Source organism: Butyricimonas sp. Marseille-P3923 (genome assembly GCF_900184685.1).
GTDB classification, from domain to species: domain Bacteria; phylum Bacteroidota; class Bacteroidia; order Bacteroidales; family Marinifilaceae; genus Butyricimonas; species Butyricimonas muris.
In genome coordinates this window covers 1-115,343 of the sequence record NZ_FXXL01000007.1, presented here as the reverse complement: position 1 = coordinate 115,343, position 115,343 = coordinate 1, and the positions used below count along the sequence as shown (strand labels likewise).

87 protein-coding genes, 2 tRNA genes and 2 rRNA genes (1 of these 91 running past the window's edge) are annotated in these 115,343 nt (G+C 45.8%); 31 read left to right on the top strand and 60 right to left on the bottom strand.

What is annotated here, in order from left to right; genetic code table 11:
* A protein-coding gene (locus tag CS948_RS11940) for a glutamate decarboxylase (RefSeq protein WP_099291970.1) crosses the window boundary here: on the bottom strand, positions 1-1,208 show its 5' portion. 190 nt of this gene lie to the left of the window's left edge; 1,208 of the gene's 1,398 nt are visible here — the first part of the coding sequence; its start codon is at positions 1,206-1,208; its stop codon lies beyond the left edge, outside the window.
* A 135-nt stretch (positions 1,209-1,343) separates the two neighbouring features.
* Positions 1,344-2,018 carry a pentapeptide repeat-containing protein gene (locus tag CS948_RS11935; protein WP_099291969.1) on the bottom strand — a complete coding sequence of 225 codons (675 nt, stop codon included), beginning with the start codon at positions 2,016-2,018 and terminating at the stop codon, positions 1,344-1,346.
* Positions 2,019-2,250: 232 nt separating this feature from the next.
* Here CS948_RS11935 and CS948_RS11930 point away from each other — a divergent pair, with 232 nt between their 5' ends.
* The 3 genes from CS948_RS11930 to CS948_RS11920 all read left to right on the top strand — a co-directional run bounded on the left by CS948_RS11930 (position 2,251) and on the right by CS948_RS11920 (position 6,471).
* Positions 2,251-3,897, top strand: a complete 1,647-nt coding sequence (locus CS948_RS11930; RefSeq protein WP_099291968.1) for an AMP-binding protein — start codon at positions 2,251-2,253, stop codon at positions 3,895-3,897.
* A 169-nt stretch (positions 3,898-4,066) separates the two neighbouring features.
* Complete coding sequence (locus CS948_RS11925) at positions 4,067-4,648, top strand: DUF4251 domain-containing protein (RefSeq protein ID WP_099291967.1); 582 nt, start codon at positions 4,067-4,069, stop codon at positions 4,646-4,648.
* 173 nt (positions 4,649-4,821) lie between these two features.
* Positions 4,822-6,471 (top strand): AMP-binding protein, encoded by a 1,650-nt coding sequence (locus tag CS948_RS11920; protein ID WP_099291966.1) that lies wholly within the window; start codon positions 4,822-4,824, stop codon positions 6,469-6,471.
* A 40-nt stretch (positions 6,472-6,511) separates the two neighbouring features.
* Here the strand turns inward: CS948_RS11920 and CS948_RS11915 are convergent, their stop codons facing one another.
* The 11 genes from CS948_RS11915 to CS948_RS11865 form a co-directional block, all read right to left on the bottom strand.
* On the bottom strand, positions 6,512-7,639 hold the full coding sequence (locus tag CS948_RS11915) for a metallophosphoesterase (RefSeq protein ID WP_099291965.1): 1,128 nt from the start codon (positions 7,637-7,639) through the stop codon (positions 6,512-6,514).
* A gap of 66 nt (positions 7,640-7,705) precedes the next feature.
* Positions 7,706-9,073, bottom strand: coding sequence for a DUF4302 domain-containing protein (locus CS948_RS11910; protein ID WP_176555039.1), 1,368 nt, complete (start codon positions 9,071-9,073; stop codon positions 7,706-7,708).
* A 5-nt stretch (positions 9,074-9,078) separates the two neighbouring features.
* Positions 9,079-9,939, bottom strand: coding sequence for a putative zinc-binding metallopeptidase (locus CS948_RS11905; protein WP_099291963.1), 861 nt, complete (start codon positions 9,937-9,939; stop codon positions 9,079-9,081).
* Positions 9,940-9,964: 25 nt separating this feature from the next.
* Positions 9,965-11,050: a RagB/SusD family nutrient uptake outer membrane protein gene (locus tag CS948_RS11900; protein ID WP_099291962.1), complete on the bottom strand. Its 1,086-nt coding sequence runs from the start codon at positions 11,048-11,050 to the stop codon at positions 9,965-9,967.
* Positions 11,044-11,523, bottom strand: coding sequence for a RagB/SusD family nutrient uptake outer membrane protein (locus tag CS948_RS11895; protein WP_099291961.1), 480 nt, complete (start codon positions 11,521-11,523; stop codon positions 11,044-11,046). The genes CS948_RS11900 and CS948_RS11895 overlap by 7 nt, the downstream gene beginning before the upstream one ends.
* Positions 11,524-11,556: 33 nt before the next feature.
* Positions 11,557-15,168 carry a SusC/RagA family TonB-linked outer membrane protein gene (locus CS948_RS11890; RefSeq protein ID WP_255301988.1) on the bottom strand — a complete coding sequence of 1,204 codons (3,612 nt, stop codon included), beginning with the start codon at positions 15,166-15,168 and terminating at the stop codon, positions 11,557-11,559.
* A 147-nt stretch (positions 15,169-15,315) separates the two neighbouring features.
* Positions 15,316-16,506 (bottom strand): FecR family protein, encoded by a 1,191-nt coding sequence (locus CS948_RS11885; protein WP_099291960.1) that lies wholly within the window; start codon positions 16,504-16,506, stop codon positions 15,316-15,318.
* 99 nt (positions 16,507-16,605) lie between these two features.
* On the bottom strand, positions 16,606-17,169 hold the full coding sequence (locus CS948_RS11880) for an RNA polymerase sigma factor (RefSeq protein ID WP_099291959.1): 564 nt from the start codon (positions 17,167-17,169) through the stop codon (positions 16,606-16,608).
* Positions 17,170-17,497: 328 nt separating this feature from the next.
* Positions 17,498-18,334 carry an IS3 family transposase gene (locus tag CS948_RS11875; protein WP_099291958.1) on the bottom strand — a complete coding sequence of 279 codons (837 nt, stop codon included), beginning with the start codon at positions 18,332-18,334 and terminating at the stop codon, positions 17,498-17,500.
* Positions 18,331-18,759 carry a hypothetical protein gene (locus tag CS948_RS11870; protein ID WP_099291957.1) on the bottom strand — a complete coding sequence of 143 codons (429 nt, stop codon included), beginning with the start codon at positions 18,757-18,759 and terminating at the stop codon, positions 18,331-18,333. The genes CS948_RS11875 and CS948_RS11870 overlap by 4 nt, the downstream gene beginning before the upstream one ends.
* 334 nt (positions 18,760-19,093) lie before the next feature.
* The gene (locus CS948_RS11865) at positions 19,094-20,023 is read right to left on the bottom strand and encodes a calcium/sodium antiporter (protein ID WP_099291956.1); all 930 of its coding nucleotides are present in this window, start codon (positions 20,021-20,023) and stop codon (positions 19,094-19,096) included.
* A gap of 155 nt (positions 20,024-20,178) precedes the next feature.
* On the opposite strand from CS948_RS11865, the gene CS948_RS11860 reads away from it, so the two are divergent.
* Entirely contained in the window at positions 20,179-21,441 is a 1,263-nt protein-coding gene (locus CS948_RS11860) for an Nramp family divalent metal transporter (RefSeq protein WP_099291955.1), read from the top strand.
* Between the two features lie 5 nt (positions 21,442-21,446).
* On the opposite strand, the gene CS948_RS11855 is transcribed toward CS948_RS11860, so the two are convergent.
* The 8 genes from CS948_RS11855 to CS948_RS11820 all read right to left on the bottom strand — a co-directional run bounded on the left by CS948_RS11855 (position 21,447) and on the right by CS948_RS11820 (position 38,384).
* Positions 21,447-22,004 (bottom strand): RNA polymerase sigma factor, encoded by a 558-nt coding sequence (locus tag CS948_RS11855; RefSeq protein ID WP_099291954.1) that lies wholly within the window; start codon positions 22,002-22,004, stop codon positions 21,447-21,449.
* A gap of 430 nt (positions 22,005-22,434) precedes the next feature.
* Entirely contained in the window at positions 22,435-25,119 is a 2,685-nt protein-coding gene (locus CS948_RS11850; RefSeq protein WP_099294449.1) for a zinc-dependent metalloprotease, read from the bottom strand.
* An 87-nt stretch (positions 25,120-25,206) separates the two neighbouring features.
* The gene (locus tag CS948_RS11845) at positions 25,207-26,082 is read right to left on the bottom strand and encodes a hypothetical protein (protein WP_099291953.1); all 876 of its coding nucleotides are present in this window, start codon (positions 26,080-26,082) and stop codon (positions 25,207-25,209) included.
* Positions 26,083-26,102: 20 nt separating this feature from the next.
* Positions 26,103-27,488: a RagB/SusD family nutrient uptake outer membrane protein gene (locus CS948_RS11840; RefSeq protein WP_176555037.1), complete on the bottom strand. Its 1,386-nt coding sequence runs from the start codon at positions 27,486-27,488 to the stop codon at positions 26,103-26,105.
* A 29-nt stretch (positions 27,489-27,517) separates the two neighbouring features.
* Positions 27,518-31,144 carry a SusC/RagA family TonB-linked outer membrane protein gene (locus CS948_RS11835; protein WP_255301987.1) on the bottom strand — a complete coding sequence of 1,209 codons (3,627 nt, stop codon included), beginning with the start codon at positions 31,142-31,144 and terminating at the stop codon, positions 27,518-27,520.
* Positions 31,145-31,227: 83 nt separating this feature from the next.
* Positions 31,228-32,367 carry a FecR family protein gene (locus CS948_RS11830; protein ID WP_099291950.1) on the bottom strand — a complete coding sequence of 380 codons (1,140 nt, stop codon included), beginning with the start codon at positions 32,365-32,367 and terminating at the stop codon, positions 31,228-31,230.
* A 234-nt stretch (positions 32,368-32,601) separates the two neighbouring features.
* Positions 32,602-33,813 carry an ornithine--oxo-acid transaminase gene (rocD, locus tag CS948_RS11825; RefSeq protein WP_099294447.1) on the bottom strand — a complete coding sequence of 404 codons (1,212 nt, stop codon included), beginning with the start codon at positions 33,811-33,813 and terminating at the stop codon, positions 32,602-32,604.
* 125 nt (positions 33,814-33,938) lie between these two features.
* Positions 33,939-38,384, bottom strand: a complete 4,446-nt coding sequence (locus CS948_RS11820; RefSeq protein ID WP_141560942.1) for a translocation/assembly module TamB domain-containing protein — start codon at positions 38,382-38,384, stop codon at positions 33,939-33,941.
* A 299-nt stretch (positions 38,385-38,683) separates the two neighbouring features.
* On the opposite strand from CS948_RS11820, the gene tsaD reads away from it, so the two are divergent.
* The 12 genes from tsaD to CS948_RS11760 all read left to right on the top strand — a co-directional run bounded on the left by tsaD (position 38,684) and on the right by CS948_RS11760 (position 49,121).
* Complete coding sequence (tsaD, locus tag CS948_RS11815; protein WP_099291948.1) at positions 38,684-39,730, top strand: tRNA (adenosine(37)-N6)-threonylcarbamoyltransferase complex transferase subunit TsaD; 1,047 nt, start codon at positions 38,684-38,686, stop codon at positions 39,728-39,730.
* Between the two features lie 231 nt (positions 39,731-39,961).
* Entirely contained in the window at positions 39,962-40,891 is a 930-nt protein-coding gene (locus CS948_RS11810) for an NAD(P)-dependent oxidoreductase (protein ID WP_099291947.1), read from the top strand.
* The gene (locus tag CS948_RS11805; protein ID WP_099291946.1) at positions 40,891-41,520 is read left to right on the top strand and encodes a SagB/ThcOx family dehydrogenase; all 630 of its coding nucleotides are present in this window, start codon (positions 40,891-40,893) and stop codon (positions 41,518-41,520) included. The genes CS948_RS11810 and CS948_RS11805 overlap by 1 nt, the downstream gene beginning before the upstream one ends.
* 770 nt (positions 41,521-42,290) lie before the next feature.
* On the top strand, positions 42,291-43,478 hold the full coding sequence (locus CS948_RS11800) for an MFS transporter (RefSeq protein WP_099291945.1): 1,188 nt from the start codon (positions 42,291-42,293) through the stop codon (positions 43,476-43,478).
* Positions 43,479-43,670: 192 nt separating this feature from the next.
* Positions 43,671-44,423 (top strand): outer membrane lipoprotein-sorting protein, encoded by a 753-nt coding sequence (locus CS948_RS11795; RefSeq protein ID WP_099291944.1) that lies wholly within the window; start codon positions 43,671-43,673, stop codon positions 44,421-44,423.
* 1 nt (position 44,424) lies between these two features.
* A complete protein-coding gene (locus CS948_RS11790) occupies positions 44,425-45,639 on the top strand; it encodes an ABC transporter permease (RefSeq protein ID WP_099291943.1) in 1,215 nt (404 codons plus the stop codon).
* On the top strand, positions 45,636-46,868 hold the full coding sequence (locus CS948_RS11785; protein ID WP_099291942.1) for an ABC transporter permease: 1,233 nt from the start codon (positions 45,636-45,638) through the stop codon (positions 46,866-46,868). Before CS948_RS11790 ends, CS948_RS11785 begins: the two co-directional genes overlap by 4 nt.
* 104 nt (positions 46,869-46,972) lie before the next feature.
* Positions 46,973-47,656, top strand: coding sequence for an ABC transporter ATP-binding protein (locus CS948_RS11780; RefSeq protein WP_099291941.1), 684 nt, complete (start codon positions 46,973-46,975; stop codon positions 47,654-47,656).
* Positions 47,653-48,402, top strand: coding sequence for a hypothetical protein (locus CS948_RS11775; protein WP_099291940.1), 750 nt, complete (start codon positions 47,653-47,655; stop codon positions 48,400-48,402). Before CS948_RS11780 ends, CS948_RS11775 begins: the two co-directional genes overlap by 4 nt.
* Complete coding sequence (locus CS948_RS11770; RefSeq protein ID WP_099291939.1) at positions 48,399-48,857, top strand: hypothetical protein; 459 nt, start codon at positions 48,399-48,401, stop codon at positions 48,855-48,857. The genes CS948_RS11775 and CS948_RS11770 overlap by 4 nt, the downstream gene beginning before the upstream one ends.
* 104 nt (positions 48,858-48,961) lie before the next feature.
* Positions 48,962-49,043: transfer RNA gene (locus CS948_RS11765), tRNA-Tyr, on the top strand.
* A 5-nt stretch (positions 49,044-49,048) separates the two neighbouring features.
* Positions 49,049-49,121 (top strand) — tRNA-Gly (locus tag CS948_RS11760).
* 130 nt (positions 49,122-49,251) lie between these two features.
* Here CS948_RS11760 and CS948_RS11755 read toward each other — a convergent pair.
* From CS948_RS11755 to CS948_RS11745, 3 genes are all read right to left on the bottom strand, one after another.
* Positions 49,252-49,449 carry a hypothetical protein gene (locus tag CS948_RS11755; protein ID WP_099291938.1) on the bottom strand — a complete coding sequence of 66 codons (198 nt, stop codon included), beginning with the start codon at positions 49,447-49,449 and terminating at the stop codon, positions 49,252-49,254.
* Positions 49,450-49,651: 202 nt separating this feature from the next.
* Positions 49,652-50,686 (bottom strand): AI-2E family transporter, encoded by a 1,035-nt coding sequence (locus tag CS948_RS11750; RefSeq protein ID WP_099291937.1) that lies wholly within the window; start codon positions 50,684-50,686, stop codon positions 49,652-49,654.
* 116 nt (positions 50,687-50,802) lie between these two features.
* On the bottom strand, positions 50,803-51,471 hold the full coding sequence (locus CS948_RS11745) for a Crp/Fnr family transcriptional regulator (protein ID WP_099291936.1): 669 nt from the start codon (positions 51,469-51,471) through the stop codon (positions 50,803-50,805).
* Between the two features lie 221 nt (positions 51,472-51,692).
* Between CS948_RS11745 and hcp the strand changes: the two genes are divergently transcribed.
* The gene (gene hcp, locus CS948_RS11740) at positions 51,693-53,336 is read left to right on the top strand and encodes a hydroxylamine reductase (RefSeq protein WP_099294445.1); all 1,644 of its coding nucleotides are present in this window, start codon (positions 51,693-51,695) and stop codon (positions 53,334-53,336) included.
* A gap of 40 nt (positions 53,337-53,376) precedes the next feature.
* Here the strand turns inward: hcp and CS948_RS11735 are convergent, their stop codons facing one another.
* Positions 53,377-54,165, bottom strand: a complete 789-nt coding sequence (locus tag CS948_RS11735; RefSeq protein ID WP_099291935.1) for a C40 family peptidase — start codon at positions 54,163-54,165, stop codon at positions 53,377-53,379.
* A 133-nt stretch (positions 54,166-54,298) separates the two neighbouring features.
* Between CS948_RS11735 and CS948_RS11730 the strand changes: the two genes are divergently transcribed.
* Both CS948_RS11730 and rlmD read left to right on the top strand, forming a co-directional pair.
* The gene (locus tag CS948_RS11730; protein WP_099291934.1) at positions 54,299-54,994 is read left to right on the top strand and encodes an NAD-dependent deacylase; all 696 of its coding nucleotides are present in this window, start codon (positions 54,299-54,301) and stop codon (positions 54,992-54,994) included.
* A 118-nt stretch (positions 54,995-55,112) separates the two neighbouring features.
* On the top strand, positions 55,113-56,516 hold the full coding sequence (rlmD, locus tag CS948_RS11725) for a 23S rRNA (uracil(1939)-C(5))-methyltransferase RlmD (RefSeq protein ID WP_099291933.1): 1,404 nt from the start codon (positions 55,113-55,115) through the stop codon (positions 56,514-56,516).
* A gap of 67 nt (positions 56,517-56,583) precedes the next feature.
* On the opposite strand, the gene CS948_RS11720 is transcribed toward rlmD, so the two are convergent.
* Entirely contained in the window at positions 56,584-58,569 is a 1,986-nt protein-coding gene (locus CS948_RS11720) for an LruC domain-containing protein (protein WP_176555036.1), read from the bottom strand.
* A 411-nt stretch (positions 58,570-58,980) separates the two neighbouring features.
* Here CS948_RS11720 and CS948_RS11715 point away from each other — a divergent pair, with 411 nt between their 5' ends.
* Positions 58,981-59,532, top strand: a complete 552-nt coding sequence (locus CS948_RS11715) for an AAA family ATPase (protein ID WP_099291931.1) — start codon at positions 58,981-58,983, stop codon at positions 59,530-59,532.
* A 233-nt stretch (positions 59,533-59,765) separates the two neighbouring features.
* On the opposite strand, the gene CS948_RS11710 is transcribed toward CS948_RS11715, so the two are convergent.
* The 14 genes from CS948_RS11710 to CS948_RS11645 all read right to left on the bottom strand — a co-directional run bounded on the left by CS948_RS11710 (position 59,766) and on the right by CS948_RS11645 (position 75,702).
* The gene (locus CS948_RS11710; RefSeq protein WP_099291930.1) at positions 59,766-60,209 is read right to left on the bottom strand and encodes a LytTR family DNA-binding domain-containing protein; all 444 of its coding nucleotides are present in this window, start codon (positions 60,207-60,209) and stop codon (positions 59,766-59,768) included.
* A gap of 121 nt (positions 60,210-60,330) precedes the next feature.
* Positions 60,331-61,239 (bottom strand): serine protease, encoded by a 909-nt coding sequence (locus CS948_RS11705; protein ID WP_099291929.1) that lies wholly within the window; start codon positions 61,237-61,239, stop codon positions 60,331-60,333.
* A gap of 10 nt (positions 61,240-61,249) precedes the next feature.
* Positions 61,250-62,410 (bottom strand): TlpA disulfide reductase family protein, encoded by a 1,161-nt coding sequence (locus tag CS948_RS11700; protein WP_099291928.1) that lies wholly within the window; start codon positions 62,408-62,410, stop codon positions 61,250-61,252.
* 1 nt (position 62,411) lies between these two features.
* On the bottom strand, positions 62,412-62,915 hold the full coding sequence (locus CS948_RS11695) for a TlpA disulfide reductase family protein (RefSeq protein WP_099291927.1): 504 nt from the start codon (positions 62,913-62,915) through the stop codon (positions 62,412-62,414).
* Between the two features lie 15 nt (positions 62,916-62,930).
* Positions 62,931-64,019 carry a thioredoxin family protein gene (locus CS948_RS11690; protein ID WP_255301986.1) on the bottom strand — a complete coding sequence of 363 codons (1,089 nt, stop codon included), beginning with the start codon at positions 64,017-64,019 and terminating at the stop codon, positions 62,931-62,933.
* A gap of 266 nt (positions 64,020-64,285) precedes the next feature.
* On the bottom strand, positions 64,286-64,843 hold the full coding sequence (locus CS948_RS11685; RefSeq protein ID WP_141560941.1) for a hypothetical protein: 558 nt from the start codon (positions 64,841-64,843) through the stop codon (positions 64,286-64,288).
* Between the two features lie 7 nt (positions 64,844-64,850).
* Entirely contained in the window at positions 64,851-66,323 is a 1,473-nt protein-coding gene (locus CS948_RS11680) for a RagB/SusD family nutrient uptake outer membrane protein (protein WP_176555035.1), read from the bottom strand.
* 11 nt (positions 66,324-66,334) lie between these two features.
* Complete coding sequence (locus CS948_RS11675; RefSeq protein WP_176555034.1) at positions 66,335-69,697, bottom strand: SusC/RagA family TonB-linked outer membrane protein; 3,363 nt, start codon at positions 69,695-69,697, stop codon at positions 66,335-66,337.
* A 105-nt stretch (positions 69,698-69,802) separates the two neighbouring features.
* The gene (locus CS948_RS11670; protein ID WP_099291922.1) at positions 69,803-70,972 is read right to left on the bottom strand and encodes a FecR family protein; all 1,170 of its coding nucleotides are present in this window, start codon (positions 70,970-70,972) and stop codon (positions 69,803-69,805) included.
* Between the two features lie 92 nt (positions 70,973-71,064).
* Positions 71,065-71,616 (bottom strand): RNA polymerase sigma factor, encoded by a 552-nt coding sequence (locus CS948_RS11665; RefSeq protein WP_141560940.1) that lies wholly within the window; start codon positions 71,614-71,616, stop codon positions 71,065-71,067.
* 22 nt (positions 71,617-71,638) lie between these two features.
* A complete protein-coding gene (locus tag CS948_RS11660; RefSeq protein ID WP_099291920.1) occupies positions 71,639-73,219 on the bottom strand; it encodes a lytic transglycosylase domain-containing protein in 1,581 nt (526 codons plus the stop codon).
* Positions 73,220-73,229: 10 nt separating this feature from the next.
* Complete coding sequence (locus tag CS948_RS11655) at positions 73,230-73,943, bottom strand: DUF5683 domain-containing protein (RefSeq protein ID WP_255301985.1); 714 nt, start codon at positions 73,941-73,943, stop codon at positions 73,230-73,232.
* A gap of 8 nt (positions 73,944-73,951) precedes the next feature.
* Positions 73,952-74,842 (bottom strand): ParB/RepB/Spo0J family partition protein, encoded by an 891-nt coding sequence (locus tag CS948_RS11650; protein WP_099291918.1) that lies wholly within the window; start codon positions 74,840-74,842, stop codon positions 73,952-73,954.
* Positions 74,843-74,931: 89 nt separating this feature from the next.
* Positions 74,932-75,702, bottom strand: a complete 771-nt coding sequence (locus tag CS948_RS11645) for a ParA family protein (RefSeq protein ID WP_099291917.1) — start codon at positions 75,700-75,702, stop codon at positions 74,932-74,934.
* Between the two features lie 144 nt (positions 75,703-75,846).
* Here CS948_RS11645 and CS948_RS11640 point away from each other — a divergent pair, with 144 nt between their 5' ends.
* Both CS948_RS11640 and CS948_RS11635 read left to right on the top strand, forming a co-directional pair.
* A complete protein-coding gene (locus tag CS948_RS11640; protein ID WP_099291916.1) occupies positions 75,847-76,563 on the top strand; it encodes a DNA alkylation repair protein in 717 nt (238 codons plus the stop codon).
* Positions 76,564-76,614: 51 nt separating this feature from the next.
* Positions 76,615-78,477, top strand: a complete 1,863-nt coding sequence (locus CS948_RS11635) for an ABC-F family ATP-binding cassette domain-containing protein (RefSeq protein ID WP_099291915.1) — start codon at positions 76,615-76,617, stop codon at positions 78,475-78,477.
* Positions 78,478-78,547: 70 nt separating this feature from the next.
* Here the strand turns inward: CS948_RS11635 and CS948_RS11630 are convergent, their stop codons facing one another.
* From CS948_RS11630 to CS948_RS11590, 9 genes are all read right to left on the bottom strand, one after another.
* Positions 78,548-81,208: a zinc-dependent metalloprotease gene (locus CS948_RS11630; RefSeq protein ID WP_255301984.1), complete on the bottom strand. Its 2,661-nt coding sequence runs from the start codon at positions 81,206-81,208 to the stop codon at positions 78,548-78,550.
* 82 nt (positions 81,209-81,290) lie between these two features.
* Positions 81,291-82,400, bottom strand: a complete 1,110-nt coding sequence (locus CS948_RS11625; RefSeq protein WP_099291913.1) for a TlpA disulfide reductase family protein — start codon at positions 82,398-82,400, stop codon at positions 81,291-81,293.
* Between the two features lie 8 nt (positions 82,401-82,408).
* Positions 82,409-83,338 carry a hypothetical protein gene (locus CS948_RS11620; RefSeq protein WP_141560939.1) on the bottom strand — a complete coding sequence of 310 codons (930 nt, stop codon included), beginning with the start codon at positions 83,336-83,338 and terminating at the stop codon, positions 82,409-82,411.
* A gap of 21 nt (positions 83,339-83,359) precedes the next feature.
* On the bottom strand, positions 83,360-84,853 hold the full coding sequence (locus CS948_RS11615) for a RagB/SusD family nutrient uptake outer membrane protein (protein ID WP_099291911.1): 1,494 nt from the start codon (positions 84,851-84,853) through the stop codon (positions 83,360-83,362).
* Between the two features lie 10 nt (positions 84,854-84,863).
* Entirely contained in the window at positions 84,864-88,508 is a 3,645-nt protein-coding gene (locus tag CS948_RS11610; RefSeq protein ID WP_255301983.1) for a SusC/RagA family TonB-linked outer membrane protein, read from the bottom strand.
* Between the two features lie 168 nt (positions 88,509-88,676).
* Complete coding sequence (locus CS948_RS11605; protein ID WP_099291909.1) at positions 88,677-89,843, bottom strand: FecR family protein; 1,167 nt, start codon at positions 89,841-89,843, stop codon at positions 88,677-88,679.
* Between the two features lie 120 nt (positions 89,844-89,963).
* The gene (locus tag CS948_RS11600; protein ID WP_099291908.1) at positions 89,964-90,527 is read right to left on the bottom strand and encodes an RNA polymerase sigma-70 factor; all 564 of its coding nucleotides are present in this window, start codon (positions 90,525-90,527) and stop codon (positions 89,964-89,966) included.
* Between the two features lie 119 nt (positions 90,528-90,646).
* On the bottom strand, positions 90,647-90,889 hold the full coding sequence (locus CS948_RS11595; RefSeq protein WP_099291907.1) for a hypothetical protein: 243 nt from the start codon (positions 90,887-90,889) through the stop codon (positions 90,647-90,649).
* Positions 90,890-91,199: 310 nt separating this feature from the next.
* Complete coding sequence (locus CS948_RS11590; protein WP_099291906.1) at positions 91,200-93,341, bottom strand: Tex family protein; 2,142 nt, start codon at positions 93,339-93,341, stop codon at positions 91,200-91,202.
* 165 nt (positions 93,342-93,506) lie between these two features.
* On the opposite strand from CS948_RS11590, the gene CS948_RS11585 reads away from it, so the two are divergent.
* The 4 genes from CS948_RS11585 (at position 93,507) to CS948_RS11570 (ending at position 95,991) form a co-directional block, all read left to right on the top strand.
* Positions 93,507-94,154 (top strand): ABC transporter ATP-binding protein, encoded by a 648-nt coding sequence (locus tag CS948_RS11585; RefSeq protein ID WP_099291905.1) that lies wholly within the window; start codon positions 93,507-93,509, stop codon positions 94,152-94,154.
* 69 nt (positions 94,155-94,223) lie between these two features.
* The gene (locus CS948_RS11580) at positions 94,224-94,826 is read left to right on the top strand and encodes an FKBP-type peptidyl-prolyl cis-trans isomerase (RefSeq protein WP_099291904.1); all 603 of its coding nucleotides are present in this window, start codon (positions 94,224-94,226) and stop codon (positions 94,824-94,826) included.
* 18 nt (positions 94,827-94,844) lie between these two features.
* Positions 94,845-95,546 (top strand): FKBP-type peptidyl-prolyl cis-trans isomerase, encoded by a 702-nt coding sequence (locus CS948_RS11575; RefSeq protein ID WP_099291903.1) that lies wholly within the window; start codon positions 94,845-94,847, stop codon positions 95,544-95,546.
* Positions 95,547-95,616: 70 nt separating this feature from the next.
* The gene (locus CS948_RS11570) at positions 95,617-95,991 is read left to right on the top strand and encodes a DUF3127 domain-containing protein (RefSeq protein WP_099291902.1); all 375 of its coding nucleotides are present in this window, start codon (positions 95,617-95,619) and stop codon (positions 95,989-95,991) included.
* 37 nt (positions 95,992-96,028) lie between these two features.
* Here the strand turns inward: CS948_RS11570 and menA are convergent, their stop codons facing one another.
* From menA to CS948_RS11555, 3 genes are read right to left on the bottom strand one after another with little or no spacing between them, the layout of a single operon-like run.
* Complete coding sequence (gene menA, locus CS948_RS11565; RefSeq protein WP_227217722.1) at positions 96,029-96,949, bottom strand: 1,4-dihydroxy-2-naphthoate octaprenyltransferase; 921 nt, start codon at positions 96,947-96,949, stop codon at positions 96,029-96,031.
* A gap of 43 nt (positions 96,950-96,992) precedes the next feature.
* Entirely contained in the window at positions 96,993-97,829 is an 837-nt protein-coding gene (locus tag CS948_RS11560) for a S1 RNA-binding domain-containing protein (protein WP_099291900.1), read from the bottom strand.
* 48 nt (positions 97,830-97,877) lie between these two features.
* Positions 97,878-98,792: an AraC family transcriptional regulator gene (locus tag CS948_RS11555; RefSeq protein ID WP_099291899.1), complete on the bottom strand. Its 915-nt coding sequence runs from the start codon at positions 98,790-98,792 to the stop codon at positions 97,878-97,880.
* 396 nt (positions 98,793-99,188) lie between these two features.
* Here CS948_RS11555 and CS948_RS11550 point away from each other — a divergent pair, with 396 nt between their 5' ends.
* From CS948_RS11550 to CS948_RS11540, 3 genes are read left to right on the top strand one after another with little or no spacing between them, the layout of a single operon-like run.
* Positions 99,189-100,220, top strand: a complete 1,032-nt coding sequence (locus tag CS948_RS11550) for an efflux RND transporter periplasmic adaptor subunit (protein WP_099294443.1) — start codon at positions 99,189-99,191, stop codon at positions 100,218-100,220.
* Positions 100,220-103,294 carry an efflux RND transporter permease subunit gene (locus tag CS948_RS11545; RefSeq protein ID WP_099291898.1) on the top strand — a complete coding sequence of 1,025 codons (3,075 nt, stop codon included), beginning with the start codon at positions 100,220-100,222 and terminating at the stop codon, positions 103,292-103,294. The genes CS948_RS11550 and CS948_RS11545 overlap by 1 nt, the downstream gene beginning before the upstream one ends.
* Positions 103,291-104,571 carry a TolC family protein gene (locus CS948_RS11540; RefSeq protein WP_255301978.1) on the top strand — a complete coding sequence of 427 codons (1,281 nt, stop codon included), beginning with the start codon at positions 103,291-103,293 and terminating at the stop codon, positions 104,569-104,571. Before CS948_RS11545 ends, CS948_RS11540 begins: the two co-directional genes overlap by 4 nt.
* A 125-nt stretch (positions 104,572-104,696) precedes the next feature.
* Here the strand turns inward: CS948_RS11540 and CS948_RS11535 are convergent, their stop codons facing one another.
* The 3 genes from CS948_RS11535 to mazG all read right to left on the bottom strand — a co-directional run bounded on the left by CS948_RS11535 (position 104,697) and on the right by mazG (position 109,334).
* The gene (locus tag CS948_RS11535) at positions 104,697-107,927 is read right to left on the bottom strand and encodes an FAD-dependent oxidoreductase (RefSeq protein WP_099294439.1); all 3,231 of its coding nucleotides are present in this window, start codon (positions 107,925-107,927) and stop codon (positions 104,697-104,699) included.
* 106 nt (positions 107,928-108,033) lie between these two features.
* Entirely contained in the window at positions 108,034-108,384 is a 351-nt protein-coding gene (locus tag CS948_RS11530) for a hypothetical protein (protein ID WP_099291897.1), read from the bottom strand.
* A 152-nt stretch (positions 108,385-108,536) separates the two neighbouring features.
* A complete protein-coding gene (gene mazG / locus CS948_RS11525; RefSeq protein ID WP_099291896.1) occupies positions 108,537-109,334 on the bottom strand; it encodes a nucleoside triphosphate pyrophosphohydrolase in 798 nt (265 codons plus the stop codon).
* 103 nt (positions 109,335-109,437) lie between these two features.
* Here mazG and CS948_RS11520 point away from each other — a divergent pair, with 103 nt between their 5' ends.
* Both CS948_RS11520 and CS948_RS11515 read left to right on the top strand, forming a co-directional pair.
* The gene (locus CS948_RS11520; RefSeq protein WP_099291895.1) at positions 109,438-110,385 is read left to right on the top strand and encodes a PhoH family protein; all 948 of its coding nucleotides are present in this window, start codon (positions 109,438-109,440) and stop codon (positions 110,383-110,385) included.
* Positions 110,386-110,405: 20 nt separating this feature from the next.
* Positions 110,406-111,356 carry a phosphoribosylaminoimidazolesuccinocarboxamide synthase gene (locus CS948_RS11515; protein ID WP_099291894.1) on the top strand — a complete coding sequence of 317 codons (951 nt, stop codon included), beginning with the start codon at positions 110,406-110,408 and terminating at the stop codon, positions 111,354-111,356.
* A 29-nt stretch (positions 111,357-111,385) separates the two neighbouring features.
* Here CS948_RS11515 and CS948_RS11510 read toward each other — a convergent pair whose 3' ends face one another.
* The 5 genes from CS948_RS11510 to CS948_RS11490 form a co-directional block, all read right to left on the bottom strand.
* Complete coding sequence (locus tag CS948_RS11510) at positions 111,386-112,978, bottom strand: S8 family serine peptidase (RefSeq protein ID WP_176555033.1); 1,593 nt, start codon at positions 112,976-112,978, stop codon at positions 111,386-111,388.
* A 55-nt stretch (positions 112,979-113,033) separates the two neighbouring features.
* Positions 113,034-113,507, bottom strand: coding sequence for a low molecular weight protein-tyrosine-phosphatase (locus CS948_RS11505; RefSeq protein WP_099294437.1), 474 nt, complete (start codon positions 113,505-113,507; stop codon positions 113,034-113,036).
* A 146-nt stretch (positions 113,508-113,653) separates the two neighbouring features.
* Positions 113,654-114,604, bottom strand: a complete 951-nt coding sequence (gene ftsY / locus CS948_RS11500; RefSeq protein WP_099291892.1) for a signal recognition particle-docking protein FtsY — start codon at positions 114,602-114,604, stop codon at positions 113,654-113,656.
* 143 nt (positions 114,605-114,747) lie between these two features.
* Positions 114,748-114,858 (bottom strand): 5S ribosomal RNA (gene rrf, locus CS948_RS11495).
* 264 nt (positions 114,859-115,122) lie between these two features.
* A 23S ribosomal RNA gene (locus CS948_RS11490) occupies positions 115,123-115,343 on the bottom strand; the annotation flags it as partial.

The following is a 115,343-nucleotide window of genomic DNA, read 5'->3' as shown; positions in this document are numbered from 1 at the left end:
GCTTTCGGCATCGTGTAAGCAGGCACTTGCCATCCTTCCACATGCAGGGCGTCGGATAAATCGTAAAGCGTCCAGTTCCGTTTCTTGTCTTCTTTCAATTTCCAGATAAACAACGGGTTCGGCATATCGTTACTGAAGAACTCGAATATACCCATGTCTTGCAATTGTTTTTTCAAGTACAAGCACACGTTGATACAGTTCTGTTGAACTTTCTTGTATCCCTCCTTACCCAAACGCAGGAATTGATAGTATTGAGCCAATACTTGATTACCCGGACGAGAGAAGTTGATAGAAATACTCGGGATATTGGCACCAAGATAATTCACTGCAAAGTTCATCTCCTCGGGCAAATATTGCTTGTCTTTCCATACCACCCAGCCCACACCGGGATACACCATACCGAATTTGTGACCGGAAGTACTGATAGAAAGTACCCATTTCAGACGGAAATCCCACAACGTGTCGGGATCGATGAACGGGTGAATGAAACCTCCCGTGGCAGCATCCACGTGGATACAAATTTCCCAACCCTTCTCGGCATTCAATTTATCCAACGCATCATTGATCTCTTTCACGTTATCATTCAAACCGGTAATCGTTACACCTTGAATAGGCACGACACAGATCGTGTTCTCGTCACACATCTTCACCACATCCTGCGGGTCAAGCGTGATCTTATCCATCGTCACGGGCACCATACGCATCTCCACGTCCCAATAAATAGCGAATTTCTCCCATACCACCTGCATACAAGTTGAAATAATGAAATTCGGTTTATCGGTGGGAAGCCCTTTTGCCCGACGTCTTTTTTGCCAACGTTTCAATGCGGAGATTCCACCCAACATACAAGCCTCGGAAGAACCGACGGTACTCGTACCCGTGCAATACGGTTTCTCCGGGGAGTTCCATAATTTAGCAAGGATATTCACGCAACGACGCTCGATTTCAGCGGTCTGCGGGTATTCCGTCTTATCGATCATGTTTTTATCCATGTTCTCGGTCATCACTCTACGGGCGTAATCATCCATCCAAGTGGTTACAAATGTCGCCAAATTCAAACGTGAATTCCCGTCAAGCATGGCCTCGTCATGAACCATTTGATAAGCCACTTCGCCCGGCATCATTCCCTCAGGCATCTCGTACTTAGGCGCTACTCGTGCCTCTTCATCCGTCCCAAAAACCGGTGTGATAGGATTTTCTGTCTTCATAATTTAATTAGTTTAGTTTATTTTATAACGAAAAATAAATCGTCGTTCTTTCCGACGGTCGCTAATAATTACGTGATGAAAGCCCGAAGGTTTCAGCCTCGCGCCACATTTAACACCCCTTGTTATTTATTGATTCTACTCGTCCTTCACGACAAGCCCTAACAAACGGGACAAATCCAACGCCTGCAATGAAGTAACAACGACTCCCCGCAAATCCTCCGGGTTCAATCGGATTCCCGCCAACTGTGAAGAACGAAAATCCATCCCCCGCAACGTGGCACGGGAAAACTCCGCCTCGGTCAAGTTGCACGTGTCAAAATTCGCCGGGGAAAAAGAACAACGCTCGAAACTGCCGCTCTGCATATCACTATGGGCGAATAACACCTGCTTCATCTTCCCCATGGAAAAATTCACGTACCGGGCATTACAATGATGCAAAAGCACGTGATTTAGACTGCACTCCCCAAAATTCGTCCCCAATAATTTGCAAGCAACAAATTCCACCCGATAAAAGGAACTCTCGAAAAAAGAGACATTCGACAAATCACAATTCTCGAAACGCACGTCACTCACCTGCGCCCCCCGGAACTGGCAACCACTGAACGTCACCCCGTTAAACACACAGTGATTTATTTCCAAATCTCCCGCGTTCGCCCCCTCTACAATTTCTTTCCTGAATATCCGGTCACAAACCTCTTCTTCCGCCAATAACTCGCCCAACATCTCCCCACTCTCCCTTGCGCTCTGCACCATAGGCGGGGCTATCTTCACTTCTCCTTTTTCTTTACCGTTCTTCTGTCTTAATACCATAACTTCTTCGTTCTACCAAAATTTATTTTCCATGGAACACGTTCCAAAAATACGAATAACAATTGAAAATACAGTCCCTAACGCTAGAAAAGCAACTTGCAACTTGCCGAAGGCAAATTCAACCTGTAACCTGCAACTTGCCAAAGGCAATCTTTATCACCTCCTCGAACTTTTCCGTGCTATTTTCAGTATAACCAAGGATAACATTCTTAACCGATTAATTAGATTTGTCATGGAACAAAGTTTCTTAAAACTAATAGAACACAGCATAAAAGAACACTGGCACCTCCCCTCTCTCACGGATTATCAAGGTGCGGAACATAACTATAAAGACGTGGCTCGTTGGATCGAAAAATTGCATATCTTGTTCGAGAGAAGCGGCATCCGTCCGGGTGACAAAATCGCCTTGTGCAGCCGCAATACTTCAAACTGGGGAATAACCTTTCTTGCCACGCTGACTTACGGTGCCGTAGCCGTGCCCATATTGAACGAATTCCGACCGGACACCATACACCATATCATTAATCACTCCGAGGCTCGCCTGCTCTTTGTGGGTAAATCCGTGTGGGACAACATCGACCACGAGCAAATGCCTAATCTCACGGGAATAATCGCCATGGCGGACTATTCCGTTATCTCCTCGGAGAATGCCTCTTTGCGGGAAACGGCTCTTATCTTGGAAGAACTGTTCAAGTTAAAGCACCCGGAAGGTCTTCAATTAAAAGACATACACTACCGGGTGGAACGTCCCGGGGAACTGGCAATGATTAACTATACCTCGGGGACAACCAGTTCCCCCAAAGGCGTGATGCTACCTTATCGCAGTATGTGGTCGAATCTTCGCTACGCCCTCGACCAGATGGGATACACACCCGGCGAGAAACTCGTGTCCATCCTTACCATGGCACACATGTACGGGCTTGCTTTCGAGTTTATTTACCCGTTCGCCAGCGGCATACATATCTATTTCTTACAGAAAATGCCCTCCCCGAAGATTCTGGGTGAAGTCTTTGCCGACATCCGTCCGCACCTCATCGTGGCAGTACCGCTGATCATCGAGAAAATCATCAAGAGTCGGGTATTACCCCAGTTGGAACGCTTCCACATCAAATTGATGCTGAAAATACCCGTGATCGGCGGTAAAATCCGTCACAAGATCAAACAACAGATACTTGACGCTTTCGGCGGACGTTTCAAACTGCTCGCCGTCGGCGGTGCGGCATTGAATAAAGAAGTGGAAGCCTTCCTCCATTCCGTGAAATTCCCTTACACCGTGGGATACGGCATGACGGAATGTGGTCCGGCAATTGCTTTCGACCATTGGCAAACCTTCCGTCCCACCTCTTGCGGCAAAGCCGTCGACCGGATGGAGATCAAAATTGACTCTGATGATCCTTTTAATAAAGTGGGTGAGATATTCACGAAAGGAGCAAACGTCATGGACGGTTACTATAACAATCCCGAAGCGACAGAAGCCGTACTCGCCCCGGACGGCTGGCTTCATACCGGAGATCTGGGGGTATTGGATGCGGACGGTTATCTCTATATCAAAGGACGTAGCAAAAGCCTTATCCTCGGTCCCAGCGGGCAGAATATCTACCCGGAAGAAATTGAAGACATCTTGAACGCACAACCCTACGTGGCGGAATCACTCGTCATTGAACGGGAAGGCAAACTCGTCGCCCTCGTCTATCCCGATGCGGAAGCGATGAAACAGAACAAAGTCACAAAAGAAGCCCTTAACAAGATTATCAACGAGACACGCAAGACTATCAACCAGCAACTCCCTGCATACAGTCAGCTTGCCCGCATACAAATCCACGAGGAAGAGTTCGAGAAAACCCCGAAACGAAGTATAAAGAGATTTTTATATCAATAACGGTTTTGCCGAAGGCAAAAACATCATTTGCAAAAACCAAATATATTTCGTAACTTAGCAAAAGTAAATATAAACTTGCCACAGGCAAATGCAACTAGCCGAAGGCGTATGAAACCTGAAACTCGCCGAAGGCGAATGTAACTTTGCCTTCGGCAAAACAAGTAACACCATGAAAACATTGAAAAGAATCATTCCAATAGGAATACTTTTATTCTCCTGCCTTTTCGCGGTAGCAGAGAAAAAACAAAAAGCGGACACGGCCGCGTTGAACAAGATCGAGAAACTGATGAAAAGCCGGATGTTCTACATCGAAGTAGACGCAGCCTACCCTAGTGGCAGCGGTAGCATAACCATTAACTCCAAATACGGGCAAAAACGTATCGGTGGTGACGGCTATGTTTCTCTGGCAACCAACCAAGGGCAAATATTTATGCTCGACACGGTGGCCACGGGACGCCTGCCGTTCTTCGGACGGGCATATTCGGTACCTTACGGTGAAGGCGGTGGCGTGGAATTTGAGAAAGCCGAAATAAAAGACGAGTCATTCAAAGTAATCAACAAGCGGAAAAAGAACTATATCGAGTACAAGTTCAATGTCCGCAATAATAACGATGTCTTCAATTTCTACATCGAGGTATACGGCAACGGGAAATGCACGGTCAACGTGACCAGCAACAACCGGGCATCCATCTCTTACAGCGGCAAATTAACCCCGATACCTGAAGACAAGAAAAAAGCGATGGGGCTATAAGGTCCATAAGGTCTGTAAAGTCCATGAACCCCTGCGGGGCGCTTTGTCTACGGCAGCGTTTGCTGCCGATAAACACTGTCCGAAGGACGCCCGTGACCTTATGGACTTTATAGACCTTTGGACTTTACAAACTTATTCGTACCTTTGCTATTTGTTTGAAAGTTACCTGAGAGATGGAAGAAAGTTTTATCTATTATATTGAAAGTAGTATCAAGGAAAACTGGGAACGTCCGGCACTGACGGACTACCAAGGAGTAAATTGCAACTACAAAGACGTTGCCCGTAAGATCGAGAAGTTACATATCTTGTTCGAACACGCGGGCATCAAGAAAGGAGATAAAATCGCACTGTGCGGTAGAAACTCCACGAACTGGGGAATCGCATTCCTCGCCACGCTTACATACGGGGCGGTTGCCATTCCTATCCTTAACGAATTTAAACCGGATAATATCCACAACATCGTCAACCACTCGGAAGCTCGTTTGCTTTTCGTGGGCAGTGTCGTGTGGGAAGGTCTGAACGAGGCGTCCATGGAAGCGCTGGAAGGGATCCTTGCCATAGAGGATTATTCGACAATCGTATCACGCAGCCATACATTGACGCACGCGCGGGAACGATTGAACGAACTGTTCGGGAAGAAATATCCCGATCGGTTCCGACCGGAAGACGTTTCGTACACGTATGACAAGCCGGAAGAACTGGCGATCATCAACTACACGTCGGGAACAACCAGTTTCTCGAAAGGAGTTATGCTCCCCTACCGCAGTTTATGGTCGAACTTGGCGTTCGCGTTCGGCGTATTCGGGAAAATGCCCGGAGAACAAGTGATCTCCATGTTGCCCATGGCTCACATGTACGGGCTAGCTTTCGAGTTTATATACGAGTTTGCCAGCGGGGCACACGTGTTTTTCCTAACACGTACCCCTTCCCCCAAGATCATAGCGGATGCGTTCTCGACAATCCGCCCGAACCTGATTATTTCAGTTCCCCTGATTATAGAAAAAATCATCCGGAAGAAAGTATTACCTTCTTTGGAAAAGCCGCTAATCAAACTTATGCTGAACCTGCCGCTACTTGACAAGAAAGTAAAAAACTCCATCCGTCAAAAGGTGATCGATGCATTCGGGGGCAACTTCAAGGAATTGATCATCGGGGGTGCCGCACTCAACAAAGAAGTGGAAGAATTCCTTCGTTCCATCAATTTTCCCTACACCGTGGGCTACGGGATGACAGAATGTGGCCCCATCCTCTCCTACGCGGGATGGGAAACCTTCAAAAAAGGCTCCTGCGGACGGGCTGTACCCCGCATGGAATTGAAAATTGATTCTCCCGATCCCGCCCATATCGTCGGTGAGATTCTTGCCAAGGGGGACAACGTGATGCTCGGGTATTACAAAAACGAATCGGCAACACACGCTGCGTTCACTCCCGACGGATGGCTGCGCACAGGTGACCTCGGGTTAATTGACGAAGAAGGCAACCTCTTCATCAAAGGACGTTCCAAGAACATGATTCTAGGTCCCAGCGGACAGAATATCTACCCGGAAGAGATCGAAGACCAATTGAACAACCTGCCCTACGTCTGCGAATCCATCGTCGTGGAAAAAGACGGAAAACTGACCGCCTTAATCTACCCGGATTTCGAGGCAATCAACGCCGATCACAAAAATTCGGACGAGATGATTGCCGCCATCATGGAAGAGAATAAAAAGCAAGTAAACGAAACACTCCCGGCATACAGCCAAATCACCAACGTGAAAATATACAACGAGGAGTTCGAAAAAACCCCCAAGAAAAGCATAAAACGTTTCTTGTATCAATAAAAATATTAAGGCTGCCCATGCACAGGCAGCCTTAACATTTTTATTTAAATTCACGAGGTTTGCCTTTGTCGTACACCACGTACAACTTATCACCTTGCATCAAAATCCCCCTTCCTTTACCCGCTTCACGGTTCTTTTGGTTATTCACGTTCACGGCAACGACCCTCCCGTCAAAGAAAGAAGTCACGTCGTCAAATATCGTGTGTCCCACGAATACACGCCCTACACCATATCGAGATAAAATCCGATCAACATCGGCGGACGTGGACGGGCGGTATTTTTCGTCGTCTTTCACCATGCCCCGGAACCAGAAGGGCCCCCGGTCACAATAAATAGAATCGGATAGTGCAGACAAAACCTTCCGCTTCTCCTTGTCGAAGAAAACAGAACGCCCCATCTCCTCGTTTACCTCCGTCACGCTATTCCCCATACCGGTAAACTCCTTGCTTAACCCGGCATGCACGAAAAGATTATTGCCCACGATCTGCATCAAGTTGCGGGAACGCAACCAACGCCCCAACTCGCTATTCCCGTGCCATAAATCAGCATACTTCATGCCAAGAGAATCCGCCAGATTCTTGTATTTACCACGGGTATATTTCAGATTATTGCGCAACACCATTTCTTCGTGATTCCCCAACATGAAAGTCATCACCCCTCCGGCTTCACGTGCTTCCTGTTCCAGTTTATAGATCAGCCAGAAGATAGGCAACACGTCTTTTCCCCGGTCAAACACATCACCAATGATGATAACCTGATTTTTCCCGAATTTCCAATTATAATCTTTCCCGATCACGCCATTGTTACGTAACACGGAAATAAAACTTTCGAGATCACCGTGAGGATCCGAAATAATCAACGTTTTCTCCTTCTGTCCAGTCTTCCATGCCGGGCGTTCTATCAGATGAAGCGGTACCCGAAAACGATGCCCGCCTCTCTCGGACACCACTTCAAGGGTAAACCCCGCAGGCAGGTCGGCGTACACCGTATCCCGCAAAACTCCCCGTTCGTCTACCCGCACCACACGTACTCCCCCGGTAGAATCATACATCACGTAAGGTCCGTCAACCGACAACCCATCCTGCTGCTTTTCTTTATCTTGGGCAATACACAACCCGCTACATAACAGGAAAAATAAAAAGAATATATATCCTCTAAACCATTTCATAATTCAAACTTAAAAAACTACCGGGAATCCTCCGTACCCTAATTCCCGGTAAGATATACAAAAAAACTAATCGGCTTCCAATTTCATCCATTTGTTCGGGTCTGCAATACTTCTAATCCAGAACACCTCTTCCGTATCCCGGATAACCGTGAAACCTTTACTACTAAAAAATGCATCATAAATAACTCCCACGTGCTCGTTTTTATCCTTGTCATACAAATCTTTATCCGTGAAACCGGAAGACGTGGAATGACTCTTCTTACTGTTATCGAACCGCACTTGGTTTATCGCATTATTCAATAAAGTAAATGTACCGAAATCGTAATTATGGCTCTTCTCCTTTCCGTCCGCGCTATTAACAGCCGTCACCCGGAATGATCCCTCGTAACCGGATTTACGATCCATCTCCAGCGTAAATTTAACGAAATTCGGATATTCTTCTTTCAAAGCCTCCCATTCCGCTTTCAAGCCATCGCTCATGTCCGTGATAATATACTCGTTATTATTCTTCAACATATCGACAGAAGCGATATACTTGTTAGGGACAAATGTCGGCACCTGTCCGGGAGTCAAGTTCAGAGGAGAAAGATCCATGATAAAGAAACGAATCGCCCCGTCGGCATCGTTAGACACGAACTCCCGATTGGTAACGCCATTGCTCAAATCAATTTCCAACCCGTTGAATTTCACCCCGGCAACTTCCACGTCATTATCGAAGCGGCATCCCTCCGCCGTGATGATATACGGGACAGACACCGTGACGGTATTCCCCTCCACGTCTTTGTAAGCCATCGTGCAAATATGGAATATATCATCCAGTTCCACGTGTCCGCCAACAACCAGTTCACCGTTTACCATCATACCCAATCCGGCATTTCCCAACACGAAATACCCGGCCATTTCCGCCAACTTCTCCACGGTACTCCAATCTGCGGCAGTGGCTTTCTCCATGTTCAACTCCACCCGTGTCTTTTTCCCAATCAATTCAATCACACCGTCCCCCACGTCTTTCACGATAAACTCGAAATCTCCTTCCAGACCGAACCCTTTATTACCGTCCCGGACGGGAGACGCATACCCCGGGTTCGCCAAACGGTGTATCGGACTGTACGAGTCGAACGTCAGCACCAGCCCCTCCGAGAGATTAAGATTGTAAGAATAATCCCCCACCTCCGTCTCGAAATCACTCGTCATTTCCACCCGGTTTTTCTCCTTGAACCGGAACAGGAAAGTAAAACCGCCATAACTCCCTTTCTGGGGATAATAAACAAACTTCCACCCGTCGGCAGCCCCCTTCAAGGCTGTTTCACATTCTGTCCGAAAAGCCTCTATCCGCTCGCTCGGCAACTCGGAAAACACGTACTCGTCATCATCCGAACAAGCTGTCGCCAGCAACATACCGGCAATCATACATAGATATATCATTTTTTTCATACTCATCAAGGATTAACAGTTACACCATTCACCACGTCATTCAATGCCTGCTCGCATCTCGCCTGTAAAGCGTATAAATCAACATTCCAGTTATCCCGGTAATACACGACCACCATTTCCACCTTCTGTTTCAACTTATCCTTCGCCTCCTGCGAGGAAGGCAAATCCAACATGGCCTCCCAATCCTCCGCGCTGTTGGAAAGCATAAACCCTACAATCTCCGCAAAATCCTCTCCCGGTTCACTCATCGCATAACCGGAAAGAAATCCTTGGTCATAAGCATCCTGATCTTTAATTTTATCCCACTCTTCCACGTAATTGGGCGTGATCGTTTCAAACTCTTTCGGGTACTCGATCGTCTGTGCCGCAATATGGGCAAACTCGTGGTGTACGGTCTTCATGTACCGTTTCAGACGAGTCGCATTCGTCCGGTCGTACTGGTCTACTTCAAAAATCACGATTTTACGTCCTCCCTCGGCAGTACCCTTGGTCACCGTTCCGCTACTCGTGTAGCGCGAAGAACCGATAAACAACAATTGTTTCGGCGATACGCTCTTGAAAAAGGTTGCTCCGCCGACCTCCATGTAAGGTTCACACCAGATATTCAGCAACACATTTGCCAATCCTTTCGCGTTCTCCTCCTTGGGCGGAGTAAGATTATACCCCATACTGGTCTCGACATCCTTCCACTTGTAAATCACCTCTATGTTATAAGGATCCACAAATTTCTCCTGCAACCAAAGGTCCAACTCTGTCAACTCATCACCGGAAGTATCAAAAATAGAGGGTCCCAGATCATCATCGGAACACGCCGTCGCAAAAGCCAGCAACACGGATAACAACAAGCTAAATATATACTTTTTCATAATCTACTGTTTTTAAATTAATACACTACCGGGGATTAGCCTCTACCCCGAAAGCCTGCGCCTCGGACGGAATCTGTATGGCTCGTCGTAAATCATCTCCCGTGAGCGTGATTGCCGGTTCGCCGGAAACCTCGAACGTGTGAACCACGGGCAAATGGAAACGCTTGATATCGAACCAGCGCAAACCTTCCTGCATAAATTCTTTCCTTCTCCAATCGACCACACACTTCAACATGGACATCTGGTTTTCGGATATCGTACCGGAATAAAAAGGCTGCAGATCGGGATACGCTTCCTGACCGTCGTAGAAAGCCTTGATTTTAGCCAAGTCCACCTTGTAAGGGGTAAAATCGGCATGCGCATCATCATTGTTCACCCGAACCCGTTCTCCAAGATACAAGTTGATATCCTCCAAGGCCAGATCAAACTGATTCTTCATGATATACGCTTCTGCACGGTTCAACAAAGCCTCTTCACTCGATAAAAGAGTGGAAACCGCATATCCAACCCCTGTACTAGCACCGATTGTCGTTCGAATAAACAACTCATCAAACTTATACATACGAGCACAACCAGCTGAATTAGTCGAGATTACAAAAAATGTAGCATATGTCCCGGTCACCGGACTACCTGTCACGTTTTTATCCATGAACAAAGAAGCATGTTCATTCTTCTTCATACCATAATGCAAACTAAAAGACTGTGCATCCCTCGCCCACCAACTTTTGGCAGATATCATTAGGAATGGCGACGGTTGGTCTACTTTAAAGTATTTCGAGGCATACGCATCCTTGTCCCCCCATCGCCCGTTCGCTTGAGCAGGATTCCTCAAATCGCGTAACTTGCTTTTCGGGCTGCTCCCCAAGGCAGCTGTCGTATGCACGATAACACTATCCCATTCCGCCTTATACTGGTAAAAACGAGCCGCAAAAGCGTGAGCCGCCGCCTTCGTGAAATGATACTTCGGCACCTCGTACGATTGATCCTGCAACAAAGGCAAACCCGTTTGCAAATCCTCTTCGATCCGATCGTACACCTCTTTCAAGCTATTCCGTTTATAATGCACGATCGCCTCCGTTTCCGGTTTCACGCAATACGGGATTCCTAACATCTGTTCCGCCTTATCCGGATCATAGTGCTCCGCAAAAGGTTCACCAAAAGAAAATGGCAGAACGCCCTGCACACCAACGCTTCACCCCTGATGGCAGCGTACTCCTTTGTATCCTCTTCATGTTCCAACGCTTCCAGCACGATATTGGCTGCCGCTATAGACTCGTAATAATTTGTCCACACGTAAATGGGATTATCCGTTCCCGTCCCTGTGCCGTCCTCCCACATGTACATCTGCCTATTCAACGTGGCACGGCTATGCGTTCCGGTTACAAGACGTTCCGCTACATTGTCACTCATCACTTCACATATGTGATAATAATGCGCCCTCGGGTACGCCGACACCAGCAACTCCTTCATAGCCTCGGGACTGTCCAATTCAGTACGGTTATCCGGGGTCACATCCAGAAACGAATTACACGCCGTTGCTGACAAGGCTAACATCCCGACCGTTAATATTTTATATGCTTTCATCTTATCTATTTTAACGATTTACCAATCTTTTCATCAAAATCCCACTCTCAGGGAGAACGTCACTTGTCGAGGGACAGGCAGCGCCACACCGCCCGAACGGAAGAACTCCGGATCCTGCCCGTGCAATTTCTTGTCACTGTACAACAACGCCACGTTAGACATGATACACTTCAACGACATCGAACTCAACCCGATATTTCTCACCCATTTATCATCGAACTTATACGTCAGGCTGATATCCTTCAACCGGATAAAAGAGCCGTCGGCAATTCGTTCCGTGGAATAATTATAAGCATTATAAACTTCCTTGTACTCACTGTTCTTCCGCTCATTCTGGCGAACGGAAAGAATAGCGGGTACCGATGTAATATTCTCGTCGCCCGGAATCATCCACCGGTCGAGAAAATCTTTCGGCATAGCCGACAAATCATTATACTCGCTCTTGAAATAATCGTGTAACCGCACCTTGTTCCCAAACTGATAATTCAAGAAAACGGCAAAAGAGAAATTCCCGTACTTGAACGTGTTTTCAAAACCACCAGAGATCTTCGGGTCTACCGGTCCCTCGTATTTCAAGAAGTCCAACTTATTTGTTTCTTGAAAATTAATATCACCTATACAGGAATTACCGTCGGAATCCATCACAGTGGGAATACCTTCACTCGTCAACCCGAGGAAAGGAACAGAGAAAATAGCCCTCACCGGATATCCCTGCCGGGGAGCTCCCTCCGCCTTTACCAGATCCATCACGCGGGGACGGGACTCCAGATTCGTGATCTTGTTCTTGTTATAAGAGAACGTCCAGTTCGTCGTCCAACTAAAAGAAGAATATACCACATTCTTCGTGTTCAATGTAAATTCAACCCCGTGAGACCTCATATCCGCATAGTTAGCGCTCTTCGACTGCTGTCCGCCGATACCGGAAACTCGTACTTTACCGATTAGATCGAATCCTTTTCTCCAGTAGAAATCGGCACTCAAGCTAATCCGGTTATCGAATACACCCAAATCCATCCCCACGTTCGTCTCGTACTGCTTTTCCCATGTCAGATCCTTGTTTTCCAAGGCTCCGATATAAATACTGTTCTCTTTTTCCTGCTGCGTCGGACGTTGTGTTACATCGTTGTACAACACCACCCGCGAATTACTCGACGGTCCCATGCTTGCCGTCAACCCGTAAGTGGCACGCAAGGTCAAGCGGGAAATCTTCTCCAGCGGCTCCATGAACGCCTCGTTCGATATATGCCATGCCCCGCTGACATTCCACGTCGGCAACCAACGGGCGGAAGGAGATTTTCCCAAACGATTGGAACCGTCATAACGCCCCGTGGCATTGAAAACATAAGTTCCCTTGTAACTATACCCCGCCGTGGCAAAAAACGCCACGAAACGGTCGAACTCCTCTTCCATGCCGTAATAAGACATTCCGGCTTCAATCTGTTGCTTCAACAAATCGGGGTCAAGAAAAGGTACACCCCCGCGATCCCACTGGTAACCGAATCCCTGATTACTGGATTTCGTGCGGTTCGTGTAACGCAATTCCTCCCCTCCCATCACGTTCAACGTGTGTATTCCTTCATTAAAAGAAGTGTTATAATTCACCATTATCCGTTGGTAATAATTCAGCATCGAATTTTCACTCCGGTTATAAAGTCCCCCCTTGGGCATCACCACCTTGGCAGGATATCCCGGCATATCCGGGTCCTCGTACAAAAGTTTGTTCCCGTCCCGAATCGTGGCATCGCCTGCCGCCCGGTAAGCCTCCGCCGCGTTGGAATTATCATACACCCGGTGTTCCCGTGTCGTCTTCACGTAACGAACAGCCCCCAGCACTTTCACGTCCAACCCTTTCAACGGTCGGAATTCCAATTCCGTCTGGAATTTCGTATCTAACATATCGATCTTCAACTTGTTCGTTTCCAACTCGTGCAGAATACTGAACGGGGCATAATTCATCGTGTAATACTCGTAATTACCGTCATCGTCATAAGCCCGCAGCGTCCGGCTCGTGTTCAACGCGTAACTGAAAGGATTGATATCGAAATCACGTTCCACCTCCCCGCTAACGGCATTCGTTCTACGGCTGTTCGTACCCGGTGCATCCTGCATACGCAGTGAACCATTCGTCAACAGATTCACGGTCAACCATTTCTTTATATCAAAAGAAGCATTCATATTCGCCGTGTACCGTTCCACCTTATCCGCTACCGACCAACCGGCATCGTTGAAATAACTCATGGAAGCGTAGAAACGGGATTTATCCGTACCGGAAGACAAACTCACGGAATGCACCTGTTGCAAAGAATTACGGAAAAGAACATCAAACCAGTCCGTGTTCGCCATTTCATACTTTTGCAGGAAAGCGTTCTTCGCTTGTCGTGTATTCTTCAAGCCGAACTTCCCGCTCGTTTCATCGTACATGGAAACCATATCCGCCATCTTCTTGTAAACACCGCCATTTTTCTTCCGGGACACGTCCGCATAATTCAACCACCCTTTCTCCTCCATCTCCTTGTACACCATCATCTGCTCCTGCGAGTTCATCAAATTATATTGCTCGTAATCCGGCTTCATCCGTATCGTGAACTCCCCACTATAATTCACCTTCATCGTTCCCTTCTTCCCTCTTTTCGTCGTGATCACCACCACGCCGTTCATCGCCCGCGCCCCGTACAACGCTGTCGCCGAAGCATCCTTCAATATCTGGAAACTCTCGATATCGTCGGCATTCAAACCCGCTATGGCTGAACTGATCAGGGTCTCCGAGTCGCCCGAGGATAAATCGTCGGCAGAAAGCTCCACCACGTCCTCCAGCACCAGACCGTCTATCACCCACAACGGTTTCTGGTTACCGTTGATAGAAGAAGCACCGCGTACCCTCAACTTCGGGGATGCCCCGAAAGTACCCGAAACATTCTGTATCTGCACCCCGGCAGCTTTTCCTTGCAGCATACGGCTGATATCATTCGATCCTTCCACCATTACATCTTCCGCCTTCACGATGGCTGCCGCTCCCGTGAACAACTTGCGGTCGATTCTCTGGTATCCCGTCACAACCACCTCCTCGATGCTCTTCAATTCCTCTTTCAACACCACCCGTTTCAACGCCGTCGTGTCGGAAGCCGCTATCAACCGCATCACGTAACCCACGAAAGAAAATTCCAGCATGGTTTTCGGATCGGTTACCTTCACCGTAAACTTCCCGTCCGCGTCCGTCACCGTTCCCCGCACAACACCCTGCCCGTCGGTACCGTTCTCTTTCACCTTTACCGTCGCTCCCGGCAAAGGCTCGCCTTCCTCGTCCACGACCTTCCCTTTCACCGTGATCTCTTTCTTTACCTTCTCGTCCGCACCAAACAGGATAATCGTGTTGTCCTTGATCCGGAACGAAATCCCCGTACCCTTCAGGCAAGCCTCCAACACCGTTTCAATAGCCGACTGCTTCACGTGCAGGGTAATATTCTTCACCCCCATGATCATGCCATCGTTAAAGAAAAAGGTAAAATCCGACTGGCGCTTCACCTGCTCCATGAATTGTGCGAAACTCCCGTTATCCAAGCTAATATCCAGCTTGACCTGTTGCGCGTGTACCGATCCGAAAGACTGGTACACCGTGAACAAGAGGAGTAGCATTGTTACTTTCATAATTCTGCACATTTTTTTTAATGACCCGTTTTTAGGAGGGTCATATTCTCCATTTTTTTTCATACCTTTGTTTCGTTTAAGTTATTATTGCTGATTAACTTACTCTTGAAGCAAACCGCGTGCCCGCGCAGTTTGCTTCTTTTCTATTTATTTTAATACAATTACAGTCCTGTTCTTCACTTGAAAGTGAGCGGTCCGGGTAGATTCGATTACCTCCAGAATCTCCGTGAAATCCTCGTACTTCTTCACCTCACCCGTGAACGTGACATCCTTCAACGACTCCTCGCTGAACACGATATCCACGTTATACCAACGTGCCAAGCGTCGCAACATATCCTCCAGTCGCACGCTCTTGAACACCAACCGCCCCTTCATCCATGCCGTGTAGATTTCCGTGTCCACTTCCCGTTTTGTTATTTTATTCCCGACCAGACAAGCCTGTTCACCGGGTTCCAAGCGAACCCGTTCCTTCGTTCCTTTCACTTTTATCCCCACGGCTCCCTTCACAAGTGTTGTCGTGATCTCCCGCTCGTCCTTGTACGCCAGAACATTAAATTCAGTACCGTAAACCCGTATTTCCGCACTCTCCGTTTGTACCTCGAAGCGTTTCTCCGGATCGCAGCTCACGTCAAAGTAAGCCTCTCCCTCAAGATACACTTTCCGGTGCTTCCCGACGAACTCCTCCGGGAAGCGCAAACGACTCTCCGCGTTCAACCACACCCGTGTTCCGTCACTCAATTCCAACGAAAACTCGGCGCCTCTCGGAACCGTGATCGTGTTGAACCGTTCTTTCTGCCTCATCGTGCTACCATCCACTTTATACTTGATAATACCGGAGTCCTGCTTTATCGTCACCCTGTCACCCCGGGCAATATGCCGGGAGGACTCCGGCGTCAATTCCACGACCTTGCCGTCAGCCAGTTGAAGAATCGCCTTACTCTCGCCCGCGGGAAGTTCCACCCGAGCCTCTAACCGCGGTTCTGCCGGCAGTACGCCTCGCCCCGGACGGATGTAGAAATAAAAAACAACTGCCAATGGGAATAATATAGCGGCGGCATAACCGACAACACGTGTTACCCGACGCCGTCGAACGGATTGCTCCAACTGTTTTTTCCGATTTAACAACTCTTCCAGAGGCTCTTTCCGGTTAATCCGCCCGTATGCCCGCACTTTCTCCGAGAGCATCTTCTCCCCGACAAGCCTGTCAAACAACTCCTTATTCTCCGGAGATACCTCTACCCACTTTTCCAACCATAACTTCTCCGCATCGGTCAACTCCCCCAGTATACACCGGGAAATCATCTCCGACACGCGAAAAACTTCATCTGCCCTGTTCATATTTCTATAATTACGTTTCTATAGAAGAAACACCTCAGGAAATAAAACGGGGGGATGAAAATCAAAAAAAATAAAAGAAATTTACAAACTTATTAGAAATCAAAGAAAAACATACACGAACATACCCATTCCCAACGCCTGCAAACGGGCTCCCAGCCGTTTCTTTCCCTCCTTCTTGTACTCTTTCGCCGTATCGAGCGCTATTCCCATCCGCTCCGCCACTTCCGATATCTTGTACCCTTCCAGTGAAAGCGTCATCACGTTCCTGTATTGTTGCGGCAACTCCTCTACCACGTGCATCACCCGTGCGTACACGTCTTCCTCCATCACCCTGTCCCAAAAAAGATCCACATCGTCAAATTCCCGTGTAACCATCGCCTCGTATTCCTCCCTCACCCGTTCGTGCCGGAGATAATTGAAACACCTGTTTTTCACCGAATTATAAAGATAGACTTTCAACGCAATCATGTTCTCGAAACGCTTCTTCTGCCCCAGCATCGAAATAAAAAACTCTTGAACCACATCCTTTGCCGCCTCCTCGTCCCGAATATACTTCCCGGCAAAAAGCACCATCGGAACATAAAACTGCTCGTACAATATCGTATAAGCCATGTCATCTTCCTTGGCTAAATGTTCTAATAATATTTTTTGCTCATTCTGCATGATCCCTCTTTCAAACACTCGGTTAACAATAAAATATCCGCCATAAACACACGCTCAAATTTCGAAACCAAATTTAAGAAAAATAACTCATACTCTCCAAACAAAGTTTCCTTTTTTGTCCTATATCCGGATTTATTTACCGTCACTTCAAGATATGTAGTTTCCTGAAATTGGTTTACTCGATTTGATATTCAATAAATTAAAAAATGTAGTATTGTTGTAATCTACTGTTACAAGTTTACTTTAAATAAATGATACTTCCTATCAAAGGTTTACTTTCTTTTCCTTCTCCCGGGGAATTCCCCGGGAGAAGGAAAAATCGCCCGGCTCAAAACATTACCCTGGCAAATTTTTTCATTTTGTCCTTGTAGGCTTGCTCCGGCACTTGACAACAAACGGCCAGGTGTGGTCTTTTCTTGTTGTATATTTCAATCACCCTCTTGACGTGTTTCCTGGCGTCATGAATATCCTTCAACGGGATATCGTTCAACCATTCTCTCTTTAAAATCCCGTTCACCCTCTCGGCGATAGCGTTATCGTATGGAGAGCCGTCCTGGGTCACGCTGACACGTATCCCGTGCAATTTCAATATCCCCGTGTACAAGGCCGAACAATATTGACCGCCCCTGTCAGAATGATGGATCAAGTCCTTGAAAGAGCCGTGTTCTCCGGTCTCTAGGGCATGGTACAAGGCTTTCACCGGACCAGACGAATCCAGAGTCGGGTGTACATCCCAGCCCATGATCCGCCTCGAGTAAGCGTCCGTCACCAGGGAAAGGTAAACAAAACCTTTGCCCGTCGACAGGTAAGTGATATCGCTAACCCATACTTGGTTAGAGCGCTCGACTCGAGTGCCTTTCACCAGGTTCGGGTACTGGTGACGCCACGCGCGGGAATCCGTGGTAATGACGCGATACTTCTTCATTTTTACCATCAAGTCATGCCGGTGAAGCAAACGGGAAAGCCAATCACGACCAACCATCAAACCGTTACCCGTTAGCATCCGCCACAACTTCAGAACCCCCAAACGAGGCAAATCACGACGGATCTCTTCAACAATGGAAAGAACGTAACGTTCACGTTCTTCCTCGTCGTTACTCGAGCGAAGGCTCTTGTAATAAGCCTGCTTGCTGTAACCTAGCGAGTTGCACAGGTATGCTGTCATCGCTTTGCCCTCCCGAGCTTTTTGGCGGTCACTAATCCCGCTAATAACATCTCCTCGTAGTTTTTTTTTACATCCACGTGAAGACGCTCTTTAGCTAACTCAAGCATCAGCTCGTAAGCTTCTACAAGTACCTTTTGTTTCTCTAACTCCTCGCGTAAGTGTTCCAGTTCTTGAACTTCCTTGTCTGTCATTGATAATAAAGTTTTAGGAGCATGCACTGGTAAAGATAAGCGTTTATAACTTGCTTCCGACATCACTCGGGGTTTATATTTAGTCAACCATCCATGGAAGGTAGAAGAACTGACATCATACTTGCTTAAAACCTCCGCGTAATCTAGTTCCTCGATCAAACGATCACGAACTGCTGACAATTTTACCCGAACGGGGAAATGACGATGTTTGATAATTTTTGCTAATTCTGACATTGGTTTACTCTGGTTTACAGTAAACTTTTTTCAGGGTAATACAATACACGTACCCGTGGTTCCCCCGTGGGAACTCCAGACCAGCTCCTGACTAAGTCCTGACCAAGTCCTGTATACACAGGAGTTAGTCAGGACTTGGTCAGGAGTTAGTCAATACCTGATAGCCGGGAAACACCCGAAGAACTCCCGTTGAGATAAGGGAGTAATAAGGGAACAAAGACGTTTCACCTTCGATACAAAGACGTTTCAAAGACGTTCACGAACGTAAATGAATGGTCTTTGACTGGAGAGTGAAAAGGATGTGAAAAATGATTACCCCGGTTATAGTATCTGATTACACGAGCAAGTAAAGCGTATATGCCGCATAAATGGCAAACAACACGATTCCCTCCCCCCGTCCGATACGGAAACCCGTGCGCATAAAAGGCAAAAGGAGTAAGGAAGAACCCACCATAACCCCCATGTCCAGCCAATTGATCTGGTTCGTTTCCACGGGAGCGATAGTTGCAGTCAATCCAAGTACCGCCAGTAAATTGAAAATATTCGAACCGACCACGTTGCCGATAGCTATATCCGTCCGCCCCTTGACAGCTGCCACCACGGAAGTTGCCAACTCCGGCATACTCGTGCCTGCCGCCACGATCGTCAACCCGATGACCGCCTCACTCCAACCCAAGGTTTTCGCGATAACCACGACATTATCCACGAGTAATCCCGATCCCCAGACAAGCAATCCCAACCCCGCGACCATAAACACGATATCCAACACCCAACTCTTTGTCGGTCGAATCTCTTCATCGGTTTCAGCCACTTCACCCCGTTTCGCCTTGTAAATACAATACACCATATACGCGCAAATCCCGGCAAAAAACAATATTCCCGCCCATCGGGCAAATACCCCGTTACGGAAAATGACAACGAACAGAACCGTCGCCAATAACATCACCGGCATATCGAACCGGATCAACCGGGGATTTACCCGCAAGGGATAAATCATCGCCGAAATACCGAGTATCACGCATATATTGAAAATATTCGATCCCATGACGTTCCCCACGGCAATCCCCGGCGTACCGTCCAACGCGGACTGCACGCTCACGAGTAACTCCGGGGCACTCGTCCCGAACGCCACGACAGTCAATCCCACCACCAGCGGTGAAATTCCCAAACGAACGGCAAGCGAAGAACTCCCTTTCACCAAAAAGTCCGCCCCGAAATAAAGCACCGCGAGCGAAGCAACTACAAGAAGAACCGGTACAAGCATAAAGCTAAAAGTTAAAAGTTAAAAACTAAAAGTTCATGTTCACGGAACAATTATTCATCGTTATTCGTACTTTTGAAGTTTCAAAAATAGAAATAAATTTACACTATCAGCTCTTAACTTTTAGTTTTTAGCTTTTAGTTTTTAACTCAATCGGCATGTTAAAGCATTTCAAGGAATTACTCAACACGGCAAAACATACCCCGAAACTGGGGGGACTGGAAATATTCAAGTATATCGGACCGGGGCTACTCGTCACCGTGGGATTTATCGATCCCGGTAACTGGGCGTCCAATCTTGCCGCGGGAGCTGAATTCGGTTATGCCTTATTGTGGATGGTTACACTCTCGACAGTCATGCTTATCGTCCTGCAACACAACGTGGCGCACCTCGGGATTGCCTCCGGATTGTGCCTTTCGGAAGCCGCCAGCGAACACTTGAAGCCCCGCTATGCCAAAGGCATTCTCTATTCCGCCATACTCGCCTCCATATCCACCTCGCTCGCCGAGATTCTGGGCGGTGCCATTGCCTTGCAAATGCTGTTCGATATTCCCGTACGTGCCGGCTCCTTACTCGTATTGGTGTTCGTGGTAATTATGCTTTTCACGAATACTTACCGGGTGATCGAGAAATGGATCATCGCTTTCGTGTCAATCATAGGCTTGTCATTCATATACGAACTTTCACTGGTAGACATTGACTGGAACGAGGCACTTCCCGCGTGGGTAACGCCCGCTTTCCCCGAAGGCTCCATGGTCGTGATCATGAGCGTGCTCGGTGCCGTGGTTATGCCTCACAATCTCTTCCTGCACTCGGAAATTATCCAGAGCCGACAATGGAACATACAGGACGATAAAATCATCAAGAAACAACTGCGTTACGAGTATGCCGACACGATACTCTCCATGGTCATCGGTTGGGCAATCAACAGCGCCATGATACTGCTTGCCGCCGCCACGTTTTTCCGTAGCGGAACACCCGTCACGGAGTTAGAGCAAGCCAACTCGCTACTCACGCCGCTGTTGGGTAATAACGCCGCCGTGATCTTTGCCGTGGCACTTCTGTTTGCCGGAATTTCCTCGACCATCACTTCCGGTATGGCGGCAGGATCTATCTTCGCCGGCATATACAAGGAGCCTTATGATATTAAAGACAGTCACTCCAAAATCGGCGTACTGTCTTCCCTTATTCTCGCCTTTGCACTAATCATGCTAATATCCAACCCGTTCCAAGGACTGATTTACTCGCAAATGGCTCTTAGCGTACAACTCCCGATCACGATCTTCACGCAGGTACACCTTACCTCGTCCTCCAAGGTCATGGGAAAATACAAAAACTCCGCTTACACGAAATGGCTGCTGTATGTCATCGGGGGAATCGTCACGGCATTGAACGTGATGCTGTTGATCAGTTTCTTTTAAATCATTCAGAGCAGGAACAACAACACGGAATCTTTCAGTTTTTCACGCAAGAATTTAAAACTACGGCTCTTTTGCGTTTTCACCGTGTGGATTGTTATGCCCAGCTTTATAGCGATCTCCGGACCGGTAAACCCTTGAATACTCAACTCCATAATCTCCCTAGCTCCCTCGGGCAACTCTTTCATATAATTGTAAAGCTGACGTAATAACTCGTCCCTCACGGTAACGGCAAACATCTCGTCAGAAAACTCTTCTTCTGTTTCCTGTATGATTTTCTGTTCTATCCCCTTGCGGATTTGTAGATTTCTCAGATAAATCAACGCATTATTGTAACACGCCCGGTAAAAGTAAGAGGTCAACTCTTTCATATCCGGAAAGTGCCTAGAAGATTTCCAAACAGCCACCAACACCTCCTGCACGATATCCTGCGCCTGATCTTTATCCCGTATAATACCGTTCACATACGAACAGAGAACTGAATAATACTTCTCATACAATTCTTCCCATGCCCGTATATTCTTTTTATTAATACCTTCCAGTAAAGAATCAAAATCAAACGACATAAATAGATTTTAAAGCTCGTAACAAAGATATGGATAAAATCAATATCTTCCATTATGATCTCCACAAATATAAACCAATAAACACGGCTCTTTCATTTAAGAAAGATTTGCGCAATCTTTCTTGACATTAAATAATTGAACTAATGAAATTTAGCTACAAAAAGCAACAAATAAAACTACACTTTCCTTGCTCTCTCGTATCACTCTCTTTTCCCCCTCGTTCCCGAAGGTCTTTGAAAGGACTTTAAAACGAGTTTAAAAGGACTTTGTTCCCTAACTTCACCGGGAACTCTACGGGAATATCATGGGAATACATCGGAATCACCCCGGTGAAAACTGGGCATGATTCCAAAAAACTTCCCCTTCTGTACAGAGAGTTGGAAGGGGAAGTTTCAACATCAAACTTTAAATTTTGAACTCTAAACTTCTACTATTTGCTAAATGAATAACTCGTATCCAAACTAGTCAGTATATACTCGTAAAGTCCCCTGTCCGCAGGATCAGCTGTTGCAATCTTACTCTTTACCAAAGCATAGATTTTTTTTAACATAGGAACGATCTCGTTTTGCATATTTGCCAGAAACATCGAATTTATATCACCTTGGAAAGGAAATTCATTTTCTCCAAAACGATTCTTTAGTATTGAGCAAGCCACGGTTCCTTTACCTTCACGATTTTCTATCTCTTTCAACTTGTTATAAACCATATCACTCATTCTTATATCACCTATTCCATAGGCACGAATCTCTTCTAACGAGGGGTACAACATCTTGGCGAAGCACGGGTCGCTTTGTACCGAAGTGACACCCACCATATTGTTACGTACGACACGATAAAACATATTCACATGCATGACCGTCCACTTTTGCATAATTTGCTCCTCTTCCGACAACTTTTTTCCCAGCCGAGTAGAAGCAAATATTCCCGTGTACAAATCATCATAATATTCCCGAAGCGAGTAAGCCTTCTGGTCCCCAGCGATATGTGACGACCGTATCACATTCGATGTGTAAGTCCTTTGTAATAATGTCATAAAATGTCCACAAAACTCGCTTGAAATATTCTCGTGTAAACCGAACTTGCCAGTCAATTCGGGAGCGTTAATCCAACCACAATCACGCAATTGCCCGATTACCCAAGCTACAGCTTTCTTTTGCACCTCTCGGTCTACCGGTTTAACAGCCTCCCCCTTCGTACCATCTTTCACCTGTGTCAATTGAATCCCGCCAATTTGGTAAGCCACGTTCGTCAAGTAACGCATATATTGCATAACTATATTCCCGTAAATCTCTTTCCGGTACCTGAAATCCGGGTCATCCGTGATCCACTCGTCGAGATGTGCCAAAATATATTTCAAATTCTTAATACCGTATTCACTGGCTTTTAAAGGGTCATCCCCCAAATCTTCCTCAAGGGATGAAGGGTCGCACCGAATTATAATCTGCTGGCGACCGTAACGGTAAAGAGGATCGCCCGCCTTCTCGTCTATCCACCGCTCGGCGATTGCCGCCTCTTCCCACTTATCTTTTGCATCGGGAATCGGGGTATAGAGCCACTTGATAACATACTCGTCATACACACCCAACTCGGGAGGTGTCAACTTCACACCCCGGTCACCCGGTTGCGCCACGTAATTGTAACGGGCGTAATCCATGATAGAAGCCGTTGTCCCGTATTTTTGGGTAAAGGAAGCAGAACGCAACGAATCGACCGGGATAGCGGCAGAACCGGCCATATTGTGCATCAACCCCAGCGTGTGCCCGATCTCGTGCGCCACAACGTAAGTCATCGATTCATCAAAGATCTCTTTCGGCATCTTCTTTGTCCTTACCCGGGGATCGACTTGCGCGGTCTGCACGAAACGCCAGTTATTAATCAACTTGACGATATCATTGTAAATAATCACAGAAGCATTGATAATCTCTCCGGTTATAGGATCCACCCAAGAGGGGCCCATAGCGTTCGCTACCGCCGTAGGAGAGTAACGCACGCAGGAATACTTCAAGTTATCCGGGTCAAAAGTCGTATCGGCTACCGGGAAATCCCGTACCTGCACCGCATTCTTGAACCCGATCTTTTCGAAAGCCTTGTTCCAAGTCAAGATACCAACCTTTATGGGAGCTTTCCACTCTTCTGGAAAAGCATCGTCCACGTACCACACGATTGGCTTCACGGGTTCTACCAACTCCCCCCGTTTCCATGCTTCCATGTTCTTGGGCTCCAAACGCCAGCGGTTGGCAAGATAATAAGGGCGCAATCCATCCTCTTTCTGCGACAACTCGAATTTTGAAAGAGCAATCTCCCCGTATTTATCATTCATAGTTGGGAACACGCCGACTCGGGAATCCTGTATCCTTGGTTTCATCTTATCCTCCGGCAGCAGAAGCATCGAAATATTGGAACGCACGGAAATCTTTCCAAGCTGTGCCATATACATTCCTAGACCTAATTCCAACGAAACCCGTTGATTTATCTCCACGGAAACATTATCATCAAAAACTTTTATTTTCCCGAAATAAGGCTTCTCGTTCTCTTTCTCGTTCTCTACTAAAGAAAAATTTCCCAATAGCCCTCCTCCTTGCGGAGAGAGCTCCGGATTATTATACAACAAATCCGTCACCTCGAACACGATAGCCGTGCTATCGTCATTATAAGTCTTCACGGGGAAACGCTTGTAAAAATCCGACATATAATTCTGTTCCAAGGCTTTCTTCGCCCAAGGCTCGTCAGTCCCTAACGTAACTGCCCGGTTCGGGATATTGAACAACACGGAAGAATCCTGCAACTCAATTTTCAAATGCAAGGGATTGAGGTATTTATACCCCACGTTCACAGCCATTGCGTCTGAAGAAGCCGAGATCGTTCCGCCCAACAGAACTTCCCGCCCCAAGTGCTTCAAAGGATACTCGAAATAAATCTTTTCTCCCACTCTATGGATGGTCATCAGACCGCCCTTCACTTCCACTCTTCCAGGTTCCTTGAGAAATTCCGCATATTTACTTAAAGGTTGCGGACTTTCCGCTTTCTTGTTCTTTTTCCTGTTGCCCGTTCCATCCGCGGCAAGACAAGGGAATCCCAGTGCTACTAAAAGTAGCATCACATACAATCTTTTCATTTCAAACATTTTTAAATTAAACAATGATTATTGCCGCACAAGGCGACGTTTATTCCGTGATTCTATGATTCCTTTAATTGGCAATCGTTAATCCTTTTTATTTTGAATTGTTTTATTTCCGATCTCTCGTAAATCAATTTTGTAATTTTCCAAAATATATTCCCGCAAAATATCGTATTTCTGTTGCACCAGCGGGTATTCCAAATCCGACGCCCACTCCTCCGCGGTTCGGCTGACCATGCTATCGATAAAATATCTCAAGTCTTCACTCTTATCCAACATACCTGTCTGCCAATCCACCCGCCGGCACCACTCGGTACCGTTACTCATCGCAACAAAACCTCTGGCACGGGCATAATCGGGAGAATCAGGGTTATCAGTGTCCGCCTCGTAAGAATAATCACTTACCGCGTAAAACTCGTCCGGTATCGTGATTATTTCTCGGGTAATCCAATCTCTCAACAATACTCTTTGAAGCTCGGATTTAAAAGCCTGCTTCATTTCCCCCGGCATATCGACCAACACGCCCGAACAGCAACCGACCGCAATCTGCCCCTGGGCTACACGAGCGTAAATAGTGCCACTGCCACCCTCCAGCGTTCCTGCCAGAAAGACCTTCCGGGGCATATACTTTTTATGAAATTCCTCCGGGTAAAACCTGAACCAGATTTCATCCAGCAAATCCAGCATATTCCCCGCGTATAGCGGGTCGGGAGCCGTGTAAGAGTAAATCAAACTGCCGCCCCCCTGCCGCCAACTGAAATCAGCCTCCGTGTACTCGTACAAGAAATAAGTCCCGTACTTGTCAAATAAACTCACGATGCGGTCATCCGCCGGGGATTTGCCTTGCGGCAACACGTAACCCTGCTCCAAAGGTTCGACGTCCCCAAGTTGCTTATCCTCGGCACAAGCACCCGTTAAAAGGACACTCCATAATATCAAATACAATCTTATCGCTTTCATAATATTTTCAATTATCAGTTTTACTCTATGACACCTTTCCTTGCCGGGACATAAGCCGACGGGTTCTGTTTCAACAGGACATTATTACTTATTGCCGTATTGGGAATCGGTATCGTGTAAAGCGGATCCCTCTCCTCCAACGTGTAGACAACCCACGGGTCGTATTCTGTCACTTTGTATTTATGCGATATGGAAGGCATCCCGTAGCGGCGCAAATCAAACCAACGCAGCTCGTCAAAACAGAGTTCCCGGCGACGTTCCAGACGGATTTCATCCAATAGGACAGCCTCATCCGTGATAGACGCATCCTCGTATCCCTCTATCCGGTAACGACGCAATGTATTCAAATCCGACAAGGCATCCGTTTGCTCTTTCTGCTGCGCATAGGCCTCCGCCCGGTTCAAGTAAGCCTCCGAAAGCCGGATCGTGTTCACCGGGGCTCCCCAGTCCATAACCGTTTTCTTCGTGCACATCCCCCACGGGAACCATAAATCCAGACGCCTGTCCTCACCCGTGAACTTCGACATCAAATCCTCGGACGGAACATATCCATAGGGAATCTCTATCCAAGCATTATACACCCACTCCACCTCGGTATGCTTGTAACTTGCCATCTCGAACTCGGAATACATCTCCACTCTCGTGTAATCCGTCAATCCCGCTCCGGTCTTTATCGCCGCCGTGGCTGCATCTATCGCCTCCTGCCACTCCTCCATATACAGGAACACCCGGGACAGCAGCACCTGTGCCGCGGAAATATTGATCCGGAAACTTCCTCTCTTCTTCGGGTATTTCTCGAACAATTCGATAGATGCCTTCAAATCTTCGACGATCTGCCGGTACACGTCCTCCACCGTACCCCGGTCTATCCCGTTTTCCGTCAGATCGGCAGTCAGCTTCAACGGTACCCCAAGAGCATTTTTATTGTAATTATAAGGCTCGCTGTACAAATTCACCAGCATAAAATAGTAGTACCCGCGTAACGCATAAGCCTCCGCTTTTACCTGTTCCTTCTCTTCCGGGGAACCTATCGCCCCGTCAATCCCATCTAGGGTTGCATTCACACCCACAATCTTTTTGTAAGTCAGCGTGTACGCGTCTACCGCGTAAGACTCTCCACCCCACATACTCGGCTGCCACGTGTAATGACCGAAAAACTGTGTCGCAAAAATATTCTCTTCGTCGCCCCAATAATAAGACGGGTCCAGTTCCAAATCATCATCAAAATAATAAAGCGCATCATAAGCAACATCCACGTACCCGGAACCCAGCAATAACTGGCTAAAATCAGACACAGTCGTCACGATTACCTCGTCCTGTGACTTTTCCTCTAGAAAATCAGAACACGCCGCCAACAAGAACACGCCCATCCATGCTATCTCCTTTATAAACTTAAATCTTTTCATGAGCTTATCGTTTTCCATTATTCAATCCACTAAAATACCACTTGCAATGACAACGAGGTCACGCGCCGCGCCGGCCAGTTCCGTGTTTCCGGATCCAGACCGTCCCATTTCTTGTCCGAAACCCACATAAACGGGTTCGTCATACTCGCTTTTACCTGCATCCGCTGGATGTAAGCCCGTTTTAACCATTCAGGGTTCATCTCGTAAGACAGCGAGAGTGAACGGCAACGAATAAAATCCGTGTTAGCGACCCATACATCAGACATATTATACATCTCGTACAAATTCTTGTTACCATAACCGCCCCGCTCTACCGCCGGCAACAATATCTGCTCTTTGCCCGCACCCGGGAGGGAAGGGATGCTCGTGTAAGCATCATCACCCGGTTTCTTCCAGCGACCGAGTAATTTCCTTGACACATTTTGTTCCGGCTTAGGCAATCCCGAACCATCTGAAAAAGAAGCCGTGTACAGCTCCGGCAAACGATCATGCCCGCCCCATTGCACGGCAAACAAAGCGTACAACGAAAGCCGTTTATACTTGAACAGCATATTGAAACCTCCCGAGAAATCCGGCACAAGTTTCCCGGACTTCACCAAATAGGCAGTCGGGTCAAAACCGTTCTCCACGTCCATATTTTTAAACACCGGCAACCCGTTCTCCGGGTTCAATTTATCAAACTCGAAAGAATAGAACATGGAAAAAGGACGCTCTTCCATCACGGCGGAACCATCCAAGTAACTATCAACAGAATTCCAACGGTCATTCTTGTCCACCTTATTGCGTGTCACGGAGGTATTAACCGAAAGCTGCCACGTGAAATTCTCCGTCCGGACAGGAACCACATCAATCACGAAATCATACCCGTAATTCTTCATCGAAGTACCGGAAACAACTCCACTCGATGTTCCATTCTCGACAGCCACCCCACGGGCTGCAAGCACGTCGCTCACCTTTTCAAAATAATTAGCCGTAAAATTCAACCTCCCCTCAAACAAGGAACCATCAATCCCGATATTATAAGTTTTCGTCTTCTCCCATCCCAAATTCGGGTAGGGCAACGAGCTCACGATCAAGACATAATCCTTGTACGCCCCGTCAATTCCCCCGTCCCTTGCTGTCAGGTAAGGCGAAACCGAAGAAACAGCATTTCCCTGATAGCCATAAGAACCGTACAAATCCAGATTATCGATCCAAAGTTGTCCCAACAGGAAACTCTCCTGCCCGAGCCGCCATTTCGCCCCGATCGACCACGTCGGTTCAAAGCGTTTATTCTTATCCTGAGCGAAACGGTTGGAAGCATCCAAGCGAGCGCTAAAATTCATCACGTAACGTTCCTGGTAAGTATAAGCCGCCAACATATATTCGCTGAGTTTATTATCCACCCGGTTAATCACCCGTGTTTCCCCATTCACGTAAACACTGTTATCCAAACGTTCACCCTCGCTACTTTCAAAAAAGGAAGGAGGAGTAGTAAATGTCTCACCCCGATTCGGCAAATAACCGTAACGCTTTTGCGTGTTTCCCTTGGTCGTGAGAGCATTGGTCTCGATACCCACTTGCAACGTCATCCGGTGCTTTACCCCGAACAAACAGTCATACACCAGACTATTCCGGATCATGATAGAAGTATTGTTCGTCAGGTCTGTTTCCAGAATACCGCCATTAGGCAGAGGGGTCTGTTTTGCCATATCATCCGTCATGGCAATCGAACCGAACTCGTACCCTCGGATCTGCGTGATATAGAACGAACGTTCATCCGCGTACTTCTTGGAATCGGCAGAAGAAGACGTGTAAGAAACCAGTCCCTGGTATTCCAATCCCGGCAGTATCCGCCATTTCAAATCTATCGTCGTACCCCATGTCCTCGTGCTATTCTTGCTTCCCGTGTTTTCCAACTCGTTCAGGATATTATAATTATACTTGCCACTCATATGCATAGCCCCTTCATTCCGTGCTCCCTCTTTCTCGTGGTAATAATAAGAACCGTCCTCGTTATACGCCGGGATTACCCTCGTCGTGTTGTACGCGTAAGAGAAAGGATCCACCCCGTAAGCAAAACCCCGCACGTCCCGTACCGTTCCTTTCAACAACATATTGATCATCAAACGCTCCCCGAAATTCACGGTCGTGTTGGATGTCGCCGTGAACGTCGTCATATTATTCCCTTTCGCTTCCCCTTTTTCTTCCGTGTACCCGAAAGAAGTCCGGTTCTGTATTTTCTCCGAACCACCGCTGATACTCACGTTATGCGAGTGATTGAACGAATTGCGGAACAACAGTTTAAACCAATCTGTGTTCTGTTTAGCCATCCTCGCGTACTCCTGCTCCATCGCCTCCTCCGTGATCTCCTTGTTCAGCCATTTCTGGAGCAAACCGGCGTAACCGACAGGCAAAACCGTGGAAGGATATACCCGCCGTTCATCATATATCTCCTTCGAGAACTGCATCATCTCCCGGGAATTCATCAAATCGTACAACCCGTAGCGAGGTCTTTGCCCGATCGAGAGATTGCCGCTATAATTCACGTTTATCCTTCCCGCCCTCGCTTTCTTCGTGGTAATCACGATCACCCCGTTCGCCGCCTTGGAACCGTAAATAGCCGTGGCAGAAGCGTCTTTCAACACCGTGATTGTTTCTATATCATTCGGGTTCAACCACGAGATGGCATTACCCGCCAATTGCTTGATGTCATCCGCGTCCACGGAAAACTTCGTGTTGTCCTCCGAGTTAAAAGGCTGCGGGTCTTGCTGGATCACCCCGTCGACCACCCACACAGGTTCCTGACTCCCGAGCAACGTGGAAGTCCCCCGTACCCGGATCTTCGAGGTTGCCCCCACCTGTCCCGTAGTATTCCACACCAGCATACCGGGCACAACTCCCTGCAGCATCTGGTCAATAGAAGAAACTCCCGCCATCAAGACATCCTCTGCTTTTACCGTCGTGGAGGCTCCCGTGTAATTACCTTTCGACACGTTGCCGTATCCCGTCACCACCACCTCTTCCACCGCCTTCACGTCCTCCTTCATCACGACATCAAGTGTCTTTTGTCCCGTGTACTTGATCTCCCGCAAAACCATTCCAACAAAAGAAAAGATCACGAAGACATTCTCGCCCTCCGGCACCATGATCGAGTATTTCCCGTCCATATCGGTAGCGGTCCCCATGACGACCGACATCCCCGTGGTATTCTCCGTCTTCTGGCGCACTAAAACAGTGACACCCGGTAATGGCACACCTTGTTCATCTTTAACGATTCCCTTCAACACACTTTGCTGCTTCACGACCGCTTGTCCCTTGCCGGGACGGATCAGTACCGTGTTATTCTCGAACTCGTACACGAGATTGGCTTTTTTCAACACGGTGTCCAACACACTCTTCAACTCCATCTTTTCCACCTTAATCGTGATTTCTCCCGCGGCGGCAACCAACGACGAGTTGTACATGAAGTTGATGTTTGTCTGTTTCTTCACCGCTTGAACGAACTCGTCAAGGTTCACGCCCTTCAAATCCAGCGTCACCGGATTTGTCTGGGCATACACGCCCAAATTCAGCGTGAGCAAGAAAACAAAGACGACACAGCACTTCATAATCCTTGAATTGTTCCTGTACCTACCCATTAGGTCAAGAAACTTGATTACTCGATTTTTTTTCATACTTTTGTATTGTTTATTTAAAACATGGACTTAAAGGGGAATAGGTTTAAAACCTGAGAAATTTGCGACCTATCCCTCTTTTTTTATTTATATAAAATAATCACATCTTCCCTTATTTCATAATGTACATCGTTTAACTTCTCCAACAACCGCAGGAACGTGTTGATATTATCGTACCGTTCAAGGCTTCCCGTGTACTCCAATTCCTTCACTTCCTCATCTTTAAATACCGCCTTTATCCCGTACCAGCGTTCCAGAACGTGCATGATATTCCCCAAAGATTTATTCTTGAAGACAAACTTTCCATCTTTCCATCCCACGAACTCCTCCACGTCAACGGCACGTACCTCAACCTCTCCGGACAAAAGGACGACAGCCTGCTCTCCCGGGGATAATATCACGCTTTCCTTATTCTTCGACGTGAAACTTACCTTGCCGGAAACCAACGTCGTGTACCCGACCTCTCCCCGGTAAGCGGTAACACCGAAAGACGTACCGAGCACCGTAATATCTCCCGTTTCCACACCCACGATAAAAGGCAAGGTATCTTTCTTCACCTTAAAGAATCCCTCCCCGCTTAACTCCACCTTCCGTTCCTTTCCCGTGAAGGCAACCGGGTACTTTAATTCAGACCCCGCATTCAACCACACTTCAGTCCCGTCGTTCAACACCACGTAGCACTCTCCCCCGATAGGCACTTTCAATTCATTGTAGAGCTCTTTTTTCATCGGATTCACGGAAGTATAGGAAAGTTGCCCATCCTCGTACTTTACCACATTCCCGTCATCTTCCATGATTGCGACAGGTTCTTTCCCAATCCTCACCATCCGTCCGTCTGCCAGTTTCAATACTGCCGCAGTTTCTCCCGGCGGAACAATTTCTCGGTTGACAACAACCAGCTCCCCAGTTGAAAGATTGAAGTTCTCCATGATCATGACCCCCAAGACCAACACTGCCGCCACGGATGCCCCCCATGCCATCCAACGCCGGAAACGCCCCCGGTACACCTGTTTCTTTAATGCCTCGAAAGCTGGCTTATACTCGTAACTCTCGAACTCCTTAAACTTCCCGGTTACAAAAGCCTCGTCAAACAACTCTTCGTACGCTTTCCGTAAAGAATTATCCTGCAACAAAACATCCATTTCTTGTCGTTCATCATCGGAAAGGGCATTCCCAAAAGACTTCTTAAACAGTTCTATGACCTTATATAAATCCCGCTTCATACTTATTTCATGTTATTACCACTATACCATTTCATCGCACATCCGGTTTTTATGAATGAAATTTTCAATTGTATAATACATGAACTTACAAAGAGTATGACAAAAAAAAGAAAAAAATTCAACTACTACCGATTTATTTTAGATTCCGACAAGAAAATATGCCGGAATAAAAAAAGAGGTAGCTATCAATAAACTTGTTAGCTACCTCCCCTCTAATATTCAGTTTATCGCAAACTACTCAAATTCCTTCAACGTCTTCTCGATAACTCCGATTGCTTCCAGCAACTGTTCCTCGTTGATAACCAGAGGCGGGGCGAAACGGATGATATGATCGTGTGTCGGTTTTGCCAACAAGCCGTTGTCACGGAGTTTCAAACAAACATCCCAAGCGGTCTTGCCATTCTTCGGGGTAACCACGACGGCGTTCAACAAACCTTTACCGCGCACGAGTCCGATCATATCCGATTTGATCTGTCCCACGCGTTCACGGAATATCTTACCCAATCTCTCGGCATTCTCGGCAAGTTTCTCGTCTTTAATCACTTGCAACGCGGCCATGGATACCCGACAAGCGATCGGATTACCGCCATAAGTGGAACCGTGTTCTCCCGGTTTGATCGTCATCATGATCTCGTCGTCCGCCAACACGCAGGAAACGGGCATCAAACCGCCGGAAATAGCTTTACCGAGGATCAACACGTCGGGACGTACCCCCTCGTGATCGCACGCCAGCATCTTACCCGTGCGGGCAATACCGGTCTGTACCTCATCGGCCATAAACAACACGTTGTGTGCCTTACACAAATCATAAGCTTTCTTCAAATAGCCCTCGTGCGGCACGTAAACCCCGGCTTCTCCCTGAATAGGCTCCAACAGGAATCCCGCCACGTTCGGGTCTTTTAAAGCCTCTTCCAACGCGGGAATGTCATCGTAAGGAATACGCACGAATCCGGGTGTAAACGGTCCGAATCCGGCATACGAAGAGGGATCGTTGGAGAGCGTCACGATAGTAATCGTACGACCGTGGAAATTGTTCTCGCACACGATAATCTTTGCCTGATCGGCAGGAATACCTTTCACGTCATATCCCCAACGGCGACAAAGTTTCAGGGCTGTCTCGTCCGCCTCTGCACCGCTATTCATCGGCAGCACCTTGTCGTACCCGAAATACTTGGTGATGTATTCTTCCCACTCTCCCAACACGTTGTTGTAAAAGGCACGGGAAGTCAGCGCCAGCGTTTTCGCCTGCTCGGTCATAGCCTCGACAATCTTCGGGTGGCTATGTCCTTGATTCACGGCAGAATAAGCCGAAAGGAAATCAAAATAACGTTTCCCGTTGACATCCCACACGTAGATTCCTTCTCCTTTTTCCAACACCACGGGTAGCGGGTGATAATTGTGGGCGCCATATTTCGCCTCACGATCCATGTACTCTTGTTCGGTCATTTTTTTCATAATATCATTTTAGTTAGGTTCGACGTTTTCACGTAACGAGCCCAATTTCACGAAAAAAAACCAAAAAAACAATGACAAACAATTGAAAATTGAAAATTGAAAGTTGAAAATTACAATTACTGCTTATTATCAGATGATTGCGAAGACTTCTTTTTCCGTTTAAAAATAGCCGTGTACTTGCGGAAGAGTTCCCGGAAGGTATCAAAGGCTTCCTGATAGGAAACACCGACACCCTGCACGGTCTCCGTGGCGTTATACGTGATCTTTTCGTTCGTGTGGGAATAAGCCTTCAGCTTCAACGTTCCCTGCTGGTTCAGCTTCACGTCCACGTCAAAGTCACCCGTGATAGAGGTATTCGAGTTCGTTTTCGACCCTTCCACCATGTTGCCGTTGGCGGAAATGGTCACGCGGTTGTTCCATATCTGGGTAGACAATGCCAACTCGAACTCGTTCGTCGTCACTTGGTCACCCGGGCGGTACGAGAAACCGATATCCAAATTATTGCTGATCTGCGACAACCAACGGGACACTTGATTCGACAGCAACTCGCTCGCCGTCGTTACCCCCATCTGGTAGCCCGTGTTGCGTTCCTCCTGCTCCGCGTCCTTATCCAAATAATCGGGCGTGTAGAACTTGTTCAGCAACAAAAGCGAGAACATTTGTTTGTTTACCTCGTCCTGACTGGAGAAAAGACTCTGCATCAAACTCCGCATCTGCACGTCGAGGGAGGGAAAATTAATCCCGAATTGCACGTTCGGGTTCATCAGATTGTCCCCCAGTTTCAACACGCATTCCACGGGAACTTTCGTGTTCTTGTCCATTGTCGTGTTCGTCCCCGCCAACAAATCACTCAGAGAAGTACGCAGGTTATAAATCGCGTTCACGTCAATCGTGGCGTCGTAAGGCGAACCGTTCCATTTGATACTTCCGCCGGGAGTCAACACGAACTTCTTGTTTATCAAGTTACTCAACGTGAAAAGATAATCTCCTTTCGCGATCTTGTACTCCCCGAACAGGTCCAACTCGTTGTCCTTACCCAAGGTAAAACGCAGATTACCGCTTCCCACGGTTTTCAGTATATCCCCGATCGTGGGGTCGAATATGATCTGCACCTCCAGATTGTCGTTCACCTCGATATTCGCATTCAAGTCGAAATCGGATATCAGGGAAGACCGTTCCTCGAGCATCGCGGACTGTTCGCCGGGTTGACGGTTATTTATAAACCGCAGGATACTGCCGTCCTCCTCCGTCAAGGCGGAAGTCAAGGGTATATACAGCACGGAATGGGGTTCCGGCTTCAAATTGACAGACAGTGCGGAATTACCCGACAGATTATTCATCCGGGTTTGTCCCGTGATATACAACTGCCCGTAAAACGTCTCGCCTTGGGATTGCTTCGTGTTCAACACGCGGAAATTATTAAACTTCAAGTTTACATCATACTTGTTCTGTTGCAAATCGTAGAACCCGGAACAGACGGACGCCCGCCCCTTGGCATCGTATATTTTGAAATCATCAAGCATGATCCGATTATCCTTCACCGGGATACGGTCATGAATCATAAACGGCGTGTTCAGCATACTCAAGGTCAAAGCCACCGAGTCCATGGCCAGAAAACCGTTGATCGCCGCCGTCCGGCTCGTCCCTTTCATTTCCAACTCGCCGGACAATGTACCCTCCCCGCTTTTCAACATATCCGGGAAATAACGGGTCAGGTAATTCACGTCTATTCCCGAAAGCACGAGATTCATGTTCAGGCTGTCCGTGGACGGTTTATAATAACCGAACACGCTGAACGGCGCCTCATCGTTCTTCATCTGGTTGATCACGCTGACCTGCAAGGCACTGTTCGCCGCATCCCACTGGGACATCAGGTTCAACGTCCCCAAAGTATCCCGGTTAAGCCCCCAGCGGTCGATCTCCATATTCGCGTAAATAAGACGGTCGTTGTACGCGTCCTGTATCGTGGCTTTCCCGTTTACCAACCCGAAAAGCTTCACTTTATTGTCAAAAAGAATATTATTGAACTCCGCCAGATTGAAATTATGGAACGCCATGGAGAGGGTATCCCGCTTGTTCCCGCTCACCCGTCCCCGCAGGGAAAAACTTTGCTCTCCCCGGCTGATCTTGAAATTATTCACGAAAATATCATCTCCCTCTTTCAATATCATGGAACGTCCCACCTGCCACACGCTATCCGCCATCACGATCGTGCTGGGCTGGATAAGCACCTGTGTCATGTGCCTGCCCCTGTAATTCAACAACCGGAGATTGGCGACCAGCGAGCCGCAATACGTCTCTTTCTCCCAGTTACTCCACGTCAGACGGTTCGTGACATTGTTCGTGTACACGTTCATCGTGTTGCGCACGTTATACAGTTTCCCGAAATTCAAGTATTTCAACTCGTCGGCAGCACAGGTACAGATCAAGTTGGTACCGTTGCCCGCTACTTTCACCCTCGCGTCCCGCGTCTTCAGATCCCCGAAAGAGATCGTATCCGCTTCCAGTAACAGATTCGTCCGCCGGTCGGCATAATTGTATTCACACGATAAATTGACACCGCTCGAAAGTTTCAATTGCGGGTAAGCGACCCGCAGCAAAGGATTGACATTCTTCAACCGCACTTCGGCAATCAGATTGGTTCCTTCCGGCAATGGTTTATCCACCGCGTAGCGGTAAGCGGGCAAATAGGTCATGACAAAACTATTCCACAAATCCGACAATTCCAGCGAATGGAAAAATCCCTCCATGGTGACATCCCCCACTTCCGATTGCAGGTTCGAGTAACTATATTCTCCCAGCACGGTATTCGTCAATCTCACCGAATCCGTCGTGAACACCCCCCTCGTGTTCTCGTATTTCAAACGGGGTATGATTGCCTCGAACCAATTGTTGTCCTCTTGCATTTTCAGGTTCCCCGAGAAATCAAATTCAAACGATTCCTTTTCCCCGCAAACGGACGGTCCCCATGAATCCCATTGCCGGACATTCACGTACCCCCGCGCGTCCGCGATTTGAAGAGAATCCCCCATGACATAATTCAATTCGAAATCAGCTTGCAAACTATCGTTCTTCACGGACGACAGCAAATACAGGCGATCGTTTTCCGTCCCCACCGAGAGGCGTACCCCCCGTAGCCGACCGTCGTACACGTCGAGGTATCCTAACGCACTCGACATCCCGAAACGAGAGGTGGAGTCACCCAGTACCCCGTTAAAGTTCGCGAACAGCGAACCGTTCTTCAAGAAAGACTGCCCCGTCAGAAAACCGAAATTCACCCGGAACAGGTTAGCCCGTCCCCCGTAACGATAATCTCCCGCACTATCCAAAACATAGTTGAACACGAGAGAACCTTCCATTCCCGGGGTAACGCTTTTCGCGTCCACGACAAAATCCTCGATCTTCCCCTTGAAAGTACCGTCAAAAGTGAAATAATCATACTTGTGCAGCATTTCCGGTATCTTCACGTAACGGCTTTCCAGCCACGGCATATAAATAGCTTCCAGTTCGGGCGGCGAAATCCGCGTATCGGTAAATTCGATAGTGAAGTCCGTATCAAAAAAACGGGGCAACCCCTTGGAAACAAATGAACCGTGGAACACACTTTTCTCTCCCAGATACACTTCCAGATTCTCGCCCTGCAAATTACTTATCGTGTTGAAAACCACGCCGCTCCCGTACAACACATTATTCATTCCCAGCAACTTGCCGTTAAAATAAGCTATATCATCGAAATGTACCCTTGAAGAGGTGAACACATATCGTTGTTGCATCTTCGTGGTAAAATTACGCCAGTACTCCTGATCCGGAACCCAATTATACTCCAACGTATCCAGATGAGCCTCACTCCGTTCGGTCTGAATCAAGGTATTCGTGACCAACAGGTTATTATTCGTCGCAACAACCCTTCCCCCCATGTTAATCACCTCGAATCCGGATTTCTCCCTGAAACTCAACCCGGTAACCGTGGCCTCGTAACGTCCCTCCTTCGAGAACCTGATTCTGGAAATCATCACGTTTAAATCCCGGCAATCGACATCCGTCCAGTTAATCCCGTAGTCCACGGGTTCATAATCGTTCTCTATATACCGGAAACGACTGTTGAACAACGATATTCGGGTCAGGTTCACTTTCCACCCCAAAGGAGAGGCGGGCACCGTGTCCGTCATCGAGGCGGAAAGGGAATTGATTAACTCCTCAACGTTCGTGACGCTCTCCCCCCCGTCTTTCTTGCGCTCAATCCACAAGTTAAACACGGCATTGTCGAAAGTCGCCTCCGTGATCGTGAATTTCCGTTTCACGAAACTCACCGAATCCACCCGCATCACGAGCCGCTCGCAAAACATCAGCGTATCCTGACGGCAGTCTTTCACGAACACATCACTCAGTATCAATGATTCTATCGGGCGAAATTCCACCCTCCCGATCGTGATCGTCGTTCCCGTCCGATCCTCCAAAATACGGGTAAAATAATCCACCAACTTCGTCTGAACGTACGGAGTCATCAAGGCAAAATAGGCCGCAAATGCCAAAAGCACAAGCACCATTACACACCGGGACAATATGGAGATTATTTTTTTTATACTTTCACCATTTAGTTTGCTTGCAAATTTAGTAATATTGCAGGAATAAATTCAATTGAAAATGGAAAGAGTTTATAAAGTTCATAAAGTTTATAAGGTTTATAAAGTTACGGGAGTCCTTCGGACTGTGTTTAACGGTAGCTTACGCTACCGTGGACAAAGCGCCCCGCAGGGGTCCATTTACTTTATGAACTTTATAAACCTTATAAACTTTATAAACCCCAAAGCCCGTGCGGCTGACAATCTAAAATCTAAAATCATTAAATCTAAAATATACCATGGGCGTTGTTATTCTAGGAATTGAATCATCTTGCGACGATACCTCGGCCGCGATACTAAAAGACGGGGTGGTACTCTCTAATGTCATTGCCAGTCAAAAAGTACACGAGGCTTACGGGGGAGTCGTTCCCGAACTGGCATCGAGAGCGCATCAACAAAATATTATCCCGGTCGTGGCGCAGGCCTTAAAAGTCGCAGGCGTCAATGCAGACGAAATCAATGCCGTCGCTTTCACCCGCGGACCGGGACTGCTGGGCTCTCTCCTTGTGGGAACTTCCTTCGCCAAGGGATTCGCTATCGCGAAACAAATTCCCATGATCGAGGTCAACCACTTGCAGGCACACATCCTCGCCAATTTCATCAAAGAACCGGGAGTGGAAGCTCGCCACCCGAAATTCCCGTTCCTGACGCTACTCGTGTCGGGCGGTAATTCCCAGATCATCGTGGTTCGCGACTATCTGGACATGGAAGTCATCGGGCAAACAATCGACGACGCCGCCGGCGAAGCCTACGACAAATGCGCCAAAGTCATGGGATTGTCCTATCCCGGGGGACCCGTGATCGACCGTCTGGCGAAAGAAGGGAACCCAGACCGTTTCACGTTCAACAAACCCAATATCCCGGGACTGGATTACAGCTTCAGCGGGTTGAAAACCTCGTTCCTGTACTTCATCCGAGACGAACTCAAAAACGATCCGGACTTCATCCAACATAACCTGAACGACCTTTGTGCCTCTTTACAGAAAACGATCGTCGATATACTCATGGCCAAACTTAAAAAGGCCGCCAAACAAACCGGAATAAAACAAATCGCCATCGGTGGCGGTGTGTCGGCAAACTCCGGGTTGCAAAAAGCCGTGTACGACGAGGGAACCCGCGCGGGCTGGGACGTATTTATCCCCCGCCTCGGCTTCTCGCTCGACAACGCCGGCATGGTCGCCGTCACCGGGTACTACAAATACCTCGCTTCGCGATTCATCGGATTGGACGCACCTGCTGACGCGAGGATGAGCCTGAACAATGGAAAATTGAAAATTGAAAGTTGAAAATGAAAAAATTCCCGAAGAATATTCCAGCTCCTCCTCTGTTTATAGAGGAAACCGGCGAGTAAGCGAGGGCAATAGGGAAGCTTGCTTCCTGATTGCCGAGCGTGAGCCGGTTCGAGACCGGCTTCCGGGCTCACTTGGACGCGAAGCGGACGGAGGAGTTTAATCTAAAATCTAAAATTATAAATCCTTCAATTTAAAATTTAAAATCTAAAATTTAAAATCAAAAATATGAAAGTTCTTGTTACTTACAACATTCCCCGCGAGTCATTCGCAAAACTCGGAAAAGAGCATACCGTAACTATGCCCGACGGCGAGTATTTCACCACCGAAGAATTAATCAAACTGGTACCCGATCACGATGTCATTCTCGGGATATTCACCCGCCCTATTGACAACAGCGTTATCGAGGCAGGCAAAAACCTGAAACTGATCAGTAATTTCGGCGTGGGCTACAACAACATTGACACCAAATTTGCCCGCTCGAAAGGAATAGCGGTATGCAATACCCCGAAAGCCGTTTGTTTCCCGACCGCGGAAATGGCAATGGGGCTCATGCTGAGCGCCGCCCGCCGTATCACGGAATGCGACCGCCGCATACGGGTAGAGAAAGAGAGCATGTGGGGCGTGATGAAAAACCTAGGCTTCACGCTGGAAGGACGCACCCTCGGGATCATCGGCATGGGAAATATCGGCAAGACCGTGGCACGACTGGCAGAAGCGTTCCACATGAACGTGATTTATTACAACCGCCGGAGCACGGTAGAAGGATACGAGAGAGTCGATCTCGACACTCTGCTGAAAAGATCGGACTTCGTTTCTATCCATACCCCATTGACGGACGAAACCCGCCACATGATCGGCAAGCGGGAAATAGAACTGATGAAGCCGACCGCTATCCTCGTGAACACCGCCCGCGGAGCCGTCATTAACGAGAAAGAGCTGGCAACCTGCTTACAAAACAAAACGATAGCCGGGGCAGCCCTCGACGTTTTCGAAGACGAACCACACGTGACGGAAATGCTCTACGGACTGGATAACGTGATCCTCGCCCCGCACAATGCGACAGGCACTATCGACACGCGTATAGCCACCGGGCAGGAAGCTGTCGATAACATCCTGAATTTCTTTAACGGTACACCAACTAACGTAGTAAACTAATGAAAACAATTATTACAATGCTAGTGCTTACATTCATGGGAAGCGCCATGAACGCTCAAAACATCAAGTTACCCGCACCGCAGAAAACCGGGGGAAAATCACTCGCCGAATGCCTGAACGAACGGCAAACATCCCGTGATTTCGACACGAAAAAACTATCCCCGCAAGACCTTTCCGACCTCGTGTGGGCAGCGAACGGCCTTAACCGCTCGGAGAGCGGCAAACGTACCGTTCCGACCGCCACGAACTGGCAGGAAATGGTACTCTACGTGGCGACAGCCGATGGCATCTACCGCTACAACGCCGAAAAACACGAACTGGAACTCGTGAAGAAAGGCGACTACCGGAAAGAATGCGGCCCGCAACCTTTCATGACGATAGCTCCCGTGTGTTTCATCTATGTAGCCAACCACGACAAAGAGGGACGTATCTCCGATCCGGAGCAAAAGCTACTGTACTCCAACCACCACGCCGGGTACATGGCTCAAAACGTGTACCTCGTTTGTGCCGCCAAGGACATGGCAACCGTGACAATCGGTTCCGTCAACAGAGAGGCTCTAGCAAAAGTGATCGGTTTACCCAAGAACAACTTCGTGATCTACACCCAACCTATCGGGTACAAAAAGTAGATTTTCAAGTCGCCAAAGGCGACTTGAAAAGTTGCAGGTTACATTCGCCTACGGCGAATCACAAGCTGTGTTACTGGCGTTTGGGACTGTAACTTAGCTCTCCCTCTGTTTATAGAGGGAGTACGGCGAAGCCGGGAGGGAGTTCTTGGATTTAGTGATTCAATAATTGTCGATTTAGTGATTAACGAAGCGTTGGCAAGTGGAGAGAAATCATTCAATCTAAAATCACTCAATCACTTAATTAATAAACTCCTCCGTCGGCTACGCCGCCACCTCCTCTATAAACAGAGGAGGAGCTGAAATACTATCTCCAACGCAGGAAAAGTAACCTGTAACTTGCCGAAGGCAAATGCAACCTGTAACTTGCAACTCGCCAAAGGCGACTATAAAAAAGTTCGCATACAATAGGTTTCCCCCATATATATCCTATTGATTCACAGCGGATACATACCTTGTTATTCTATTGTCATTCTATTGTTATCTTATTACTATACTATTTTAATAGAATAATAGTAGGATAATAATAAAATAATTAGTAAATTACAACCAGAGATACCTTAGAATATCCCTAGGGATACACAGGGAAAAGATATAAAAAATGAAAGAAGCGTTGGTAGGTGGGAAGCAATCTACAATTGTTAAATCTAAAATTAATTCTCCCGCTTCCATCACGAGATTAAAGTTCTTTTTCGCCAAAATACATTATCTTTGTCCCTCGAACAATGCCCTCCGCCCACCACAGGACCCAAGGACAAAATAAAACAGCAAGTATGTACACGACACAAACACGGGAGAAGCTATGGACTTCCAATTTCATTTTAGCGTTCCTCGGGAATTTCTCGATTTTTTTCGCGTTCTACCTGCTACTGCCTGTACTTCCTTTCTATTTGATCGAAAAGTTTAATGCGGACAGCGCGTTGATCGGTACGATTCTCGCTTCCTACACGTTGACAGCACTACTCACGCGTCCGTTTTCCGGCTTCCTCGTGGATTACTTCTCCCGGAAACCGTTGCTCGTCACCTGCTATTTCGTCTTCGTGGGCTTCTTCACCGGGTACGTCGTCGCGGGGACACTCCTGCTTTTCGCTATATTGCGTGCCGTCCACGGGTTCTCGTTCGGCATGGTCACGGTGTCGAACTCGACCATGGCGATCGACGTGATGCCTTCATCCCGGCGTAACGTGGGAATCGGGTACTACGGGCTGTCCACGAATATCGCGATGGCACTGAGTCCCACCCTATCCCTTTTCCTGCATGACAATTACGGGAATTACGACTATATATTCCTGTGTTCCCTGTTGACCGGAACTTTCGGGCTAATCTGTGTCTCCCTCATCAAGGCCCCGGAGAAAATCACATCCGCGGGGGAACCGATCTCGCTAGACCGTTTCTTCCTTCTGAAAGGCATTCCCGCGGGAATAAATATCGCTCTCCTGTCTTTCATCTACGGCATCATGTCTACCTACGTCGCTATCTACGGCGAACAAGAGGTACACATTAAATCGGGTACCGGGTTTTTCTTTATGCTAATGGCATTCCGGCTTATCACTTCCCGATTACTGTCCGCCGGTCAGATGAACCGGGGACACTTGACGCGAACGATTCTGCTGGGCATCTTGTTCATGCTCACGGGATTCTCGTGCTTTATATTCCTTAAAACGATACACTTCTTTTACCTGTCGGCATTCTTGATCGGAATGTCGTACGGTTTCGTCTGTCCGGCATTCCAAGCCATGTTTATCAACCTCGCGAGGCATAATCAGCGAGGCACCGCGAACTCGACTTACCTCACGTGCTGGGATATCGGTTTAGGCGCGGGTGTATTCCTCGGCGGGTATATCGCCAAAGCCTCGAACTACACGACGGCCTATCTCATGGGATTGGGACTGGTCATTCTGGGACTCATTTTATTCCAAACGCTTACCGCGTCATACTACACGCACCATAAATTGCGTTGAGGTCCACGAGACGGAGAAGATAGTCTTTTCAATTTTCAATTTTCAATTTTCAATTAAATCTTGTCACCCGTTTTCTAATTTTTCCTGTCGTAAATAAGACTTCAAAAAATAACGCAAATGAAGTACCCTATTTTAAGACCTCGTTCGTTATAGACGAGAAAGACGAAATATAACTAAACTAATAACAGCAAGATGACTAGAAGATTAATCATTACCTGTTGCGTGTTGCTATTCGGCGGAAGCCTGCATGCGCAAGAACTCACCGCAAAGGAAATCATGGAGAAAGTGACGAGTAACAAACAAGGAGAAACTCTTTACTCGGAAGTCACCATGACAATCGTACGCCCGACGTGGACAAGGGAAGTCGGTATAAAAAACTGGACGAAAGGAGAGAAATATTCACTCATCCTCATCACCTCACCAGCGAAGGACAAAGGACAAGCGTTCTTGAAAAGAGAAAAAGACTTGTGGAACTGGATGCCGAGCATCGACCGGATGGTAAAAATGTCCTCGTCCGTTATGGGACAATCGTGGATGGGAAGCGATTTCACGAACGACGATATGACGAAACACTCGTCCAAGATAGAAGACTACACGCACGAGCTGAACGGAACGGAAGAAGTGAGAGGACACGAGTGCTACAAACTGACGCTGGTTCCCAAGGAAGACGCCGCCGTGGTGTGGGGCAAAATCGTGGTGTGGATTACCAAGAAAGACTTTATCGAGGTCAAATCCGAATTTTACGACGAGGACGGCGTGCTGATCAACACGTACAACGGTCATGACATCAAAGAAATACAGGGACGGAAAATTCCCACCCGACTGGAAGTCATCCCGGCTGACAAGCCGAACCAGAAGACCGTTCTGACCGTACACAAGAACGAGTTCGACAAGCCCATGAGTGATAGTTTCTTTTCCCAACAAAACATGAAAAAACTCCGGTAACATGATAAAACTCGCTTGGCGAAATATATGGCGTAATTCCCGCAGAACGGGAATCACGGTGGCATCCGTGTTTTCTGCCGTGTTATTCAGCATTTTGACAATATCCTTGTCCGATGGCAGCTGGAACAAGTTAATGGATAACTTGTTGCGCACGCAAGTCGGACACATCGAAATTCACCGGCAGGGATACTGGGAAGAGAAGAGTATCGACAATTACATGACCATGGATGCCGCCATGATCGAACAACTCCGCACCCTCCCCCACATCACGAACGTATCGCCCCGGGTAGAAACGTTCGCCATGATTTCCTCGGACAAAACCACGAAAGGCGTCGGTATCGTGGGCATCGATCCCGCGCAGGAAGAACTCAAATCATCGTTGTCACAACGAGTGACACGAGGGAAATACCTCCGGCAAGACGACGACGGGATACTGCTCGGCAAGGGGTTGAGCGAATACCTGCAAGTGGAAGTCGGCGACACGGTAGCCCTCATGGGACAGGGATACCACGGGACGAACGCTATCGGGTTGTTCCCGGTACGCGGGATCGTGTCGATCATCATCCCGGAAATGGACAAAGGATTCCTCTACATGACATTACCCGCCGCCCACGCGTACATCAATATGCCGGACGGGTACAGCGGGATGCTCATATCCATTGACGAGGACGAGAACCAAGAGGAAGCCTTTGCCGCCGTGCAGGAGCGGGTGGCAGGCGCACCGTACGACGTGATGCGCTGGCAGGAATCAATGGAGAGCCTGCTGACACAGTCGAGAGCAAACAAAGTATTCTCGAAAATCATCATGTTTATCCTATACGTAATCGTGGGCTTCGGCATCCTCGGGACGGTGATCATGATGACGAACGAACGCCGGCACGAGTTCGGGGTGGTCGTGGCACTGGGAATGAAACGGCAAATCCTGTCAAACGTGGTATGCCTTGAACTGTTTTTCATGACGCTGCTGGGTGCATGTCTGGCTATCGCGGTGAGCATTCCTATCACGTATTATTTCAGCTATTACCCGATACAGCTCACGGGAGAACTGGCGGAAATCGCCCTCGGTTACGGCATGGAGCCCGTGATACCCACGGCGACAAGCACGTATATTTACGTGAACCAAGCCTTAGTGATCTTGTTTATCACGTGCCTGACAAGCATTTACCCCATCAGTAAAATACTCCGTTTAAAAGTCAATAAAGCCATACGCCCATGAAAATAACTTTAATGCTCGTGCGCCTGTCATGGAAAAACATCTGGCGCAATAAATTCCGCAGTATACTTATCCTTAGCGCGATAGCTATCGGGTTGTTCGCGGGAACCTTCACCATAGCATTCGTCACGGGTTGGGGACGGGCAACAATCGAGACAGAAATATGCAATCAACTATCGCACACGCAGATACACACGCCGGAATTTAGCTACAATTACGACATCAACTCGTACTTCACGCGGGATAGGGTGAAACCGATAATAGATTCCGTGACGGGATTGGAAAGCGTCACGTATCGCTTGAAACTGTACGGGGTGCTTGCCTCCGCCTCGAATACCGTGGGGGCTTTCGTGCACGCTATCGACCCGGCGGAAGAGAAAGCAACCACCACGCTCCACCAGTATATCCCCGATTCGCTGGGGACATTTCTGGAAAGCGGCAAATTACCTGTCGTCATCAGCCAACGGGTAGCCAAGAAACTGAAAGCGCGCTTGCGGTCAAAAGTAGTACTTTCCATTCAAGACGTGAACGGTGATATGCAAAGCATGGCGTTCCGCGTGGGCGGAATATTCAAAACAAATAACAGCATGTTCGACGAGTCCACGATCTTTGTCAGGAAAAGCGACATCCTCCCCTACACCGGTCTGCCGGAAGGCGCCGCCCACGAGGTCGCGATACTCGCCGCCAGTGTTGACGAGGGGAAAAAGGTCACGGAAGCCGTGACTGCCGCGCTCCCGAACATGGACGTGCAAGGATGGAACAAACTCCAACCCGCCCTCGGGCTGATGTACGCGTGGACAGACCTGATCAACGTGATCATTCTGTCGATATTCCTGATAGCCCTCTCGTTCGGTATCGTGAACACGATGCTCATGGCAGTACTGGAACGGACGAAAGAACTGGGTGTACTCGCCTGCATCGGGATGAACAAACGAAACATATTCAAAATGGTGATGTTCGAGACACTATGCCTCACCGTCGTGGGGAGTGCCGCCGGTATCCTGCTGGCACTCTGGGTAATCGGGTACACGGGGCAACATGGCATAGATCTCGGGTTCATGCTCAACGCGAATTACGAACGATTCGGGTTCAGTTCGGTCGTCTACCCGTTCTTATTCCCTAAAGCCTTCATGGAAATCGTTATACTCGTGGTTATCACGGGCATCGTGTCAGCGATCTACCCCGCCCGAAAAGCGCTGAAGATCAATTCATGGGAAGCTACAAAGAGTTAAAGAGAGCTTGAAAGACGGTAATAGAAATTAAGAATGTAGAATGAAGCGTTGGCAAGTGGGGAGAAATCTAAAATCTAAAATTTAAAATCTAAAATTAATGTGTCATGCCAATTATAGAAACTAAAAACTTATACAAGACTTACAAAGACGAAATGTCTGAAGTACACGCTGTCGATGATGTCAATATCAGTATCTCCGAGGGAGAATTCACGGCCATCGTGGGACCTTCGGGTTCCGGGAAGACCACCTTGTTGAACCTAATCGGGGGACTGGACACGCCGACCTCCGGCAACTTATATATCGACGGGCAGGATATCTCGCTATTGAAACCCAAAGAAATGGTCGATTTCCGTTTACATAATATCGGATTTGTATTCCAGTCTTTCAATCTTATCCCCGTGTTGAGCGCCAAGGAAAACGTCGCGTTCGTCATGGAATTGCAAGGACGCAAAAAAAGCGAACGGGACGAGCGTGCCCAAGAATTGCTGGAATCCGTCGGTTTGGGAGATCGCGTCAACAGCCGCCCCTCCAAGCTTTCCGGGGGACAACAGCAACGCGTGGCAGTAGCCCGCGCGCTGGCATCAAAACCCAAATTCATCCTCGCCGACGAACCGACAGCAAACTTGGATAGTAAATCCGCGGAGAATCTTCTGGACATGATGGAAAAGCTGAACGAGAAAGAGAATATCACGTTCGTGTTCTCCACGCATGACCCTCGAATCATGGCAAAAGCAAGGCGAATCATTACCCTTGAAGACGGTAAAATCATAAACGACATCGTGAAATGAAAAAATATATTGTTCTTTTTTGTGTTATCATTTTGTCAAAGAACCTCTTCTCGCAAGAGGTTCAAAAACCCGAATTCTCGGGCTACGTGAACGAAATGTTTTCCATGTTCACCGAGAATCTGGACGATTCATGGTACTGGCAAAACATCGTGCACAACCGCCTGACATTCGGTTGGCAACCCGGGGAATGTTGGAGAATCGACGCAGGAATACGAAACCGATTGTTTAGCGGCGACTTTCTCGACATTCCCGGGTACGCCAAAAGAATGGAAACGGACAATGGCTACATGGATTTATCGTGGAACATCATGGACGAAAAGAATGCCCTGTTGAACCTGACCTGCGACCGCCTCTATTTCACTTTTGAGAAAGGGAGATGGTGCCTGAAACTGGGCAGGCAACGGGTAAACTGGGGACAAACTTTCGTGTGGAACGCGAATGACCTCTTCAACAGTTACTCGTTCTTCGACTTCGACTACATCGAGCGTCCCGGTTGCGACGCGTTCCGGGGAACATATTATCACGACGAAACTTCTTTCAGCGAAGTCGTTGTTTCTCTCGACAACTCGAAAAAGGTTACCGCCGCCTTTTTACACCACGGTACGATCAAAAACTTCGACTTCCAAGTCATGGCAGGGATTCAATCGGAAGACGACTTTGTCATCGGCGGGGCCATGACCGGAGATATCAGAGGCGTGAACCTGCGCGGGGAATTCGCTTATCGCCCGGAGATATCAGAGGCGTGAACCTGCGCGGGGAATTCGCTTATCGCCAACCACTGGACAACTTCGGTAAATCGAGCGGTATCATCGAGGCTTCCTTCGGTGCCGATTACCTGTTTTCCAATAAAATCATGTTGCAGGGAGAAGTGATGTACAATAATAAAGAGAGTATTTTCTCGTTGAAGAATATCCTCGAGTTTGTACTCAATCCCTCGTCGGCAAACATCATGACCGCCATGAACGATTGGAACGCCGTCGCGATGGTCTTCTATCCCCCGACCGACCGATTGTCACTATCCCTGTCGGGGATGTACATGTCCGGACTGGAAACTTGTTTTGCTGGATTTATCATGGATTATTCCCTGTGGAACAACCTCGATTTCTCCATTATCTCACAGTATTTCACCACAGTAGGCGACACCATCCCCATCGACGTGAGAGCGTGGTTCGGTTTCGCCCGCCTAAAGTTTTCATTCTAACCCCAAGATTTATCGCTAAAAACTACAAAAAAAATAACTCTAACTATTGCGTCAAAACCAAAAAGCTGTATATTTGCAGCCGAAACAAATGTTCTTTGAACAAAGGGGAGATACCAAAGTGGCCAACTGGGGCTGACTGTAACTCAGCTGACATCGTCTTCGTAGGTTCGAATCCTGCTCTCCCCACATTCGCGGAAATAGCTCAGTCGATAGAGCACTAGCCTTCCAAGCTGGGGGTCGCGGGTTTGAGTCCCGTTTTCCGCTCTCATTTTAAAGCACTTACAAAAGTAAGTGCTTTTTGCTTTTAAACGGTTTTCATGAAGTTTTGAGCATTTATTTAAACCAAGGTTTAAACCGAATTCAGGATAGTGTAATGCCTCCTGAAATATAATATTCACGGATGTCTTTTTTTATAATTCTCTATACGAATATCTCTTTCTTCTTGAGGCATATCGGCAGGAAATTCAAAGGTTGTTCGTGCACTGATTGTCACGTGAACTACCTCTCCGACTTTTTTCTTGTACTCTTTAAGTACGTTATCTACTGACTGCATAGATTGATATTTCTCGGGACGCACGTTATCACTTTTCATTTCTTGAATTTTATATATTAAAATACATTACCTTCATCAAGTACAGATTTTTATTTGTACTTGGTCTAAAACCACGGATTAGAGAAAGAGGACAATTAAAGGTGAGCGCTACTTTATAATAATAAAAAGAAGGACTGAAACAATAATGATTCAAAACTCTAAATCGTATCAAAGATAATACAATATTTGAATAAAACAAATTCTATTCCTTGATTTTATGAATATAACGTGAATCACCACCCAAATACTCTTCTTTAAATATATTCACGCAGAAAGCGAAAATAGCTAACAAGAGGGGACCGAAAATCACACCCATAAAACCGAATAACGAAAGCCCGATAATCACACCGAAGATCGTGATCAAAGGATGCGTGTCCGCCATTTTCTTTTGCAGCATAAAACGCACGAGATTATCCACGTTGGCAATCACGACAACCGCGTAAATTGTCAAACCGATAGCGGCTCCCCAGTGTCCCGACAACCCGAGAAACAGAGCCAGCGGTATCCATATTAATGCCGTCCCCACGATCGGGATAATCGTGGCAAAACAAGAAAGGAATCCCCAAAGAAAAGGGTTCGGCACCCCGAAAATAAAATACCCGATCATCGCAACTATCCCTTGTATCAATGCCAACAACGGGATACCGATGGCATTGGACTTCACGATCATGTTGAACTCGTGCAGAATATTCCGTTTATTCCGTTTATTAAAAGGCAGAATATCACTCACGTACTCTTCCATTCGGGTTCCCCCGATCAGCATAAAATAAAGCACGAAAAGAAGCACAACCACGTTAATGGCGAAACTACTGATACTCCCCATTAACATTTGCCCTATCTTGGGCAACATCGAAAGTAAAGAATCCACGTTTTCCTTACTCATCACGTCATACCCGACACGTTGTTCGATAAGATCCGCCACGTGTTCGACAGGCGCAATCAGGCTATGGGGATCAAGATTGATTGCCTGCAACTTGTTCACGAATACCCAAACCACCAGAGACAATGGCACGAGGAAGCAAAGAATGGTTTCCATAAGCAAGAGCACCGCCATCCAACTCCGACGCATACGTTTTTTTAGTGTTAGGTATAACATCTGACCGCGTAACAAGATATAAATAGTCATCGCTCCCAGTATACCGCTGATAAACGGTAACGCCTCAAAAAATATAATCGTCCCCAACAACAGAATAATGATCACGAGGGAATATCTCCAGTATTGTTCTTTCAAGCTCATATTACTTTATTTACAGTTAATCAAATCGTCAGCAAACAGATGAATCATACTGTCCGCCTACACCGTTTTTTAACGAAATAAAGAATAAAAATGTTATTATTAAACTGCTGAAATTATTACATCATTGCCCGGCGCAAAGCTTGTCGGTCGAGAATGGCTATCTCCCGGCGATTCACGACAATTAATCCCTCGTCCGCCAACTCGTACAATACCTTTGCCAACGCGGGACGGGTAACCCCGAAATACTCTGCCAGTTCTTGTTGCGATTTATCCAACACGACGTTCTCGTTCCCGGCAGAAGCCAGCTCCAGTATGTAATGGATTAATTTTCCCCGAATCGTTTTGAAAGAAAGGAATTGCAATCGTCCCGTCAAGAATGTTGTCCGGTTGGAGTTGACGGAAAGAAAGTTCCGCATGAAGACTTCGTAACGCGCCAACTGTCGGAATACCGATTCTTTCGTGGCGATAAAAACCTCGGTTGCTTCCGCCACCGTTGCCGTCACCGGGAAATGGTTGTCTCCGGCGAAAAGGAACGCGGGAGCAAGAGCCCGCGGCGCCCGTATCGTTTCAATACGCAACATAGCTCCCGAATCGTCGGTCATCTCCGCCTTTACTTCCCCTTCCAACAGAATATACAGAAAACGGCAAGCTTCCCCCTGCCGGAACACGACCTCGTCCCGACCGTAATTTTTGACCGTGTAATCAAACCCCTCTAAAAAGCGTTCCCGTTCATTCTCCGGGATACCGACACATAGCGGACAATCAAAAAAACGAACTAATGCCATACCTGTAAACTTTTGATACTCTCGCGAATGTAGTACTTTATCCCCAGCATTCCATTTTTACCCGTCCTCTTTTTTAACCTTTACACGAATTCACCGTACAAATTATTGAAATTTAAACTCGGTTTGTAATTTATATTACAATTATTGTTTCCTCGCACCCTTACATTCGCGATAAACAAGAGAAAAATAATATTCATTTAACACACTAGACTATGGAAAAAATGTTTTGTTATCAATGCCAAGAAACCGCGAAAGGTACGGGATGCACCGTACGCGGCGTATGCGGAAAAACTCCCGACGTGGCTAATTTACAGGATTTACTGTTATTTGTACTGAAAGGAATCGCCCATTACCGGGTACAATTACGAGCTTTAAACGCCGTGGACCACACTGCCGACCGTTTCATGCTCGATGGTCTTTTCATGACAATCACGAACGCCAATTTCGACAAGCAACGTTTCATCGACAAGATCAAAGCGGCACTCGAATTGCGGGAGCAATTGAAACAAACCTTCCTCGCAAAAGGCGGAAAAATCGAAAACATCACTTTTGAAGGTGCACACTGGACAGCCTCCACGCCGGAAGAAATGGAAGCAAAAGCCGGAAACGTCGGGGTATTATCCACTGAAAACGAAGACATCCGTTCTTTACGCGAATTGCTTACCTACGGCATGAAAGGCATGGCAGCTTACACGGAGCACGCTCACAATCTCGGTCACGAGAATCCCGGCATATACGAATTTATAGACCGGGGATTGGTTGCCACGACCATTCCGCTCTCCGCAGACCAACTCGTGCAGATGGTTCTGGAATGCGGTAAAAACGGGGTGGACGCCATGGCATTACTTGACAAAGCAAACACGGACACGTACGGGAACCCGGAAATCACGAAAGTGGACATCGGTGTCAGAAAGAACCCGGGCATATTGATTAGCGGACATGACTTGAGGGATTTATACGAATTGCTGGAACAAACCGAAGGCACAGGAGTTGACGTGTACACGCACAGCGAGATGCTTCCCGCCCACTATTATCCCGCCTTCAAGAAATACAAACATTTCGCCGGGAACTATGGTAACTCGTGGTGGCGTCAGGTATATGAATTCCAACACTTCAACGGTCCGATGCTTTTCACCACGAACTGTATCGTTCCCCCGCATCCGGATGCCAACTACAAGGATCGGGTATACACGACCGGCTCAGCCGGATTCCCCGGCTTCAAACACATCGAGAGAAAACCGGGACAACCCAAGGATTTCAGCGAGATCATAGAGCACGCGAAGAAATGCCCGCCACCGGAAGAAATCGAAAATGGCAGCATCATTGGCGGATTCGCCCACAACCAAGTATTCGCTTTAGCTGACAAGGTTGTAGAAGCCGTAAAATCAGGTGCTATCCGCAAATTCTTTGTTATGGCAGGATGTGACGGTAGAATGAAGGGGCGTGAATACTATACCGAGTTCGCACAAAAACTCCCGAAAGATACAGTAATCCTTACCGCCGGGTGTGCCAAGTACCGTTATAACAAACTTCCCCTTGGAGATATCAACGGGATACCCCGTGTATTGGACGCCGGACAATGTAACGACAGTTACTCGCTCGCCGTTATCGCACTCAAATTGAAAGAAATATTCGGCGTGGAAGACGTTAACCAGCTTCCTATCGTTTACAACATCGCGTGGTACGAGCAAAAAGCTGTTATCGTACTTCTGGCGCTACTTTATCTTGGCGTGAAGAATATCCACCTCGGACCGACTCTCCCGGGATTCCTTTCCCCGAACGTGGCAAAGGTTCTGATCGACAAATTCGGCATCGCCGGTATAACCACGGCAGACGATGACTTGAAATTTTTCTTGGAGAACTAAGAAAGAATTTATAAAGTAATAGACGCCCTAAGGGCGTCTATTACTTTATAAATTCCTTTACCACTTTCAATGTATGCGTGTATCTTTTTATATCCTCGTTAAAGATACCATGGTGATCAATTTTATCTATTCGTACCCGTCCCGAAGCATGGATGATTCTTCCTTGTTCCCATAGAATACCGACATGTGTAATACAACCGGAAGTATCCCCGAAGAATGCCAGATCACCGGGTTGAGCTTCTTCCAGAAAAGATAAAGTCTGTCCCTCGTTTACCTGTTTTTCCGCTTCCCGGGGAATAGTGATTCCGGCAAGCCGATACACCATTTGCACGAAACCGGAACAGTCAATTCCCTTTGGAGTCCGCCCCCCCCAAAGGTAAGGCGCGTTAAAATACATCAAAGCATATTGTATCAATAAATCCCGCACACTCTCGATGCCCACTTCACGCGGCCCCCCAAGCACAACATACTCCTCATCCCCCAAAAACATTCTTTTCGTGTAAGCATCGTAAAAAGGAAGTACGCTTCCGGCTACAATCAGACGGTTTTCCCAATCTCCTTTCTTCATGACCAAATTGAAAACCTCCCCCATAATCAGCTGGTCGGAAGCCCTATAGTTTTGCACGTAAGCCTCGTCCACTTCCCTGAATACCTTTTTCTCCACCCAACCTTCACAATTGTCATGCAACAAGCGGATGTAGAGCCACTTCTCGTCTGTTTCCAACACCTCGTATACCTCACCGAACAGCATCTGGGAAACCATCTCGCTTCGCTCCGACCGTTCCCTTCGCATGGGGGTAATACTTAAATCCGCTATTCCATAACTCATAATAATGCAAAAACCATTTTCAATCCCGCAAAAATAGGGCAAAGTTTTGAAATATCATAACGGAACATCTTTCATCGGTAAGATTTTTTAGCTAACTTGCTGACGCATTTTAGAAATAAAATCCTATTTGATTATGAAGAAGTTAGTCATTTTAACCGGGGCAGGCATGAGTGCCGAAAGCGGAATCCGTACTTTTAGGGACAGTGACGGGTTATGGGAAGAATACAATGTTATGGATGTATGTACCCCTGAAGCATGGGAACGTGATCCGGAATTAGTAAACCGTTTCTATAACGAACGCCGGAAGCAACTCTACGAGGCGCAACCGAATAACGGACATTACGGGCTTGCCGATCTGGAAAAAGACTATGACGTACAAATCATAACGCAAAACATTGACGACTTGCACGAAAGAGCCGGGAGTACCAAAGTATTACACTTGCATGGTGAACTCAAGAAAGTAAGAAGCAGCCGGAATCCCAACCTGATTTATGACCTTGACGGTTGGGAATTGAAATTCGGCACGAAAGCCGACGACGGTTCTATCCTCCGTCCCCACATTGTTTGGTTCGGGGAGGCAGTTCCCAACATAGAACCTGCCATCGACCTCGTCCGTCAAGCTGACATTCTGGTCATCATAGGGACTTCCCTAGCCGTGTACCCCGCAGCAAGCCTGTTGCATTACGCGCCCGCCGGATGCCGTATCTTATTGATCGATCCGAAAGTCCCCGAAAGCGTCAGAACCAGCAAAATCGAATTCATCGAGAAAGGAGCCTCCGAAGGCGTCAAAATCCTAAAAGAAAAACTAGCAACAATTTCAGATTTATGAATTACGATTTATGATTAAACAAAAACATTCACGTTCAAAAAAGAATCATAAATCCAAAATCATAAATCAAGAAATTGACCAAATCGTAAATCTAAAATCATAAATCTAAAATCAATTTATGTCTCGCGGTAAAAAGCCCTTACTAGAAAACGTTGAAATAAAAAAAATAGCAGCAGAAGGAAAATCCATAGCTTACGTGGATGAAAAAGTACTGTTCGTACCGAACACCGTTCCCGGCGATATCGTGGACGTGCAAGTCACCCGGAAACGTAAAAGTTTCATGGAAGGCTTTATCGTCAACTTCCGGAAATATTCCGATATCCGGACAGAACCCTTTTGTGCCCACTTCGGCGTGTGCGGCGGTTGTAAATGGCAAAACCTGCCATACCAACTGCAAACCGAGTTCAAACAGCAGGAAGTTATCGACAACTTGGAAAGAATCGGTAAAGTAAAATTGCGAAACATCGCCCCGATCATCGGTTCGCCCCAAACAACCTATTACCGGAATAAACTGGAATTCACGTTCTGCAACAAACGCTTCCTCACCCGTGAGGAAATAGCAGAGGGGAATGACTTGAACCGTACTCCGGCAGTCGGTTTCCACGTTCCGGGACTCTTTGATAAAGTCATAGACATTGATAAATGTTACTTGCAAGCGGAACCTTCAAACGCTATCCGCAACTTTATCCGGGAATACGCCCTCGCACGGAGTCTGAACTTCTACGACATCCGGGAACAAGCGGGATTCCTGCGCACATTGATTATCCGCACCTCTTCCACGGGAGAAGTGATGGTTATCGTTACTTTCGGCAGAGAAGACCGGGAAACAAGAGAAGCCCTGCTCCATGCTCTCGAGGAACAATTCCCGGAAATCACCTCGTTGATGTACGTCATCAACGAAAAGATGAATGACACGATCACGGATCAGGAAGTCGTGTGTTTCCATGGGCAAGATCATATCTTCGAACAAATGGAAGACTTGAAATTCAAGATAGGTCCTAAGTCTTTCTACCAAACCAACTCGGAACAGGCCTATAACCTATACGCGAAAACGAGAGAACTTGCCGGACTTACCGGAAAGGAAATCGTTTACGACTTGTACACGGGTACGGGAACCATCGCCAATTTTATTGCCCGCGATGCACAAAAAGTTATCGGTATCGAATACGTACCGGAAGCCATCGAGGATGCGAAAATAAACTCAGCCCTCAACGGTATTGATAATACATCCTTCTACGCCGGCGACATGAAAGACGTGCTTAATGAAGAATTTATCGCCCGTCACGGTCGCCCGGATGTCATCATCACCGACCCTCCCCGTGCCGGAATGCACAAGGATGTCGTGGACACGATACTAAAAGCCGCACCGGAACGCATCGTGTACGTGAGTTGCAATTCCGCCACGCAAGCCCGTGACTTGAACCTCATGGATAGCGATTACAGGGTCATGGCCGTGCAAGCCGTCGATATGTTTCCTCACACACATCACGTGGAAAATATCGTTCTCTTGCAACGCAGGTAAGATAAAAAGAGAGTGTGTCACTTTGAAGTGAACCCTAAAAGTTAGACAAAAAACTTTTAGGGTTCATTTATTCTTTCGGATTCAAATACCAATCAGAATTTTCTTTACCGTTGGTTTTTACCCAATTCAAGAAACCGGGATACTTGATATTTATCAAGGCTGATTCTTCAGGAATCACAAAAGAATCCATATCCTCATCATTTTCAAAAACGAGATTTATAGCAAACGGCATTTGTTGCCCGTTCTTATCGTAAGTAATATAATAAAGATTTGCATCCGGTTCCGATCTGTCATGCCCATATCCTAAATTTTCTGTATTCAATTTTTCAGTAGGACGCATATTAGTCAGGTGCACCTCTATATCTTCCCTAGTCGTTGTGATAAAAGGATTATAAGGAGGCAAAATGAAATCTTCTTTAGATATTTTACGCCCCGTGTACTTGGTCACAACAGTAAATGTTTCCTTCTCCAGATTATTTGCATATCCCGACACCTTATTAGCCAAACGAATCGTAGCCTTATCCAACTCGGGATCGACATAAGCACCTCCATTTCCACCCAAAGAAGATAAAATAGTCACCTCAACCTCACTACGCCTTACATCCAATTGATAAGCAAAACTATTATCATAAGCCGCACCCGACCACAATATGGTATAAACATCTTTCGTCTCAACCACTTCATTTTTTTGATTATAACCCACAGATGAAACATATTTCACCACGACATCATTCATGTCAAAATCACCTTGATAAGGCCAAACATCCTCAAAAGATAATATTCCACGGTAGGTCACACTAGCAGCAATGTCATTATCATCCGGCTCTTCTGGCTTCACCTCGGGAATATCCGGGGTGATCGCCTCTATTGGATCCGATTTCACGTAAAATACGACATCATTATAATCGTAATCATTCGTCCAATCTTCAAAACCAAACAATACATTATCACCACTTTTAAATAAGGCTACATGCTCTTTCTTATCGCTATTTAGTACTTTTGTGGAATAAAAATGTTTTTTTGACACATTGATTCCCCCCTTTTCATTTATTCCTGACTCGTAGCCATTATTGTATATAACCCAACCAATAGAAGTATTCTCGGGGAACTCATCTCCTAAATCTTTTCCGTCTTTCCAATAATGCAACCGAATTCCCTCACCTCTTTCCAATGCTCCATTATTTCCTTTGGGATAATGACCATGATTTTTCAGAACTTTTGAATTGGGGAATGCAATTACAATATCCTTTATATCCGCAACTTTCTTAGGAGGATTTGCCGTCTCGTAACAATAATAAGCTAAAGTACTGTTTGCAGACGTATTTTCATCCACCAAACAAAGATCTATATGCGCCTTTTCAGTCACATGAATGTCCCCATTCTTGATTAAATCAGGCTTAACACCTCCACCTTCAGGCACGGCTCTATTAATCACTTTCAAAATATCGCTTGAAATCGTAACACCTTTTTCGCTATTCAAATAATCCGGACGCCCGTAAAGATCATAGGTTTCACCATTCAACAGGTACGTCCCTTTCGTATTTTTCCAATACCCTAAACGTTCTAACCCACCGGTCTTATTGTAAACCGCATCTTTATAACCTTCATCTCCCGCACGGGCAATTAAAGATCTAGCACCAGACACTTCATCGGGATACCTTGCTTCAGATAACACTCCATTCGTAATCTCAGCAACCAATACACGGGGAACTCCCGCATAAGGACTGTAAATATACAAGTATTTTGCCGTAGCAGGAACCGCAATTTTATGGCTATATCTACCATTTTCATCCGTGAATCCAACGTCTACAGGTTCGATATCTCTCTTTACCACCTGTCCGTCAGCATCCAACTGCTCCGGGTCCCGTGTGTAAACTTCAAAATAAACGTTATAATTCTCCGGCACATCGTACTTCACATTTAACGTGTAAGATACCCGCGTAGAGAAATCAAATACATTGTCATAATCAGGCTCGTCCGGATCATAAACTTCCTTTTTCTCACAACCTGTCATCGCCAGTAAAATTACCACCCCAGCGGCAATTACAAGCATTTTCGATTTTTCACATACACCTATATTCATTGTGTTTTTAATGTAGTATCCCCTAAAATTTTGCACAAAGGTATACAAAAAAAAACAACCAATCATCAACTATTTAGCTAAATTTTAATCAAATTCAAATATTCAAAACGAGGATAACAACCATTCACGAAAAACAAAAGAAAAAAAGAGGAAGAAATGGTGCTTACGGTCCCCCACTCGATTGCACCAGAACTTCTACCGCAATGGACGTGTCTGGTGTTAATCGGGTGTCATTCGGGAGTATTACTGGTGTTGTAGCCCGTTCTCTCCCTCTTCTCTTCCCGTATTCTTCCTCTTCTCTACATCAAAGCTCTAAAATAATTAACACACAATCTAAGGAACACTGTTTCTGTAAAAATCAAACCATCAACAAAATTCTAAATTTATGCCTTTTACTCGGTATTGAAAACTGCCGACCCGTGGTTGCGTTTTATCTTTATCACGGGAGTGACGAAGTTCGCGCAGATGGGGATATTCTGCAATCTCAACCAACTTGCAGATATCAGCCTCATGCGACCTTATGCCACGCTCTGCGGGTTGACACTTGCCGAGATAGAGGAGAATTTCGCACCGGAAATCGATCAACTGGTGGAATACTACGGGGGTACTCCCAAAGAAATGGTCGGGGAATTGGCACGCCGTTACGACGGCTATCATTTCAGCAGTGGCAACGTGCCAGATGTCTTCAACCCGTTCAGCCTGTTGAGCGTGATGGACTTCCAGAACTACTGGTTCGCCACGGGTACGCCGACGTTTCTGGCACGCATGCTGCAGCAGACGGATTTCGACTTGCGGGAACTGGACGGCATCGAGATAACCGCCTCATCGCTCACAGACGACCGGGTATACCTCATCCCCTACTCCGCCGATAGTCGAAAAACCGTAAAAGTGGGCGTGGAATTCAACGCTGAAGAACGCAATATCGGGAAGTAGATTCATTAATTTCTCCCTTATCCTCGCTAGCTCTTCTCCCTCTTTTCATCGGCAAAAGTAGTACGAAGCACATCGATGCCAAGCCGCATTGCATTCAAATGACGGAAACAGACTATTGCATTCCAAAGAATCCATTGAAAAAAGATGAAATCGTCAATATTAAACGTGAAAACAACCGATATATAATATTAAACCTGCCCGGGAGGTTGCCTCTCGGGACAGGTTATACATGTTTATTTATTATTTTTCACGAGTTTAGATTTATGCAATCCTTTCACTTTTCCTAAAAAGCGGAAACGGGAGTGTAAATCTTCCCTGTAAGCGGGGCTCACCGGGAAATCTTGTTTGCCGATGTAAATCGTATTCCCGACCAATCGGTCCACTAGGTCCAAACAAACGGCATAACTCCGGTGAACACGGGCAAAATCTTCAAAAGGAAGCACCTCCAACACCTCTTTCAACGGGTGAACTACGATTATTTTAGCACCGTCCTTGAAATGAATGTAACAATAATCACGATCCGCTTGCAACCAAGCGATATTGGAACACAAAACAATCCGGTACGCGTCATTGTACCACACGAAAAATCGATCTCTACGATAACGATCACTTACCACGACGGCTGTACCTGCCGGAAGGTCATTTTCTATCTCTATATTATTCTGTTCTTGAGTCATAATAATTAAATATTATGTCCCGAGAAACAAGCCTCCCGGCAGGTTTCATTTATCAAAAAACGAGAAACCACCCCATGCACGGATAATCTCCTGCTTAAAGTTTATGCACGAGCACGATGCATTAATTCCCGTTGACCAACAATCGCTTGAACGCACTCACTGGAACGGTTAACTTTACGTTCATTTGCAAATGATAAGGCGGTTGATTGGAAAAGTATATCGCACGGATACACGACACCATCGACACCATATTTCCCCGGTCATCCATGATCGGACCGCCACTTGAACCTTTCGCGAAATCAGCCGTCATTTCCATCCTGCGGGAAAAGATGTCACCTGGGTTCAACGTGATTGTCCGTGACACCCTACCGTGCGTGTACACGTACGGGTAACCTTCCGGGTTACTCAACAAATGTACGTTCGCCCCCGCCGGAAGATCATCGCCCAAGGGCATCGAGGTAAGCACATCCCCCCGGGTATCAATTTTGAAGAAAGCCATATCCGCCGCCTTGTTAAAACTGAGAATTTCCGTGATTGGGTAAGCCCGACCGTCCTCTGTCGCCACGAATATCACGCTATCCGCCGGGTTCAATTTCGCTGCCGGATCGAGTAATTCCCAAAACACGTGAAAGTTAGTCACGCAAACACCGTCCGCTGTCAACACGACGGCTGTTGCCCACCCAATAACGCTCTCCGGACGAGTCGTTTTCCGCCGGTATTTATTCACAGTCAAGACACTCGCCCTCCTTTCCTTGATTATATTCTCAGGTGTCATCACCCATTTTCCCGCACGCCGGGGTATGATATTCACCGGAGTATTCTCCTTCACCCCCTGTGCTTGTTGCCGTAACGCCCTCATTCCTTTGAATAAAGGTAACACTCTTTCCTGCTTCAATGAATCAAGCAAAGCTGCTTCCTGACAAGTATAGTCACGATAAACGACATCACCTCCTTTTTGGGCGAAGCATTTTATACTTCCAACTAGAATACAACTCAATACAATACTTGATAACTTACAATATAATTCCATAATTACACTTTCAATTAGAAAATAGTTGCTCCAACTTTTTTACCAACTCCTCACCTCTCAAATCTATCGCTATAATTTTACCAACCGGATCTATTAGAAAATTACTTGGTACAGCACTTACCCCGTACAATTTGGACACATCTATTTCTGTATCACCCAAACCAGATAACTGCTCCCAAGGCAACGAGTCTTTCTCCACGGCATTTAACCATGACTTTCGAGAAAAATCCAAAGAATACCCTACTACCGTGAATCCCTTCTCCTTGAAACGATCATACACCTTCAATACATTCACGTTTTCTGCCCGACAAGGCCCACACCACGATGCCCAAAAATCCAATAACACATATTTTCCCCGGTAAGAACTCAACGTTATTCTCTCTCCTTTTGAATTTTCCACCACAAAGTCCGGTGCCATATTCCCCAATTCAACAGATGGTACCGAGTCCAACAATGCCTTGTACTTTTGTCCCGGCAAAGAACTCTTCACTTGCTCCTCCAGCTTCTCGAATAACGGGACAATCTTTGACTTCTCGCGAGCTATATTATACGTCCTCGCCAACCAATCCAAAGCAACGATAGAACCAAGATGAGTATCAAAATACCTCCTTTCCGCTTTCACCTTTTTCGCCCGCATAACAGCATTCTCTTTACTCAAGCTATCCAATGACTCGTTGTTCCTCTCTCGATAGGCCTTTCCGAACCTTTCCCGATACCCGTCCAACCAATCCCTGTAAAAACGCACGCTATCCGTGTAAACCTGAAAATCTTTATTTAAAGGAGTTCCTTCCAACTTTGCCCCCCGCAATACATCATGGACCGATACCTTAATCTCCCCTTCTTCGAGGAACAAGAAAATCGCATCATCCGTGAAATAAACAGCATCTTCAAAAAAAACGGGGGCACCTTGATTCCCTCGTGACAAACGCATCAAAGCCCTTTGGGGAAGAGGTGTTACTCCCTTTAACGTAAATCGTCCATTCACATAAATAGCCGAATCCATCCGCAAATTATCACTGACATCCTTGTAGAACAAGAAGATTTTACTCTGAGGTTCCACCTTCGCCATCGTCACGGTCAACGTAAATTCACCATCCCGGGATGATGAACCACATCCCCACGTCAACACGTATAATAGCACCCATAGTTTCACGTAACGAAAAACTACCATATTACAATTCTTTTAATTCATTCAAAATTTTCTCGAACTTCTCATCTGAAGGTTTCGGTAAAGCCAAATGCAATACACGACCTTTTTTATCCAGCAATATCAAACGGGGGATCGCCGCAATTTGAAACGCTCGCGTAAAATCATCACGCATAATCCACCATTGATACATCACCATATCCCGCTGGAAACCAAGTTCATTCTTCCATCTCCATTCCGATTGATCACAAGAGAGTCCCACGAATACAATATTTTTACCCTTGTATTTTTCTTCCAACTTCTTCAAACTCGGAAATTCTCGCTTGCACGGGTGACACCACGATGCCCAGATGTCAAGCACCACGTATTTTCCCTTGAATTGTTCCAACGACATCTCATGTCCTTTCGTATCTTTAAAAACGAACCTCGGACAGCTATCCCCTTTTTTCAATGTTTTCACTTTCGATTCCTCATCTGCCCTACCCAAAAGAGGTAACAAAAGACAAATTATCAAGAATAATCTTCTCATATCAGTTTCTTCATTTTAGAGATTGGGAATTATTGAGTTCGCAAAATTGACAAAACCATCACTTAACACTGGATTTTTCACTTTTTTAGACAATACCATTGACATTTTAATCAATTCCGCTTTTTGTTCCTCGCTCCATTTTCCTTTCAAAGTCAATATCGGGTTAAAATAGAGATAACTCAACTTATCCTCCGCCATCTCGGGAAATAATCTCGTGCACACGGCAAAGGCTTCATCAGCATTCTTGGTCAACATCGCTTTCACCAAAACAATGTAATCGACTAAATCTTTCCTGTCCGTCATTTGACATGCTCGTAATCGTTTTTCGATTGTTTCCACGTCATACAAGGTGACCCGCTTGTTTCTTCCTCTAAGCATATCCTCCAATTGTACCTCAAAAAGAGAAGCGAGCTTCACGTTCACGATCTCTTTTCCCACACCTTCTCGAAAATTAGCGGCGTGCTCCAAGAGATAATCCACGTTCTCGGAACCTAACGGCGAAATATTGATGTCCTCGTAAAGGAACCAATAGGTGGCATACGCCTTCTGTTTATCATTCAACGATTTGATCAACTCTGTTGAAATCACTCGTGCCTTATCATACTGTTGGGTTGCTTGCAACGCTTTCAAATACGAGAGGATAAACCTACTCATCCGATTTCCGGCAGCATACAAAGAATCCATCCGTACCGTTGAAATATCCCCTATGGCTAACTTCATTTTATAAACGAACTCCTCGCCAGCAAAAGAGGCACCCACGACCCGATCTTTCAAACTCCCGTCCGTGTTCAATAACAAAAATGTCGGGTAAGAACTCACTCCATATTTTTTTGCGATTTCCGGGCCTTCCCCTTTCTCCATATCATATTTCACGCACACGAACTTTTCGTTCATGTACTCGCCCACTTCCTTCAAGGGTAATATTTCCTCCGCCATCATCTTACAAGGACCACACCAAGAAGTGTAACAATCCACGAACACCATCTTCCCCTCTCCTTTAGCTTTATCCAAAGCTTTGTCTAATACCAAATTCTGAAAATTTGTCTGAGCCGACAAAGACAACATAAGACACACGGCTACAAACAACAATACTATCTTTTTCATAACTAAATACAAATTAATATCAAGCGAGATTACACCCGCCAATATATTTAACAATTTAAAATACCTGATTTATTTCTCTGGTGATAAAGAGGTGTGGCAAAACGCACCTCCGGTCTGTAAAGTCCATAACGTCCGTAAGGTCAAAAGGTCTTCTGTTTTTTGTAAATACTTAATATTCTATCAATTGACCTTATAAACTTTAAGAACCAAAGGCTCAACTTTATGGACTTTATGAACCAGAGGGTGTGTTAAAACACACCCTCCCGTCACCAACTCCATTGAGTAAACTTAGCCTTTCCTCTATAAAATCTCGAATCCAAAATCTTCACTTCATCATTCGGCACGATCTCAAAATGCAAGCAAAATGTTTTGGACCAAGAAGATCCGAAATCAACATCCGGATCACGCAATAGTATCACCGGCACCAATATACTTGAAGTATGAGGCGGTATCACGTAATATTCCTCCATCCGGGGATCATCAAAAGCTACATAATTCACACCCGGAACAGCTACCGTCGCTATCCCCGTGTAATAAGAAGAACTATCTATCGAAGACAAGACACTTTGTTTTAGGGCAAATTTCCGTTCTTTTCCACTCACATTTCCCATGACGTCAATCTTGTACCAAAGAGTATCCGTCTCTTGAGAAAGGGATAAATACCCTGTTTTATCAGAATTCGGATAAGGATCCGCATCGAAAGGTCCTGCTTGATCATAATAAAAATGAATGCCATCAGGTCCGTTATACGTGGAAGGAACTTCCGCTTTTTCACAGGCACCCCATAAACAGGCACCCCATATCATCATTAATATCTTTTTCATAACTTCATTATTTTACATTCAAACTTTCAGCTTCCGGAATCGGCACGATATATTGATCCTCCGAACAATCCGACGTTGCCCCAAACATACGTCTCACGTTATTCCGTTTATACGTAAAGAAATTTTGTCCTTCAGCCACGTATTCCCTGATACTCTCTAACATAACACGCTCTTGGCGATCCGCATCGGTTAAAGGGACATACTCTATATTACGTGCAGAACAATATTCCTCGTACAGAACATTCGCCTCATCCAAAGGCCCACACTCCATCATAATGAAATAGATTTCAGGTAAACGCATAATCGGAAAATTATCCTTGCAATTGTTCGTGGAATTCGCTAAAAATTGGCTGAATTTATTAATAGTAATAGAAATCACCTTATATTGTTCCAGTATACTTCCATCTGGGGCATACCATGTTCCGCTTCCCGTTTTCCAAAAATGCTGGTAACGCAAATCATCTGCATAATTTTCACCATACAACAGTTCTCTATAACTCACGTCATTAGTTGCAGCTAATCTTCTTGGAGCCCATAATGAAGTACTAAAATCGAATTGATCACACTTCACCCCGCAGATATGCTCCGAATAATGCGACAAATCAGTCGTGTAAAAACTATTCACATCATCATCCGGAGTAGTTAATTTGAATTGTAATTGTGCCCACGACTCTTCCGAATCCTTAGCATCCTTCACCAACCTTGCGTAACGCACGGCTTTCTCTTCTTCTCCGTTCCATAAAGCCACGCGAGCCTGCAATCCCAACACGCCATAGTAATTTATACGACTCTTACGATAGGACCACTCGTACGAAGTCGATTCTGTATAAGAAATATTAGTAGTTAACACCGGATCGTATTTCCCCAGCAAAAACTCTGCACTATCTAAATCTGCCTGCACATATTCTATAAATTGGTCAAAAGTATGATACTCGTAATTCTCCGGATCATTCACCCGCACGTAGGGTAAATACCTCTTTCCCGCATCCACTTTAGAAGGCACGGGTCCATACACTCGCAGCAAATCGAAATGACAACAAGCACGCAAAGCAAAAGCTTCCCCCCGTACAATAGCATAACACTCGGGCGTAATCTTACCTTGATGAGCAACCATTTCATTAAGCAAGGAATTCAAATTAGCAATAATGTTATAAGATTGTAAAAAAGTACTTGCATTAACGTCCTTTTGAGAATCTGTATCCTCATAAATATGATTTGCCCATTTCTCCCCGTCCGAATTTATCGTATAAAGATAAGTATTAGCCATATTTTCCACGATACTTGTTCCCCCCAAAGATCCCGAAGGTCCATAAACATATTGTGCGAGCATGTATGCTCCGTTCAACCCGTATTTCACGCCGTTATCCGTTTGGAACAACGTCTCTGTAGTCATCGATGCTTCCGGCTGCACGGTCAACCAATCGGTACAAGCACACAGCATCATACTCAACCCTACCGTGTATATAACTTTTTTCATCATAAGTTTGAATTTTAAAATGTACATGAAATCGAGAAATTCGGATTAACCGAGAACGGATAAGCCGTTCCTCTCTCTCGCTCGATCGTGGAAAAATAAAAAATATCCGATAAAGAAGCCGAAATAGATAAACTTTCCAATCCAGTAGCTCTCTTGAACCAATTTTGCGAGAAAGAATAGGAAAGATTGATATTGTTACAACTGAACACATTATCTTTACATACGAAAGCATCACACGTGAACGTACTTAATCCGGCATAATCACCGTGCTTATTTTTATAACGCGCTTGATCGCCCACCTGTTGCCAACTGTGTTTCATCATCCGACGATCCATATTAAACGTCGTAGTCGCATTCTCACCTTTCGCTAATTCCGTGAAATTTACTGCTTTCCCTCCCCATTTCATACCAAAACCAATTGTCATGCTAAACCCTCCATAGTAGAATGAGGTACCGAAAGTTCCGTTCAATTTAGGTTGAAGATTTCCCAAATAAACCAAATCATCAGAATCCTGTTCCAAGGTGGTAGTAACCCCATCCGCCTTTAAAAACACACGCTGCCCCGAAGTCGGATCAACACCTACCGTCCGCAATCCGTAAATAGCATCCAAAGAATAACCTTCCCGGTATTTCAAAATATCCGTACTATTACTCATTCCTTTATTATAGCCCTCTATCCGTTTCTTATATCCTTCAGACAATTTCACTACAGTATTTTTCCGCTTGGAGAAAGAGGTAAATAATCTCCAGCTAACTTTTTTTTCAGTATTCCGGTATAGCAGCACATCCACGTTTCCATCCCATCCTTCATTCCGTATTTTTCCGACATTCCCCATGATACGTTCAAAACCATGTGATATCGGTAGTCCCATCTCCGTCAATGTATTATTGGTCAAATAATTATAATAATTCAACGAACCGGTTACACGACTGTTAAATAACTTCAAGTCCAAACCAACATTATGCTGGTAAGTATTCTGCTGCTCCAAATCCGGATTGGCAAACTGCCCTAACGTCCAAGCGATTCCCCCCAAATAAACATTGGACGAATTTCTTTTGAATACCTCCATGGATACCTCCGGGCTTGCAAACATATTCCCCGTAACCCCAAAAGAGTAACGGAAACGCATCTCGTTGATAAACGGCAAATGCTCTTTCACGAACATTTCATTATTCACCATCCATCCCGCTCCCACGGAATAGAAATATTGGAAACGACTATTCTTGCCATAAGAAGAACCTCCATTATAATTGATAGAAAAATCCACGAAATAACGTTGGTCATAATAATAGTTAGCCGTAGCAATCAAGGAAGCCCGACGTACAGTACTTTCACTACCGTTTGTCCCTCCCGAACTCGGGTAAGACATCGACATTCCGGGATGACTGACATTAGAAGATATGAATCCGGTGGCAACCCAATTAACGTCATCGGAAATCGTCTCACTCAATTCCCCGTTAATTCCCAAGGTTACCATATGTTTCTCCGAAAAAATGTTATTATAATTCAACATTAAACGCATTTGCCACATGGTTTCTTCCCCCTCACGTCTCCCGTAAGACCCTTTCCGTTCAACCTCTGTCACGTATTCAAAATTCTTATGTTCCGGTGGCGTAAAACCGTCATATCTTGTATTTTTAAAATTCAAGCCGAATGTCGCCTGTGCCTTCAAATTTTGATTAATCGTAAAATCAATCGCCGTATTGCTGCGCAAATTCATGTATTTCGTTTTATTCCATACCCCCACCGCATGATCATACAATGGATTATCGATAGGCCCGTAAGAAGAAGACGGATGATAGAAATAGTCCACCGGTTTCCCGCTCTCGTCATACGGTTCCCAGTATCTATTCATTTGTACATAATTACTAAACTTTCCGTAAGGAGAATCTTGATTTCTATTAAAACCGACACTAAGACTTTGGCGTATATTCCATTTATCTTTACGGTACCCCAATTGCATCGTTCCGTTAAAATTCTTACGTTCCGATTCTTTCATTACCCCTTTTACATCCTCATACGACAAACTCAACATGTAATTCCAGTTTTCTTGATTTCCCATAAAACGCAAAGAATGATATTGTCCCACCCCCGTGCGAGTAGGCACTTTCAACCAATCGTAATTCCGGCCGGCAGCTATAGCAGCTTCAATCTCGTCGTATGCCTCTTGGTATGTTTGCCCGTTTGGCAAGTAAGATTCCAAGTTATCCCATACCCCATATATCTTTTCCATCTCAAATTTCTCGGAAGCAGTCATCAAGTTATCGTAAGTACTGAGATCCGGGATTTGCAAATTCAATCGTCCCTCATACGACACGGTAAGAGCCCCCGCAGTTGCCAGGGTTGTCGTGATGACAATCACCCCGTTAGCTCCCCGGGAACCATACAAGGAAGTGGCGCTTGCATCCTTCAAAATTGTAATATTCTCGATATCATTCTGATTCAAGTCCATTACACGTTCTAGATCCACCTCAAACCCATCCATAATAAACAACGGTTGATTATATTCCGGATGCCGGGTCTGAGATTCCAAATCCGAAAGATCAAGCATAGTAGATGCTCCCCGCAACTGTATTTCAGGTAACGTGTTCGGGTCTGACCCCATATTATTGTTCTGAACGATCAACAAACTGGCATCAATATTCGCCAACGTTTGAATCAAATTTCGAGAAAAATTTGTTTTCAAATCCTCCTTCGTGATTGCCGTCACCGCTCCCGTGAAACTCTCTTTGGGTTTGTTGAATATACCTGTTACAACCACTTCATCCACCTGTTGAAAATCTTCCTCCATCACTACCCGTAAGGTATCCGTCGTTGCTGTAAAATTCACTACTTTCTTTTTGTATCCCACGAAAGAAAATTCCAGCTTGCCTTCCTGTATCGGCAGATCAATAGCGAACCACCCCATCGTATTCGTCGAAGTACCCAAGGGAATCCCTGCCACTTTCACCGTCACACCCGGTAACACGTCTTTGTTCTGCTCATACACGAATCCCTTCACTCGCAATGATTTCAATCCCACATCATCCTTCCGCGGAACAATTAAAATTATTTCCCCTTGTGCAATAGCAACCAAACGAGTTCCTTGCAACACGGCTTCCACGGCTTTAATAATCTGAACGTCCTTTAGCTCCAAGGACACTTGTCGAACTTCCTTTTCAAGTTCTTCCCGCTTGTAACTGACCGAATTTCCACTCAAACGATTGATTTCCTTAATCGCATCAAGAACAGTTACCTTGTCCAATTTCAACGAGATTAATTTACCATTCTGCTGCCCGAATACCAAGGGCGAAGTAAGCATCATCCAGACCAGAAGACTGATTCCTATCACAGATAATCGCCTACACGAAGCAGAAAACATCTTCGGATGTTTCATTTCACGATTTTTTTGCATAGATTTGTAAAACATTAAATTAATAATTTCTTGGTTTTCCAAGAGGTTGAATGACCGGGGCATCTTCCACATGCCACCGGTTATTTTTTAGTATATATACACTGTCGTTTCTTTAATCTCGAAACGGGGACCTCCCAACAATGTCAATGTACTTAACACGCTTCCCAAATCCTCGTTACGATTAATTTTCCCGGTAAAGGTATGTTTCACGTTCCGGTCGCCCCGCCACTCGTAAGTCACGTTGTACCAACGTGCCAACATACGCATCACACTCTCCAAATCATCATCATCCAACATGATAATGCCATCCCGCCAAAGCGATTGTATATCCATGCTTACCTTTTTCACCGAAATATCATCAGCCCCCACTTCCCAATTAGCTTGCATCCCCGGTGCCAATACTTCCTTCAATGAAGTTTGTTCCACGGACACCTCTACCCGCCCGGTAAACAAAGTAGTCTGTATTGTAGGCTCATCGGTATAAGCCATGATATTAAACGAAGTCCCAAGAACACGGGTCCGCATCTCTCCCGCCTGCACGACAAACGGGTGCAACGAGTCGGGAGTCACTTCAAAAAAAGCCTCTCCTTTCAAATCGACCACCCGATTTTTCCCTGTAAATTTCACTGGATAACGTAACTCCGAATCGGAGTTCAAAAATACTTCCGTCCCGTCACTCAACACCAACGAATAAATACCTCCGCGAGGCACCACTATCGTGTTGTACTCCATGACAGTATCCTGCATCTCTTTCTTCATCTCGTACGCCACTTGTCCCGTCCGGATATTAATACTCGTACCAGATGTGGCAACCGAAGTATCCCTATCTCGCAAGGCAATCTTCTGCCCATCGTTCAGAATCAACAATGCCTGTGTCTTTCCCGGCTCTATGACCGCCATCCGTACAACTGTTTCGTCCTTGCCCGCCCGTTGCAACCCGAACCACCAACCAAGCCCCAGTAACAAGACCATTCCCGCTGCATATGCCAACCAAGTCCTCCTCCCGATAGATTTTCTCTCCCTCGTAAGCCGCTCCAAACGCCGCCACTGTTCTTTCCGGTCAGACAAACGCACGATATCCTGAAATTCCTCGTTCTTCTTCCCGCCCGACACTTGTCTGAACAATTCCTCGTGTTCCTCGGATTCCTCCAACCACTCCCGCAACCGCCTTCCCTCTTCCTCGTCCAACATCCCGCCTCCCAACAGCTTCTTCACCACGACATTCGCAATACCTATTTCTTTTTCTATATCACTCATAGTATATCATTTTTCCGTAAACTACACCCTATAATTGCGTAACTCGGAAAAGCGGGTGAATAGAAATGCATTTTTTTGTTTTTTTTACAAAATCACCCCACGGACAAGAAAAGCAACAACGCCCTCAAATGTTTCAACCTCTCTCTCAACGTCTGGTATCCAACCTTTTTCAAAGTCTTCACCGTATTAGGAGAAACACACATCTCTTCGGCTATTTTTTCGACAGTCATATCCTGCATACTTAACTCGATAACCCGTCGTGTTTGAGCGGGAAGTTCACGAACGGCTTGTTGCACCTGTCCACAGATTTCGGCAGTAATTAAAACATAATCCCCGGTAACGCTCTCCTCCCATTCGATACTTTCAAGAATACGTTTCCGATTGGTTGTATCGCGCAGAAACGCCAATATTTTGTTTTTGATAACCGTGTATAAATAGGTCTTTACCGCTAACAAATTATAAAAGTTATTCCGGTTATTCCAATACAAAACAAAAGCCTCCTGAATGATATCTTCGGACTGTTCTTTATCGTGCAACATCTTGTACACGTAATAAAACATCCGCTGATATAATCCCTCGTGAAGCTCTCCAAATGCCACACGATCGCCCTTGGAGATTCGTTTTATATGTAAGTCATCAAGCACAACTTTATAGACTTTCGTCCGATTATATCTTTATCTTTAATTTCTGTCCCGGTTTCAAGTTCTTCACCATCTTCTCGGAAAGCCCGTTCCATTTCATGATATCCCGGTTGGAAACACCCGGGTATTTTTTAGCTATACTCCACAAATTATCTCCCCGTCGAATCGTGTAATAAAAGAACTCACCTTCAGCCAACGATTGGGTTTCCACTTCCGAGTTGGCGGCAACCCCCGCGTACCGGGTATTAACCTTTGACTGATAATGTGCCACTTTATCTTTAGGCACGTAAACCGTCAATTTTTGTCCTATATTAATACGGTCTTTTGTCATCCCGTTCCAATACTTCAAATCAGACAACCTCACGTTGAATCTCTCGGCTATCTTCCCGATAACATCCCCGCTTTTCACCGTGTATATCAGTTTGGCTTTATTACTCGGGGCTGCATGAGCGTGAGCGTATTTCTTGAAACGGCTCTTCGGGTCGGCAGTACGGTCACTGTCATTAAAATAAGAATTACGGTTATAAGCAAAAATCGTATCCTGTTTGTCGATAAAATTCGCCACGTGATTATAAGGCATCCGCAAACTATAACTTTTCCCGAATCCGGCAGGTACAATATCCGAACGGTATTGTGGATTCAAATCCCGAATCTGCTCCACGGAAACATCCATCAACTTTGCCATTTGCTCAAAATGCAAGGCGTCAGAAATCATTATCGTGTCACACATGGTCGGCAACTCGTTCTCCAGAGGGAATATATTATGCTCCTCGTGATAATTAAACGTGTACATCGCCGCTATAAAAGCCGGCACGTATCCGCGAGTTTCCCTAGGCAAGTGAAAATAAATATCCCAGTAATTCTTCTTGCTACCGGAACGACGGATAGCCTTATTCACGTTGCCCGGTCCGCAATTGTAAGCAGCAATTACCAGAATCCAGTCCTCGTATATCTTGTACAAATCTTTCAAAAAACAAACAGCCGCCTCGGTCGACTTCACCGGGTCACGACGCTCGTCAATAAAAGAATTGATTTCCAACTTGTACATCTTTCCAGTCCCGTACATGAATTGCCATAGTCCGCAAGCCCCTGCCCTTGAAAAAGCCCTCGGGTTCAAGGCACTCTCTATCACGGGCAAATATTTCAATTCTTGAGGTAACCCCTCCCGATCCAAAACTTCCTCGAAAATAGGAAAATAATAAGAACTCAAACCTAGCATGGCACCCACTTGAGCCCTACGCCTCACGGTATAAAGTTCTATATAATTACGCACGATATCATTATATGACAACTTAATCGCGGAATTCAAAGCATCCAACCGGTTCAAGTAAACCGAATCGGGAACAGCCGGACCGCTCTCGTACCCCATAAGGTAAACGGAATCCACGTAATTACCTTCCTCCAACCGCGTCACATACCATTTACCATACAAATCATCCAATCGTTCGATAAACGCTCCCGGGATAGAATCCACGAGTAGAACAGGAGCCGATAATTTCAATCGTGACGGCGGTTCAAGACGCACTTTCAATGAATCGCGATCACTTTCACCAAATACCGTGTTACAACATAAAATAGCACATACCCACAAAAATAAACAACGCATGTTTTTTCCTTTAAAAATTAAATGTTAGTGTTAATCCCACGGTACCCCCGCTGACAGGCGAGAATCCGGTAGAAGGTCGGACATTAAAAGATATATCATCATTTACCTCGAAATCATAGAAATGCGCGAATACCGTCGCATCAATAATCTGAATCAAATATATACCTCCCGAAACGATATATAGCAAATCCCGATTTCGTTTATAATTATCTTTCTTCGTTTTCAATTGTTCCTGCAAACGCTTCCGCTGACTGGAATTAAATGCCTCTGCCGTGCTACCGGGCCTCATTAATTTATCCCAACTGGCGTTCGCCGGATAGGGTGTTTCAGGATCTTTCTCCAAAGCATTCAAGTAATCCGTGTAGTCCACGAAAGCATTCCGGTACTTTTTAAAATACTTCATGTTCCACGACAAACCGTAAACAGTAGCCCCAATCCCCCCGTACAAGATTGGCACTTTCCACCACTGACCGTTATACACCTGAGCCGAACCCGGGAGTATCATTGCCATAATGGTTGCCTTCTTGGGAGAATGTGGCTTCTTATCTTCCTTCAACGAGGATTTTAAAATCTCCGTTCCCTCGAATGATAAAGAATCCGTCTGAATAATCGTATCTCGCGAAGTAGCAGGCAACTCCACGCGATAATACTCCGACGCTTTTATTCCCGTACCAATCAGCAAAACCGGGATGATCAAAACTATGTTCTTTAAAATCCTTCTCACTACAAATTCTATTTCTTATCCATCTTATCCAGTAACTCCACGATACGTTCCAGTTCGCTGTCGGACTTAAAAGATATAACTATTTTTCCCCGCCCTTTCTCATTACGTTTCAAATCCACTTTCGTGTCAAAATAACGTGCCAAATGGGATTGCAACGCCATATAGTCGCCTATCGGTTCACGCTTCCGTTCAACCTTTTTCTCTTTCGCTTCCTCCGGTTGCATCAGTTCCCGCACAATCTCTTCCACCTTCCGGACAGAAAAATCATATTTCAGGATTTGCTCGAAAATCATATTTTGCGTTTCCGGGTCCTCGATATTAATAATGGCTCGGGCATGTCCCATGCTGATCTTCCGATCTTTAATAGCTAACTGTATCGGGGCAGGAAGTCTCAACAAACGCAAGTAATTGGAAATCGTGGTTCTCTTTTTACCCACGCGCTCGCTCAAAGCGTCCTGAGTCAAATTGCACTCGTCAATCAAACGCTGGTATGAAATAGCGATCTCGATAGCGTTCAAGTCCTCGCGTTGGATATTCTCTATCAACGCCAATTCCAACATCGACTCTTCCTCCACTTTCCGGATATACGCGGGGATAGTTTCCAACCCCGCTAATTTGGAAGCCCGGAAACGACGTTCTCCGGCAACAATTTCATATTTCCCTTCCTCGACCTCTCTCACGGTGATCGGTTGCACGATGCCGATAGCCTTTATAGAAGCGGCAAGCTCCTGTAAAGCCTCTTCATCAAAAATAGTTCTCGGCTGGTTCGGGTTCGGACGGATATCACACAGTCTCAACTCTTCCTGTAAAGCAGAAGAACCGCCCCTCGGCTTAGACTCCTCGGCAGCATCCTGCAACAACGCACCCAATCCCTTACCTAATGCACTCTTTTTCGCCATAACCTTTATAATTTTAGATTTATGATTTATGATTCATTCATTAGCTCGCATTTTCAATCATAAATCGCAAATCATAAATCATCAATCTCTTAGTTTTTTTTATTCTTTTCCAGTAACTCGTTTGCCAAACTCAGGTAATTTACCGACCCGCGGCATTCTGCATCGTACAGAATAACAGGCTGCCCGTAACTCGGGGCCTCGGCAAGCTTCACGTTCTGTTGAATCAAGGTCTCGAACACCATATCTTCAAAATGCTTTCTTACCTCTGCCACCACTTGATTGGACAAGCGCACGCGACCGTCATACATGGTCAGCACGAATCCCTCGATTTCCAAAGCCGTGTTCAAACGTTTCTGGATAATCTTGATCGTGTTCAACAATTTACCCAACCCTTCCAACGCGAAATATTGACATTGCACCGGAATCATCACGGAATTAGCCGCCGCTAAAGAATTGACAGTCAACAACCCCAAGGAAGGAGAACAGTCTATTAATATATAATCATACTGCTCTTTTATCCCGGCAAGCATCTTCGCCATAACGCTCTCTTTCTCGTCAAAATTCAGCATCTCCAACTCGGCTCCGACCAAATCAATATTTGACGGTAATAAAAATAAATTCTCGATATCTGTTTTTAGAACGGCTTCCTTCGGGTCCAACCCGTCAACCAGACACTCGTAAATGGTCGCCTTCAGTTCTTTCAAATCATACCCAACACCCGTTGTCGCGTTTCCTTGAGGGTCTGCATCTACCAACAAAACTTTCTGCTCCAAGACAGCCAAACTAGCTGCCAGATTCACAGACGTCGTTGTCTTTCCCACCCCTCCTTTTTGATTCGCGATAGCTATTATTTTGGACATAAAATTCACTTTTTACGATTATGTGGTAAAAATACAATTAAAAAGAATACACACCCCTTTTTTCGTCATTTTTTTAATAACAACGGGCGCTTTTTTACTAACATTAATTACCTTTACCCCGAGAATTAAAGACGAAGAGGGAAAATGAGAAATACCACGGAAGAAATTATAAATGAAATAAATAAATACCGGGATAAAGAGAAAGCAGCTTTCCTGCCTCGTTTCTTCAAAACGGGAAAAGGGCAATACGGGGAAGGCGATCAATTTATCGGGGTTGTTGTGCCCAACGTCCGCATCGTGGCGAAAAAATACATGGATACCGATCACGATACACTCCGGGAACTACTGGCCTCCCCCGTGCACGAGTATCGTTTGGCAGCTCTCCTGATATTGACTTATTATTACGCGAAACATAAAGACGATGCATCCAGAAAAGCGTGCGTCGACTTCTATTTAAGCCAAATCGATGCCATCAACAACTGGGACCTCGTTGATTTGAGTTGTTACAAAATATTGGGACACTGGCTGCACAACAAAGACAAACAGCTCCTGTACGATTGGGCGCACACCGACCACCTCTGGAAACAACGCATTGCCATGATATCATGCATGCACTTCGTGAAACACGGTGAATTCAAAGACGCACTGGCTATCGCCGACATTCTCCAACACCATTCTCACGATCTCATTCACAAGGCGGTCGGGTGGATATTACGGGAAACAGGCAAGGAAAACGAACAACTATTGACGGATTACCTTATCCCCCGCTACAAGAGGATGCCCCGCACCATGTTGCGCTACGCCATCGAACGCTTTGAAGACCCCAAGCGCAAAGCCTTTCTCCTAGGGGAATACAAATGACAATCTCATTTTCAATCTTAAATCTAAAATCATTAAATCTAAAATTAATTCATGGTTAGTTTTTTACAAGTTGATAGTCTGAGTAAACGTTTCGGAGAACATCTATTATTTGAAAATATAACGTTTAGTATTGCCCAAAATCAAAAAGTTGCCCTAATCGCTAAAAACGGTATGGGTAAATCCACCTTGTTACGCATCATCTTCGGTCAGGAAACCCCGGACACGGGTACGGTTATTTTTAGAAATGATGTTTCACTCGGATTCTTGGAGCAAGATCCCGAATTAAATCCCGAGAATTATGTTTTCGAGGAAGTTTTCAACACGGAAAATCCCACGCTAAAACTGATCAAAGCATACGAACAAGCTGTAAAAGATAACGACACGTCAACACTGGAAGAATTAATTCCACAAATGGATGCTTTACAGGCATGGGATTATGACTCCCAGATCAAACAAATATTATCGGAATTAAAAGTTGACAAATACACCCAACGCATCAAGGAACTTTCCGGCGGACAAAAGAAAAGAGTCGGTCTGGCAAAAGTACTGATAAGCAACCCGGACTTCTTGATTCTGGACGAGCCTACCAACCATCTGGACGTGGAGATGACTGAATGGTTGGAAGACTATCTGGATAAGACCAAAGCCACCCTTCTCATGGTAACGCACGACCGTTATTTTCTGGATAGAGTGTGTGACAAAATTGTCGAGATTGATGATTTCGGTATCTTCTCGTATGACGGCAACTACTCGTACTACCTCGAAAAAAGAGAAGAACGCATTGAAGCCCGCAATGCATCAATCGACAAAGCCAAGAACCTTCTGCGCACCGAACAGGAATGGATGCGCCGTATGCCGCAAGCAAGAAGCCACAAGGCAAAATACAGAATCGACAATTTCTATAAAATCAAAGAAGTCGCCTCGCAGAACATCTCCGAACAACAATTGGAACTGGACATCAAGGGGCAACGGCTAGGCAAGAAAATTCTGGAACTGGAACACGTCAATAAAAGCTACGGGAACCTGAGCGTACTGAAAGATTTCACGTACAAATTCGTGCGGGGCGAAAAAATCGGTATTATCGGTAGAAACGGCGTCGGGAAATCCACGTTCCTCGACATCATAACCCGCCAGATAGAACCGGACAGCGGAACCATCGAGATCGGGGAAACCGTGGTCTACGGGTATTACAAACAAGCGGGTATTACCTTCAAAGAAGACGATCGCCCTATTGACATCGTCAAAAACATATCCGAGAAAATTGACCTCGGCAACGGACGCATCATGTCAGCCTCCCAATTCCTCGAATATTTCCTATTCCCGGACAAACTGCAATATTCACTCGTTGCCAAGCTCAGCGGGGGTGAACGCAGGCGGTTATACCTTTTGACCGTGCTTATGAGTAACCCGAACTTCTTGATTCTGGACGAGCCTACCAACGACCTCGACATCATGACCTTGAACGTGTTGGAAGAATATTTGCAATCATTCCAAGGCTGCCTGATCATCGTGTCGCACGACCGATTCTTTACCGACAAAGTGGTTGACCGAGTATTCGCTTTCGAGGGTGACGGTGTCGTGAAAGACTTCCCCGGGAATTATACCCAATATAAAAACAAAAAAGAAGAACTCCTTCGCAAACAAGCCGAAAAGAAAATCCCCGCCGCCCCCAAGCCCGTCCGGGAGAAAGAAAAAGTACGTAAACTGACCTTCAAGGAAAGGCAAGAAATGCAACAACTGGAAACCGATATGGAAAACCTGAACGCCGAGAAATCCAAACTGGAAGATGCTTTAAATTCCGGTACGCTAGGTGCGGATGAACTGGTCAAATCCTCCCAACGCATCGCCGAAATTATTGATATTCTTGACGAAAAAGAAATGCGCTGGCTGGAATTGAGCGAAATTGAATCGTAAATGTTTTCCCAATAGCTAAAAAAGGCTGTTCATTTTATTTTGAACAGCCTTTTTGTTTCCATGATTAAAACTATTTACTAACTTGCTTAACAGCCTCCGCCATAGATATCAAACTTTCATAGTGTACTCTATCATCGCGATTAGCAGCCCCCACTTTACTCTTCAATAAAGTAACTACCCGCTTCAACATCGCTTGATTGTAACCGAAAGTTTCATCAATCATACCTATTTCCACCTCTTCCTGGAAAGGACTGGCAGCCTGCCCGAACTGAACAGGTAACAATTTCCTAGCTACAGTTCCCACTCCACTCTCTTGTTCCATTTCCTGTAAATGACGATACATCTCATCCATGAAACTTTTGGAGAATAAATTGTATGCCATAATCTCCTCTAAAGAAGGATTTAAACTTTTAATTGCCCGCGTATTCTTAATATAGTCAGTGCAGGTAACACCCATTCTATTAAAAATATTCTTCTGCAACAATTTTTCCTCTTGATTCAATTTCTTTCCTTGTATAGTCGGAGCGAAAACACCGGCATACAAATCATCGTAATAATCGCCAATCGTGTAAAGATTCTTATCTTGTGAAACATGAGAAGAGAGAAGAACCATCGCCCTTTTGCTTTCAATCACCTTGCTCACGGCAGCAATGATCTTTGCAGACGGGTACACGGCTAACTTTGTTTTATTAATCAATTCCGGACGATCGATCCACGAGCTATTTCTCAACTCTTTCAACACCCATGCCAACGCTTCTTTTTGTTTCGCACGTGCTACCGATTTCACGGCTTCACCGGCTGTTCCGTCTTTCACTTGCGACAAGTAAACACCTCCAACCTGATACAACGCGTTCAACAAGTAACGCGTGTATTGCTCTTGAATTCCAGAATAAAGTTGCATCCGGTGAGAGAAATCCGGGTCATCTGAAATCCACTCGTTCAAGTGGTTCAAGATATACTTCAAGTTCTTTATCCCGTAGGTTCCTGCCTTTACGGGATCATCACCTAAATCTTCCTCCAACGCGCTCGGGTCTATACGGAAAACCAATTGTTGACGCCCGTAACGATAGCAAGGGTCTCCGGCTTTCTCATCAATCCATTTCTCGGCGATTTTAGATTCCTCCCACATATCCTTGGCTTCCGGCACAGGAGAATACAACCATTTAATCACGTAATAATCATACACGCCAAGATCGGGAGGTGTCAATTTCACCCCTTTATCTCCCGGTTGCGCTACATAATTGAAACGAGCGTAGTCCATGATAGAAGGAGTTGTCCCGTATTTTTGAGTGAAAGAGGCGGAACGCAACGAATCCACCGGAACGGAAGCCGAAGCAGACATGTTATGCAACATACCCAAGGTATGACCTATCTCATGCGTGATAACATACGTGAGCGATTCATCAAAAACATCTTTCGGCATCTTAACGGCACGCACACGAGGATCTACTTGCGCCGTCTGAACGAAACGCCAGTTATTAATCAACTGAACAACATTATTGTAAACAATCACCGAAGCGTTAATAATCTCCCCGGTAGTCGGGTCCACCCAAGAGGGTCCCATGGCATTTGCCTCCGCGTTGGGGCAATAACGGATACAAGAATATTTCAAGTTATCGGGATCAAAATTCGGGTCATCCTTCGGGAAATCCTTTGCCACCATCACGTTCTTGAAGCCGATCTTCTCGAAAGCTTTATTCCAATTCAAAACAGCCGCTTTAATCGGACCTCTCCACTCGTCCGGGAATGCGTCATCCACGTACCACACGATCGGTTTCACGGGTTCTACAAGCTCTCCGCGCTTCCACGCTTCCATGTCTTTCGGTTCTACCCTCCAACGATTAGCCAAAACATAAGTATCGAAACCGTCCTTTTCTTGGGATATCTTCCGGATAGGGAACTGCATTCTCGCACTCGCCGAGTTCAACGAGTAAAAAATTCCGACTCGGGAATCCTGTACACGAGGTCTCATTTTAGAATCCGGCAACAAAAGAAAAGTAATCACGGAACGAGTCGACACTTGTCCTAAAGGTATAGCCCCGAACAACGTCATATATTGAGCCTCCACGGGTTGAGCCACTTCCAACGATGCGTTATCTTCAAACGCTTTCACGCCTTCAAAAGTAAATTTACTTGAAACCGGAGAAGAAGTGAGCAATCCGCCACTAACTTTCGGGGCAAGCTCCTTACTATCTTTTATAAATGAAGTCACTTCAATCACCACGGCAGAACTATCCGCATTATACGAGTGAACGGAGAACGATTTTGCCGGAATATCGATATAACTTTTCTCCATGGCTTTCTTCACCCACTCTTTATCCTCTCCCATCGTGGCAGCCAAATTAGGCTTGTTGAACACGATAGACGAATCTTTCTTCACCACGCGATAAAGAACAGGCTCATTGTATTTATACCCCACGTTAAGCAACAATGGTTCAGAGGTGGCAGACAATGTTCCTCCTACTAATATATCACGCCCCATGTACTTCAACGGGTATTCCAAATAAATCTTCTGATCTATTTTATGAATGGTCAAGAAATCACCTTTCGCGGTAACGATTCCCGGACTTTCCATCAACTTTTCGTACTTACTTTTCCTCTTAACAGGCTCTTTCACCTCTTCGGTTGACGCTTTTTTCTTCTTCTTTTTGAACAATTCCCCTGCATAACTCTCTCCGGTTGCAAGCACAAGCAAAGCCAACAACAATAAAAATGAAGACAATTTTCTCATTTTTAATAATTTAAAATTAAACATTATGATTACATAAAATACAAACTTCCATATTTCAAGACGCTATAAACAATCATCGCTTCTATTCAGATTCAGCATTCAACAACTCTTGCACTTTCTTACGCAACACGTTTCGATGCAATTCTTTAGCCGCAAACTTACCCTCTCTGTCCAGAACCACTAAATAAGGTATCCCCTCAATTCCCAAATCTGTACGGATACCATCTTTTTTATAGCCACGCGGATTCCGGTAACTCTTCCACGGGAGCTGTTCTTCCTGACAGGCTTTCAACCATTTCTCTCTGGAATCATCCATGGAAATACTCACGACACGCAACCCCATATGAGCGAAATCTTTATACAATCGCCGCAAACTTTTCATCTCACTCCGGCAAGGTCCACACCACGATGCCCAACAATCAATAACCGTAATGTATCCTTTCAAAGAATCCAGTCGAATTGTATCACCCGCTTCATTCTCCAAAAGATAATCCGGGAAATCTTGACCGATAGCACTCACGGAAACTCTTTCCAACTTGTCTTTTAAAGTTTTCCCGATACTCAACTGCTGTATTTCCGGCGACAGCAAATCATACATCTCTTTTCCCCACTCGTAATGCGACTTCATTTCTTCGCTGGCTAAATAAGCGGCATACACGTTATCGGAATACTTTTTCACCAAATCACGAGCAATAGAAAAACGTAAATCATCAAACCACAACCTCTCAGACATCAAACTATCGAGCAACACCTGATCGTTCCTCGTGGAAGCCTGAAAAATACTTAACCCGGAGGCATTCTCTTCTACCACCTTATCGTAAAGGTCATTAAATGTCGCCAAACACGCTTTTCTTACCTCGTTGGCTCTCGAGCCTCTTAAACTATCACCACGAATTCCCTGCTGCGAAGAAACGGTTATACTCATCTCATTCCCATCTAAAAACAGATCTGCTTGCCGTTCGTTGATTTTCAAACGATATAACCCGGGCTCCTGAAGAATCCCTTCAAAAGCATATTGCCCGTCTACCAATTTTCCCGAATACAGCACTCTCGAGTTCTCCCCGGTAACAGCCAGAGTAACCTGTCCCGTATCCACGTCAGTAACATTTACTTTTAACCGGAACGATTTTCCTTCTTGAGAGGAACACCCCATCATTCCGGTCAATAACACGAATAAAACAAGTACTTTCATTTTTTTATTCACTTTCTCGCAGCCAAATCCTCTTTAACCGAAGCGACCAACTTTTTCATATACTCATATTTACTCAATATGATTGAATGCTCGGCATGAGTCTTTTGAAAGTTTACCTCATCATCTTTCAACACCTCCATAACAAAATCAAGTACATCCGCAGATTCTGTCGGGCAGACATAAGCTTCCCCCCAATATGAAGAAGGAGTAGAACTTAAAAAACCATATTCTTCTTTAGATTTCCAAGCAAATGTCGCACCCCATAAAGAATTTCGAATATCTTGACGGTGCATAGCTTTTAACTCTCCATTCAAATTAAAATTATCCGAAAGCCTATAAAAATCTTCCAACTGCTCCGGATAACTATTCACTAAAGCATGCGCCCATTCAGACCCCCGAACTCTCAAACCAAAAGCTTCTTTATCTTCCCGTGTCATATCCTTTAATTCCGCGATACGAGAGATTGCCGCTCCCGACATTCCATAATAAAGATCTACCGGCTCATCACTAAGTATCATGTCTTCCACAAGCAAAAAGCATCTAGGTTTCATACCTGCTTGCTGGAAAGGAATAACATACTCTTCCAAAAACTTCACACCCTCCAGTATATCTTGACGCTGTTTCGAAAGAGTGTATTTCAAACTGGTCACATCTTCCTCTATAGAGTAACCTAACATCATGGTCTTATAATAAATAATCGAATCCCCGTTCGCATCCAAGCCTCTATACTCCTTTCCGATCGTGTCATTATAATAAACAGGCATTTGGTATTTACTATAAATTTCATAAATCAAATGATCCAATTCATCATTGGGATTATCCTTTATCACGTACCAATCCACATCCACGTTTGACGGAGATAACGTACTATTTTCATCATCATGACAACTTGCCAAAGCAAACAATGACAACAATAATATTCCAATTAAATTTTTCATCATCAATCACTTTTTCGATTACTATTCATATTCCACATACACGGGAGCAGGTCTTTCATTATTTACCATATTACCATCCGTAAACTGTAATTCATACGTAGGGATTGGCAAAACCCACCCACCGTTAGGATAGGCTTCCAGTTCATAATATCCATACGCTATACCAGAATCCTTAACGCGTACCTCATGTCTTATCGGCTTTGTTTCCGGGTATTTGGGACTCACTGAATAACGACGCAAATCGAACCAACGATGTCCCTCGAAACACAATTCCAAACGACGCTCATTCCGGATGAAATTCACCAAATCTTTCCCCGTTTTTGTTGCAATATCCGGCACACCACCAGTGCGATAACGAGTTGCTAGAAAAGAATGCATAACCTCTCTCGCACCCTTATCATCATCCAACATCGCTAACGCCTCAGCCTTATTCAAACAAACCTCCGCGTACCGCACCAAGTTACAATCAGACACTCCTCCATCCGACCATTTTTTAAATTTCAAAGGGTAATTCCCGTAGGAATTAATCTCAATCCCAAATTGATAACGCAAATCATTTGCTTGATTAGAAAAAGCATCTTCCAAATCGGCAGACATCGCATACGTCGGCTTCGAATTCCATCCCACCATAGCATTTAAACGATATTCTCCCATGGAAAAAATCGTCTCCGGAGATTTGGAAGAAAGCATGCTGGAACCCGATGCCAATACATTCAAGTCCTGTAAACGATAAGCTGCCTGCATAATGGTATCGCATTGTTTATCACACTTTTCCCATTCTCCCATGTAAAGATACACCCTGCTCAACAAAGCTCTAGCCGCCGATTCATTAGCCCGATAAACCGAAGGTTGCACGACACCTTTTAAATTCGAGATAGCCTCTGATAAATCCTCCACCATCAAACCATAAACCTCTGCCACCGGATCACGGACAAAATCTTTGTCTTCCACCTCTGCGCTCACTTTAATAGGAACACCCAAATCCGTGGCGGCACTCCCCGCCACATAAGGTTTGGCATACAAATTCACCAACCAGAAATAGTAAGTAGCTCTCAAAAACAAGGCTTCCCCCTTAACCCGATGGTAGTCCGCACCGGCATCCTGAAAGGCTTCCACCTCATCCAATATCACGTTCAAAGAAGCTATATGCTCGTACAACCCACTCCACACTTCGTCATTCTCAACAGTTCCATTTTCACTCGTACTCGGTAACTTCAACCACTCGTAATACCCCAGATAAAGCGCATTCCCCATACTTCCCAAATAACTTGGTCTAGATGATAACTGCACATCATCATCCATCAAGTGAATCCACGAAGCTATCGTTGTTTCACCTTCATCTTCGTATTGACCTGTTTCTCGAGAGATCATGTAACCATCTCCTACCAGCAACTCGCTTAAATCCGAAATTGAATTTACATATTGCAAATCTCTAGGATACTCTTCTAAAAAATCCCCACAAGCCACTAACAGTACACTCCACAGAATACCAAATATATTTATTATCTTTTTCATACGCTACAATTTAAAACGTTACATTTAAATTCATTGAAAAAGTCGGACAAAGCGACATATTAATCGACGGGGCAGAACCCGATTGAACAGCTGGATCCTGTCCCTTTAACTTCTTGTCACAAATCATAAATAAGTTCGTGCAAGAGAAACCGATATACGCCGACTTCATATACATTTTCCTCGCGAAAGCCTCCGGTACATTATAACGTAATGACAAAGATTGCAACTTGAGATAATCACCGCTAACCACCCGAATATTGGAATTATCCCACATATTCCACAGGTTCTTCCCGAAATTATAAGGTTTTTCCACGCACCACATTCCCATCGTCTGTCCAAACCTTGCACCGGAAACGATACCCGGAATCGTCGTTTTGCGTTCATCACCGGGATATCTCCAACGATTTATAAACTCTTTCCTCGCGTTCGCTGTTGGCTGGGGAGCTATCGTTCCGTAAGTAGTTTCCAAATCCGGGTACATCTTTAACAAACGAACTTTAGAACCCAAACTATAAGCCAGATTAAACGATAAAGTAAATCGACGATAAGTAAAACTATTGGTCAATCCACCCTGAATAACGGGCACACGAGTACCGGAATGTTCTAACACGGTGGTAAACACATCATCACGATCCATTGCATCGTACAAAGCCCCCCTATCCAACACAACATTTCCCTCCTCGTCATAATCATACTGGTCTACATCATAAAACATCGGACACCCGTCAGTCGGATCCAACCCTTTAAACTTGTACGAATAGAAAGTATTCAAGGGACGTCCCACGATTTGGGCACTACCGTTCAAGTAATCTTCATAAGTATACCGGTCATGCATGGATTTATCTTTCACCTTCCGTCCTTTCGTCAACTGATTCAATACCTGCCCCAACTGAGGATCAAAAATCCACCGGAAACCATTAGGATTCTCCGCGGAAAGCGTGTTCACGGGAATAACTCTCAACGAGAACTCGAATCCCTTATTTTCCAAGGTTCCCTTGTTCAGCACGTAATCTTCTCGCCCGTTAACACGTGAAATTGTTTTCGTCAAGAATGTGTCATTCGTCTTCTTATAATAATAACTTACACTGGCAGATAATCTTCCTTTAAATAAATCAAAATCCAACTGCACATTGGTAGAAGCCGTTTTTTCCCATTTCAACGAGGGATTCGGGAACGTCTCAACAAAAGAAGCGTATTCACCCAAAGTAGAATTCATATCTCCCTTGCGTATAACCAACTTCGAACTTTCGGACTCTAACATATTTCCTTGATAACCAAAAGAAGCACGTAAAGATAAACTTCCCAACCAATTTACATCCTCGAACAAATCATTCTTAATATTCCAACGTCCGGATACAGACCATATAGGAGTAATTTTATCATTCGCCTTCGTACCGAATTTATTAGACGTATCAAAACGCATATTCGCGTTAAACATATACAGCCCTTTGTAATCGTATGACAATGATGCGTAACCGGAAACCAAATTCGTTTTGGAATCAGAAAACACACCTCTAGCCTCACTCGTTTGACTCCATCTACGGAACGCTTGATAATAAGCCAAATCTATCTCCGCTACCAACAGACCTCGCTCCGGAGTATATCCCCTATACGTTTTACGCGCACTCGTGTAATGACTGGAAGAAGCCTCCGCACCGACTGTAGCCACAATCTGATGATTCCTCTCTGTATCCAAATACTTATTGAAATCCAACTGGGCACGCAAAGTCCAAGACTCACTGTCGGAATTTTCTTTCTTCAACTCTCCTCCCACCGGACACTCGTTCACCTGATCCTCGTCTTTATCGGGATCTTTAAGTAAACTATCCGTCTGTCTTAACTTTCTCACGTAAAAAGACTCCTGACCATACCAAGTATCCACATCCGTCGAAGAAGTGGAATACGAGAATGTCAAACCTAATTTCAAAGGCTCAATCATACGCCAATCAACAGTAGCGTTCACACTCATACTCTTGGAATCCACATCATAAGAGCTATTATTCATCTCATTAATAATACTATATGGACACCAATCATTAGAATAACCTCTACGTTTATAAAACCACAAACTTCCATCTTCATTAAAAGCGGGAAGAGCCCGGCTCGTGTTATATGCATATCCCAACACATTTACCTCGGAAGGAGTATAAGAGCGATCGGACACATTTCCATTCATACCAAAACGCAAAGTCACGTTATTCAAATTAGCCGTCAGATTCACACTTGTCGTGTAATTCTTCATTCCTTCCCCTTTCGTCGTTCCTTGGCTATCATTATATCCCAAAGAAGCGTAATATTTTAACGAAGACGATCCCCCGGAAATACCCAAAGTATGCCTATGAGACCAAGAATTCTGCAACAGCAAATCCAACCAATCCGTGTTCATCGACTCGTATCTGCCTACCTCTTTTTGGAACTGATTGAAATCAATCTTGTCATTCCAATAATCACGTAAAGCCCCCTCGTATCCGACCCACGAGTCAACCGTGTTATATACAATTCCTTTCTCTACCAATTCCCTCGACAAAGCGATTCTCTCCTTCGAATTCATCATATTCACACTTTTATCCCCGTAATGCGGACGACGCGTAAAAGTTCCCGCTACCGAATAATTAATCGTCGGGGGACCCTCCTTACCCTTTTTAGTCGTGATCACGATAACACCGTTTGCCGCACGAGCACCGTAAATAGCGGTAGCCGAAGCATCTTTCAAAACATCTATCTGCTCAATATCCTCCGGGTTCAATCCGGAAATCGCATTACCCAACAAATTCACGAAATCCAAATCATTAAGCTGCGAGGGATCAATATCCACCGGATCCTGTTGAATAATTCCGTCTACCACCCAAACAGGTTCCTGATTCCCTAAAATAGTAGAAGTCCCCCGGATTCTCAAACGTGGAACAGCACCCACTTGTCCCGAATTCTGCATAAAAATCATTCCCGGCACATGCCCTTCCAACATCTGGTCGATACTATTCAATCCCGGCACGATAATATCCTCCGCCTTGATCGAAGTCACGGCACTTGTCAGTTTCCGCTTGTCAATCGTCTGATACCCCGTACTCACGACAACCACCTCATCCAAGGTTACCTCCGATTCCTTCATCACCACGTTAATCGTATCCTTACCCGTGTAAGCGACTTCACGATTCTCCATTCCCACGAAAGAAAACAACAAGGTAAACTTTTCCATCGCCGGCAAATTCAAGACATACCGTCCCTCCACGTTCGTCACCGTTCCGAGCGTCAAACCCTTCACCAGCACCGTCACACCCGGAAGAGGAAGTTTCTTCTCGTCCGTTACCCTACCCACGATACGGATACTTTTCTTTTGTTCATCATCCGCGACTTTCACCTCACGCTTCACCACGATAATATTCCCCCTGAAATTGTAGACCAAATCCGTCCCTTCAAAAATTCGCTTCAACACATTCTCCACGGTTTCACTCTCCACCTTGATTGATAACTTCCCCAATTGGTTTGTCTGCTCCGTGTTAAAGAGAAAATGTAAATCCGTCTGTCGTTGAATCTCATCAAACAACATTTTCACCGTTACATTTTTCATGTCCAAACTCACTCTCTCCTGTTGGGCAAAACTACTTGCCGAAAGAGAAAATGTAAATCCAATCATTAAAACGAGAAACACTCTCATAATTTTCCAAAATTTGTGTCCACATCCCCGTAAGAATGGCGGACAATTTCCATTTTTTTGCATACATTTGTAGTTGAATAATTAACAATTATCAATAAGCTTCACGCCAATAAAGCTCAATGATGATTAAAACACACGGGAGGTGCTTCCAACGCCTTCCGTTTTCTATTATCGTGAAATCACTATTGTACGCCCCTTCACCGAGAACAACACACCAGTAGCCTCGGTTATAACATCAAAAATATTTTGTATCTCTTTATACCTTCCCAAATACCCGGAAAAATGCAATTGCTTCACGGATTCCGTCTGATAGAATACTTCCACGTCATACCACAAAGAAAGAGTAGTCATGATATTCTCCAAAGTTTCATCCTCGAAAGCAAAAACACCTTTCACCCAAGCCAAATACTGCCGGGGATCCACCTGTCGAATCGCCATCGAACCGTCTTTCGGATCAAAACAAGCAAGCTCTCCCGGCTTCAAAACACATTCATTCCCGGAACGGATAGCCTTTATCCCGACTTTTCCACTTTCCAAAACCGTTTGAATCCCTTCCGGTCGCCGTGTATTCACGTTAAACGAAGTCCCGTACACTTGCACCTGCACCTCGTCCGTCATCACGTAAAACGGGCGGGTAGAATCCGTTGCCACCTCAAAATAAGCCTCCCCGGAAAGAAAAACCCGACGTTCATTCTCGTCAAATATCACCGGGTATCTCAAATCCGTGGCTGAATTTAACGTAACCCGGGTCCCGTCGGATAAAGTTAAATGAAACTCCCCGCCCTTGGGAATTTGCAAGGTATTATACTTCAACTCAATTTTTTTCCCGTTCCCGCCGTCCTCGTACACCAAACCACCATCCGTCCTGCGTACCCTTCTCCCCTCTTCCAACCTTATCTCACTTTCTTCGAGCTTGCCCAAAGACACTTTCACTCCATCGGAAAGAATCAACGTCGCCTTATTCATCCCGGGATAAATCACCCCGCCAATCTGCTGTGGATCCAAAGTAACATCTTTACCCGCCAGCCAAACCGCCAAACCGATCGCAACCGGTATAACTACCGCCGCCACGTACTTCAATACACGTGTAAACAACTTAGGTTTTCTCGCTTGAGTCCGATTCAAGAAACAACTCCACCCTTTTTCCATATCAATATCACGAAATTCCGGAAATTCCGAAGCAAAACGATTATCCCGCAACATCTCCTTGAAAAAACACCGATTTTCTTCCCGTTCCTCCACCCACGATTCCAACACGGCCTTCTCCTCATCCGAAATCGAACCTGCCAAGTAAAGACGGATCAATCGAACAATATTTTCATTATACACATTCATTATACATCTTTTTTTTACTCCCTATACGACAAGAGTACCCAAAAGAGGTAAAAGAAAAATCACTTTTTTACCGGAAAAACATCAACCAATTGATTTCAAGCAAGAAAAAAAACAAAAAAATTAAATCAACTTAAATAACAGAACCCAGAAAAACACATTCCCTAAACGCTCCTTCAAAAAACATACCGCATTTCTTTTATGCGCTTTCACGGTTTGAACAGACAATGACAACAACTCAGCAATCTCGTCATTCTTTTTGCCTTTTAAATGCAACTCGAACACCTCCCGACAACGTTCAGGCAACTCACTAACAGCAATATACAACTCCCGGTAAATTTCCTCCCTCATCAAGCCAAACTCACCATCTTCCCCCTCTTGTTGATTCTCCATCATGTAAACAACATACCGCTCCTCCACTGCTTTGTGTTTCAAATAATCCAAACACTTGTTATTTACTAAATCATACAAATACGCCCGAAATCCACGATAGGAATTAAACACCTTACTCCCCTCCCATATAGCGATAAAAACCTCCTGCACGATATCTTCAGCAACCTCCCTCTGTTGTACTCGACGCATCGCGTACAACACCATGTAGCTGTAGAATCGTTTAAACAACTCCCGGTAAGCCGAAACTTGCTTCACATTAATTTGCCGAATAAATTCACCGTCAACATTACACATACCAACAACTTATTCCGAATCAGTCCGTACAAAAATAATACATAATTCTATCTTTTTGAAGGGAAACTTAAAAAAAAGCATCCTCCCGATCATTACCGAGAGTATAACACCCGTAATTCTTATTTCTTTTTCTTCTCCAAATCATCCTCCGGCTCCGTTCCCAACGCTTCGGATTCCTCCTGGATTTCGTCCATGTAATTTGCCAGATTATCCCGTGCGTCGTCATCATCGTTTTCCAATATCTCACCCAAAGCGTCGACATACGCTTCCTGTAATTTCTCATCATCCTCCGGGGTCAAATGTCTTTTTACATCTACCTCTTCTTTCCCGGAAGCACCTTTCTTATTTTCATTCTTTTCCATAATGCTTTATCTTAAATCTATATAGCATTGAAACGAAAGGAAAAGAAAAAAGTTCGGTACCCCAAATCTACCCCCATACACGAGCTTTGAGTGAGTTTTAGGCGGGTTTTAGGCGGCATCGCCTGATATTCGCCTACTGTTCGCCCACACTTAGCCCACGTTTTAACAGGAATTAAGTACCCCGGGTACATGTCAACAACCCTTTACCCAGGTGATTCGGCGGGTAAAAGATAATGTATTTTCACCCCATAACATAGTTTAAAGTTAGCACAGGGGATGATATTCCCTTGCTCATCCCCGTGCAGCACGGTTAATCACGCGGGCATTGCTTCATTGACAAACCTATCCGTTTCCGGGCTTTATCCACTTGCGTAATTTTCACCGTCACGTGCTGATTCAACGAGAGCACATCCGCCGGGTTAGAAATATATTTATCCGCGATCTCCGAGATATGCACCAACCCGTCCTGCTTCACGCCTATATCCACGAATGCCCCGAAATTCGTCAGGTTGGTCACGATACCCGGAACCACCATTCCCAATTCCAAATCATCAATCGTGTGAATATTCTCGGCAAAGCTGAATACTTTCGCCACGGAACGAGGGTCACGCCCCGGCTTTTTCAATTCATCTATGATATCCTTCAAGGTAGGCAACCCGATCCTGTCGTCCACGTAACGGGACAAGTCTATTTTATTGCAAGCCTCCTCGTTACCGATCAACGAGGTCAACGGTAACCCTAAATCTTTCGCCATACGTTCCACCACGGCATAGGACTCCGGATGCACGGACGAGTTATCCAACGGGTTCGCCGCTCCCTCTATCCGCAAGAACCCGGCACATTGCTCGAAAGCCTTCTCCCCCATTCGCTTCACCTTCTTCAACTCGTTACGACTCTTGAACGCACCGTTTTCCTTGATATAAGCAACCACGTTTTCGGCCAACGTCGGTCCCAAGCCCGAAACGTACGTCAACAAATATTTGCTTGCCGTATTGACATTTACCCCGACACGGTTCACGCAGGACTCCACCACCCGGTCAAGACTCCCCTTCAATTTCGTCTGATCGACATCATGCTGGTATTGTCCCACCCCGATAGACTTGGGGTCGATCTTTACCAACTCGGCAAGCGGGTCCATTAACCGACGCCCGATAGACACGGCACCCCGTACCGTCACGTCATATTGCGGAAATTCATCCCGGGCAATCTTCGAGGCGGAATAAATAGACGCCCCGCTCTCGCTGACCACGAAGACTTGTATCTCCCGATCATAACGCAGATTTTGTATGAAACGCTCCGTTTCCCGTCCCGCCGTTCCGTTCCCGATCGCGATAGCCTCTATCCGGTAAGAATTCACCAGATTCGAGATCTTGTTGGCGGCTTGTTTCACCTCGTTCTGGGGCGGATGCGGGAATATCGTTTCGTTATGCACCAGATTACCTGTTTCATCCAAACAGACCACCTTGCATCCCGTGCGGAACCCGGGATCAATACCCAACACCCGTTTGTTGCCCAACGGCGGAGCTAAAAGCAATTGCCGCAGATTCTCGGCAAACACTTTTATAGCCTCCTCGTCCGCCTTTTGTTTACCCGACTGCAAATATTCCGTTTCTATCGCCGACAGCAATAAACGCTTGTAACCGTCTTTCACTGCCATAGCCACTTGTCCGGCACTATCATTACGGGCTTTCACGAAAATCCGCTCCAACGACTCCAAGGCCTCGTCTTCCGGAATCCCGACGCTTACCTTTAACACTCCTTCCGCCTCACCCCGGCGTATTGCCAGCATACGATGCGAGGGTACACGCCGCAACGGTTCGGAATAATCAAAATAATCGGCAAACTTCTCGCCCTCCACCTCTTTGCCCTTCACCACTTTCGCTTCCACGACCGCAACCCGGTCAAAAAAACGGCGAATCGTGTTACGGGCACGCTCGTTCTCGCTCACCCGTTCGGCAATAATATCTCTTGCCCCTTGTAAAGCATCCTCCTCGCTCGCCACGTCGCCTTTCACGAAACGGGCTGCTTTTGTCCACACGTCCCCGTGTTCCTGACGTGTCAAAATATCCGCCAACGGCTCCAAGCCCTTCGCTTTCGCCTTCGACGCGCGGGTCTGCTTTTTCGGCTTATAAGGCAAATAAATATCTTCCAATACCCGAAGTTCAGTACAATTCTCGATTTGCCCTTTCAGTTCCGGGATTAATTTATCTTGTTGTTCGATACTCTCCAGTACCGTTTTCTTCCGTTTTTCCAGTTCTTTGAACTGCTCGTACATCTCCCGCACCTGTCCGACCTGTACCTCATCCATACTTCCGGTCATCTCTTTCCGGTACCGGGATATAAAAGGAATCGTGGCTCCTTCGTCCAATAATCCTAACAAATTTCTTACAAATCTACTCTCGAAACCACTCTTCCGGGTCACGAAAGCTATCGGATCCATGTAATACTCCATACGTCATTTATTTTAGACGGCTAATATACGCACACTTTATTTTAATCACTATCTTTACCCGCAAAATTTATGACTTACGATTCACGATTCGCGATTAAAAAAACGTTGATTGGCGGGAAGGAATCATGTAATCTGAAATCATAAATCAAAAATTAAAATGGAAACATGATAGAGATTAAAAATATAGTCAAAAGTTACGGGGAACTAAAAGTACTGAAAGGTATCAATCTCTCGATAAAAGAAAAAGAGATTGTCACGATTGTCGGGGCAAGCGGTGCCGGTAAAAGTACATTGTTGCATATTCTAGGTACACTTGACAGCCCGGACGAGGGAGAAATCCTTTACGATTCCGTCAACGTGGCTCGCCTCGCCCCGAACAAACTATCCGTGTTCCGCAACAGTAACATCGGGTTCGTGTTCCAATTTCACCATTTATTACCGGAATTCACCGCTCTTGAAAATGTATGTATCCCGGCATGGATAAAGGGAACAGGCAAAAAGGAAGCCGAGAAACAAGCACTGGAATTACTGAAAATGCTTGGACTGGGTGACCGTACGGCACACAAGCCCAATCAACTGTCCGGCGGGGAACAACAACGGGTGTCCGTGGCACGTGCCCTCGTCAACCATCCCCGCGTGATACTTGCCGACGAACCCTCGGGTAATCTCGATACCCGCACGAAAAGCGAGTTGCACCAACTCTTTTTTACCCTGCGTGAAGAACTCGGGCAAACCTTCGTCATCGTCACGCATGACACGGAACTCGCGACCATGTCGGACAGGCAAATAAAATTAAATGACGGTATGATTTGAGATTTCGCTCAATGTTCTTACATTTGCATCTTAATGAACAAAATATTTATTTATTAATTAAACCTTTCAATGAAATATACTGAAGAGTTAGACAAAGTGAGTTACTGTTTAGGACTAAGTTTCGCTAGCAACCTCCTTTCATCAGGAGTCAACACCATCAATCCGGAAGCCCTTCTCGACGCGCTGAAAACAGTTTACGCCGGTCAAATGCCGGAAATCAAACCGGAAGAAGCAAATAACATCTTACAAGAATTCTTTACCAAGTTACAAGACGACAGAGGTAAAGCCGCTAAAGAAGCCGGAGAAAAATTCTTGAACGACAATAAAGGACAAAGTGGTGTAATCACCCTGCCTAGCGGGTTACAATACAAGGTAATCTCCGAGGGTAAAGGAGCTACCCCGAAAGCAAGCGATACCGTGAAATGTCATTACGAGGGACGCCTGATTAACGGTGCCGTGTTCGACTCTTCATATCGCCGCGGAGAGCCTGCCGAATTTCCCGTGAACGGGGTGATTCCCGGTTGGGTAGAGGCATTGCAACTGATGCCCGTGGGTTCAAAATGGCAATTATTCATTCCCTCCGATTTGGCTTACGGTGCTCATGGAGCCGGACAGGCTATCGGACCGAACGAAACGTTGATTTTTGATATAGAATTATTAGATATAGTATAATTTAATTCACGAAAAACTATGAACGCAAAAAATTTATTTTTTACTTTGGCAATAGCCACTTTAGGCTTATCCAGCTGCTGCAATTCCAATACCCAAACCAGTGTTTCCATGAAAACCGAAAAAGACACGGCTAGTTTCTACATGGGATGCTTCTACGGGAAAAATATGACACAAAGCGGTATGGAAGATTTGGATATGAATGCCGTTATTGCCGGGATGAATGCCGCTCTTCAAAAGAAAGATATTCCCAATGACATGGAAATCCGCATGTTCTTGAATAAATACGCTCAAAAAGCGATGATGGCTAAAGCGGAAAAAACATTGAAAGAGGGAGAAAAATTCTTGGAAGAAAACGCTAAAAAAAGTGGTGTAAAAACTACCGAAAGCGGTTTGCAATACAAGATCGAGAAAGAAGGTACAGGACCCATGCCTGCTGATACCAGCGTGGTGAAAGTACATTATAAAGGAACCTTACTTGACGGAACCCAATTCGATTCCTCGTATGACAGAGGCGAACCCGCTGAATTCCCCTTGAACCGCGTGATCAAAGGTTGGACGGAAGCATTACAATTGATGCCCGTGGGATCAAAATGGACACTTTACATCCCGTCAAACTTGGCTTACGGACCTCAAGGCACCAGAAGCGGTATCGGACCGAATGAAACGTTGATTTTCGAGGTTGAACTACTTGAGATCGTAGACCCGAACGCACAAAAATAATTTATCTATTTGATATATAAACAGCTAACAAGCCCAAGGTTTCTTGGGCTTGTTCTTAATCAAAATAAAAATGAATTACGAAGTTACCGGTAAACTAATTTACAAAGAAGCCACCCAAAAGATCAGCGATCGTTTCCAGAAGAGAGAATTCGTGATAGAAGTTGAAAACGAGAAAAATCCGCAATGGAACGACTTCGTGAAAGTTCAACTAATCCAAGACAGATGCGATTTACTGGAAAACATCCAGTTGGAAGAAAATATTAAAGTGTATTTCAACCTGCGCGGTAGAAAATGGGAAAACAACGGACAAGTTTCCTATTTCACAAACCTCGAAGGTTGGAGAATAGAAAAAATACAGGAACAAGCAGCAGCAGGAGCTCCGGTTCCCGAATACCGGGTAGAGGACATCCCTCCCATGCCGGAAGCGGACGATCTGCCGTTCTAAGAAAAAAGCTAACCGAATTGGTTAGCTTTTTTCTTTATTATTTGCCAATAATCTGTCCGAATCCCAATAACAAGGTAAGTAATAAAGTGGTAATAGAAAGAAATTTCAACTGTGAATCCAACTCACGCCCCTCCCCCCTGTACACATTTTTCAAATGAATACCTAACAAGGGCAAGGCTATAACAAAAAGGTATGCCGTCCACCCGGCAGGATGCAGGAACGTGTAAATAAACAGACAGGCTACAGCTGCAAGAATCAAGACGTAGTGATACATTTTAGCTCTTTTCACTCCAAGTATCACGGGTAAAGTACGTTTTCCACAAGCTGAATCATTCTCGATATCCCGGATATTATTCATATTCAACACTCCGGCAGATAGTAAACCGATAGCCGAAGCGGGAAACACGTATATCCATGGTAAGACTCCCGCCATGGCAAAATAACTTCCCATCACGCTGACCAACCCGAAAAAGATAAACACGAAAAGATCACCTAGTCCCCTGTAACCGTACGCGTTATCTCCAACGGTATATTTAATTGCCGCCACGATAGAAGCACCTCCGGCGACAAACAAACTGATACTCTTCCAATTCAGTAAATCCCGAAATGCCTCGTGAATCAATAAACTCCCGGTAATCACGGCTATTCCCCCGACAACAATCATTGCCCGAATCATCTCTCTCCCGCTTAAAGCTCCGCTTTGCGCACTTCGGATAGGCCCCAGACGATGCTCGTTATCCGTCCCCTTGCTCAAGTCCCCGACTTCATTTGCTAAATTTGACAGTATTTGCAAAGCGGTAGCAGTCAACATCACCCACGCGAAAGTACTTGTCTTAAAGTACCCGTCACTCGCCGCCAACAACGATCCCAACAGCACGCCGGACAAGGATAGCGGCAATGTTCTCAACCGAAAACTTGTAATATACGCCCGAACCTTAAACATGATTTTAGATTCCACAAAAAACACTTTTAATCGTAAATCATAAATCGTAATTCATAAATTATTTTAGTTTCAGTTCCTTCTCCCCGATCATCACTTTATGTTGCTTGAACAATCCCCCGACGGCTTTCTTGTAATTTTTCTTGCTACAACCGAAAAGTTGATAAATCTCCGCCGGATCGCTTTTATCGGACACTTGAAGTACTCCGCCATTCTCTTCCAGTTTCTTCAAGATTATCGCTGACAAACGATCGACCTGCTCGTGCCCGTCATTTTTCTGCAATATACAGTCGATCTTACCGTCTTCCCGAACTTGCTTGATATATCCCGTCACGTGTTGTCCGATAGACAAGGGTTGGAATATCTCGTTCCGGTAAATAACAGCTTCATGGCTTCCGTTCACGATCACGTTATATCCTAAATCCGTTCGGCGGGCAATGATCAACTGCACTTCCTCGCCGGGTTTATAATCTGCCGGAGTTTTATCCAGAAACCGGTTCAATCGTGTCGAAGCCACGATACGATCCGTCGTCTTATCCACGTACACGTAGACCAGATACTCTCTTCCCATTTGCATTTCTTCCCGTTGTTCACGGAACGGCACCAATAAATCCTTGCGTAATCCCCAGTCGAGAAAAGCACCCACACGGCTGGTCCCCACGACTTTCATCAAGGCAAAATCCCCCACGACGGCTTTAGGCTCCGTCATCGTGGCAATCACCCGATCTTCCGAATCAAAGTAAATAAATACCTTCAACTCGTCCCCCTCCTTGCACTCGGCGGGGGCTGTTTCTTTCGGTAATAAAATCTCGCCCCAGTAATCTCCACCATCCAGATACACCCCGAAATCAACCGTCTTCACGACTCGCAATATATTATATTCTCCTAACTTTATCATATTCTGTAATTTTGCTGCAAAGATAAGGAGAATATCGCTAAATAAATATTATTTCTGCATTTTATACACGGTCGGCGACACTCCCGCCTGCTTTTTAAAATACTTCCCGAAAAACGATTGATCCGAAAAGTTCAAGTAATAAGCGATCTGTTGGACGCTCATATCCGAATATTTAAGCAAAGCCTTAGCCTCCAACACCACGTACTCGTCAATCCAGTCAGCAGCCGAACGACCGCTGACTTTCTTGATCAACGTCGTCAAGTACTTGGGGGTCAAGTTCAATTTGGAGGCGTAGAAACCGACGGAACGCTCGGACTTGTAATGCTGCATAAGCAAAGAGATAAACATCTTGAAATATTCCTCCCCGTGATTCAGACTCATCCGGTTGGCGGACAATTGAGCCAAGAAAAAATCTATAAAGATATTCAATATTTTATAGGCGAGCGAATGAATAAGTGCCTTCACCATATCGTGATAATAAGGCTTGGCGGATGAATGAACGATCTCCAAGGCAGCCTTATCCAGCAAATCTTTTATAAACGTACTTTCGTCTTGAGGTAGATCTATTAAAACCATTTCCTGCATGTACGGGTAGTATGGAAGAATCCGTTTCACGTCGATGTTCAGGTTTTTCAAGAACTCCTCCTCGAGAATAATAACTTGCAACTGGCAGGCTGTATATGATTTCAATTGAATGATAGCGCCGGAATGACAGAAGAACAAGGTATTCTTTTTGATCTCGCAGGAATTCAAATTACACGTCAATGATATTTCCCCCTCCGAACAAATGACCAGAATAAAGGCATTGATTTTACACGGGTATTTGAACAGCTCGATTTCCTTCCCCGGGTCGCAGGAAATAATAAAACACTCCCGGTTATACACGGCTCCCACTTGACTCAAATCATTCATCGCGAACAATTTCTCCAAAGAGAAACTGCCAAAACGCTCTTGTTCCATCATTCAATTCTTTTTCTGACAAAAATAACAGATTTATTCAAAGAACCGGAACAAACCCGACAAAAATACCACGGCAAACGCATCAAAACGCTTTTTGCCCGGTTCATAAAGTTGAGCTTTCAGCTCCTAAAGTTTATAAAGTTCATAAAGTAACGGGCGTCCTTCGGACAAGGTTTACCGGCAGCCATGCTGCCGTGGACAAAGCGCCCGCTAGGGTCCATAAACCTTATGAACTTTATAGACTTTATAGACTTTATAAACTTTTGACTAAAAGGGCGAAAAGCGTTTTGACGCATTCGCACTGACAAAAAGACAAATAGACCAATCAAGACATAAAAACGACCTTTATAATGCGAAAGTAAAAGAAGATTTTTGTACCGGAAATTAAACGAAAAAATCATGAAACAACTCATCAGACGAACCTCACGATGCTACCTGCTTGTCATTATCATCGTTTTCACGGGCTGTTCAACACGAAAAGCCCCTACAAGTGTAACCCCTAAAAAAGTAACGACAGAAATCGTTACCCGTTCCGAAAATATCGTGCAACGCTCTTACGTGGGCGTGATAGAAGAGGAAGCCGGTGCCGCTATCAGTTTCGGGATAGCCGGAAAAATAGAAAAGATACATGTACGGGAAGGAGAACCCGTGCGCAAAGGGCAACTTCTGGCACAACTGGACGACGCTTCCGCCCGCGATCTTCTGGATGCAGCTTCCGCCACGCTGGAGCAAGCCAAAGACGCGCATTCCCGTTTAAAACAAATGTACGACGGGGAGAGCCTTCCAGAAATAAAGATGGTAGAGATAAACACCAAACTACAACAGGCTCGATCGACGTACAACATCGCCCGCAAGAACTATGACGATTGCATGATTTACGCACCTTTTGACGGGGTAGTCGGGAAAAAAAACTTATCAGCGGGAGAAACCGCAATCCCCGGACAACCTGTCTTGACGCTGGTGCAAATCAACCAAGTGAAAGCCAAATTTACCGTATCCGAAATGGAAATATCGAACTTGACTCCCGCCTGCCATTCCTGTATACGGGTGGCAGCATTAAATAACCGGATATACGAGGGCGGCAACTTGGAAAAAGGAGTCGTGGCTAATCCCGTGACACGCACCTATGATGCCCGTGTCGTACTCGCGAATCCGGACAAAGAACTATTACCGGGCATGGTATGCTCCGTCACCGTGACGCCGGGTAGCGATACCCGAATAACACTCCCGTTGACAGCCGTGCAACGGGATGCCCGAGGACAACTGTTCGTGTGGAAAGTCGCAGCCGACAGCACTGCCTTCCGCGCACCGGTGACAACCGCGGCAACCGCGGGCAACCGTATAGCGATCACCAAAGGGCTGACACCGGGAGAACGCGTGATTACCGAGGGATATCAAAAAATAAGTGAAGGCAATAAAATCATATTCTAATGAAAAAGAAATTTAATTTTGTTCATTGGACCATGGTGAATTACCGGATCTCCATGCTGATCGTTATCCTCATGTTTATTTTCGGAATCCTCGGGATCAACCGGATGCCTAAACAGGAATTTCCGGAATTTACCGTCCGGCAGGGCGTCGTGGTCGGGGTATACCCGGGTGCATCCGTCAATGAGGTGGAAGAACAATTGACCAAACCGCTGGAACGTTTTCTATTCACTTACAAAGAAGTAAAACGGGCTAAAACGATCTCCACGTCCCAACACGGGATGTGCTACATCATGGTAGAACTGAACGACAACGTGAATAACAAAGACGAAGTCTGGTCTAAAATCAAACACGGACTCTCCCTGTTCAAGTCGCAATTGCCCTCGGGAGTAGTGGCTGTCATTGCCAACGACGATTTCGGGGATACTTCCGCCCTGCTGATCGCTGTCGAATCCGACAAACGCTCTTACCGAGAATTACAAATCTATACAGACGAACTGGGTGACCGGCTACGGCAGGTAGAATCCGTTTCAAATATCCGTTCATACGGTGCCATAAAAGAACAGATCACCATTTACACGGATCAGGAACGTATGGCAGTGTACGGTATCAACGAAAAGTTATTATCGGGCATCCTGTTTTCGCAAGGCTTCACGACAAGCGGCGGTTCTGTTGAAAACGAGGAAATAAATATACCTTTGCACATCTCTCCCGCCTTGTGTAGCGAAGAAGAGACAGCAAACCAGATTATCTATTCTGACCTGCGCAACAACGTGGTACGGATAAAAGATATTGCCCGTGTCACGCGGGAATACGATATGTCGGAAAGTTACATCAAAAACAACGGACATCCCTGTGTCATTCTATCCCTCGAAATGCGCAGCGGGTATGATATCGTGGAATACGGCAGAAACGTGGACAAAGTACTTGATGATTACCGGGAACACGTGCTGCCCGCCGACGTGTCCATCAGCCGTATCGCCGATCAGGCAAAAGTGGTCGGGGACTCCGTCTCCTCGTTCCTGCACGAGTTGATCATTGCCATGATTATCATTATTCTCGTGATGATGATTCTATTTCCATTCCGTTCCGCGCTCGTCGCCGCAATTACAATACCCTTTGCAACTTTTATTTCCGTGGGAATCATGTATTTGTGCGGCATACCACTCAACACGGTGACTCTCGCCGCACTTATCGTGGTGCTGGGAATGATTGTTGACGACTCCATTGTCATCATCGACGGTTATCTGGACTACCTCAATAAAGGATATTCACGCTGGTACGCCGCTATCACGAGTGCCAACCGGTATTTCCTGCCGATGCTGTTAGCCACGGCATGTATCTGTGCTATATTCTTCCCCATACTATTCACGCTGACCGGTCAGATAGGGGACTTTGTCACCTATTTCCCTTGGACAATCACGATTAATCTTATGGTTTCACTCGTGCTTGCCGTGACGATCATTCCGTTATTAAACACGTGGATTATCCGGAAAAGATACATCAAAACCGACAAGAAAAGACTCACGGATCATGTACAGAGACTTTATGAACGTATTCTGGGATGGACATTCCGTCACCCGTGGTTGACTATCGGTTCGGGAATCGCCTCTGTCCTTGTTGCAATAATGATCGTTCCCCTACTGCAATATCGTATGTTTCCCGTTGCCGATCGGGATCAGTTTGCCGTGGAGATCTATCTGGCTGAAGGTACTCCTTTGTCCCGCACGGAACAGGTGGCAGACTCGGTCTACGCTCTATTGAAAGAAGACGGGCGGGTTACTTCCATCACCTCTTTTATCGGTTGCTCCTCCCCGCGTTTCCAAACGTCATATGCGCCGCAGATGCCGGCAAAAAACTACGCTCAATTCATCGTGAACACGACTTCCATTGAAGATACCGAAGATATTTTGGATAAATACACGAACCGGTATGCCGATCTATTCCCCGATGCCCACGTGAAATTCAAACAACTGGATTTCCAACTGGTTCCGGAACTGGAATTCCGGTTCCAAGGGGAAAATATCGACTCTCTGCATCGTGCTGCCGACCTGTTGATGTCCCGCATGCGCCTCATGCCGGAATTGGCTCGCATCTACACGAACTACGACGTACCCCGTCCGGTAATGGAAATCACACTCGATCCGGTTGCCGCATCACAACTCGGGCTTACCCGTACCGCGATGGCTCTCAACTTGTCGATAGCAACCACCGGAATTCCAGTCGGTTCCGTTTGGGAAGGAGATTACGCCCTCCCGGTCATCATGAAAAATGCCCGCAAAGACAGCTTGACGGCACAAAACATCAAGGATCTTTATCTCCCGGCAACGACCTCCCCAACCTCCGTTCCCGTGCGGCAAATCGCAGATGTAAAACCCGCGTGGCACGAGAGTAAAATCGTCCACCGCAACGGGATGCGCTGTCTTTCCGTGATAGCCGATTTACGCAGGGGAGAAAACACACTGGAGACCCTGTCCAAAATAAACAAGATGATTGACGGGGAATTGCAGGGGCAATTCCCGGCAGGCCTGTCCCCGGAAGTTGGCGGGGAATACGAATACGACATGGAAACACTCCCGCCCATCATGTCCGGTCTGGGGATAGCGATGGTCATTATATTCTTCTTTATTCTAACCAGCTTCAGGAAATTCGGGATTACCGCCGTTGCCATGCTCGCCATGTCGTTATGCCTGTTCGGCGCCATGATAGGACTATGGATTGCCGGGAAGACGATTAGTATCACTTCCGTGTTCGGTTTCATCACCCTGCTGGGAATGATCGTGCGAAATGTCATACTCATGTACCAGCACGCGGACGACCGCCGCGTAAATCACCGGGAAACAGCACGGGAAGCCGCTTACGACGCGGGCAAACGCCGTATGGTTCCCATTTTCTTGACAACGGCAACGACAGCCGTGGGAGTTATCCCGATGATCTTCAGCAACAGTACGTTCTGGACGCCTGTCGGTGTCACGATCTTTGCCGGGGGTATCGGTTCGCTGCTGCTGGTAATCACGATTCTCCCCGTGGTATATTGGAAACTCTATTCAAAAAACGATAAACGATTGAAATCATGAAACATATTTACCTTTTCCTGTTTTGTATAGTATTCCTGCCTTTCATCACACGTGGACAGGTGTATACGCTGGAAGAATGTCTGGCGGCAGCCCTAGAAAAGAACAATAGCATCAAGAACAGCTTGTTGGAAGTTGAAATGGCTCGCCAAACCCGTAAAGAGGCTTTCACCTTTTACTTCCCGCAAGTATCGGCCTCGGGTATGGTATTTCAAGGCAGCGAGAAATTATTACAAGCCGATCTCGATCTGTTCGGTCTGGCGGAAATTCCCCTGTCTTTCATAAAAAAAGGGGCATTCGCGACAGCCACTGCCGTACAACCCGTTTTTGCCGGATTACAGATCATCAACGGCAACAAGCTGGCAAAACTGGGCGAAGAAGTCCGTGTTTTGCAACATCGCTTGACCGAAAATGAAGTGAAACAAAAAACCACCGAATACTACTGGCTGATTGCCACGTTAAACAATCATCATTCCACGCTTGACGTGGTAGACAAATTGCTGGCGGAGATTTACCGTCAAGTAGAATTGGCCGTAAAAACCGGACTCACTACCCGTAATGATTTGTTACGGGTTGAACTCCGGCAACAGGAAATAGCCAGCCAACGCCTAAAAGTTGAAAATGGGCTGCGTGTCACCAAAATGGTATTGGCACAATATATCGGGGCTGATTTCACGTCATTTGATATCGCCACGAGTGAATTTACCCAACCTGAATCACCCCTTAATTATTATATCACCCCCCAAGATGCCGTACAACAAAGGATCGAATACCTGTTGGCACAGAAGAACGTGGATGCCCAAGGGTATCAAGTCCGGATGGAACGAAGCAAACATCTTCCGAAGGTAGGCGTCGGCGTGGGACACATCTATTACAACATCATGAAAAAAGACGTGAACACGGAACTCGCTTTCGCCAGCGTATCCGTCCCGATCTCTTCATGGTGGGGCGGCTCGCACGTGATAAAAAAAGCCCGCATAAAAAAAGAACAGGCAGAGAATGATCGTAAAAACGCAGAAGAATTACTCGCCGTAGAGATCGAACAATTGTGGAGCGAACTCACGGAAGCCTACGCACAAATCGAACTGGCACGCAAATCCATCGCATCCTCGACCGAGAACCTGCGATTGAACAAACAACATTTCAATGCCGGAGCATCCTCGTTAAGTGACTTACTAACCGCAGAAACACTGTACACGGAAAGTTGCAACAACTACACGTCCGCCTGTGCCGACTACCAAACAAAGCTATCCAACTACTTGACACATACCAGACCATGAAATTTGCCTTCAGCAAAGTTGCAGGTTGCATTTGCCTGCGGCAAGTTGCAAGTTACTTTTCTAGCGTTTTAGACTGTATTCCAGCACCTCCTCTGTTTATAGAGGAGGTGGTGTCACCCTCATCCTTATTTAAATGCTTTCTCCGATAATCCCGGACCATTCAGTTTCAACTTGTCAAAATATTCCGGTACCGGGCGTCCCATTAACTTATCGACATACATCTTGGCAAGATATTGCGACAGCATGAACCCATGTCCTCTCATTCCAACGAACAATCCCAATTCGGGATCAATGATATAACGGGGTTCCGTGTAATAACCGGACCACGTGGCTTGTATACTCACACCCGCCAACTTAGGCATCCAGTCCACGAAGAACTCACTGATAATCTCTATAAACTCCTTCGTGTTTAAGATCAGATTCTTGTCCGTCCGCAAGGCATCCACCCGCGGGGAAGCACATCCGATAATTTGTCCCGTGTGTACCAATTGTTGCCCGTACACGGCAGAGAATCCCTTGTACTCCTGACGGTCAATCAACATATCCAAACTATCGCCGTTCTTGCCCAACATCGGCAGACGGCGGGTAATAAACGCTTGGTGGCGCACGGGATACAATCCGGCGTGCATACCCAATCCCTCGCATATCTTCCCCGCTCCCGCACCCAAGGCGTTCACGAATACATCCGTGCGAAATTCCACGTATTTCTTATCATGCGTCAGCACCAGAATACAGTATGTCGATCCCTCTTTCATCACTTCGAGCACCTTGCAATCCTCCGCTACACGACCTCCGGCGTGGATACCCATGTTGCGAATCAAATCGACCACCTTACCCGGCGTCGCCTGCCAACAATCATTCGTGATCAAAGCCCCGAGATAACGTTTGGATTTCGTGTCAAAATAAGGAGAAATTTCTTTCTGGAAATTCTTCGGTTCGACCATATAGGCATCCGACCAAGCACGGCTGGCATCCAAAGCGTTGAAGGTAGCCTCGTCATGTGCCAGATTAATATATCGTGTTGTCTTGTAGTCAATATTGGAAAGTCCTTGCAACTCCTTAAATATCGCGTGATTATGCTCTGCAATTTCTGCCAGCTCCGGCAACGAGAATGCCGTCCGGCCTCCGCCGATGTTTCTCCACGAGGACCCCCTGTCCGCGTTCACGAGCACGGGATTCACCCCCGCCTCTGCCATATAACGGAACAAAGCGCTACCCGCGATCCCCCCTCCGGCAATCAAAGCACCCACTTCAACTTTCTTGAAATCGGAACGATTGGCAACCCGGTATTCTTCCCCTCGCTTCGGCGGGTATAATTCACCAAGGTTCAATTGATTCGACAACGGGGCTCTCGGTGTGGCATCTCCCACGACTTCGATTCCTTTTGCCCTCAAAGCCGTTTTCAAACGAGGGATACAACGTTTGCCGCGGCACGGTCCCATCCCCAAACGAGTCGTGTGCTTGATCTCGTCGATAGAAATAAAGGTACGATCGCCCACGATCTGCATTACGTCGTCCAACATCACATCGTCACAATGGCAAATAAAAGTAGCACCCTTCTCGTCTTTCAGCAAAGGCTCCAATTCCAGACATTCCGGGTAATTCTCTTTCACCACGAAACCTCTTACTTTCACCAGCTCTTCACCGTGAATATCCAACGCTTTCACCCGCGCGATATTCGTCTTGTTCGGTTTATGCAACACTTTCTCGACGATACCTTCTCCCAACTTCTCCCCGTAATTGTTCACGAGATAAACCGTTTCTTTTTCTTTTACCTCGTACTCGATCGGCAGGAACAAACTGTCTTTCCGCAAGTCGTAACCGAATATGGCCAAACCCGGACACTGGTAAACACATTCCATACAACCGATACACTTATCGTAATCCACGTGCGGAACCGTTGAAGTAGAACTCTTCGTGATTGCCCCGTGCGGACACGCGAATGAACAAGGATTACAAGCAAAACCGTACAGGCAATCCATTTGCACGAAACCTCTCTTCTTCATACGCTCCGCGTCCGGCAGACGGGGAGCCTCCAGTATCCGGACCGGATGTTGTTGCGAGTCGATATATTCTTTGGACAAGACCAAATAATCATCATAACTCACCCGGGTACCCATATCCAACATGATCTCCGCGGCAGCCTGTTTCCCGCGTAACACGGCACTCGTTCCCTCGCCGATACGCACGGCATCCCCCGCCGCGTAACAACGTTCGCCAAACACGGCACGCCCTTTCGTCAACAATTGATTGTCAGGAATCAATCCCGTGCATATATTAATCACATCAATACCTTCCAGTATCTTTTCCGTACCCGGTACCGCTTTAAAATTCTCGCACTCGGCAATAACCGCACCCTTGATTCCGGTATGATCTTCATTCGGAATAGCCTTCAACAACATGTGCGAAGTCATGATCGGGATAGCCAAACGACGTACCCGGTTCGCCTGCACGGGGAATCCACCCTCTTTCGGCATCGCCTCAATGATCGCCTTCACGTGGGCACCCGCCTGCATCAACTGGTAAGAAGTCAGATACCCGATATTACCGGCTCCCACGGTCAACACGTTCTTACCCAACAACGTCAATTCATTGTTCATCATTTTCTGAACCACCGCTGCCGTGTACACACCCGGAAGGTCGTCATTCTCGAAAGCGGGCATAAACGGAACCGCACCCGTGGCAACCACCAGATAGTCGGCATCCACGAAAAAGACGGTATCCGTGTCCAGATTCTTCACGGCAATCCGCTTTCCCTCCAGCACATCCCATACCGTGGAATTCAAATATATACCCTCCATACTCTCCCCCGCCAAAGTTTTGGCTATATCGAAACCGCGCATGCCGCCAAACCGCTTCTCTTTCTCGAAAAAGAAAAACTGGTGCGTCTGCATATTAAACTGTCCCCCGATCTTGTCGTTATTATCGATCACGATGTTATCCACACCGTATTTATTGAACTCTTCCCGCACGGCTAAGCCCGCCGGACCGGCACCAACGATAACGACCGTGGTGCGAAGTATTTTCCGGGTATCCTGCCCGTGCGCGTCACAACGTTCGGGCATTTCCCCCTGTGCAAGCTCCCTCACCTCTTTCACCCCATCCACCTTCGTCACGCAAATACGCCGCACCTTGCCGTCTACCAGCATTTCACAAGCACCGCATTTACCGATACCACAAGCTAACGAACGTCCGCGCCCGTCAATGCTATGGCTATGCACGGGATAACCCGCTTGATGCAACGCAGCCGCGATAGTATAACCACTTTCTCCCTCTATTTTTTTTCCGTTAAAAGTGAAAACCACTTTATCCCGCTTCGGTACATCCAGAATTGGATGCGAATTAATTTTCGACATAAGTATATTATTAGTTAGGTTATTAGATTCTTCTGCAATATAGAATATCGAACAAAAAAAAAAGCTGACTTTTGTCAGCTTTTCCAATTTATTGTTTTTTTAACATCTAATTCTTCTCTCGCGCGAACGTAAATTTACCCTCGATACCCTGTCCGTCCTTGCTCAGACCGACAATTGTATCATCATCCACGAGTACCCCGAACCAACTGTCCAACTCGTAATCGATCTCGTGTTCGGAATGAATAATATCAAATTCCTCGGCATCCAGCTTTACCTTATGCCCCTCCAACGACCCGATCAAAAACTCTTGAAGCATATACGCTTCATCATCATTCAATTTGTCCGTAAAAATAATCCTACCGGACAGCTCATCTCCTTCCTGTTTCAAGAATAATTCTCCCTCGGCCACACCGTAACCGTAATCCTCCTTGTATTTCCACTTACCCGTTAAATCCACCTTATTAATTTTAGATTTTAAATTTTAGATTCCAGCCACACGAAGCCGATACTCATTCAAAGATTTCATGATTTCCGATTCCAGATTAAATGCTCCCCACCGAACCATGCTTTTTTTTAATCGTAAATCGTAATTCATAAATCGTGAATTAATTAATTTCTAACCGCTTCTTGTCTTTTCGCTTCATTCCAATACACGTCCATTTCCTCCAATGTCATATCATTCAGCTTCTTTCCGGCAGCATTTGCCTGTTCTTCCACGTAAGAGAAACGACGAATAAACTTCCGGTTCGCTTTTTCCAAAGCATCTTCGGGATTAATCCCGTACAAACGTCCGGCATTAATCATCGCGAACAAGAAATCCCCGAATTCCTCCTCCATGTGTTCTTGGTCAGCCTTCGCGACCTCTACTTCCAACTCCCCGAGTTCCTCCCGTACTTTAAGCCACACGTCTTCTTTTTGATGCCAATCGAACCCCACGCCTCTCACCTTATCTTGTATTCGATAAGCCTTCACCAATGCCGGAAGTGCATCCGGTACTCCTTCCAACACCTTATGATGCCGTCCTTTTTCTTTCAATTTCAACTGTTCCCAATTGCGGGTAACATCATCCGCGTTCTCCACTTTCACCTCGCCATAGATATGAGGGTGCCGGTAACGTAACTTCTCACAAATTTCCTCCAACACCCCGGTTATGTCAAACTCTCCCCTCTCCTCCCCTATCAAAGCATAAAAAGCAATATGCATGATTAAATCCCCCAACTCCTTTTTCACCTCCTGCATATCCCCTTTCACGATCGCGTCACCTAACTCATACACTTCCTCCACGGTCAGCGTCCGCAACGACTCCAACGTCTGTTTATGATCCCAAGGACATTTCTCCCGCAAGGTATACATGATATCCAGTAACTCGGCGAAAGCCTCTTTTTGCTTGCTAAAATCCTTCTCCATGACTAACTCTACGTTAATGAAAAAATTTCAATTCTCAACTTTCAATTTTCAATAGTTTTCCCTACTTTGCACCTGCAAAAATAAGCTATTTATTTTAAGTTTCATGATAGAGAAAAGAATTAGTATTGGAAACATTGATCCTATTGACTTTTACGGCATTAACAACGCAAAATTCATCACGTTAAAAGAATTTTTCCCGAAATTGAAGCTCACCGCCCGCGGAGATGAAATCATAATTCAAGGCGAAGAGAATGATATTGACGTGCTCGTTGCCAAAATTAATGCCCTTCTGGAACATTATAATAAATACAATATGCTCACGATAGCAAACCTCAAAAGGATCATCCTCGAGGACGATATCGTGGAAGATCCCGAAGACCCGGCGTCGATTATCGTCTTCGGGAATAACGGGAAAACCATACGGGCCAGAACCCCCAACCAACGTAAATTAGTCGATCTGGCGAAAATGAATGATTTACTTTTCGCCACGGGACCCGCCGGATCGGGAAAAACCTACACGGCAATAGCCCTAGCGGTCAAAGCCCTGCGAAACAAAGAGGTAAAACGCATCATACTCAGCCGTCCTGCCGTGGAAGCGGGGGAAAGTCTGGGATTCTTACCGGGTGACATGAAAGAGAAAGTAGACCCGTACCTGCAACCCTTGTACGATGCCCTTTCCGACATGATTCCTCCCAAGAAACTTACGGAATATCTGGAAACGGAAATTATCCAAATCGCCCCGTTGGCATACATGAGAGGACGCACCTTGAACGATGCGTTCGTCATCCTCGACGAGGCACAGAACACGACCAAAAATCAATTGAAAATGTTCCTTACCCGCATGGGTATTAACGCGAAGTTTGTTATCACCGGCGACATGAGCCAGATAGACTTACCCAAACGCGGTGATTCGGGACTCATACATGCGTTTAAATTACTGCAAGGCATCAGAGGGATCGCCTTCGTTGAGTTTGATAATAATGATATCGTGCGCCATCGGCTGGTAAAGGATATTGTCAACGCGTATAATAACGAAGAAAAAACTAAATAACGGATCTTAAAGCAAATAACATGGAAGCGATTGTAAAAACAAATTTCAAATTTCCGAAACAGAAAGATGAATACGTCGGTAAAGTACGCGACGTGTATAACATCAACGACGAATACCTCGTTATGCTGGTATCCGACAGAATTTCCGCTTTCGACGTGGTACTCCCGAAAGGAATACCTTACAAGGGACAAATCTTAAATCAAATTGCTGCAAAATTTCTGGACGCAACGGCTGACATCGTGCCGAACTGGAAAATTGCAACCCCCGATCCGATGGTAACCGTCGGTCACAAATGTGAACCTTTCAAGGTGGAAATGGTTATCCGCGGTTATTTGGCAGGAAGTGCATGGAGAGAATACAAAGCAGGAAACAGAACGCTTTGCGGGCTGCCTTTACCCGAGGGTATGGTAGAGAACCAGAAGTTTCCCACCCCGCTTGTCACTCCTACCACGAAAGCTATGGAAGGACACGACGAGAATATTTCAAAAGAAGAAATCATCGCTTCCGGCTTAGTTAGTAAAGAAGACTACGAGGCCATCGAAAAATACACGATTGCCCTATTCCAAAGAGGTACGGAAATTGCTGCGAAAATGGGATTGATACTGGTTGATACCAAATACGAATTCGGTAAAAAAGACGGAAAGATTTACTTGATCGACGAAATACATACGCCCGACTCTTCCCGTTATTTCTATGCTGACGGCTACGAGGAACGCCTTGCCAAAGGTGAAAAACAACGCCAGTTATCCAAAGAATTTGTACGCGAATGGTTAATGGATAACGGTTTCCAAGGGAAAGCAGGACAGCAAGTACCCGAAATGACACCCGAGGTTGTAAACAACATTACCGAACGTTACATCGAATTGTACGAGCATATCACCGGAACAAAATTCGAGAAGGCTGAGAACAACAACGTTCTTGCGCGTATCGAAAAGAACGTGAACGACTGCTTGGCAACACTGCTAAAATAATAAATAAACCCGCCTTCCGGCGGGTTTATTTATTTTATCTCTTCTGCCAATTTCATTGCCTTATACCCGTTCAACATCCCTCCGCTAATACTCATATCGCTGAATTTTATCGACTGCTTGCCGAACTTGCAAACTTGATCACTAGGCGTCACCGTTTTCATTAGCACCTCTTTCACCTGTGCCGCGGTCAGACGAGGGTAATACATCCGAATAAGAGCCGCCACTCCCGCGCATACCGGGGATGCCATACTTGTTCCCGACTCTTGACTATATTTTCCATAAGGAACTTGACTATATATACTATGTCCGGGTGCGAACAAATCAACAGTCTTTTTCCCGTAATTGGAAAAACTCACGAACTTATTATTTGCATCCTCTGCCCTTAAGTTAGAGCCATGCGCACCGACACATATATAACAAGCCTGTGTTTCCGGCTTTGAGGGACGCAAGGGGTAAACATTCACTTGATCCGTATTCCTGCCATTATTCCCGGCAGCACGAACAATCAAAACATCATGGGCGGCGGCATAATCCATAGCCTCTTCTATCCACTTCTGTGTTTTACCGAGAGCCGTGTATTTCCCGAAACTCATGTTTATCACCTTAGCCCCGTTATCCACGGCATACCGTATAGCTAAAGCAATATCCTTATCCTCCTCGTCGCCTCCCGGCGGTACGACTTGCAACAACATAATCCGTACCCCTTGGGCAATACCGTACACTCCCGATTCGGGTTCCGTTACCCCACCGATAGTAGAAGCGACATGAGTACCATGCTTACTGCTCGAAGCGAGAGGAAAATAAGGATTACCGTACTTCCGGTCATTAATATTATACGGATCGTCCCCGATCTCTTTACGAATATCAAAAGCTATCGTGAATAACTCCTCGGCATTCTTTATGTTATGCAAGAGTTGTTTCTCTTTAGAAAGAATCTTTTCTACCGTATCCGGTTCTGTCCGAGGTAACTTTCCGGCTCTAAACAATTCAAACCTTTCTTCCTCCGTCAACACCGGCTCCGCCGCCTTTTTAGCCAAATGCTCCTTATAAGCCTGTTTAAACCAAGCTTGTTTCTTTATCTGTTTAATCTCCTTCAACTCCTCTTGAGCCTCGATACTCTTTCGTTCGTACTCGACCTCTCTGATTCCGTAGGTTTTATGCAACGTCACGAATAAATCCCTCTCTTCCGGGGACATCTTTTTCATATTCCCTCTATAAGTCTTCAGCAACCAGCTATATGTCCGCAATTCTTCGGGCACACCGCGTGATAAGGATTTTCCATCCCGCGTACCCATAAAATTCCAACCGTGGATATCATCCGCGTACCCGTTACGATCGTCATCTTTCCCGTTTCCGGGAATCTCCCCGGGATTACGCCATAACACGGGAGCCAACATTTGGGCTGTCGTGTCAAAACCCGAATCTATCACCGCGACAATCAAAGGTACAGGCTTCTTACCCGATAACAACTCTTTGTAAATACGGTGTACCCCCGTACCGAACATACTGTCTTGCTCTACATCCCGCAAAAACCAATCTAAAGGATATTTCTCCCGCTGTGCCATACTTATTTCCGGCAGTACGAAGAGAAGTAAGAACACCAACATTTTCATTTTCTTCATCATTCCGTTTTAAAAAATTATCTTGATATTCCCCAATACCTCTTTTATCTCCTTTTCAATCTTTCAACTGTTCCAATAATCCCTCCACGGCATCTTCCAGTAAATCCAATACCAATTCAAACCCCGCAGCCCCACCATAATAAGGATCCGGTACACTATCCCGGTAAGAGAAACGCCGACAGAAATCCGTCATTTTATAAATCTTTCCTCTCTCTTCTTCCGTAGTTGCCATACGTCGCAAATCCCGCACGTTCTGGTCATCCATTCCGATAATCATATCAAAATTCTCAAAATCCGCATCAGGATAAAACTTTCGGGATAAACTGGTCAACTCGTATCCCCGGCGGATAGCATGTGCCTGCATCCGTTCATCTGCCGGATCACCCGAATGATAACCGCTAATCCCGGCCGAATCAATATAAAATTGATCCTCCTGTCCCCGTTTCGCCACGTAATGCTTCATAATCGCCTCCGCACTGGGAGAGCGACATATATTTCCCAAGCAAATAAATAATATTTTTTTCTTCATAGTAAAATAGTCCGTAAAGTCTATAAGGTCCGTAAAGTCACAAGTGTCCTTCGGACAATATTTATCGGTAACATAAGCTGCCGTAAACAAAGCGCCCGCAGTGTCCATTGACTTATGGACGTTATAACTTTATGAACCTTACAGACTCAATTAAATAGAGAATCCACGAATTCTTCCCGGTTGAACACCTGCAAATCGTCTATCTTTTCTCCAATACCTATATATTTCACCGGAATCTTGAATTGATCCGAAATACCTATCACCACTCCACCTTTTGCAGTACCGTCCAATTTGGTAATCGCTAAAGCGTTCACCTCCGTTGCCAGAGTAAACTGCTTCGCCTGCTCGTAGGCATTTTGTCCGGTAGAACCATCAAGAACAAGTAATATTTCATGAGGTGCATCAGGAATAACCTTCTGCATCACTTTCTTGATCTTGGTCAATTCGTTCATCAAATTAATTTTATTATGGAGTCTTCCGGCCGTATCAATCAACACGACATCAGCATTCTCTGCCTTGGCCTTACTTAACGTATCAAATGCCACAGATGCAGGGTCTGCACCCATTCCCTGTTTCACGATAGGCACTCCTACTCGTTCCGCCCAAATCACCAGTTGATCGACCGCCGCGGCTCTAAAAGTATCTGCAGCTCCCAACACAACCGATTTTCCGGCTTCTTTAAACTTATGAGCCAACTTTCCTATTGTCGTCGTTTTCCCGACGCCATTCACACCAACTACCATGATCACGTATGGTCCGTGTCCCTCGGGTAAACTCAAAGAATCATAATCTGTCGAATTATTTTCTTTCAATAAATCGACTATTTCTTCTTTCAACACCCGATTCAACTCATCCGTGCCGATATACTTGTCGCGCTGTACTCTTTTTTCTATTCTCTCTATTACACGAAGAGTAGTATCCACCCCCACGTCAGAGGAAATTAACACCTCTTCCAAATTATCCAGTACTTCGTCATCAACCTTTGATTTTCCGACAATTACCCTGGATAGCTTCTTGAATACACTTTCTTTCGTTTTCTCTAACCCTTTATCAAGGCTCTCTTTCTTGTTCTTATTAAATAAACCGAATAATGCCATTTTCACATAAATTGATTCAGAGCACTAAGGTAGAAAAATAAATTGAGAATGTAGAATTTACAATTGAAAATTGAAAAAATCGAAAATGGAATACCATTTACACCATAAAAAAAGAGCGACTCGTTTGAATCGCCCTTCTCTAAATCTGGCATCGACCTACTCTCCCACCTCTCGGCAGTACCATCGGCGCTAACGGGCTTAACTTCTCTGTTCGGGATGGGAAGAGGTGGATCACCGTCGCTATAGACACCGTTTAATAAAATTGAAAGTTGAAAATTGAAAATTGAAAATTATTCCCAATCATCACTATCTCCAAGCTTCCGTCACTCCATCGTGGCGCTCCCGCCACAGTGACAATATCTTTTAAAGTTCATCATTTTTACACGCATCGAAAATCTAACGTCGGTTCTTCAAAAATGGTGACATTTCATCATTTTCAATTCTCGACTTTCAATTTTCAATTGCCATTGTCATCTTGACAATGGCACGGAACGTTAAACGTATCATCTAACCCGCCGAACGTCAACTCTCGGGTGATTAGTACCACTCGGCTTTGCCGTCACCGGCTTTACACCTGTGGCCTATCAACGTCGTCGTCTACAACGACCCTGAAAGGAGATCTCATCTTGAGGCAGGCTTCGCGCTTAGATGCTTTCAGCGCTTATCCCGTCCGCGCGTGGCTACCCGGCCGTACGACTGGCGTCATAACCGGTTCACTAGCGGCGCGTCCAACCCGGTC

Bases quoted from the DNA above. Each gene is read 5' to 3' on its own strand.
- CS948_RS11935 (WP_099291969.1), bottom strand. From the start codon at position 2,018: ATGGTATTAAGACAGAAGAACGGTAAAGAAAAAGGAGAAGTGAAGATA.
- CS948_RS11930 (WP_099291968.1), top strand. From the start codon at position 2,251: ATGGAACAAAGTTTCTTAAAACTAATAGAACACAGCATAAAAGAACAC.
- CS948_RS11925 (WP_099291967.1), top strand. From the start codon at position 4,067: ATGAAAACATTGAAAAGAATCATTCCAATAGGAATACTTTTATTCTCC.
- CS948_RS11920 (WP_099291966.1), top strand. From the start codon at position 4,822: ATGGAAGAAAGTTTTATCTATTATATTGAAAGTAGTATCAAGGAAAAC.
- CS948_RS11915 (WP_099291965.1), bottom strand. From the start codon at position 7,639: ATGAAATGGTTTAGAGGATATATATTCTTTTTATTTTTCCTGTTATGT.
- CS948_RS11910 (WP_176555039.1), bottom strand. From the start codon at position 9,073: ATGAAAAAAATGATATATCTATGTATGATTGCCGGTATGTTGCTGGCG.
- CS948_RS11905 (WP_099291963.1), bottom strand. From the start codon at position 9,939: ATGAAAAAGTATATATTTAGCTTGTTGTTATCCGTGTTGCTGGCTTTT.
- CS948_RS11900 (WP_099291962.1), bottom strand. From the start codon at position 11,050: ATGTTAGGAATCCCGTATTGCGTGAAACCGGAAACGGAGGCGATCGTG.
- CS948_RS11895 (WP_099291961.1), bottom strand. From the start codon at position 11,523: ATGAAAGCATATAAAATATTAACGGTCGGGATGTTAGCCTTGTCAGCA.
- CS948_RS11890 (WP_255301988.1), bottom strand. From the start codon at position 15,168: ATGAAAGTAACAATGCTACTCCTCTTGTTCACGGTGTACCAGTCTTTC.
- CS948_RS11885 (WP_099291960.1), bottom strand. From the start codon at position 16,506: ATGAACAGGGCAGATGAAGTTTTTCGCGTGTCGGAGATGATTTCCCGG.
- CS948_RS11880 (WP_099291959.1), bottom strand. From the start codon at position 17,169: ATGCAGAATGAGCAAAAAATATTATTAGAACATTTAGCCAAGGAAGAT.
- CS948_RS11875 (WP_099291958.1), bottom strand. From the start codon at position 18,334: ATGACAGCATACCTGTGCAACTCGCTAGGTTACAGCAAGCAGGCTTAT.
- CS948_RS11870 (WP_099291957.1), bottom strand. From the start codon at position 18,759: ATGTCAGAATTAGCAAAAATTATCAAACATCGTCATTTCCCCGTTCGG.
- CS948_RS11865 (WP_099291956.1), bottom strand. From the start codon at position 20,023: ATGCTTGTACCGGTTCTTCTTGTAGTTGCTTCGCTCGCGGTGCTTTAT.
- CS948_RS11860 (WP_099291955.1), top strand. From the start codon at position 20,179: ATGTTAAAGCATTTCAAGGAATTACTCAACACGGCAAAACATACCCCG.
- CS948_RS11855 (WP_099291954.1), bottom strand. From the start codon at position 22,004: ATGTCGTTTGATTTTGATTCTTTACTGGAAGGTATTAATAAAAAGAAT.
- CS948_RS11850 (WP_099294449.1), bottom strand. From the start codon at position 25,119: ATGAAAAGATTGTATGTGATGCTACTTTTAGTAGCACTGGGATTCCCT.
- CS948_RS11845 (WP_099291953.1), bottom strand. From the start codon at position 26,082: ATGAAAGCGATAAGATTGTATTTGATATTATGGAGTGTCCTTTTAACG.
- CS948_RS11840 (WP_176555037.1), bottom strand. From the start codon at position 27,488: ATGAAAAGATTTAAGTTTATAAAGGAGATAGCATGGATGGGCGTGTTC.
- CS948_RS11835 (WP_255301987.1), bottom strand. From the start codon at position 31,144: ATGAAAAAAAATCGAGTAATCAAGTTTCTTGACCTAATGGGTAGGTAC.
- CS948_RS11830 (WP_099291950.1), bottom strand. From the start codon at position 32,367: ATGAAGCGGGATTTATATAAGGTCATAGAACTGTTTAAGAAGTCTTTT.
- rocD (WP_099294447.1), bottom strand. From the start codon at position 33,813: ATGACCGAACAAGAGTACATGGATCGTGAGGCGAAATATGGCGCCCAC.
- tsaD (WP_099291948.1), top strand. From the start codon at position 38,684: ATGGGCGTTGTTATTCTAGGAATTGAATCATCTTGCGACGATACCTCG.
- CS948_RS11810 (WP_099291947.1), top strand. From the start codon at position 39,962: ATGAAAGTTCTTGTTACTTACAACATTCCCCGCGAGTCATTCGCAAAA.
- CS948_RS11805 (WP_099291946.1), top strand. From the start codon at position 40,891: ATGAAAACAATTATTACAATGCTAGTGCTTACATTCATGGGAAGCGCC.
- CS948_RS11800 (WP_099291945.1), top strand. From the start codon at position 42,291: ATGTACACGACACAAACACGGGAGAAGCTATGGACTTCCAATTTCATT.
- CS948_RS11795 (WP_099291944.1), top strand. From the start codon at position 43,671: ATGACTAGAAGATTAATCATTACCTGTTGCGTGTTGCTATTCGGCGGA.
- CS948_RS11790 (WP_099291943.1), top strand. From the start codon at position 44,425: ATGATAAAACTCGCTTGGCGAAATATATGGCGTAATTCCCGCAGAACG.
- CS948_RS11785 (WP_099291942.1), top strand. From the start codon at position 45,636: ATGAAAATAACTTTAATGCTCGTGCGCCTGTCATGGAAAAACATCTGG.
- CS948_RS11780 (WP_099291941.1), top strand. From the start codon at position 46,973: ATGCCAATTATAGAAACTAAAAACTTATACAAGACTTACAAAGACGAA.
- CS948_RS11775 (WP_099291940.1), top strand. From the start codon at position 47,653: ATGAAAAAATATATTGTTCTTTTTTGTGTTATCATTTTGTCAAAGAAC.
- CS948_RS11755 (WP_099291938.1), bottom strand. From the start codon at position 49,449: ATGAAAAGTGATAACGTGCGTCCCGAGAAATATCAATCTATGCAGTCA.
- CS948_RS11750 (WP_099291937.1), bottom strand. From the start codon at position 50,686: ATGAGCTTGAAAGAACAATACTGGAGATATTCCCTCGTGATCATTATT.
- CS948_RS11745 (WP_099291936.1), bottom strand. From the start codon at position 51,471: ATGGCATTAGTTCGTTTTTTTGATTGTCCGCTATGTGTCGGTATCCCG.
- hcp (WP_099294445.1), top strand. From the start codon at position 51,693: ATGTTTTGTTATCAATGCCAAGAAACCGCGAAAGGTACGGGATGCACC.
- CS948_RS11735 (WP_099291935.1), bottom strand. From the start codon at position 54,165: ATGAGTTATGGAATAGCGGATTTAAGTATTACCCCCATGCGAAGGGAA.
- CS948_RS11730 (WP_099291934.1), top strand. From the start codon at position 54,299: ATGAAGAAGTTAGTCATTTTAACCGGGGCAGGCATGAGTGCCGAAAGC.
- rlmD (WP_099291933.1), top strand. From the start codon at position 55,113: ATGTCTCGCGGTAAAAAGCCCTTACTAGAAAACGTTGAAATAAAAAAA.
- CS948_RS11720 (WP_176555036.1), bottom strand. From the start codon at position 58,569: ATGCTTGTAATTGCCGCTGGGGTGGTAATTTTACTGGCGATGACAGGT.
- CS948_RS11710 (WP_099291930.1), bottom strand. From the start codon at position 60,209: ATGACTCAAGAACAGAATAATATAGAGATAGAAAATGACCTTCCGGCA.
- CS948_RS11705 (WP_099291929.1), bottom strand. From the start codon at position 61,239: ATGGAATTATATTGTAAGTTATCAAGTATTGTATTGAGTTGTATTCTA.
- CS948_RS11700 (WP_099291928.1), bottom strand. From the start codon at position 62,410: ATGGTAGTTTTTCGTTACGTGAAACTATGGGTGCTATTATACGTGTTG.
- CS948_RS11695 (WP_099291927.1), bottom strand. From the start codon at position 62,915: ATGAGAAGATTATTCTTGATAATTTGTCTTTTGTTACCTCTTTTGGGT.
- CS948_RS11690 (WP_255301986.1), bottom strand. From the start codon at position 64,019: ATGAAAAAGATAGTATTGTTGTTTGTAGCCGTGTGTCTTATGTTGTCT.
- CS948_RS11685 (WP_141560941.1), bottom strand. From the start codon at position 64,843: ATGAAAAAGATATTAATGATGATATGGGGTGCCTGTTTATGGGGTGCC.
- CS948_RS11680 (WP_176555035.1), bottom strand. From the start codon at position 66,323: ATGATGAAAAAAGTTATATACACGGTAGGGTTGAGTATGATGCTGTGT.
- CS948_RS11675 (WP_176555034.1), bottom strand. From the start codon at position 69,697: ATGAAACATCCGAAGATGTTTTCTGCTTCGTGTAGGCGATTATCTGTG.
- CS948_RS11670 (WP_099291922.1), bottom strand. From the start codon at position 70,972: ATGAGTGATATAGAAAAAGAAATAGGTATTGCGAATGTCGTGGTGAAG.
- CS948_RS11660 (WP_099291920.1), bottom strand. From the start codon at position 73,219: ATGCGTTGTTTATTTTTGTGGGTATGTGCTATTTTATGTTGTAACACG.
- CS948_RS11650 (WP_099291918.1), bottom strand. From the start codon at position 74,842: ATGGCGAAAAAGAGTGCATTAGGTAAGGGATTGGGTGCGTTGTTGCAG.
- CS948_RS11645 (WP_099291917.1), bottom strand. From the start codon at position 75,702: ATGTCCAAAATAATAGCTATCGCGAATCAAAAAGGAGGGGTGGGAAAG.
- CS948_RS11640 (WP_099291916.1), top strand. From the start codon at position 75,847: ATGAGAAATACCACGGAAGAAATTATAAATGAAATAAATAAATACCGG.
- CS948_RS11635 (WP_099291915.1), top strand. From the start codon at position 76,615: ATGGTTAGTTTTTTACAAGTTGATAGTCTGAGTAAACGTTTCGGAGAA.
- CS948_RS11630 (WP_255301984.1), bottom strand. From the start codon at position 81,208: ATGAGAAAATTGTCTTCATTTTTATTGTTGTTGGCTTTGCTTGTGCTT.
- CS948_RS11625 (WP_099291913.1), bottom strand. From the start codon at position 82,400: ATGAAAGTACTTGTTTTATTCGTGTTATTGACCGGAATGATGGGGTGT.
- CS948_RS11620 (WP_141560939.1), bottom strand. From the start codon at position 83,338: ATGAAAAATTTAATTGGAATATTATTGTTGTCATTGTTTGCTTTGGCA.
- CS948_RS11615 (WP_099291911.1), bottom strand. From the start codon at position 84,853: ATGAAAAAGATAATAAATATATTTGGTATTCTGTGGAGTGTACTGTTA.
- CS948_RS11610 (WP_255301983.1), bottom strand. From the start codon at position 88,508: ATGAGAGTGTTTCTCGTTTTAATGATTGGATTTACATTTTCTCTTTCG.
- CS948_RS11605 (WP_099291909.1), bottom strand. From the start codon at position 89,843: ATGAATGTGTATAATGAAAATATTGTTCGATTGATCCGTCTTTACTTG.
- CS948_RS11600 (WP_099291908.1), bottom strand. From the start codon at position 90,527: ATGTGTAATGTTGACGGTGAATTTATTCGGCAAATTAATGTGAAGCAA.
- CS948_RS11595 (WP_099291907.1), bottom strand. From the start codon at position 90,889: ATGGAAAAGAATGAAAATAAGAAAGGTGCTTCCGGGAAAGAAGAGGTA.
- CS948_RS11590 (WP_099291906.1), bottom strand. From the start codon at position 93,341: ATGGAGTATTACATGGATCCGATAGCTTTCGTGACCCGGAAGAGTGGT.
- CS948_RS11585 (WP_099291905.1), top strand. From the start codon at position 93,507: ATGATAGAGATTAAAAATATAGTCAAAAGTTACGGGGAACTAAAAGTA.
- CS948_RS11580 (WP_099291904.1), top strand. From the start codon at position 94,224: ATGAAATATACTGAAGAGTTAGACAAAGTGAGTTACTGTTTAGGACTA.
- CS948_RS11575 (WP_099291903.1), top strand. From the start codon at position 94,845: ATGAACGCAAAAAATTTATTTTTTACTTTGGCAATAGCCACTTTAGGC.
- CS948_RS11570 (WP_099291902.1), top strand. From the start codon at position 95,617: ATGAATTACGAAGTTACCGGTAAACTAATTTACAAAGAAGCCACCCAA.
- CS948_RS11560 (WP_099291900.1), bottom strand. From the start codon at position 97,829: ATGATAAAGTTAGGAGAATATAATATATTGCGAGTCGTGAAGACGGTT.
- CS948_RS11555 (WP_099291899.1), bottom strand. From the start codon at position 98,792: ATGATGGAACAAGAGCGTTTTGGCAGTTTCTCTTTGGAGAAATTGTTC.
- CS948_RS11550 (WP_099294443.1), top strand. From the start codon at position 99,189: ATGAAACAACTCATCAGACGAACCTCACGATGCTACCTGCTTGTCATT.
- CS948_RS11545 (WP_099291898.1), top strand. From the start codon at position 100,220: ATGAAAAAGAAATTTAATTTTGTTCATTGGACCATGGTGAATTACCGG.
- CS948_RS11540 (WP_255301978.1), top strand. From the start codon at position 103,291: ATGAAACATATTTACCTTTTCCTGTTTTGTATAGTATTCCTGCCTTTC.
- CS948_RS11535 (WP_099294439.1), bottom strand. From the start codon at position 107,927: ATGTCGAAAATTAATTCGCATCCAATTCTGGATGTACCGAAGCGGGAT.
- mazG (WP_099291896.1), bottom strand. From the start codon at position 109,334: ATGGAGAAGGATTTTAGCAAGCAAAAAGAGGCTTTCGCCGAGTTACTG.
- CS948_RS11520 (WP_099291895.1), top strand. From the start codon at position 109,438: ATGATAGAGAAAAGAATTAGTATTGGAAACATTGATCCTATTGACTTT.
- CS948_RS11515 (WP_099291894.1), top strand. From the start codon at position 110,406: ATGGAAGCGATTGTAAAAACAAATTTCAAATTTCCGAAACAGAAAGAT.
- CS948_RS11510 (WP_176555033.1), bottom strand. From the start codon at position 112,978: ATGAAGAAAATGAAAATGTTGGTGTTCTTACTTCTCTTCGTACTGCCG.
- CS948_RS11505 (WP_099294437.1), bottom strand. From the start codon at position 113,507: ATGAAGAAAAAAATATTATTTATTTGCTTGGGAAATATATGTCGCTCT.
- ftsY (WP_099291892.1), bottom strand. From the start codon at position 114,604: ATGGCATTATTCGGTTTATTTAATAAGAACAAGAAAGAGAGCCTTGAT.